Here is a 115,343-nt window from a genome sequence, read left to right as displayed (position 1 = left end):
TTCCAATGATCAACGCAATCGCCCCTTGGGTATTCCATTTGCGGTAATCAGTGCCTTTCATATCCGTCCCAAAAATCCAAAAACTATTTTCTTTTAATGTAGCAATACTTTGCGCTAAATTGGTTACACGAGCGACTGGGATATATTCAACAGCTCCAGTTGAAGCTTTGGTGACAACTGGTGTAATGCCAACTGCACGGTGTTTGGGGATAATGATCCCGTCCACACCCGTTGCATCTGCCGTTCTCAAGATAGAGCCAAAATTATGCGGGTCTTCTAAACTATCTAAGATTAATAAGAATGGCGTCTCCGTCTTTTCTTTCGTCTGATCGAGCAATTCTTCCAATGTTAAGTATTCATACGCTGTAATTGCTAATACGATTCCTTGATGAACACCGTGATTTGTCATTGTATCTAGTTTTTGTTTTGGTACCCATTTAACAGGTACAGCATTTTCTTTGGCTAATAATTTTAGGTGTTCAACTTTCTCGCTCTTACTATCTTCTTGAAGAAATAATTTATTGCCACGACCTTGTTGAATCGCTTCTACCGTCGCATGATTCCCAAAAACGAAGTTATCTTCGACCTCTTCTTGTGAGACTTCACGTTCTTTTCTTACCAATTCTTTTTTAAATGGTTGTTTTTTTTGTGGTTTGTTTCCCTTAAAAGAGCGCTTTTTATCATTTCTCATTTTTTTCACCTACTTTTTTTATACACCAATCAATCAATTCTTCCAAACGTTCCGTTTGTTTCGTCAAGTGCAGATACCCCATCAACGACTCAAATCCAGTGGCAATTCGATACGTTGTGATATCGGCATTTTTTGCAGACGTGTGACTTTTGGCGTTGCGGCCGCGTTTGTACATTAGTTCTTCATTTTCTGAAAGTAATTTTTCTTCCAGCATTTCTTGAATCAGAAAAGCTTGGGCTTTGGCTGAAACATAATGTGTTGCCATACGGTGTAGCATATTTGGTTTGGTTTGTCCTTGTTCCACTAAGTAATCGCGGATATAAATCTCATAGATTGCATCCCCTACATAGGCCAATGCTAAACCGTTTAATTGAGTATAATCTCTCATTCACTTCTTCTCCATCTAGTTCCTTGAGCTGTATCTTCCAAGGTTATTCCTTTGTCTTTTAATAAATCACGAATTTCATCACTGCGGGCAAAATCGCGATTCGCGCGAGCTTGATTACGCTCTTCGATCAATTGGTCAACATCATCGTCTAGTAGTTCTTCTGATAAGAAAAAGATCCCAAAAATACTTAACCATTGTGTAAACTGTTCTAGCGCTTTTTCGATTACCACTGCGGATACAGCCTCTTGCTCACTGTATTGATTTAGCCATTTCGCCATTTCATACACCACAGTGATTCCGTTTGCTACGTTAAAATCATCATCCATTTCAGTTGTGAAACGTATTTCTAAATCTGCTAATTCTTGTAACTTTTGAGTATCTTCGTCATGTTCTGTTATTGCATCAGATTTTCTAAAGGATAGGTTCTCAAACGCATTCTTTAATTTTTGTAAATTAACGCCTGCTTCTTTCATCGTTGTTTCACTATAACGAATTGGGCGGCGATATTGTGTAGTAGCCATAAAGAAACGCAACACTTGAGGATCAACTTCCTTCACTAGTTCATGAACCGTTACAAAGTTCCCTAGCGATTTGCTCATTTTTTCATCCTCTTCACCAATCGTTACAAACCCATTATGCATCCAGTAATTGGCGAATTTTTTCCCTGTTTTTGCTTCACTTTGGGCTATTTCATTTTCATGATGAGGGAACTCTAAATCTTGCCCACCACCATGAATATCAATTGTATCACCTAAGTGTTTTGTTGCCATAACAGAACACTCAATGTGCCAGCCAGGACGGCCAGCTCCCCACGGAGAATCCCAAGAAATTTCACCTTCTTTGGCACCTTTCCATAACGCAAAATCTAACGGATCTTCTTTCAGCTCTTTTTCTACACCTGTCCGTTGACTAGCACCAACTTCTAATTCATCAATTGATTGATGGCTAAGGTTGCCATACCCTTCAAATTTTCTCGTCCGATAATAGACATCGCCTTTTGATTCGTATGCATAGCCTTTATCAATCAATGTTTGGATAAAGGTTAAAATGTCCGGCATATGATCCATTACTCTTGGATGTAGTGTTGCAGGTTTCACATTCAAGATATTCGTATCCTCTTCAAATGCCTGGATAAATCGATCTGCCACTTCTGGGGCTGTGATGCCTAATTCTTTGGCTGCCCGAATAATTTTATCATCGACATCCGTAAAGTTTGAAACATAATTCACTTCGTATCCGCGGTATTCTAAATAACGTCTAATCGTGTCAAAAGCCATCGAACTACGGGCATTGCCGATATGAATATAATTGTAGACAGTTGGTCCACAGACATACATCCGAACTTTCCCTTCCTCTATTGGTTGAAATACTTCTTTTTCTCGCGTTAATGTATTATAAATTTGAATCATATGCTACCTCCAATTTTTCTCCTTTGATTCTGACGATTTTTGCAGGTATTCCTACAGCTGTTGCATCATCAGGAATATCTGTTAACACAACGGCAGATGCGCCGATTTTTGCTCGTTCACCTATTGTGACAGGTCCCAATATTTGAGCGTGTGCGTGGATCATCGCCCCTTTTTTTACAGTCGGATGGCGTTTTCCTGTGTCTTTACCTGTTCCGCCTAAGGTCACCCCATGAAACAACACGACATCTTCTTCTATTTCTGCTGTTTGACCAATCACAACACCCATCCCATGATCAATAAAAACGCCAGGTGCAATCGTCGCACCAGGATGGATTTCGATTCCTGTTATGAATCGCCAAAATTGTGCATGAATTTTTGCTAATAAAAATAACTGGTGTCGATACAGAAAATGGGAAAAACGATGCCAAAATAATGCATGTACACCCGGGTATGTAAGTAATGCTTCCGCTGTTGAACGAGCGGCCGGATCATTCTCTTTGACTGCTCTGACTGCTCTTTTTAACCAACCCATATTCGCTCTCCTTTCATTCAATTTTATACATAAAAACGTGGCAGGATCGTCCAGTTCTTTATTCCGTAAGGCTAACGAGCTAGATAATACAAATAAAGAAACGTCTTTCAAACGACATAACTCCGTTTAAAAGACGCTTCTGCGTGGTTCCACTTTTTTTTACAGGTCTCCCTGCCTCAAAACAGATAACGGTTGTTGGCCGTTTTCAGCTACATATCGCCGAAACTATTCAAAGATGCATTTCAAAAAGTGCTGACAACTGTTTTCACCATCCACAGTCTCTCTATAGACACGCGCTTTTTTACTTCTTCTTCTCTACATATTTCTATTATAAAACGTTATTTAAATGATCTAAGGCTTTTTCTTTTCCTAAAAGTTCAATCGTATCGCCTAATTCTGGACCATGTACTTGTCCTGAAACAGCTACACGGATTGGCATAAATAGATTTTTGCCTTTTACGCCAGTTTCTTTTTGAACTGCTTTGATCCCAGCTTTGATGCTTGGTACATCAACAACATCCATTGCTTCTAATTGTGCTTTGAACGCCGCTAAAACTGCTGGAACAGTTTCACCAGCTAAAACTTCTTTTGCCGCTTCATCTAAAACTGGATGCTCATTGAAGAACAATTCAGATACATTGACGATTTCAGCTGCATAACTCATTTGTGGTTGGTATAAGCTAACTACTTTTTTCAGCCATTCCAATTTTTCTCCGCTTGGTTGTGCTTCGATTTTGCCTTCTGCTACTAAATAAGGAAGACACATATCTGTTAAAACATCTAAATCTAATTGCTTCATATATTGGTTATTGACCCACTCAAGTTTCTTTCCATCAAAGGCAGCTGGTGACTTGCTTAAGCGTTCTGGATCAAAGATTTTGATCAATTCTTTTGGTGAGAAGATTTCTTCTTCTCCAACTGGGGACCAACCTAATAACGCTGTGAAATTAAACATTGCTTCTGGTAAATAGCCAAGTTCACGGTATTGTTCAATAAATTGTAAAATCGATTCATCCCGTTTGCTTAATTTTTTACCCGTTTCAGAATTGATGATCAACGTCATATGACCAAATTCGGGTGCTTTCCAGCCAAATGCTTCATAAATCATCAATTGTTTTGGTGTATTCGCAATATGATCGTCCCCACGTAAGACATGCGTGATTTTCATCATGTGATCGTCTACCGCTACCGCAAAATTATAGGTCGGCATGCCATCACGTTTTTGGATGACAAAATCGCCACCGATATTATCTGATTCAAAAACGATTTCACCTTTAACCATATCTTCAAATGTATAAGACGTATTTCTTGGTACACGGAAACGAATCACTGACTCAAGACCTTGTGCTTCTTTTTCCGCTTGCTCAGTAGGAGTCAAACCCGCACACTTACCAGCGTAATGTGGCATTTCACCACGGGCACGTTGTGCTTCTCTTTCAGCTTCTAATTCTTCTTCAGTACAGTAACATTTATACGCACGATTGCTTACTAATAATTGATCGATCAAAGGTTGATAAATTTCGCTACGTTCTGATTGACGATAAGGACCATATTCACCTGGTTTTTCAGGAGATTCATCCCAATCCATTCCTAGCCATGATAGATTTTCTAATTGGCTTTTTTCCCCATCTTCGATATTTCTTTTTTGATCGGTATCTTCGATGCGGATGATAAATTCGCCATCGTTGTGGCGGGCAAATAAATAGTTAAATAAAGCTGTTCTCGCATTTCCTATATGCAAGTGTCCAGTTGGACTTGGTGCATAACGTACACGTACTTTTGTCATTGTGCATTCCTCTTTCTATTTTTCAAGTAAAGCGACCGCAATCGCTCCCAGACCTTCTTCTTGACCAATAAAACCCATTTTTTCCATCGTTGTTGCTTTTAAATTGAGTTGATTCGTTTCAATTTGACAGGCCTTAGCGATGTTTTCTTTCATTTGTTCTAAATAAGGTTTCATTTTTGGTTGTTCTGCTAAAATTGTACAATCAATGTTGCCAATAGTAAAGCCACCAGCCAAAATTTTTTGATTTACTTCATGTAATAATTTCAGTGAGTCCGCCTCTTTAAATGCCGGATCTGTATCAGGAAATAAATGTCCAATATCACCCAGACCTGCAGCGCCAAGCAAAGCGTCTGTAATTGCATGTAGCAACACATCTGCATCTGAGTGCCCTAATAAGCCTTTTTCAAAAGGTAGTTCTACACCACCAATGATCAACTTACGTCCTTCTACCAGTTGATGAACATCAAATCCTTGTCCAATTCGTATCATTTTTTCACCTAGCTTCTTTTTCGTTTGACGATTGCTTCGCCGATCAGCATATCTTCTGGTGTAGTCAATTTGATATTTTCGTAACTTCCCAATACCATCGAAACAGGTAATTTACTGTATTTTTCAATAAGAGATGCCTCGTCTGTTCCTAAATAACCTTCTTGCTGTGCACAAACATGCACGGCAAGTAAATCCTCTCCATAAAAGGCTTGAGGGGTTTGTATTTGCCATAATGTTTCACGTGGAACCGTCTCTTGTACGATTCCATCCGTCACTCGCTTGATTGTATCTTTGACAGGAACACCTAAAATAGCGGCTCTCGTTTCTTGTACTTTCTGATGCAATAATTTCAATTGTGTCAGATTGACGAAGGGTCTTGCGCCGTCATGAACCATCACAATATTTTTCAAAGAAAATACTGCATTCAAGCCATTATACACGCTATGTTGCCGCTCACGACCACCCGAGACGATTGTTATCGGGCATCTTATTTTCTTTGCTTCTTTCTTGATCATTGCACTTAATAAAACTTGTTCGTCTTCTTGTGCGACTAAAATAATATGTTTGCATGCAGGATCATTTAAGAAAGTATTTAGCGAATAAGAAATAACTGGTTTACCGATCAGATGCAATAAAATTTTATTTCGGCTAGCACCCATTCGCTTCCCTTGACCCGCTGCCAACAAAATGACTTCATAATCCAGAGCTTCATTTCTATTTTTAGTTTTTCTCATTAGTTTTGCTGTCTTCTTTGCTATCATTGATACCTCGTCCAGAGTGAGCAGGCTTTGCAAAAATCATCCGGCCAGCTGCAGTCTGTAAAGCACTGGTAACAACTACTTGAATGTGTTCATTCATATAATGCTGACCATCTTCAACGACAACCATCGTACCATCATCCAAATACGCCACACCTTGTTGACGTTCTGTTCCAGCTTTTACAACCATTACATTCATTGTTTCGCCAGGAATCACAACTGGTTTTACCGCATTTGCTAAAGCATTGATGTTTAAAACAGGAACATTTTGAAATTCAGAAACTTTATTTAAGTTATAATCATTTGTTACGACCACGCCATCCAATAATTTTGCTAGTTTAATCAGTTTGCTATCGACTTCTGAAATATCTTCAAAATCACCTTCATACATTTCAACCGAAATACCATCTTCTTTTTGCAACGCATTTAAAATATCCAAGCCACGACGTCCACGAACACGTTTTAGACTATCACCAGAGTCCGCAATATATTGCAGTTCATACAGCACAAAATTAGGAATCAAAATAACTCCTTCTAAAAAGCCAGTTTTCGCAATATCGTAAATTCTACCGTCAATGATTACGCTTGTATCTAAAATTTTGTATTTATGGAAACGATCTTCTACCCTACGATCCAAGACTTCTCCTTGGCCTTCCGTTTGAAGTTTTTTCTGTTTCGGAGTAAAAATTTTACGCCATTCATCAATTCGAGTAGTCCCCATACGAAACCCAAGATAGCCAAAAATAATCATGACTAAAATCGGCAAGACGCTATTCACAAACGGGATATTCAAGTTATACATTGGAATTGAAATAATCACACCAATGATCAACCCAAGAATTGCGCCGACACTTCCGAATAATAGATACGTTAAACTCATTTCATTTAATGATGCTTCTACTTTTTTTACAACTGAAACAATATACTTTGCTAACCCTAACGATAATATAAAGAAAATAAGTGCACCAATCAAACTGTTAGTAAAGTTATTGTTCAACCATGTATTATCTGCCTGTTTCGCCATGTCCCAAGCTATTGGTAATAGTGAAATACCTAAGCTTGCGCCAGCGACGACCATCAGCAATGTGATGACACGTTTTTGCATAGATTCATCCTCCAATATAGTTATACTTATTTAAAGATTGAAAGAAAGAGGTCGTGACGATCCTCTTGTATCGATCTCTTTACTCTCAGTCTATTTGAATACTTTTCTTAGTGTTTCACCGATTGTCGCTACGCCGACAATCTCGATTCCTTCTGGTGGGGTCCAACCGCCTAAGTTATTTTTTGGTAAATAAATCTTCGTGAATCCTAGTTTTTGTGCTTCGCGTACTCGTTGTTCGATACTGTTCACTCGACGAATCTCACCAGTCAACCCAATTTCACCTATAAAACATTCGGTTGGTCTTGTGCCATTTTCTTTATAACTGGACGCAATACTCACCGCGACCGCTAAATCGATTGCAGGTTCGTTGATTTTTACGCCGCCAGCAGCTTTTAAATATGCATCTTGATTTTGTAATAACAATCCAGCGCGTTTCTCTAAAACTGCCATGATCAAGGAAACTCGGTTAAAATCCAATCCAGTTGTTGTCCGTTTTGCATTTCCAAACATCGTTGGAGTGACTAAAGCCTGAACCTCAACTAAAATGGGGCGTGTTCCTTCCATAGCAACCACTATCGCAGATCCCGTAGCATCCGCCAAGCGTTCTTCTAAAAATACTTGCGATGGATTCGCGACTTCTTCTAATCCATGCTCCCGCATTTCAAAAATGCCGATCTCATTAGTGGAACCAAAACGATTTTTGACTGCTCTCAATATTCTGAAAGTATGATGCTTATCTCCCTCAAAATATAAGACAGTATCTACCATATGTTCTAGCATACGCGGTCCTGCAATTGACCCTTCTTTCGTCACATGACCAACAATAAAAACAGCAATACCATTGGTTTTAGCGATTTTCAATAATTCAGCTGTTGTTTCTCGCACTTGACTGACACTTCCAGCCACACTCGTCACATCAGGTTGTGTCATCGTTTGAATGGAATCGATGATTACGTAATCAGGTTCTAATTTTTCAATTGCTCGAGAAATTTCATTCATATCTGTTTCAGCGTACAAATAAAATTCAGTATCGATCGAACTTAACCGCTCGGCACGCATTTTGATTTGCTCCGCACTCTCTTCTCCAGAAACGTAAAGCACTTTGCCACCGATTTCAGCAAGTTGTTGTGATACTTGTAACAGCAATGTTGATTTACCGATTCCAGGATCGCCGCCAATCAAAACAAGTGATCCAGGCACTACGCCGCCACCTAACACACGGTTCAACTCTACCAGTTTTGTTTTGACTCTCGGTTCTTTTTTTGGAACCACTTCAGCTAAGCGCTGAGGCTGTGTCTTTTTCCCAGTTAAACTGACTCTAGCACGACGATCGGTCGTATCTTGAATGATTTCTTCTGTCATTGTGTTCCACTGACCACAATTGGGACAGCGACCTAAATATTTAGGGGAAATATACCCGCACGTTTGACACTCAAATTGAACTTTTGCTTTTTTTGCCATATGCTATCCCCTCATTTTTAATGTATTCTTTATTTTACCATAGTATAGGCTTCTTAGACTAAGACTTCCCACTGTAAAATACGCAGTTTCCAAGCGATTTGATCTTAATTTTTGCCTGAAGAACCAAAACCACCTGTACGCTCGTTTTCGACATCATCAACATCTGCTAAAAGAAACGGTTTAAAAATCCCTTGGCCGATTCGTTCACCTTTTTCAATAACCATTTCTTCATAGCCGAAATTCAGAAATTGAAACATAATATGTCCTTCGTTGCCTTCGTTATTATAATAATCACGATCGATCACGCCTACGCCATTCGCTAACATTAAAAAACGTTTTAATGGGTTGGATGAGCGACTTACTAATTCTAAGTATTCATTTTCAGCCATGTATGCTTTGATCCCTGTTTTTACTAAGACGGGTTTTGGTGTTATGCCTTGTGCTTGTAATTGCCAAATGCTTGGGACAACTACTGTTTCTGCTGCTTCAAAGTCGTAACCTGCAGCGCCTTTTGTCGCACGCTCTGGGATAGCAATCCCTTGGTCTGCATAATCTGTAATAATTTCAAATCCTCGTTGTTTCATCAAAAATCTCCTCTACTTGTAAACTATTTCTATTTTAACATATTACACTGATTCCTAGCTGGCTTTTACAATATCTTTACTAATCTCTTGTATTTTTAATGTTTACACATCATTTAGACTCATTTCGTTCATGTTTTACTACCTCATAAAGAATAAATGAAAAAAATGACATCAGACCAATAATACTGATTATATGAATATGCTCCACCACTTGAAGTGCAATTGGATTATGAGTCCGATGCGCTGTGATTTGCAGAACTGTTTTTACTGGTAACTGTGCTTGTTTCGCTAGTAACCATAAGACACTCATCAATAATAATTGATGTGTCACACTGCCTTTCGTTTGAGTGCTGTACTTCGTAATGATTCGTTGATCTTGAGGTAAAATGGCTTCCTGATAGTATTGTTGATTCAAAAAACTACCTGTCGCACTGATGAAACAGCTGAGCAAAAAAATGCCAACTGGAAAAATCGGACGGAACAATAACAAAAATAGTGACAGGATAAAACCGCCCAGATGAATGATTTTAGGATCGACATTAGGGAACAGATGATATAAAAATTTAATAACAAAAGCAGCTCCGACGATACCCAAAACATAAGGAATATATAAATTAGCAGTCAGACGATCGATCCCTAAACGTAAAGAAACATAAAAGGTTCCAAAAAGCAGTAGAAAGTTCATACACATCCCATTAGCAAATGTCATTAAGTTCAACCACAAAGGGAGTTTCCATGTTTTTCTTTGACTGTTTAAATACCAGCCGGCTATTACAAATAAAATAGAAAAACCAATCAACCCTACATCCAAAAGTTTTGGATCAAATAACAATCGAGCAGAACGGATAAATAACAATAATACAAAGAAAAACAAAAATAAAAAGAACTCTTTGACCGATATCACTTGTTTATTGACCTCATTGAAATCAATCTCATAGTCAGGATAATGGGTAACTGTATGATACGCTGCAATATAAAGCAAAGCATACTCCCCTAAAACTAAAGGAATCCTCAATTCTTTCGGCAACGTCAATGATGCAATCACACCACCGAATAGCAGCAAGATAAAAAGATATTTTCTACCAGTCAACGCTGAATACCCTTGTTGCTTCTCGTGATAATTAACGGTGGTATTAGCAGCTGGCAACCATGATGCACTAAGTCCCAGTAAAACAGCTGAAAAAAGATAGGCAGGAAAATAAAACTGACCTAACACGCCAATTAAACACCCTGCACCTCCCAGCAGAATCGAAATAATCAATATATTAAAGCTTGTCAATGATAGCTTGAAGCTCTTTAACAAAAATATTCCCGTCATCCGAAACGTATAGAACAAGACAAAAGGCAACACTCTTTCCAAAGTTGTGCCATCACTTAAACTCAAAAATAAAAAATAAGGAATAAAAATAATTGTATTAGATAATATAAAAGGCGCAACTTGTAAACAATTGCGGGCTAATTCTTTCAATTTAGACATTGTTTCTTCTCCTTTTAAAGCATATTGTTATGTAGGTAGTCTACCACGTTCATGAAAAAAGTGGTATCGATCTCCAAATTAAACCAAAGAAGAGTTAGGATCGATCAAAGACACTCGACAATACTGTACCAGTTAGTAATCCTTCTTTCTACGCTTTCGCTTCGTACGACTCTCCACTCTCCATAAGAGTTAAACCTGTTTATCGATTTATAAACAAGTTTGCTTTACGTCTATAAAAAATGAAAAACTCTGTGAAAAATACGAAACTAGTTTTTTAATCTTTTTTTAATGTAAGGTTTCTGTTATAATGGTTTTCACATTTACTATTTGACTAGTCGATGAATGAGCATATCAAAGGAGAGATAGATGTATGAAAACTGTTTACAATTTTTCAGCTGGACCCGCCGTTTTACCTAAAAGTGTTTTGGAAAAAGCACAATCCGAATTGGTGAATTACGAGAACAGCGGCATGTCCGTGATGGAGTTAAGTCATCGTTCCTCCCTTTTTGAATCGATCATCGAACGTGCAGAAACATTACTTAGAGAATTAATGACGATTCCCGATAATTATAAAGTGCTCTTCTTACAAGGGGGCGCAAGTATGCAATTTACGATGGTTCCGTTGAATTTAGCACAAAATAAAAAAGCGATTTACGTCAATACTGGCTCATGGGCGAAAAAAGCCATTAGTGAAGCGAAAAAAATTGATAATGTAGATGTTCAAGTCATTGCTTCAAGCGAAGATAAAAATTTCTCGTATATTCCTGACATTCATAAAGAAGACATTCCACAAGATGCAGCTTATGTTCATATCACGACCAATAATACCATTGAAGGCACAACGATTTATGATTTACCAGATACAGGTGAAGTTCCAATTGTGGCTGACATGTCTTCAAATATTTTGTCGATCGATTATAATGTTGCTGACTTTGGATTGATTTATGCAGGTGCCCAAAAAAATATCGGTCCTGCTGGTTTGACCGTTGTGATCGTTCGTGATGATTTGATCGGTCAGGCAGATGTTCTTAGTGCTATGTTAGATTATGATATCCATGCGAAAAATGGCTCAATGTACAATACACCGCCAACTTATGGTATCTATATGGCAAAACTTGTCTTTGAATGGATCAAAGAACAAGGCGGTGTCAGTCAAATGGAAAAACAAAATAAAGAAAAAGCCGCTATTTTATATGATGAGCTGGATTCATCTGCTCTATTTTCTTCACCAGTAAATCCTAAAGACCGTTCGATCAATAATATTCCTTTTATTACTGGAAATGATGAACTAGATAAAAAATTCAATCAAGAAGCACTAGCAGCAGGTTTTGAGAACTTAAAAGGACACCGTTCTGTAGGTGGTATGCGTGCAAGTTTGTACAATGCCTTTCCCAAAGATGGGGTTATGGCTTTAGTCGAGTTGATGAAACAATTTGAAGCAGAAAATGGAGGAACAAAATAGATGTATGATATTAAAACATTCAATGCAATTGCACCCGTTGGTTTAGCACGTTTTAACGAAGAAAATTTTACGATCAATAAAACTGAATTGCCTGCCGGTATTATCTTACGTAGCGAAAAACTCCATGATTATGACTTCCCAGCTTCTGTTCTAGCCGTTGCTCGTGCTGGCGCTGGAACCAATAACGTCCCAGTCAAACAATGTACCGAAGATGGTATCGTTGTATTTAACACGCCTGGAGCCAATGCTAACGCTGTAAAAGAGTTAGTGATTGCTTGCTTGCTTCTCTCTGTGCGCCCGATTCTAAAAGGCTCTAATTGGGTTCAAACCTTGACCGGAACAGACACTGAAGAACAAGCTGAAGCACAGAAAAAACAGTTTGCCGGTACTGAACTAGAAGGCAAAAAACTTGGTGTGATCGGTCTTGGTGCAATCGGTGCAATGGTTGCCAACGATGCTTACCGTTTAGGCATGGAAGTCACCGGCTTCGATCCATTTGTTTCTGTTGACACCGCTTGGAGTATCTCACGTCGGGTCAAACGGGCGCAAAGTATGGAAGAAGTCCTAAAGACCTGTGATTTTATTACCGTACACGTTCCTTTATCTGAAAATACGCATCATCTGATTGGCAAAGAGCAACTAGCTCAAATGAAAAAGAATGCGGTCTTGCTTAACTTTGCCCGTGGTGAGCTAGTCGATACAAAAGCTGTGATTGACGCTTTAGCTCAAGGTGAAATCAGCAATTTCGTTACAGACTTTGCCGATGAACGTCTCTTACACAACGAAAAAATCTTAGTTCTTCCCCATCTAGGAGCTTCTACAGAAGAAGCTGAAATCAATTGTGCGAAAATGGCCGCACGTACCTTAAAAAAATTCCTGGAAACTGGCAATATCAAACGTTCTGTCAATTTCCCTACGGTAGAAATGGCCTTTAATTCACCTTTCCGTTTTACAATTGTACACAGAAATGTTCCAAATATGTTAGGTCAAATCTCAACTGGCATTGCAAATTTAGAGATCAATATCGATACCATGATCAACCGTAGTCGTGACGATTATGCCTACACAATTGTTGATATTGCAGAAACTAACGAAGAAAAAATCAATGCTGCTGCCGAGAAAATTCAAGCAGCCGAAAACATCATCCGAGTACGGACAATCAAAAATAATGAGGCGGTGAGTTATTAATGGTTAAAATCCACCCTTTCAAAAGTATCCGTCCAGCAACTGAGTTTAGCGAAAAAATCGCGACCTTACCTTATGATGTTTTAAATTCTGCTGAAGCAAGAGAATTAGGCGCAAATAATCCATACTCCTACTTGCATATCGACAAAGCAGAAATCGATTTACCTGAAACACTTTCGTCTTATGATGATCAAGTCTACGAAAAAGCCGCACGTAATTTACAAGCATTTTTACAAAAAAAATGGCTGATCCAAGATGACCAACCGCTTTTGTACCTTTATGAATTAACAATGAACGGTCGCGCTCAAACAGGACTTGTGACTTGTACCTCGATCTCTGACTATACAGAAGATAAAATCAAAAAACATGAATTTACTCGTCCAGAAAAAGAAGTTGACCGTATTCGCCATATTGAAGCCTGTGATGCCAATACTAGCCCGATTTTTCTAACCTATCGCCAACACAAACAGATTCAAACGGTGACAGACGATTGGAAAACAACTCATGCTCCCGTTTACGATTTTGCAAGTTTCCATGACGTTACACATCGTGTTTGGCTTATAGACCAACCGGAAGTAATCGAACAACTAGTGACACGTTTCGCTCAAGACGTACCTGCTTTATATATTGCAGATGGACATCACCGGACAGAATCTGCAGTAAAAGTTGGACAAAAGAAAAAAGAAGCATATCCTGAAGCAACTGAGACAGCTGAATTCAACTACTTCTTATCTGTCATTTTTCCTAAAGAAGAGTTGGAAATTTTAGATTATAACCGTGTCTTGAAGGTCCCAATCGAAACAAATTTCTTTGAACAGTTGGAAAAGAATTTCGTAGTCTCAAAAACAGAGAGTGGAAAGCCTACTCAAGCAAAAACGTTTGGCATGTATTTAGATGGACAATGGTTTGCTTTGACTGCTAAAGAAGAGATTTTATCTGATGACCCGGTTGCTGGTCTGGACGTTTCTTTACTTCAACATCATGTATTCGCAGATATTTTTGATATTCAAGATGTCCGTACAGATAAGCGTATTGATTTTGTGGGTGGTATTCGCGGAATGCAGGAATTAGAACAATTAGTCGATAGTGGGCAATGGTCGGTCGCTTTCGCTGTTTACCCAACAACGATGGATGATTTACTAAATGTTGCGGATGCTGGAAAAATTATGCCGCCAAAATCAACTTGGTTTGAACCTAAATTATTAAGTGGATTATTTGTTCATGATTTAGAGACAAACGACGTATAAAGCTGTAAAATAGAAGAATAAAATCGAAGCTTGGACAAAAGCAACATTTTTGTCCAAGCTTTCTTGCAAATAATCGAAAACGGCTATCTAGAATCAGCTAATAAGTGAGGTCAACCATGCGAAAACAATTAAAAGAAGCAAAACGAATCGTCATTAAAGTAGGGACAAGTACATTGATTTATCCCAATGGAAATATCAATTTAAGCGCCATTGATCAATTGGCGTTCACCTTATCCGATTTACGTAACCAAGACAAAGAAATCATTTTAGTGTCATCAGGTGCGATCGGTGTCGGTCTAAATAAACTGAACATGGACAAACGTCCCCCAACCATTCCAGAACAACAAGCAGTGGCTGCCGTTGGGCAAGCAGAGTTGATGAATATTTACAATCAGCGCTTTTTGACTTACAGCCAGCAAATTGCTCAGCTACTATTGACTAGAGATGTAATTGAATATCCGGAAAGCCGCAAAAACGTAACCAATACCATCGAGCAACTCCTACAGATGGGGATTATTCCTGTCATCAATGAAAATGATACTGTCGCCATCGATGAATTGGATCATCTAACAAAATTCGGTGACAATGACCAATTATCTGCAATCGTAGTACAGCTGATTCAGGCAGATGCACTGATCATGTTATCTGATATCGATGGCTTCTTTTCCGATAATCCGAATACAAATAAAGATGCCACTCTTTTTTCTGAAATCAATGAAATAAATGACGAGCTACTACAATTAGCAGGTGGGAAAGGGAGTCGCTTTGGAACTGGTGGTATGTATAGCAAATTAAAGGCTGCAGAGCGTGTATTAGCGCATAATGGTGCTATGATTTTAGCAAACGGACAACAACCAAAAATCATTTTTGATATTTTGGCTGGCGAAAATATCGGGACACTATTTATTTAACAAAAAAAGGAGGAGCGCTTCATGACTGATTTAACACAACTAGGCAAACAAGCCAAAGAAACAGCGTATCAACTAGGCTTGATGGATACAAAAATGAAAAATGATTTATTGTTACATATGGCCGATGAGATAGAAAATAATACCGCTAAAATCTTGACTGAAAATCAAAAAGATTTAGCCACAGCTACAGAAAACGGCATTACTGATACGATGCTGGATCGCTTACGTTTGACAGACGAACGAATCCAAGAAATGGCCGACGGGATTCGCCAAGTAGCAACCTTGCCTGATCCAATTGGAGAGGTCGATAAAATGTGGAAAAATGAAGATGGCTTGATGATCGGTAAACAACGTGTACCATTAGGTGTGATTGGTATCATCTACGAATCACGTCCAAATGTGACGACAGATGCTGCAAGCTTATGTTTTAAAACGGGCAATGCCGTGATTTTACGCGGTGGTAAAGAAGCGTTTCATTCAAATCAAATCTTAGTGACCGTTTTACAACAAGCCTTAACACAAAAAGAAGTCTCTCCTTTTGCGATTCAATTTGTTGACGATACTTCTAGAGAAACAGCACAACAATTGATGAAATTAAATGACTATCTAGATGTTTTGATTCCGCGAGGCGGCGCTAATCTGATCAAAACAGTTTTAACCACTGCGACTGTTCCAGTAATCGAAACCGGCACTGGTAATTGTCATGTTTATATCGACAAGGACGCCCAATTGAAGATGGCAACTAATATCATCGTCAACGCAAAATGCCAACGCCCTTCTGTTTGTAATTCTGCTGAAACGTTGCTGATCCATCAAGAGGTCGCAGCGGATTTCCTCCCTGTTATCGAAAAAGCCTTAAATGAATATAACGTGGAATTACGAGCTGATGAACGAGCGCTAGCTATTTTTGAACAATCGATCCCAGCCACTGAAGAAGATTGGGAAACTGAGTTCAATGACTATATTTTAGCCGTTAAAGTTGTCGATTCTTTAGAAGAAGCAATCCATCATATCAATCGTTATAATACTAAACATTCTGAAAGCATCATTAGTGACAATTATTTTGCTACGCAACAATTTTTGCAGCAAGTAGACGCAGCAGCGGTTTATGCTAATGCTTCTACACGCTTTACAGATGGATTTGTTTTTGGTTTTGGAGCCGAAATTGGGATCAGCACACAGAAATTACATGCACGTGGTCCGATGGGCTTAGCAGAATTGACTTCTACGAAATATATTGTCTATGGTGATGGACAGTATAGAGGGTAGATACTATGATTAAAAATGTTGGATTAAATGAAAAAGAATTACTACCTCTTTTTCATTTAATCAACTAAAATACAAATTGATTATCTCAGTTTTTCATAAATTTAGTTTTCTTATTTGTCATGTGTTGAACAAATATATCTGAATTTGTAATCGATATATTTTTAAAATATGCGTTTCTCTCCTCTGGAGGTAACCCTTCATTAAGTAAACTCATTAATTGTCTTTTTTCCCAAATATCTGCTCTTTTAAAATATCCTCGAAGAGTTAATAACTCTCCTCGTGTTAATTTCCCATTCAATGCTTCTAGGACAGCTCTCCCAATATAGTCTCCAGAATCTCTATTCAAATCAAAAAAATATTGAAGCAATATTTGCTTATCAGTTCTTTTCCCCTCTGAAAAAAGCTTGATTAGATGAATTTGAATATATTCAGGTGTATCAGCTTTTTTTAATAAGTCTTCAAAAGATTCATAAATTTTCGCAATAATATCGTCTGAAATACAATCATCATATTTTATAACAATATCAGTAAAATATGGAATAAATTGAGGTATTTTAGCGAGAAGTAAAGAAGCATTTGATAAATACTTCCATTGTTCTTGTGCAACAATCACTTTAAAATATTCTCTTAAATCAATAGGATCTATCAACTTTTTTTCCATCAAAAAATTGTATTTCTCATTCAAAGGAACGTTCCTCAGTTTTTCAATTTCAGTAATTGTTAATCTTCTGAATTTTAAAGGGATTAATCCCGAATAACCACTTATTACATTAGATAATTTCTTATGTAAGTAGGTTTCATTTGTCATCTCTATGGTTTCAGTGATAATCTTGGTATCCTCATCTTGTCTCTCTTCGTTTTTTTGATTTTCTCTCTCTATAGATTTAACTTTAGCCAGTCTAATTTTGGTTTTATTTGAATTAATAAATAATCCCTCTATTTGTAACCTTTCTATTAACAATGTCAAATTATGATATGCCTCAGTAGAATCTATGGCAAAAATCCTATAATCATCCACGAAACGACAAAATCTTATTTTTTTACTTACTAAGAAATCATCTACTCCAATTAGCGCTGCTTCAGCCAGAATTCTAGACGCATTTGAACCGACAGGAAGGCCATATGAATCTCTGTTGCTCCAGTATAGTAGTAAATCATTCAATAACCTAATCGATTCTTTATCTATTCCTTTAATCGAAAGAAGCATAGATTCTAGTCTATGTAAATTTAATCTATCATAAAAATTCGAAATGTCGCATTCAATTACGATATTCGTTCCTACTTTTTCTTCTTGTTCTTTAACTCTTTTTTTAAAAGAAGTATAATTATATTTGCCATCAAATAATTCTTTAGATGCCATATCTTTTACTACTCTATATGAAAAAACATTTTTTTTACTGGGGATAATTCTATTTTTTTCTATATCTCTGCATAACAGTATTACAAGGGTCAAATAAAATATTTCATCATAAATATCAATCAATGCACAGATTCTAAAATCTGAGATAGTTTTCTTAGGTACAAGAACTCTACCGTAAGACTTTACTTCACTTTCTTTTAATTCACCCGATAAAATAGATTTCGTTATTTTATCTACTATTAAGTTTTTAGTAATTTCATTTCTTAAAAACTCTATTTCAAAAGGTCTATTAAATATGTCCACATCTGTAGTTCCTTCATGTATAATGTTTTTAATAGCCCTATTACAAGCTTTTCTTATTTCTTGCTTCGAATACATAATGTTCTCCTTCACATTATTTACTGAAAAATCTCTTGTATATTTATAATATCACTATACATGGTAAAAATACATAACTTTTAGTATTCATCACATCAATTTTTTATAGCATTTACAAAAATCAACGGAGGCTATTTCATGAAACGCGATGGTCACACCCACACAGAATTTTGTCCCCATGGAAAAGTGGAAGACACTGAACTTCTGATCCAACGGGCAATCAGTCTAGGATTTAAAGAATACAGCATCACAGAGCATGCCCCTTTACCTACTGGCATAGAAAAATTTGCCGCAGGTGACCCCAACATATGGACAACGGCTTCGATGGCTTCGAATGATGTGGATAACTATTTAAAACAGATGAATAACTTGCGGAAAAAATACGCTTCTGACATCATTATTCACATTGGCTTTGAATTGGATTATTTTTCCGAATTTGAAGGATGGACGCGAGATTTTTTAACTGAATACGGACCACAAACGGACGATGGCATTTTATCCGTACATTTTCTTGAAGGTGATGGTGGATTACGTGGTATCGACTATTCTTTTGAAGAATACAAGACAGGCGTCGTTGATTATTTAGGTAGTTTTGAAAAGGCTCAAAAACGTTACTATCAAAAGGTTTTAGCTTCTTTAGAAGCGGATCTAGGTCACTTTAAACCTACGCGCTTAGGACATATTTCTTTATGCCAAAAATTCGAACGTTTCTTTGATGAATCGATTCATTATTCTTCTGAAAATAAAGCACTTGTCCACATCCTTTTAGACCGTATACAGCAGGAAAAATACAGCTTAGATTTAAACACAGCTGGTTTTTATAAACAAGGTTATCAACAGAGTTATCCACAGGTGTGGATAACTAAAAAAGCAAGTGAATTAGAGATCCCACTGATTTATGGATCAGACACACATTCCTTAACGGATATTGGACGAGGATATGAAAAAATCAAGAGCTGGATTTGAAAAATGAGACTATCACAGAGGACTAAACTCTCGGATAGTTTTATTTTTTTGATTTTCTTTAATTTTTTCTTTCTAACAATCAATTTTCCGATGGATATGCTAAACTATAGATATTCTATTTATTACGTTGTGAGGTTGATTATGAAGAAAAAAATACAGACATTTATCAAAGAAAACTGGCCCTATATGACCGCCAGCTTCTTCATTCCTTTTTTTGTGATGGTCATTATTTATTTAAGTCTCGGCATTTATCCTGGAAGTAGCCGTAGCGTGATGGCCAGCGATTCCTTTTCACAATTTTCCAATTTCCATGCTAGTTTCAACAATGTACTCCATGGTAAACAAAGTATTTTTTATACTTGGAATGCATCACTGGGATTAAATTATCTCTCGCTGATATCCTATTATCTTGGCGGACTATTTACACCACTGGTGATTTTCTTTAAAAACCAAAATATTCCCGATGCACTGTATTTGATTACACTGTTAAAAATCGGTTCTGCTGGCCTGGCTTTTTGGGTATTTGCTAAAAATACCTATAAAATACCAAAATGGGGACACGTCATGCTCAGTGTGCCTTATGCGTTGATGTCATTTGCTACAGCACATTCAGAAATCATTATGTGGTTAGATGCCTTTACTTATTTACCCCTTGTTATTTTGGGTATTCACCGGCTGATGGACGAACGAAAACCGACACTGTTATTTGTAAGTTATCTGCTCTTATTTATTTCCAATTTTTACATGGGCTTTATGATTGGTGTCTTCTCGTTTCTGTATTTTATCGCCCGAATGTTAACGAACTGGAAGGTTTACAAAAAACGAATCTTGCCTTATGGAATTACCTCTCTTTTAGCAGGTGGAGCCTCTATGATTTTAGTATTACCAGCTGTTCTTGATTTACGAACAAATGGTGAGACCTTATCCCAAGTAACTCAGTTTAAAACAGAAGCAACAGCTTTTTGGGATATTGTCATGAAAAATATGATTGGCGTTTACGATACAACAAAATATGGGTCGATTCCTTTCATCTATGTGGGATTGCTTCCTTTAATTTTCTGTATTTTCTACTTTGTCACCAAAGAGGTTCCTAAGAAAAACAAGTTATTATTTGGTAGTCTGTTTATCATTTTGATTGCTAGTTTTTATATCACACCATTGAATTTATTTTGGCATGGTATGCATGCTCCGAATATGTTCTTGTTCCGCTACAGCTTCTTATTTTCTTTTTTAGTTGTTCTGTTGGCGGGTTACGGCTTTGAGAAATTCAAAAAAGACGATCTAGGTCTCTTAGTCGGCTCAACAATCATGCTGATTGCAATTTTTGCTCTAGCTGAGGGAACGAAAAGCGCGACAAGTTATGACTATATCCCAATTACAGCTTTCGTTTTAACTGTGTTATTTTTACTATTATACCTTGCTGGGATCGCTTTTTATCAGTTGAAGAAAATACCGATGCATTATCTGATTCTATTATTGCTCATACTGGTTTCTACAGAAGCGTTCGTCAATACAAATAGGATGTTGAAAGGAATTCTAGACGATTGGAATTATGCTTCCCGTAGTCTTTATTCTGAACCTTATCCTTCCATCAAAAAACTAGTAGATAAGACGAAAAAGGAAAATGATGAATTTTATCGTTTGGAAAATTTAAATCCGGTTTCTTCTAACGATAGCATCAATTACGGCTATAGCGGTGTCAGCTTATTTTCTTCTATCAGAAACCGTCATTCGTCTTCTTATTTAAATGATTTAGGATTTCGTTCTAGAGGAACTAGTTTAAATATTCGTTATCCAAATAATACCTTACTGATGGATTCTCTTGTTGGAATCAAATACAATATTTCGGAAAGTGATCCATTGAAATTTGGTTTTTCTCAAACAGATAAAGCGGGTAAATTTTCACTTTATGAAAACAGCAATGCTTTACCGTTAGGCTTTTTAGCAGATACGGATATCTATAAGGTCAAACAACCAACGAATGATAATTTAAGCAGCCAGACTGAATTATTCAATGCGCTCTCTGGACAAAAAGAAAACTACTTCAAGTTTTATCAACCAACAATTATTGATAAGAAAAATGTTAAGATTGAACAAAATGCAGGCTCCGTAACGTATAAAGAAGTCCAAAACAACATCGCAAAAGATATTACGTGGACAGTCAATGTCCCTGCAAATACGCAAGCCTATCTTAGCTTGTTCCCAACAGATTTTGGTCAATTAGAAAGCTCGACTGCCACAATGTCTGTAAATGGATCTAGTCAAAAATCTCAAATCAATATCACCGGTCAATATTATAATATTGGTTATTATGACAAACCAACTAGCGTTACCTTTACGGTTAGTTTTTATGGCACAACTGCCGTCAGCTTTATGGAGCCAAAAGTTGTTGGTTTAGATACTAAAGCCTTTGAACGTTCCCTTCAAGCGATTCAAGATAAAGGTGCTGATTTAACAGCGAAAGGGCGCAAGGCCGTTGGAACTGTGAACGCCGAGAAAGATCAAGTCCTTTTAACAACCATTCCTTATGACAAAGGCTGGAAAGCCTATGTAGATGGTAAAAAAGTGCCGATACAGCCGTTTAAAAAAGCCTTTGTTAGTATTCCAGTAACACAGGGCGAACATACGATAGAATTTGTTTATCTGCCAGAAGGTTTTGTTCCTGGTGTGATTCTGTTCATCGTCTGTATTGGTGGGTTTGTGGTGTATGCACGATTCACGAATAAGCCAAAACTGGCGCTAGTGAAACCCAATAAACGGAAACGTAAAAAACGGTAAATCATTATTTTGTGAATGGCGCACATCAAAAGTAAAAATCACTTTTGTTTCCCACCCTAAATGCGATTAAACGGTGGGAGCAGGTTATAATTTTATAGTTTTGCTTACTTCTATAATTGGCAGCGGATGATTCTTATAAATCCCTAATAAGTGTTGGTTTAACACTTATTAGGGATTTTTTTGTAATGCCGATCATAAATTTCTGCAAAAAATAAAAATAAATTAAGATGAAACCTTTTTGGTAAAATTAGAGTCTAATGGTTATAAAGGGGAAGGAGAAGTTTATGGAGAAGAGGGAACAAATACGTTTGGTTAAAAAGGCTAAAAATGGTGACGCACAATCGTTTATAAAACTTTGCGAAGCCTATCAAGTTGTGCTATACAACTCTGCTTATAAATTACTGTTAAACAATGAAGATGTTGCAGACTGTCTGCAAGAAACTGAAATACGCGCGTGGCAAAACATTCCTAACATCAAAAATGAAGCCGCATTTAATTCTTGGATTTTTAGAATTATGATCAATATCGCTAAGGATATCTTGAAAAAAAGAGTGGAACTCGTTGAATTCGAAGAAAGCTATATGGGTGTAAATGAACGCAACTATGAACGCTCACACTTAGAAGAAGAATTTAATAACTTACCAGATAGATATAAAATTCCTATCGTTTTACATTATTATGCAGGTTTTAACATTAATGAGATTTCTGAACAACTAAATCTATCTAAAAATACTGTTAAAACAAGGCTAGCTCGAGGCAGGGTGAAATTAAAACTATTATTGGAGGGAGAAGAAAATGGCTAAAAAAAAGAATCATATTATCACGGAAGAGCAGGACATTCCAAGCGAAGTAATGGAAAAATTAGTTCAGAATCGAGAAAACATTTTAAATACCCCTATTAAGCAAGAAAAAAAGAAACTCAACCTTAAATACAAGAAACAAATAATCGTCACATTGGCAATAGCTGCATCACTTATTTTATTTGCCTTGATCAACCCACAAATAAATACAGCAATCAAAAATGCTTTCGGAATTAGCCGAGATTCAGGAGTTGCGATGGTAGAAAATAACGGAATAGAAAATGAACTACATGTAACGAGCACACAAAATGGGCGCGAGATTACATTGACAAAATTTATCTCCACAAAGAAAAAATTTGCCTTTGATTATCAATTTAAGTTAGATGATGAAAAACTAAAAGACTTACTGAAAAAACAAAGTTCTCCTGATCGGGTATTCACCAAAAATACACCAAATGCTCAACATATTGACCTTGGTCTTTTTGTTAATGATCGTGATGAAGACCTATTCGGCGGTGTTACATCCCAATCTACTTTCCGTATAGAAGGAGATACTTTTTACGGTTCTGTTGTGGCAATGTTTAACAGAGAAAAAATTCCTGAGGACGCGAAATTGACACTTCATATTTATAAATTATTTTGGCAGGACGCTGAAGAACTTGATCAAGCATACATCGAGGCGTCTAAAACAAATAGCCCTTTTGGTGTGGATAACGCTTTAGAATATGAAGGCGATTGGCGTTTTGATATTGACTACAAGCCACTGACCCAAACGGCTGATACACAAATTCGCAACGTAAAGAATATCACGGATATCAAAGCAACTAGCGACCCTTTACAAACAACCATTCACTTTACTGTGCCTCTCAAAGACTTTCGTTCTCCAGAAAACTTTTTTACTCCGGAAATTACTTTGTATAAAGATGGTATAGAAGTTGAAGATCAACTATTTACTCAAATCTCTAATTTAGAAACTGGAGAAATCGAAATTTCGATTAACCTAAGTTCATTAGATACAACATCCGTATATAGAATACAAGTAAATGAAGTGAACCATCTTTCTGGTGAAACGGTTAGAGAAATTGGCTTTTTTGAACTGCAAAATCAATAATCAAATCCCTCTAAAATAAACGTTATTGGGACACAACTCTTTGAGTCATATCCCAATCACATGGAATCCGTATAAACGATGGGATCAGGAGCAATCCTTTCGGAAATAAGCTGAAATTGCTGTAAAACACAACAAGGAACAAGTTGATGTTGCACAGTACCTACTTGGTCACAAAAATTTGAAGATCAATTGTCGTAAATTCCTTCTTATTTCTCGGGATTAAATACTCCTGTCCCAATCTCTTTATAAAGCACTTTATAACTTTTGCCCATAGAAACATCCAATGCAATTACATAAGCCATGTTTTCATCTTCTTTCTTTTTTTGAAAGGTTCTTCACTGTTTCATTTCGTTCCTAATTTCCTTTACACGAGCTCGAAGCCCAACATACTTAAACCAGATTTTAAAATGACAGTGACGGAGACCGTTTTTTTGTAGGGACTCGAAGTCCAAGAGATTATGCTTTCACTCCTTACTATAAACCTAAAAATAGGCAAATAGAGGGTAAACCCATCCGTCGATAAGTTTACCCTCTAATCTTAGTATGTTTTGTATTGATTAATCACACTTCTTAATTGCGTTTAAAAACCAATCTCTAAACTGTTCCTCATCAACATCCACACAAACCCGGCAGTTCGCTTCTTTACCCAAATATCCATCTAAATCAACTAAAGTAGCCCCTGCCGTCAACGTACCTTGGGTTTCAACTGCAACATAAGATTCTTTAACCTCAAACATTTCAGGCTCCAACAAATACGCAATTGTACAACCATCATACATCTTCAAACCAGTCTCTAAACTACCACCACGATATTTTCTAAATAAATGATCGATCATATCACCCGTTCGATTCATTTTCCGCATCTGCTCACGCTCTTTAGGTAAGACTAAGGCTTTTTCCCCAACATCCAATCCAACCATCGTTAGTGAAATATTACTTTCAAAAACGATTTTTGCCGCTTCTGGATCAACCGCAATATTGAATTCTGATAACACTCCAGCATTCCCTCTACCTAAAGCACCACCCATAATCACTAGCTCTTCGATTCTTTCCACACACTCTGGATAAAGTCTTAATAATAGTGCAATATTCGTCAATGGACCGATCGCAACAATCGTTGTCTTTTCTTTGGAATCCATTAGTACTTTGTGCATCTCAATCACCGCATGATTTTTTGTCAACAACTCATACTTAGATTCTGGAAAGTCATAGCCATCCATTCCTGTGATTCCGTGGATGTCACTAGCATTGATTGCTTCACGGAACAAAGGACGATCCGAACCGATTGCCACAGGAATTTCTTTATTCCAAAAAGCTAGCAGTTTCAGCAGATTTTTCGTTACTTTATCCGTACTCACGTTGCCAGCAACTGTTGTAAACAGTTTGATGTTCAACCTTTCATCAAATAACGCCGCTGCAATAGCAACAGCATCATCGATTCCTGGATCTGTATCGATGATGGTTTTTCTTGGTTTTTTCACTTTATTATTCCCTTCCTCTAAACTTTAGCAAAGTTAAAAAGCAATTCTCCCATGCTGATCAACTTACTAAAGCTCCCCCTTTTTTATATAAAAAAGTAGGAAACAGAAAAATGCCTGTCTCCCGCCCTTTTCTATTTTTAATAATCCAACTGCTTCAAACGCAATAAAAATGACTCTTGCGTTAAACGTTTGATTGTATACAGACGCTCGATTTGCTTACGGATCTTTTTATCTTCTTTTGCAGTAGGATCAAAAACATCTAACAATGTACTGATTCCATATTCTACTAGAATACCGATTCCATCGCTACCAAGTGCAAAACCCAGCTGATCAACCTCATTAAATTGTCCCTTTTTGATCTCTGCAATATTTTGACTAAAATCACCTTCAACGATGATTTCATCTGTCTTCTTATCTAACTCGACCGCAAGTTCAGCTTTTGTCCTTACTGTTATTTGTTCAATAGCCATTACAAAAACCACCTTTTATTGATTATTATACGCTATTCCGCTCTTTTTGCTAGTGGAACTTAAGACTTAAAACAGTCAAAGATAAACCTATTTTCGCTTTACCTTTGACTGTTCTATTCTATTCCCCAATCATTACTTCTTCTACAAAAGAAACAACCTTCCCTTTTCCACGTTCAATCAATAATGCTAACTGGATAAAAGCAAACAACACATTACTTTGTTTAAAATACGCAAAATATCTTGATTCCCAGTTTGTTACATACTGCTCTTTTTCTTTTCTTGTATCTTGGAATCCATACACCTGATTGCCATATTTATAAAAAATATTAATAAAGCGCTCATTCAAAAACGAATAATTGGTTTCACCGACATTTGCTAACGGAGCCGTACCTAAATCAATAAAACGATACCCTCGATTTTGATACTCTGCAATAAAATGAGTTAATAAATAATCCGTAACATGTGTCGGTGCTGAATCGGAATAACGCAACAAATCATAGGATACTTCACTGTTTCGAACAACAGGTTTAGCCGTGATAAAGCCCACCACCTCATGACGTTCATCTCGTAAAATCCCGAGGTCACTTAACGCTAAATACTCTTTATCAAAATGACCACACACGAAATTTCGTTCGCGTGAATTTCCTAACCACTCTTCTGATACACGAGCTAATTCTTGAAAAAGCTCATGTGAAACAGGTTCATGATACATTGTAAAAGTATAGCCTAAGTTGGTTAAATGTTGAAGCTCCATACTATTCGTTGCGAAAGAAATCGGAGCGGATTCAGTACAAGAAAGATCAATCATTCCTTCTTCACCAATTTTCATAAAGTTAAACCCTAAATCGTGTAAAACCATAGTGTATCCTTCACTAATACGATAAAACGCCGCTTGATATCCCAGGAGATCAGCAGCATCCATAAACGCCAATGTAGCTTGCGCCCATTTTTCTTTCTCCCCGATTGGATCTGCCAAAACAAAACATTTATTTGCCTTGATCTGATAGGCAAACAGTACTTTATCTTCGTGATTTTCCTGATAATAATAATAGGAATAATGTTGTAAATACAGCAAATGACTACCTTGCGTTCCACCATACTTATTGATCAGCGCAGTTAAACGTTCTTCTTGATATGTTTCACCCAAGCGTGTAGAGGTATCTGCCAAATAGTGATACAGCGTAATCAGACCAAGCATCGAAATTCCTAACCCAATCAACCCAGAAAACCAAACATCATCCGATGGAAAGAGTAAAAACGTATTCGGAAGTGGGCCTATCTTATCCGGATGAGAGATGTAATACCCAGCCACTGCATAAATAATAAACAAGAAACTAAACAAAACGCCATCAACAGCAAGCGCTCCCCAAGAATAAACAAATTTTTCCCGGTAAAATTCTTTTCTTGCTAAAAAAACGGCGGAAAGAATCACTAGATACACGAGAATCAACTGCCATGAAGACGTTCTAGAAATCGTATTAGCAATACCAAAAATCAATAAACCAATCGTGGGCCAGTATGCTTTTTTTACTTTCATTGAAATTCCTCTAGCCAGTCCCAATAATAAAAATCCAATCAGCATATTAAATGTTTGATCTAAAAAGTCAAACGAAAATGGCGTTAAGAATTTAAATAACCGACTAACATTCGAGAGGTTCGTGATCGTTGAAAGTAAAACCATCATGATGCCAGCAAAATAAAGCGCTGCTACTAAAATAAAATGTGCCACTTTTTGCGAGAACATCCGTGGTAAATTATCAAGAAATCGGTTGATTTTGATTCCTGTTTGATGAATAAAGAGGATAATTCCAGTAATAAATGGCAATACGTAATAAAACAAACGATAATAAATCAGCCAAACGACTGCAGTTGATTGTCCCACACCTAATTGTGATAAACCTAAGATCATTAGCACATCAAAGGTCCCCATGCCACCTGGCACCATCGTCAACATCCCAATCAAAGTGGCAATCACAAACATCGGATACACCGATAGCAACGAAACATCGACATTCATCAAAGCCCCGATACTTAAAAAGACAAACATTGCACCTAACCATTGACCAAGTGATGCGCCCAATAAAAGAAAAATACCTTTCGGGAAAAAATCCTTGAATAAAGTATATTTTTTTAGTTGAGTAAACAATAACAAAGCTGGGGTAATCAAACTTCCTGCAAGCAACCAAACCCAATACTCTCGAAACAGACTGTCTGGTCGAATAAAAAATACATCAATAAATGCAATAAACGATAGAATTGATAGCCCAGAAATCATAAACAATGCTACTTTGGAAACCGTTGCTACCACTTTTTTGCGTGGTGCGTCCTTGCCATAAAAATTAGCGCGCAATGTCGCTCCAACTACACCGCCAAACCCCGCAAGATTATTGATTGTATTCGTGACCCAAGCCGAAACAAACCACTCCCAACGGTTCATTTTTGGCTTTCCTTGCTCTTCAAGGACAGTCACCACAACTAAATCATATAGAAGCATTGGTAAAACACCAAGTAATCCAGCTAAAACCATGCCGATAATTCGAAAACGGCTTTGTTGTCCCATCGTCTGGAAAACATCTTGCCACGTCATTCCCTGCACGATATGTGTCACTTGATTGGCTACAAAAATCAAAACGGAACCTAGAAATATCATCTTTAATAACAAACTGTGTTCTTTCATCCAAAGAAAGAGTTGATTTATTTTATTTTTCATCTGCTCACCACCTTTCTGCTTTTTAAAGAGTTTTCTTTTATATGTTATCTTATAACTAGTTATTTTTCCACTGTGATTATTTTTACAGACGCTAATGGATTACCAAATAATCAGTTTAAACTTGATTTTTCAGCCCATCGTATTCACTTGATAGCTGAAATTTCTTATTATACTAATCAATAAAATTTTCCTTATCAAATTTTTCTGCACTACTTTGCTCACTATACTTATGTAACGCCTTAGAGTAGGTTTGTACAACAATCCTTTGACTCTCGTACTCTGTGTATTCTAGATCATCTGGAAGATATTTTAGCTCGACTTTTAGAAGATTCATTGTAGTGTCGTACGAATAATAAGTATTTTCTAGTTTTTCTACAAAGAAACTTAATTGTTCTTGATTCTGAATATCTTTCAACTGATTAAAAATTTCCTCATTTTTTTCTTCCATCAAGTCCGTTTGAGCAAATAGAATCTCACTCAATTTTTGATCAGCAACGACTTCTTTTAAATTAGATATCGCCTTATTCTTTTCATCAATTAGAGTCTTCCATTCAGAGTAAAATTTATTGTTCAAGTCATCTTTTATTAGATTTAAATCATCAATTGTAGAATCTCTATTTAATGTAAATATATTTTTATTGACAAACTGTTGAGCGTATAAAGAAGGAGAAATTAACGAAATCATATTTGATTTAAGTTTATTTAGATCATTTTTCTTATCAAATTTTTGCGTTTTCGAATTTGCACCACAAGCAGTAAGTAATGTTAAGAATACAATTATTAATATTTTTAGTTTATGCCTATTTAATTTTCCTGACTTGGGCATTTATTTCCTCCTACTGATTCTTTTTGGGAATTATTATTCCAATGTAACTAAAACTTCTCTCACTGATTCTTTTAATCGTAATTCTTCTGAAATATCTGTAAATGCCATTGCAAACAAATCTATATCTGAAGCCAGTTCCATATAGTTCAATGAGTTCATGTACTTATGCGTTTATCCAAACGCTTAATAAGATCCGTCAGCCGCACGTCAAACTCCTGCTGACTCTGTTCAATTTCTTTTCGATTTTTTTCTTATACTTCAGTAATTTTTGCGGTTCGGAATCAATCCTTTTCAGGATTAACTTTTTTATTGTATGCAAAGCTATTTTATTAACAATGTAAGAACAGGAATACCTATACAAATAATTGGAAAATAGAATAGAATTTTTGTCCATGTGACATTTTTAATTCCAAAAAAACTACTACGATTATCATTTTGGTAAATTTTACCTAAATCGTCTGTATAGAGTTCAATTCTTTCATTTTTCAAAAATATTCTATTGAATAAATGATTTATTAAGCATGGTAAAAATGAAGATAATAAGCCTAAAACGATTGATACAGGAACCAATAAACCTTTTCTCTTCCATATGATTAACACAATTTTTCCTCCTTCAGTTATTGATCTTTTTTGAAAATAGTATTTTTACGCTTCCCAACCTAACTAGTAGCCTCTCAATTTGCTTTTTTTTTCGCAACTAATCTATTTACCTTCTTTCCTGTTTGTTTTACATATTAATAGTTTTAATAGACTTTGAAATTATATACTAAGTGCTTTTTTTTACCATTATGCATTTCCCTCTCATATTCATAGGCAAAAGTCATACCTAAGTTCTCAGCAACTTTTTTTGAATTTATGTTTTCTGGAACAAATTGCGCTACAATAGTATTTTTTTTTACATTATCTGAAAAATGTTTAATTAAGATCTCAACACTTGCTACAGCAAATCCATTACCTTGAAATTCTTCATTAATCACGTATGCAATTTCTACACATTCTTTTTCATTTATAACAGTCGGAATAAGTCCTACTAAACCAATTACTTCATTGCTATCAATATTTTTTATCATAAAGTAGCTATATCCATAATTGTTGTATTGATTTTTAATTTTATTTATCCATTGCTGAACTTCAAGATCGTTATATACTTTACCCCATCCTAACAACATTAATCGCTCATTTTGAAGTATCTTTTTTAAACTAATAAAATCCTTTGAGCTTATTTTATCTATGTAAAATTCCTCTTTTTTTAGTAACAAATAACTCATCCTTTCAATTTTTATCGTTCTTAGCAAAAATTGGACCACTTCTTAAAAAGCTATGCGAAAAAGACTTATTTGGACCATTGCTTTTTTGATCGTTTTGATGTTTTAATCCATTTAATAGTTGATGATTATATTTAAATTTTTCCAGCTAGACGTTGAAGGTATATATTAAAATATCTCTCATATTGATTAAAGTGAGGTATTTGTTTTACTTGAAAACTGAAAACGACTTCTAAACCATAAGACGCCATTATCTCAATTAAATTTCCAAGTTTTTTTGACTGCTACAGCAGTGTAAACTTCAGGATATTTTGATATGGCATCGAAAGAACTTTCATGTCATCTTTCTGGAAAGCCATATAATTGTCTGTACCAAAGGAATTCCGTTCCACTGATATTCTTCCTTGTAACTGAATTTTTGAATCATGGTTTGTTTTTAGAGTGAACTGTTATAAAACCAACACCTTGATCATCAACTGGTAAACAAGAACACATATAACCATAATCAACTAATACTGACGAAAATTTTTGTGTTCTCTAAATGTAGATGATATTTCATTAAAATCTTGTTTTTTCACGACGATATCTTATTTCTATTATTATTTAGCTTATAAACAAACTTATCTAAATGACGATCAATTCCCTGTATTCCCGCTTTGATATTTCTAGCAATCGACAACGGAATATTGATATGATCCGATAAATGTTGCAAACTAAGTCCGATCTTTTGTTGGCTCTTTTTGGATCTCAATACATATTGGTACTTTACTTCTTTACCACACGCACAATACAATCTTTCTTCTTTTGATACTTTACTATTTTGCTAGTACGAATTTTCATGGTAATCATCATATTCCCATTCATCATCTTCGGAGAATATTTTATTTAAAAACATCGATTGAATATCACGTCTTTTATAAGTAAAAAGGACTTTTCTCTGATTTTCAGACATTTTATTTATGATTGCTTCTCTTTGCTCTTCTGTTAAAACGATCACCTGTAACACCTCTCTTCATTCAATTTTTCATCTTTCACCTGCCTATCCTTTTTGGAAATCACTTAACTATTAAGCCATTCTGATTATTTTTGATAACATCCTCATTAGTAATTATCGGTTTAAATTTTACTAAGTTGGGAGTAATAAAACAGTTTTCCGAAAGTTTAATATCGTTTTTTTGTATTAAACTATGTTTAGAAATGACAGCGCTGAAGTTTCTGATCATAAAATTAAATATAAAAGGAGATCAAACAATGGGAAAACTAGACGCAGCAAACAATGTTATCACTTATGCAGGTTCTGCACCAAGTAATGCCTACTCCTACAGGGTTTTTAAACACTACACTTTCTATGCTGGACGTGGAGGTTATGTTGATATGTGTACAATCACACATTTTAAAAGGTCAAAAACAAATGGCCCTGTAACAGCTACAAAAGTGGAAGTAACTTATACAACAAATACAAACAGCTCACCTTATATTTCTGATTTATTTATTGATAAAAGAAGTGGTGGTAAAACAAAATATCTGATAGTTCCTGCGGCACACAAGCTTTTAAAAACATCTGGTAGTCTCTCTATTAATTTGAACGAAAGTAATGTACAATCAGTTCAGTTATATGTTCATGCTGACAAGTTAGCTGCAGGTGCTGGAAAAGGCACTAGATATCAATACATCACTATGTTCTATTAAAAATAAGGAGAGAACTATGACAGAAAAAGACTTTAAACATGCTACTAAAATAGATAATGCTGATTTAGTTAGAAATACAATGAAATCAGATCCTTCCCAAAATGGAAGTCCCATCCCATTTCAAAGTGGTTATTCCACATACGAAGCAAAAAAGGCTACTCAAAGTAGCATTGAAGTAATTGCTTTTTACTTCTTAGGTATCATCTTTTCAGTAACAGCTTATTACTGCTTGATCAATTTATCTATTTTAAATGAAGAATGGCAGAATGACGGAATTAAAGTAGCTATAGTTATTTTCTCGATAATTGCTATCAGTTTCATTTCGTCAAAACTTTTGATTCTCTTAGTAAAGAAATTAAAGAAAAAATTCTTATCATAGTTATTTCACTGTTTTTAGAAATTACCATCTTGTGCTTAACATAGCCGATATAGACCATACAATTGCAACTACAAGACTTATTATTATTGGACTAAAAATCAACATGACTAGACCAACAATCATTTTGCCGACTGGCAAATCTTCCTTTTTACTATTTTTACTCATTTTTCCTCCTGTGGTCTGTTTTTTGATCCCACACGTGTTGCTATCGATCGTTTTTGACATTCTTTTTTATCTGCTAATAATGAAATAAATTAAAGTAGGTATTATTAAAGAGACAAGAATAATAATACTAACAATAAACAATATCTTCCAAAAGTAGTAAGCATTATTCTTTTTTCCAGTAGCTTCTATTTTAAGATTTCTATAGCTAATAAAAGGTAATATCACAACAAAAATTAAGAATAGAACTTTTATTATATTATTCACCATCATTTATAACCCCCCTTTATTAATCCTTTTTGACAAAACATTGTGCATGTTGACGTTTTACCAAAAAAAGGCAAAGTGTTAACATACCATGTACTTGGTTTACTTCTGATCCTTTTTAATAAACTACTTAATGCTTAGATTTTCTTTTATATTTAATTGGCCGTCTTGTCCTTTCTTTATCTAATTTGTACCACCTATTTTTCTTAGAATAAAAATACTCAATAAATTTTAATGCAACAATCATCAACAAACACAAAGTAATAAAGAAAATTACCACTTCAATTTCTAATTCATTAAAAGACGAAATTGTTACATAGGAAGAGATAGCACCGGTTAAATTTTTTGAAATTAAAGCACTAATTGTAATAAGGCTAATGGATAATTTTGTAAATGATAAGACCTCTTCCCCACTGAAATTCAGCCTGTACACCGACTTTGTATTCCTTGTAGTATTAGATAAAAAAGACATATTTCTCATTATGTTATCTGTCACTAAAGTAGAAAATGCCCCCAAAGCTACTAAAACGAAGTCATTTATTAAAAGTATACTTACACTAGTCATTAAAATTAGACAAAAAGCACCTGCATAAAGTAGTGCATATACTGTTCCCATAAATCCTAACAACCATATTAACTTCAATCTACGTTTAATAGTAAGTAATTCCTTTTTGACCTCTTTGAGAAACATTGATTTTTCCACCTTTCTAATCCTTTTTGAGAAATTTACGGTTAATATTTCTTATCGAATTTTTATGAATAACGTTGACCCCTGCATAAACAGGTGGTAACGGACTCTTCATGAAAGTTCGCCACCCTTTGTAGCTTTTCTTTCCTAATGTTTTAAAGTAAAGACTCGTTTTAAATCCTGTAGCTATAATTTTAGATATTAGATAGAAAGACAAAAACATTGCAACTGGTAGAATTATCATTATCAGACTAGCCATCAACGCAAAATCATTTACATTCATTTCATTATCCTTTCTGATCCTTTTTGGGACTATCTTATTTAATAGATCTCTGTTGATAGTCATTGTAATTATCCAATGTATGCGGAATATTGTTCTTATCACAATAATCATGAAATTTATTTAGTTCATATCTATCGGATAAATTTTGATATTAGAGCAGCTAATCCCATACATACAACTAAAACAACGGCTGCTTCTAAAGTATACAGCTTAGTACCAATCACTTCATGCAAAGCTAAATTTAACATCAAGCCAACTGTCAAAATAAATATACAACCATACATAATAATGCCTGCTATTACGTTTAAACACTTACTCAACAACATATACATTCCTCCTACTGATCCTTTTTGAAAATCATTCTGAGTAGTCTTTGAAGTAATCTAACTGCCATTTTTGTGTACGTACAGCTGTGGCATTCAAATTCAAACACCATGTAGGATAAAAACGCATAGCCATTTTACCTGTTTTCCTTTTTGTTGAATAAATTCCCTTATCAACACATATCTGTTTTGGAAAAACAAATACACCTACTTGATCTCCATCTACAACTGATATTGCTAGTATCTCAGGACTATTTTCAAAATCAAAAGGTTGATTTTTGGATTGTTTATCTTTTTCCCAAAAGGCTACAAAATACCCTTCTTTTTTTGGTGTCTTTTTTGCCTTTCGACATCTAACCTTTACATTTGAAGAACTTTCTATGATCATTCCATTGTACTCACTATTCTGTTCTTCGTAATTTAATATTGCATACTTACCAAACTCAGTTTCTAACAATTCATTTTCTTTCATTTTTTTCCTCCTTCAGTTATTGATCCTTTTTGATACATAGTTCGATATTTTCTGTTGGCCATAGTCCTGGCATCTGAGATTGTTCGTCATTATACCTAATTCACCTGGAAGATCTCACGCTGCAGCCGAACAATATGATCTATTTTCCAGAACGATCCTTTTGAGAAATATTCTTTAGTTAACTATCTTTTCCTCTCAATCCATCCATTGTATTTTATATCTATAATACTAACGACTAAAACTACTACTGTTAAAATTAAAAATGACTTCTTTTTCATATTATTTTCTCCTATTCATTCTTTTTAAGAATTAATATCTTTACTGATTTCAGAAATTCTATACTAATTCATCATAATTTATTCAAACTTCAATTGTATTATTTAAACATACCAAACAAACAACCCTAACAAAACACTTTTTCATTTTTAACTCCTTTCCTACCTTATCCCAAAGGTAGGTCTTTTTTATTTACCAGGAGTTCAACATCATTTCAGGATAAATCATTTTTTTCTTCTTCTGGTGTCTCAAATGTAAATAGTTCTTCAATTGTGGTACCTAGAACTCTTGAGATATCATACATCGTTACTACTGAAGATTTTTGCGTATTCAGCTCAATATTTGCAATATTCGATCTTGATACACCCATTTTTTTTGCTAACTCCTTTTGACTCATTTTCTTCATATTTCTATACATAGAAACATGACTTTCTATAATTTTTACTTTTCTCCATTTTTCTCTCCTTTTTTGGAACATAGCTTTTCAATTGTTTATTCTACTTCTCAATAATGTTAGTAGCTTCGCAATCAGCCCTTTACTAATTCTTAGCGGAATAGTTCACACCTTTATTTATCACTTTTTTCATTCGGATTTTTGACTTAGGAGATATTAATATATTATACTTAATTATAACATTGTTTAATTCAGTCAATTGATTTTATAAGGAGGAAATAGATGGGGAAAAAAAACAAGGTGATAAAAAAAGATTTAATTTTATTTTTAAGCGTTTTAATAGTTATTATTTTTTCTAGGATGTTTTTATTATCAAATATAATCGTACATGGAGAATCAATGAATCCTAGCCTAGAGGATAAAGAAAGGATCTTTGGTTTGAAAATAGGAGAAATTGAGCGTTTTGATATTATTTCATTCAAGGCTCCAACTGAATCTGGTGATCCTGAAAAAAATTACATCAAGCGAGTAATTGCTTTACCGGGTGAGACAATCACTTATGCAGATGATAGTTTATATATTAATGGTGAAAAAATTACGGAACCTTTTTTAGGGGAACTTAAACAAGCATTACCATCTAATGAGTTATTAACTGAAGACAATTTTACTTATTCAGTCCCTGAAAACCATTATTTCGTAATGGGAGATAATCGCCGAAACTCAACAGACAGTCGTGTGATAGGATCTATCTCTGAGGATAAAATTATCGGAAATGCTAAATTCTCTTATTGGCCCATTAATAAAATAGGAACAGTACGTTGAGTTCATTTGATTAAATAAAAAATATTAAACGATTTTTTATTTATTTAAAAAGTTGGCTATTGTCGATCTTTCGTTTCTGAGTATCCTTTTTAAGAACATTATCCACTTTTTTAAGTGTAATTTCTAAATCACTGATATTTTTTGCATGTTGATTCCTTACGACAGTAGTTAAATATGTGATTATACATTTGGTGAACTCCGAAGCAAAATCAATTAAATATTTTATATCTAAGAAATATATTGGATTTTCATTTATAACTTTATCTAACGAATCCAAACTTTTGGAATCGTTATGCGAAATTACTTTGTCTCTCAATTTTGTTAAGTTTAAAAGTTTTGGTAACATTGAATTAAATTCTTTTCTTCCTTCCACCATTACAGACTTAAAATGATTAAGGGTTATTTGTTTATTTCCAACTTTATTTTGAATAGCGACAATAGCTTCAGGATTTTTTTCACACCACTCCAATAAGGAAATAATCGTACTCTTTCCGTTTTTATCATATAATCTTGTTATGATTGATAAACAGGATTCTATGCTGGACTTGTACGTTAAAGAATAGAATGCTGGAGATAATGCCATTGCTTCTGGATAATTCTTCTTCATTTTTGACAGAAGTAAAATTATATCAAGGTTACAATTAACTACGATAATTTGTTCCCATAAAAAATTTGTTAAATTTATAATTCGCTCTTCTTGCTGAATGTTAATCTTCATACTTAAAAGTCCTCATTTCTTGTATTAATCCTTTTTGAAAACTAATCTTCATTCGTTCTTGCGAAAGAAATTTCCCTATACAATCTCATTGCAGCATTCTTCTTAAGTTCCTCTTGCAGCTGTTCTTCATTTTCAAAGGTGATCATTGTTCCGTAATGCTTTTCTAGTTCATTCATCAATTCGACAAGTGCCAAATTCCTAGCGTACGAACCTTTTTGATTCTTTATCTTACTAAAATTTGCTTCAATCTCTCTTAACATTCTTTTCATCATTCTTCCTCCTTCATTTTTCTTTTTTATAGTAAATGACTGTACCAAAGTCAAATTTGATTCCACGATTCTTTTGAGCCTTATATAGGTACGTAGGCTTTGGAATGCTTTTAATAGAAACACCTGTCCATTCTAAATAATCTTGAACAAGTTTTAAGAATTGAATATGAGCTTTTTTTCAGAAGTAGCAATTTTTTCATTTACAATATTAGAGTCCTGCAAAACAAATATTTTCCATACTTCATTATTTGCTTCTTGTTCCGTCATGCCTGTTAGATACTCCATACCTTCTCTACTTATGATTTGCGTTCCTTTTCCGTTTCCTATCTTAGTAAACGTTCCCTCAAGGAACTTTTCAGGATTATTATTATATTGCTGCAAAACATACGTACGTTCTTTATTCCATCTTTCACTTGCTTCAGGAAACGTCATGATACCTAGCTCTTTCAAATTCAACTGATCACTCCCAAGCTAAAAACCTTATATAATGTATAAATATGACATACATTATATGAGGTTTTTAATGATGCGTTTTTTACAATTGATAAAGAAATATTTTCATTTATTTTGGATCTCATGTAAGCTGCTACCGATCCTTTTAGAAATTGACAACGCAACATCATTTACTAAACAATAAAATAAAGATAAATCTTTGCTCTACCAAAAACGAGCCTTTGACGTAAAACAAATTTTTTGGTGTCGCTACAGCATATTTGTGTTTTACTTAATTATTCCTATGGTCATTTTTTGTACAGTTGCATGACGGACCCCAGTTTAACCGTTGTTACTCTTTCGTTTCTAAGTGTATTTTGTCTAGCGAATCCCACATTGCAGTCAATAGAACCCTTTTTTATTCTGGAAATGTCTCTCTAAGCAAACCTATTTCAGTCGATGACGTACAACAACAGCCGCCTACCCAAGTGCAGCCATGGGCATACCAATTTTTTGCTTGATTCGTAAATACATCGTGAACATGGGTTGTTTCAGTCCAAACTTTTGAAACAGGATTGTATATTGCGCCAGAGTTTGGATACGCCACTAGAGGTTTCTTAGCTTGTTTTTTTAAGGTAAGCAGTGCAGGCTCAACTAGATTAGGTGCGACACAATTTATCCCGTAAGCAAGAACTTGAGGCTGTTGCTCCAATAAACCTTGCATTTCAACTAATGAAGTACCATCACTTATATGTTTCTCGTCTTTGAGGGTAAAGCTAACCCAAGCCGGTACTTCTGGAAAATCTTTAATTAGCTCTAACAACACTAGCAGTTCGGTTTTATCTGGAATAGTTTCAATTGCTAGCAAATCAACCTGTGCCTTCACCAATACCTGAAGTCTTTCTTCATGAAATTCTTTCAAAAAATTTCTTGAAACGTTATAATTACCACGATACTCTGAACCATCTGCCAAATAAGCTCCATACGGTCCTATAGATCCCGCTATCCATTTTTCTTGATTGCTTTCGCTTGATTCTCTAGCTGCCTGTGCCAAAGCTACTGTATTCTCCAAGAAATGTACGCTTTCTGCTTCTGAATAACCTAACTCCAAAAAACCTTTCATGCTAGCTTGATAGCTTGCAGTAATAGTAATATTAGCACCTGCATTAAAATAGGCTTCATGCACTGCTTGTATTTTATGAGGAGCCTCAATAATTGCTTTGGCAGTCCATAATCGATGATTTAAATCTAATCCTTGTTCTTCCAAGCCTACTGCCATGGAACCATCAATCAAGATGACTTTTTGTCTCTTCGACCACTCACTAAACATGCTCATACCTTTTCCTCCTGCTTCACATCATTCGTTTCATCTATTTGTGAATCAGCTATTTTTTTCTTAAAAATTAATTCATAGTACGCGTAACAAATTATCAAAAAAGGAATACCTATAAGCAATGCTACCCGTTGATTAGGGTCAAAAGCAATTCCAATCATGGAAATAGCACAGAGAATAATGACTAACCACGGAACAATTGGATACATTGGTGTTTGATACCCTAAATCAGCTACAGATTGACCAGATTTCAAGTATTGTTTTCGGAAATTTAATTGTGACCAGCCGATACTTAACCAAACTACGACTACAGCAAACCCAGAAATAGATACTAACACTAAGTAAACCGTATCTGCCGCATAAATACTAGAAAACAAAGAAAGGAATCCTCCCAATATCGTTAATAATAGGCCATATATTGGTAAGCCACGCTTTGTTAACTTAGCAAACTTTTTGGGTAGTGTTCCTACATTTGCCAATGACCACAACATTCTTGATGCAGCATACAATCCAGAATTGGCCCCCGAAAGAATAGCTGAAATCAAAATGAAATTCATAATATCTGCTGCATAGGGAACGCCTAAAGTATTTAAAATACTAATAAATGGACTTTCAGTTAAAGTAGCGGAGGACTGTGGCAATAGGGCTCCGATAATGATAATTGTGCCAATAAATAAGACAACTAGAATAGTGATGGTTTTAATAATTGCTTTGGGAATATTTTTTTTAGGATTCTCTGTTTCTCCTGCTGCTACTCCAATTAATTCAGTACCAGAAAAAGCAAAATTCGCCGATAGTATAGCTAGAAAAACTGCACCAATCCCTTTAGGAAAAGTACCATTCGCAGTAAATTCTTGAAATAAAGGAGCACTGCCTGAAGGCGAAATAGGTAAAAATCCGAATATTCCTCCAGTTCCCAAAATAAGAAAAATAGTTAAGGCTAATACTTTGATTAAAGACATCCAGAATTCACTTACAGAGAACCAACGAACATCGATAATATTGGAAAGTAAAATAATACTGACAAAAATAAGACACCAAATCCAAGTCTCAACTTTAGGAAACCACCGTTGCATTAAAATGGCCATTGTAATAAACTGTGATCCTAGTGCAACTGTCCACGTTAACCAATATAACCATGCAACAACAAAGCCAGCTCCTGGACTAATATATTTTGTTGCATAATTATGAAATGAACTGGTGCTTGGTTCATAGACTGACAACTCTCCTAAACAAAGCATTACCAAACTAACTAAAATTGCCCCAATCACATAGGCAATAATTGTTCCAATAGCCCCAGCTGTTTGTATGAGATATCCTGTACTCAAAAAAATTCCTGTTCCAATTACGCCACCCAACGATAACATAATCAAATGCTTTGCACTCATTTTCCTCATAAATGTCTGTTTTGATTTTTCCATACTTTTTCCTCCTTTTTACTAATTCTTTTTAGAAATGAAACTATTCTCATCAAAAATTTTTACCGTTCGCTTTTAGAAAAATTATTCTGGAAGATCAGTAGCTGATATCGGAGAATTTTTTTACACTTATTCTTAACTTAAAGAAAGTGATCATGTAGCAGCTGTTGAAGATAATTTTTGTCTATACTCTATTGAACTCTCTTTCTAACGAAAAAGCACCATGATTTTTCATCATGATACTTTTCGTGCTTTTAAAGTCGGACATCTGTCCTACACTTATTATAAACTACAATTAAATTCCGCTCAAAACTAATGCTAATAAACTAATAGTATAAGCTTCAAGTAAATCAAACTTTGACTATCCTCTATTAGACATAATTATTCACTTACTTCATAACTAACAATTCTATAATCAATTAACAATAATTTCAGACTATCAAAGTAAAACATCAGTTGTACAAAGAATACCAGTGAATAATATAGATTAAGAATAAATTGTACAATGACTTAATCACAAGTTTAACATTCATTAAATATTTATTAATCAAGTACAGGAAGATAGCCAATATTCGGCACTTAAACTTACAAAAAAAGAAAGCCTAAAATAAAGACTTTCTCTTTCTATTTTGTAACATTTGCTTTTGTGCAAAATGCATAAGTGACTTACTGAGAATACAGAGTTTTGATTAAGATACTAAATTTTATTTTTTTTATTATTATAGATAGAGAAAAGAATAAATATAGAAGTTACAAAAAGAGTTATTATAACTTTCTGACTAGTAGTATTAAAGAAAAAAGAAGCTATAACACCCAGTGCTAATATTACTGAATATAAGAAGTTTGATAATTTTTTTCCATATTAGACTCCTCCTTGTTAATTTTTATTGCCATCTAAAGTTATGATAGTAGGGTGGACGACCATGATGTTCCTTCTGAATATCAACAGAAAACCCGTGTGGAACTGTTCCCCATATACCAAATAAAGCAGGCAATCATTTCACTCCTGTAACTATATTACCACCACCAGGAATAAAAATACTGACTGTGCCCCCGGTCCTTAATATATTGTTAGCTCTTGTCTTAGACATATAAAATCTTACGGTATTAGAATTAAATTGACAGTTTTTTTGACCCCTTCTACAGCCTGTACCGTTACAGGTTCATTTGAAAGCAACTGAATAGGAGACAAGCAAATTGAGATAAATGTGATAACCAAGAAAACAACTGAAAAGACTTTTGATCTTTTTTTAAAAACTACACAATTCATATAATCGCTCATTTTAATTATTTATTAATCTAATTTTAATCTCATCAATAAAATAAGTCAAAGACTTTACTTATTTTATTTTCATAAATGTAATCTTTGATACTATCTACAAAAATACATTGATCTTCCAAAGGTTACTTATAAATAACCTCTGGAATGTCTGATTTATCAACATTTCCCATCTGATAGGTAATCAATAACGGCAAAAGCTGATTAAGTAGGGGCTTATCTAATGTTTTTGGTATAAGTACTTGATTGAACAAAAAGGATAGAGAAGGCCTCTGTCCTAAATTTATATTTTGAGCAACTCTATTGAACACCAAAGAATCTTACAACAGCAGCGTTCACAAAATGATCAATTGCCTATACTACTCTATTGAGAATACTTAATTGCAGCAATAATTTCCTTTCTAAATAAAAATTTTTGCCAAGCTCTCTTTCTTACTATAGACTTAAGAAGAGGTCATAGCCATTTCTATGATTCTCTACAATCATCAGGTCGATCCTTAAGGATCGGCTTTTTTATTTATCAAACAGTCCTTCAAAAGAAATTATTTCCGTCATACAAGAAACCCCATCGCTGAAAGGGCCAACGATGAGGTATTCTGCCTTTAAAGTCAGACTTTTAGTCTATACTCTTAGTATACATTGATTTTGTTCAAATAAACATCATTTACTATTTTCTATTTGGTCATTTTTTTCAATGATAAACGAATACAACGCTATTTTTTCATCTCATACATAGATAGCTATAGTATGACTAGTGTCTCTCTTTCAATGTTTTTTCTTTATATACTAACTTACAAAAATTGTCAATTATTATAAGTATACTTACAATAGAATAACGAGACCCTTTGTAACGTAGCGTTGGTGTGTCGTTTTCACATGTCCTTTTTTGTAAAAAAATACAGATTTTCAACTTAATTTCTGATACACTGAAAGTGGTCGCTTTCCTCTTCAGCGATACAATCGCAGAAGGGGGGTGTATTCTTGTGATCTTGTTATATTCAACGTTGATTGCTCCTATTGTTGTAGGGATAGTTTTAGCGCTATTCAAACACTGGCTTGACAAACGGAGCAAATAAAGCGACTGAGAGCCTAAAAGAACCCCACCATTTAGCGGATGGTGGGGTTGGGTGTATCTCATAATCTGTTATATTCTAATTTATGATACATCTAAAACTTTATTTTGTCAAACTTCTAACACTATGCTGATTATTCTTTGATCTCATGCATGCTTCTACCAATCATTTTTAAGAAGCCGAACTATTTTGAGCTTCAGGAATTTTTACCGTTCGCCTTTAAAAAAATTATCATGGAAGATCCACAGCTGCTACCGGAGAATTTTCTTCTATTTTACGAACGTTGGTTTTAGGTGATGGAAAGATTGATATGATTAGTAAGTGGCGAAAAGTGATTTTGCGCAGAGGCAGCGAAATCACTTATATATATATGTGACTGGTCAGCATTTGCGTAATTAGATGATTACCAAAAACAGTTTTTTGATATAACAGTAAGGTGTCAATTTCCTTTTTGAATTGCGGGATTTTTAACTCGATAAATGGCGAAAAAAACAACTTATTTACCCCCCCCTTTTTTTAATTTAATTTTATATAACAGACGAAATTATTATAAATAATTGTATTATATGATATATTATATTATGTATATTCTTAATCAGAAAGGTTGAAATGAATGCGAAAATTTTCAAGTATCTTCTTAATCATTTTTTTGTTATTAAGTCATAATATTCAAGCCTCAGCAGGTGAATTGGAGCTGAAAGAGGAAAAAAGTCAAATATCTGCTGAACCTACAATGGAAACATCAAATTCCATAGAGAGTTCTAATGATATACAAGAATTTAGTGAGAACGAAGATAAAAATTATTTGTATACTTCAAAAAATGATCAATCTTCAAATGAACATATTAATGATGAATTGCCTTCGTCAGAGGAAGTTGATGGACGGTTTAATAATAATTCTTTAAAAGAAACAGATAAATCTGTTCGTAAATTGGGTGGTGTTACTGGGAGATGGTTTGTTATAAATGGACAAACTATGTTTTTCAATCCTACACTAAATATAGTGAAAGACAGTATTGCCCCAATTATATTTTCTAAAATAATCTCTCAAAACTCAGGTTCAAGTACAAATTTTTCTGAGACAATTTTATTTTCAGATAATATAGCTATACAGTCTTTACCTGAAATAACAGTTCCTACTAATACTACATATACTATTGAATATTCTGTTGATAAATCAATTTTTGATAGTGTACCTCCTACTGATATAACTCAATTAAAAGGAATAAGAGTGGTATTTTCTAAAATGATATCTTCAGAACGTGTTGAAATAAAGAATACAGCCACGATTGATTGGGAAAATACTAACTCAGGAATAAATGAACTAGCACAATTTTTTGAAGATGACCGTCTAAATGGTACAGTCTTTTTTGACAGTTATCGTATGGTTACAGCAACTTATATAGATGAGTTTGGTAATAACCTAATAGACCCAAAGGTATTTTATGGCGAGTTAGGGCAGGAATACATAACTTCTGAAATAGAAATTCCCAATTACAGATTAATATCCATGCCAAAAAATGCAACAGGTAAATTTTCAGATAAAGACCAAATTGTAACCTACATATATGAAAGAATAGAGGGAGCACCTGTTACTGTTGATTACATTGATACTGAAGGCAATGAGTTGGCTCCGAGTGAAACACTGACTGATAAAGCTGGTTTACCATATGAAACAGCTGCTAAGAACATTCCAAATTGGAAACTAACGGAGATGCCAGCGAACGCAAAAGGTACTTTTAGCGAAGAAGCGCAGACTGTTTTGTATGTGTATGATCGAGCAGAAGCAACTCCCGTAACTGTTGATTACATTGATACTGAAGGCAATGAGTTGGCTCCAAGTGAAATCTTGACTGGTAAAATAGGTTTATCTTATGAGTCAGCTGCTAAGAATATTCCTAGTTGGAAATTAACGAAAATACCAACGAACGCAAAAGGTACTTTTAGCGAAGAAGCGCAAACTGTTTTGTATGTGTATGATCGAGCAGAGGCAACTCCCGTAACTGTTCAGTATCAGGATATTGAAGGCAATGAGTTGGCTCCGAGTGAAATCTTGACTGGTAAAATAGGTTTATCCTATGAGTCAGTTGCTAAGAATATTTCTGGCTGGAAATTAATTGAGACACCAAAGAATGCAAAGGGTATTTTTGACGAAAAAGCACAAACAGTTTTATATGAGTACAAGAAAGATCAAGGAAAAGAATCTATAAAAACGCCTAATGAACATTTTTCAAATAAAAATAGATTATCTGAAAATTCCAGTAGTCTATCAGCTTCGCCTAAAAATATTAGATCTCAATTACCACTTGCAGGAGAAAGATTAACTCCTCTATTGAGTACAGTAGGGGGTATAGGGTTAGTAATACTGTCGATTTTTATTTTTTATAGAAGAAAGTAAAGGATATAATGGTTGCCCATATAAAAATAAGGGTTCTACGTCAAATTATGTTGGTGAACAAAAAACTGAATAGAAATCAAAGTCTGGTAAGGATAGAACATTCTTATCAGGCTTTTTTATTGTTGTGAAAAAATAAGACCTTGAATAATATAAATACGTGAACGAAAATGATAAAAGTTTCGATAGCCATAGGCTATCCGTTTGATTACCTTAAGTTTATTGTTTAAGCCTTCAGTAATACCATTAGAATAAGGGAAGCGAAACGAATTCTTAATGCCTTCTTTATATTTGTTAAAGAAGAGTAATTTCTTTTTGAACCAGTGTGGTAGCTGATTATCTAGCTGTTGAAGATACTCAAAAAAGAGCGTATGTTCTCGATGAGAAAAAGCATATTTTAAATATTGAACCGTATCATAGCCTGTTCGTAGGACATCATCATAGTGCAACAGTTCATCGACAATATCTTGTTGACTTAATGGCCGTTTAAATAAGGGCTGATAAGCTCGACAGTTTATATCTAATTTATCGGAATCTTTCAATAGTAGCTTCCAATAGCGTTTTAAACGACGGTATTGTTTTGGTTCAGAACTTTTCAAACGGTTCATCGTTTGAATTCGCAGTTGGTTCAACGTACGATTCATTTGTTGGACGATATGAAAGCGATCCGTCACTAATTGAGCATTCGGAAAAACCGTTCGAAGAAGTTGATGGTAACTAGCGTTCATATCGGTTACGAGATACGCTACATGTAGCCGAGCTTCACGTGTAAAGCGCATGAAATGAGCGGTCAATTTGTATAGTCGTCTATCTTCCAGCACTTCTAACAACTGATTCCGTTCTCCATCCACACAAATAAAGCTCATACTTCCTTGGCAAGATTTCATGGATTTAAATTCATCGATACATAGAATTTTAGGGAGGAAGTTCCAGTTTGTTCGATAATTTTTTGATAGTCTCTCCATCATTCTAAGGACTGTTATGTCTGAAACAAAGTGTTTTTGAGCAATCATTTTTCTTGAAACATTCTTTTTCAAGTCAAGCATAATTTGGTATTGAAGCTGTTTAGATAAGTGATGATGTTCTTCAATCAGCTCTGTATGAGCGTGGAAAGTAGCACCACATTCATGACAAAGAAAACGTGTCCGTTTTAGTTCTAATAGAGTGAAGCGCTCATTAAAAACAGGCAATTGAGCTGTTGTTGTATGACTGCCATTTTTGATGATTTGTCCATGATTGAGGCGCCCACATTTCTCGCAATGAGTAGGTGAATAGGTCAGCTTGGCTTTAATCACTTGAGCTTGCACTCCTTTTACTGGTCTTTGTTCCAACCAATTTTCTTCAAACCGGAGGTTTTTGTCTGTAATTCCGAGCAATAATCTGGTATTCTTATCCATAGGGAACAACCTTTCTGATGATTTGTGGTTTTTGTCGATTTCATTTTATCAGTTAGTTGTTCCTTTTTTGTATTTAAATGCTCAAAAAAGTGCTGGTAGAAAATCTTTTTTGATTTCCACCAACACAATATATTGTAGAGCCAAAATAAGCACGAAGGGTTAATATCTTTAGTGTTTATTTTTTCTACACTTTTCCCTATGATTTTCAACTATATAGTGATCAAAAAGTTTAAATAACTTTTCAATTTTAAAATGCTTTGATTTCATTGAACGGAAACAGTTGCGTGGTCACCTTACCCAGGATGCGATTTTTTGCAATCAATCCGTAATGTCGGCTATCTGTCGCATACGGGCGGTTATCTCCTAATACAAAATAAAATCCCTCTGGAATAACGACTGGCTGTTGCTCAAAGTCTTCTGTATAGTCACGGCCGTTTTTTTGACTTTCATTGATTTCATCTACCAAAAATTTTTCGTCCACTGGCTGCTCATTCACAAACAACGTATCTTGCGTATATCGGATCGTCTCTCCTGGTAATCCGATGATTCGTCGAATCTGCGGGTCTCCATCACCAACAGTATATGCAGCTAAATCAAATCTGCGTAACATGCTGTTTTTTTGAATCAGTACCTTGTCTCCTTCACGCAACGTCGGAACCATGCTATAGCCACGGACCGCAATGAGGTCGACAAAGAAAACAATCAACCCCATGGCTATTATACTGCCCAAAATCAAGGCTACAAAAAATTCTTTTATCAGCCACTTGTGTTTTCGACACTTTTTTTTAGATATACTCTTCTTCTTTGGGTGACTGCGTTTTTTCCCATTAGATGGTCTATCGGTGTGGCTTCTAAATTTGATTGTTCTCTTTTTTTTAGGTGTTGGTCGTTGCGTTCTTTTTTTGTGCAGTGTCAGTTCTCGTGCGTAGGATGTCGGTCGTTTTTTCATCGTTTCTCACTCCATTTATTTCTCTTGTGAGAAGGCAGACTCATCCACATTATAATAAGCGAATGCTGCTTTTTCATACGTCTCTACCTTTTTGATGTCTTCTAAAAAATCGTTGACAACAGCGGCATTGCCATAAAAATTTTTGGTTTGAGTACTGGTATTCATCCCTAATTGTTTGACGGCATTATAATAGCGATTCAATGTCAACTGCCCTTCTTGTGAATTAGACGTACTTGCCGTTTTCGATCCGTAACTTGCCATTGCGGTAGCAAGATACCGAATATTTTTTTGCATTTTTTCTTCGTCATCGCCCTTTTCTTTAGCAATCGTAATCTGTTGTTCAAAATCCCGCAATAGATAGTACCCTTTAACCACAGAATCTGAGTCATCTGTGGTCAGATTCATTGATTGATAGTAGGAAAGATAACCAGATGCTCCACCAAATAAAACAGTCATTACCAATAGAATAAGACAATTCCGAAGACTTCGTTTCCTCTTATTTGTCAGTTGTTGACGTTTGCGCGCGATAATACGTCGTTTTTTCTTATTTTTTATTCGTTTAACTGGTAGTCGGCGAATCTGTTGCCATGTTCGTAAGACCTGTACCAAAAAATAGGCGGATCCTAGGAGTGCAACGATCGTTAGTGCGATACCTGTAACGAAAATCCAATCTACGATAGACACTCTCTTCAGCTCCTATACTCCATTAATTTTTTGGCTTCCTTCGTTTGTTGCTTGTTGATTCAGTTACTTGTGTTTTCTTTTTTTTGCGTGCTTTTTTCGCTATATCCTCTTTGGTTTGTTTCTTTTTTCGAAGAAAACGTAGAAAAAGAAAGACTAGAATAATAAAAAATAGGAAGGCTACTACTATTAGTAAAATCAATTTCCAGTCTAATCCTTTTTCTTGAACCAAACCTACATCTCGTTCATTAAATTTGTTGGCATCTTCGTCTTTGATTTTAAAGTCTTCTTTCCATGCCCATTTTTTTTCTCCTGAAGTAACGAGGATGTCAGCTTCATAATCTCCTGGAACCATGCGCTCTCCATTCATACTGACAGGAAAATCAATAAATGAATTTGGCGCCATCCGCATCGCTGTTTGTTTGCGTTCGTATAAAACCGTCCCCTTTCCTTTTTCTGTAATTTGTACTTCAACAGTCATATCATTTAAATACGTAGCTGTCACATTAGAAAAATTGATAAAAATGGCATTACGATAATTGCTTTGGCCAGCTTTGACATTATTTAGAGACAAATCTGGAACTATCTCTGTCTCTGTTTCTTGTAAAACCATCCCAATAACATAGGCATATTGATTGATGATTTTTGAGCCTCCACCGTCTGTTGTGGCGTCTGTTTGTCCAGCACGCATCAACTGAATACCTCCGGCTATGACGCCATCATAGCCGGTTTCGGGCATAGCCACCGTCAACTCTAAGTTTTTGGTTTCTCCTGGTGCTAGTTCGACAGATTCTGGTGCTTTTACCAAATCTGTAAAGTCAAATTTTAACGATGGGTCATTTTTGATCGTAGACTCTCCATATTCAATGACACCATTTTGATTGGTCTTTGCTCCATTGACTTTCACCTCAATAGTCACTTTTTCATTACTGGGATTACTTAACGCAATCGCTAATTTTTGATGCTGTCCTGGCGTCATTTTTAATTGATAATAGCCTAATTCTTTGTCTACTTGATTGTCCGGGAACGTAATATTGTACGTAAAACCTGTTGCACCTGCCGGGTTCTTATCCGCAGCATAATTAGGAACTGGTTTTAAAAAGAAGACGCCGACAACCATAAAACTCAATAAGATACTCATCCATTGTTTTGTAGAAACTATATGTGTTTTCATAACCAACCTCGTTTATTTTAGATTTTTTCTATGTACGCAGAGCAACAAGTAAACTTGTTGCTCTACTAAACTAAAAATTTAGTTTATTCTCCTGGTGTTGCTGGATTTTCTTCAGCAGCAGGTGCTGCAGTAATTTTCCATGTCACTGTTGCTGTGTAATCTGTTACTGCCATATTTGATGCTGTTGCTGCTGGTACAGTCAATTTCACTGAATTCGCATCCGTGCCTTTCGTACCTGTAGGTGAGTCTTCACTTTGACCAAATTCCATTATGAAACGACCTTTTCCTTCTTTTTGATCTTTACTTGCCGTTACAATTGTTTTTGCATCATTTGCAGCTTCTGTTAATTGGAAAGCTGTTTGTGCGCTTGATGGGATTGGATTTGTATTATCGCTTTGTGCTGCAATCATTCCATTGCTGAAGTCGATAGTTGATCCTGTTAATACATTTGTTCCAGTGCTATCTTTAAACTGACTTGATAATTGAGCCGTTACTGTATATCCGTAAGTACCTCCTGCACGAACGTCTGCCCATTGTACATAAGCACCACGTACTTTCGCACCAGTTTCAAAACTCATTGGTTTCGCAAAACTTGTCACAGCGTTTGCTGATGTTTTAATTGTTCCAAAATCTAAATTTGTTGTTTTTTCAATTACTAAAGAACCAGTATCTGGATTTGTATTTTCTCCTGGAGAGTCTGGATCAGGTGTTGGTAATGTTTGATCTGGATTTTCTGGATCGATCGTTCCTTGATCACCACCACCGGCAGTTCCTTCTTCCACAGTTACATTTCCTGTTGAATCCAATTCTGTTGGTGCAGCAGACACTGGGGATGCAGTTCCTACTACTGTTACTCCTAAAATTGCTACTAATGTTGTTGCACAAAGACTTCTTGCTTTCATATTGTTGTTCCTCCTAATTGTTTGTGTGTGATTTATTAAGGCAACTTGGCTAGTATCCAAGTTATCTCCGTTTGGTATTCGACCGGATGAATAACGGTCGTTTCTGGTACAGTTAAAGTGATTGCTGAATTACTATAGACTGGTTTGTTATATGTGTGGTCTATCACTGGTTTGCCTGATGCATCTACTACAGGAGTTAAGGTGTGAGGCTGATCATTCGTATTGGTTTGTGATGCCCCAAATGCAATTGTCCAGACTCCTTTTCCACTGCCTGCTCGTGCTGTAGCTACTTCATATGCTGAACCAATAGAATTCAACGCAATTGTTTCACGGGTCACCGTCGGTGCTTCGCTGGTGCCGCTGGAATTCGCCCAGCCTTTGTCTAATGACAGGACAGCTCCCTTTAATTCTTGTTCCCCGTTTTCTTGAATGATTGGGTTGGTAAACTGAGTCTCTTGTTTGACTTGCAGCATCCAACCTGAGGAATCTGCCTGTTGATCCGTAATTTGGATATAACTCCCTCTAGGACCTGTTTCTCCAAAAAACTGCTGCGCTAATGCATTGTACTTGCGCGTACCTTTACTAATTTCGCTTTCGCCAAAATCCAGAGCTGATGCATAGTCGATACGCAGTGGCCCTTCCGTAGACGGACCAGGTCCTGGATCAACGGGTATTCCAGGATTTTCAGGGTCGATTGGATTTGTCACGACGCTTCCTTCAACTGAAACAGCGCCAGATTGGTTCAACGACTCAGGTGCTGCATGAGCAGTCAAACCGAGAGTAGTGCTGAAAAGCACGGTAATTATTATGCTGCTGAATAAAAAAGTTTGTTGTGTCACTCTCATTCCTGTTCCTCCTTTCTACGCTTCCGTAAAAAGAGTAAGAGGAGGAATAAGAGGAGCACGCTGCCCAAAATCAAACTGTACGTTCGAATTTGTTCCCCAGTACTAGGAAATTTTCCAATGGGTTTAGTCGGCTTCGCTGTGCTTGGTTCCGTGGAAGCAGAGCTGCTAGGTTCAGTCACTTCTTCATAAAATGAAATCTTGCCTGTCGTACTGACTTGACCACCGGTCCCTTCACTTGCTTGGACAATGGGTCCTGAAATGATTGCGCCCAGCCATAGAAGCAGAGAACAGCCGAACAAGATAATGCGTGAATGGTTCATATTTCTCTCTCCTTTTATGGTTGTCCTGCCATGACCTTCCACGTGATAGTCCCTGTATACGTACCTGTATAGATAGTGTCATCTGAATCAATTTTAAGTTTCACACCATCAGTATTAGCAGTTGTTCCCCAATCATCACTGACAGCATAGCTACCAGAATTTTCAACAGTATTTACATATACTACTTGGGCATCCGAATTTAATATCTTTTCTTCTCCCTTTGTTACATACCGCAGTACATTTACTAATTCTTGATTTTTACCATTTTTCATTGGGGAAGTTAATGTAGCTGTCAAATACCAGCCATCACTTTGGTCTGTTCTTGTATCCGTGACAACAAGTGGTTGAGTATATTTTGGATCGTCTACTTGAACATGCTTTGCCGTATACTCTATCTTTCCAAAATCAAATGACATCGGTACAGATTGTAATATCAGTGATCCTTCAAACTCATAAGATACCTGTTGCTTTTTATCGGTAATCTTGACTTTTGTTTCGTTCAATGGACGACTTATTAATGTATACCCTTTGTCTATAATTGAAGAGATTATTTGATCAATACCATATGTTGCATCTGTCAAATCAATTGTATCTCCTCCAACAGTAGTATTGATTTTTATTGCAGTAGCCAATGGCTCATTTGATGGCGTGACAAAATTAACGGTTAATTCTCCGTTTTCGCCTTGTATAAGAATGGTAACAGTAACTTCTGTTTCAATTCCTTGTTTTGAAGTCAACGTCAACGGTACAGTCACAGTACTTCCAGGTTCTAATGTACTTGTATCTGGTGCTTTCCCGCCTTTATAGGCAATACTCACTGGTTCGTCTAATGGACTACTCGTATCTGTACCGTAGCTTTCTAATAAATCTTCTGGTTGAGCATATACTTCTGTAATTTGTTTTCCCACAGGGATTGTTAGTCCTGTTTTAGGTTGTCCGTATGGCATACCTTCATATTTGATTTGAGATTGACTAGTGGGCTCTACTTTACTGCTGGACAATGTTTTCGTTGTTCCTTTGTAAGTAGATAGCCATTCTGCAGTTGGCGTCTCAACACCCTCTGTGGCAGGTAATAAATCATTCATCCCCATTTCAATATGCATATACCCATCTTCTTTATTGTAGCCATAATCAGCTAACTTAAATTGAGCATTAGGAGTGGCTGTAACCTCAAATAAGTAGGTTTGGTCTACGAAATCTTCTGATGTACTATCTACTGCTGAAAATTCCCATGTTTGATTGTCTACTTTATTTGGTGAACTAAATACGTTTGCTGCTGACGTGCCGTCCTCTTTTTTAGGTTCAACAGATTTAATATCAAATCCCTTTGGCACTTTCAGTCTAATCATATCTTTTTCATCTCTTGCTCCCTGATAGTTCGGTGGGATTTGTTGTTTCACACTAAATAGGAGATTTTTATACTTTGTATCTTCATGAGTTGCATCATTCTTTTCCCCTATAACTTCAGGTGCGATCTGATTATAACGAACAAGGTCACTTTGTTTAAATGGATAATGGTTTATTACTGGACTAGTACTACTAACATTAGTTTGTAAAATCCAAGAATTAGCTACTTTAAATCGAAACTTACTCGTATCCTTAAATTCCATTCCCAAAGAATTAACTGGACTCGTTGAATCTGCTGAACTTGAAGCTGCTGGTGATGTGAATTCATACGTAAGTGGGTTTGTTGAAATAGTTCTTTCCCACACATTTGTATCATTTCTAACGTAAAAATTAGAGAAGTCACTTGTACTTGCTGTGTACTGTCTTGCAAAGTGCATTCTTCCCATAGAGTATATCCCATTAGCAGCTATTTCTTCTCCTGTTTCATGATCAAATAAAGTGACATCTATAGCTACGCCAGTATTGTATCCAGCAACAAACAGCCAAAAGCCCATAAAGGTTGTGCTCATTGTTTTACCATAAAAAGAATTAGTAAATTCGTTATCTTTTTGATCATATCTAGGTGCCCAAAAGGTTATTTGTGCTTGAGTTCCAGCAGGAGTAGCATCCCAGTTTTTATTAGGTATACTATACAGTATGTCTATTTTTTTCCCAAAGTAAGTTCCTGCGTTATTTATCCTAAAGTAGGCATTTGATAATGCACTACTTTTTTCATAGTAATAAGAAGCAGGTGTTGTGAGGCTGCCACGTGAAACTGTCATATTACTATCATATGAAGTCTCTTCATTAAGTTTGAATTGCACTTGTGTTAAATAGTCAATTTCTTTGGGATTATTAGGATCAACAAATGTAAAATTCTCAGCACCAGTCATCGCTGGACTTACTTTTGTGAGTTCTTGATTTTTCCATTGTTGTGAGGTCACATCCACTGGTTCACCAGGAGCATGATTAGATCCTACTATTGCTTCTGCTTTATCAGAATAGAAAATAGTGAAACTTACTAGCATGCTGACAAATAATAAAAAACGTATCATGGATTGTCTTCTATCAAAATTCATTATTAAAATTCACCTCCTTTCCAATTTATGTAAATATTCTATATAAAATTATTTAAATCTAGTAACTATGTTAGATTCAGATAGATACATAATTTTCTTATGCGTCTAAGATAAAAACTAATTAACATTTTGAAAATACTACTTAAAAAATAGAGTAAACGTCATCATTAATTTATTTAACATCCCTTAATTTTTAACATATATCCTTTAGAACGTATTGTTTTTATCTCGAAATCATTACTTCCATTCAGCTTATTTCGTAAACGAAAGACAGAATTCGCTAGCAAAAAAATATTTTCTTTTGGCTGATTTAACCATATTTTTTCCATCAATTCTTCATATAATAACGTTGTGCCACTATGTTCATACAATAATGAAAATAATAAATATTCTTTTTTAGTTAATGCTTGCTCAACACCATTAACTAAAACAGTTTGATTTTTTTCATTAATTACTTGATTCATAGACTGGTCTTCTGGGTTTATACTTGAACGTTCTAAACGATTAAATGTATTATTAACTAAGTGTGTCAAGTAATGCATTTCATCTTTGGTCATCACAACACCGTTGGCACCAAGAGTGAACAAGATATTTTCTTCATAATCAAGCGGAATGGTTGAAAAAACCCAGACAAATACACTAGGTGATTTTTGACAAAGTAATAACCAATCAATCACCAGATTCATTTGCTCTTTTTTATCCATGGAAAGAATTAAACCATCTATCTGGTTCAATTGATCTTTGTTTTCTACTTTGACTACTCGATATGTTTGCGATTCTAATTGCTGTTCCAGTAATTGATGCTTTGATGAATTAATTTCTAGTATGCCTAAAGTTAACATCGTATTTTATTTCCTCCTATCTGTCACAATAACATTTGGAATATATTCTTAAAAAAGGTTATTAAATTATCTTGGAATATTTAATACCACGAGATATCGTAAAATCCATGATAAATCAATAGTTCAAATAGCTAACTGACGATGAATGACGGCGCAAAAAATTGCTTCAATATATTTTTTTCTTAATAAATAGACGAAATCTTACTACTCTTATCAATAAAGGGTAGTAAGATACCGCTTTCATTTTCACTTGCAAAAGAAAGCGGTAATTTTAATAAATAAAAAAACATATGTTATTTTATTTATTTTCCTTCTTTTCTTCCATCTGTTGAATCACTCGTTGACGACTTTCTACTAATGAATCTGTATAAATATCTAATGTTGTTTGTGTTGATGCATGACCTAATAGTTTACTAACAGATGCAATATCCCCATTTGCTTCAATACAACGCGTCGCGAATGTATGTCGTAAATGATGAAAATGAGTAGAGGGAATACCACACAGTTTTCGAATTTTATGAAAATAGTAGGTCAGTAGACGAGGTTCACTAGGTACTGTCTTATTTGAACAAATAAAGACTCCTGGTGCTTTCTTTTTCCACTTTTTCAGATACTTGTACAGGCTGAACGTCATTGGAACTACTCGTATTGATTGATCTGTTTTGGAACTATCTAAGACAAGTTGTGTTTTTGTTTTTGAACCTATCATTGGTAATCGTTGGTAAGTCTTTTTCACATAAATCATTCGATTATTTAGATCAAGATCTTCCCAACGTAAGGCAGAGATTTCTCCTATCCGTAGTCCTGCATTCAATGCTAACAAGACAGGAAGTCCCTTGTATAAAGGTAATGCTTTGGCCTGTTTTTCTAACTTTTGTTGGTCCATTTTGGATAATGCTTTCACTGTTGGTTTCTTCTTCTTTGGTAAACGAATTTGTTGACAAGGCTGTGTAAGAATCAGTTGTTGCTCATGGGCATCTTTCAACGATTTTTTCATGATCTGATACAATACTTGAATCGTACTCGGTTGTAACGTTTGCTCTTGCCAAGTATCAATAATGGTTTGAATCGTTTGCTTCGTTATTTGGTTTATAGCAGTTGAGCCTATGATAGGATAGATATAGCGAGTTAATTTATACAGATACGTACTATAAGTAGAGGGTTTGGTCGTATATTGTTGTTGGTTTAACCATATTCTTCCCCACTCCTCATACGTAAGGGCACATTCTCCTTGAAGTTGAATAAGGGTTTGATACTTTAATTTGAACTCATACAACCGTTCTTTCACTTCACCATACGTTTTACCGTAGATATACCCATACTTTAATTGACCATTATTTTTACGTCCTTTTTTATAACGTCCCTCCCAACGATTGTCTTTTCTCTTATAAATATTTTCGCCTCTTCTAGACATGTAAATCTTCCTTTCTTTTTGACGGCTTATCTGACGGAGCATACATAAAAGCTGGTTTTATCAATTATTTATAGGAAAAATCAAAAAAATGATAAATAAAAACCTTGTATTTATCATATTTAATTTATATACTTAATTAGTAAATTAGAAATCTATATTGAATTACTTGGTATTAAATATTCCAAGAAATAGAGTATTTTCTTCTATTTTGGACAAAGTACAATAATCGTTTGATTGATACATAATAATAAAGACGTATTGCTTATTTACTGTAGTTTGACTTCAACAGAAGTCAAACTACAGTAAATAAGCAATACGTCTTAAATATATTCTAGTAATTCACTTCTGAATTTACTAAAATTTAGTCTTTTGAGTTCAGGTATCTTTGGAACGAAATTTTGTGGTATAGAATCGAAACTGAATGTTTCAAATTTCTCCTGTTACTTTTGACATATATCAGAAGTAGAAAATATAGATTTTGACACACGAATATACACTAGTATTGGCCGTATCAAAAAGTATTAGTAATTGTAAATATATCGAATATCTGTAAAATAGATAGATTATTTAACAAACTATCTATTTTATAAATACTACTTATTTTAAATTCAATTCCCACTTCTCCTCTAAAACAGGAGAGCCCCAGGAATCATTCTGCTGAGTATCGACTATTCTAAATCCATTCTTTTCGTATAAATGCCGTGCTGAGGTAAGGGTACTGAATGTCCATAAGAATACTTCTTTATAGTGATTATCTCTACAGAATTTAATCGCTTTACTAATAAGAGTATTCCCTGCACCAAGCCCTCTTAACGACGAATCAACAAAAAAGAACCTTAGTTGCGCTACATAATTATTTGTATGGGTAATAGCAATACAACCTAATGGTTGTTCATGATTCTCTAAAATATAAATACGGTCTTTTGTTTTATCGAATTGTTTGACTAATTTTTTTACACCATCTTTTACATAAGATTTCCATTCATTAGTGTTTAGTCCATACTCTCTGTCAAAAAGTGTAATTTGATGGGAAATAATAAAATCTATATCTTCACTCACAAAAGGTCGAATAGTAAAAGAGTTCGCTACTTTAGTTAGATGTTTTTTTATAGTGTCCATTGCTATACAAATTTCCTCACATTCTTGAAATCCCAGAGGTGCAAGCATTGTATTAATTTGATTGTTTGATTTATTAATAAGCTCAAGCATGATCTCTTTGCCTTTTTGAGTTAAAGAGATAAACCATGTTCGGTTATCTTCAGAAGATAATTGCTTGGTTACCACCCCATTTTTACTGAATTTAGTAATAATTCGACTCATATAACTTTTATCTATAGATAATCGATGAGATAAGGTATTAGCTGTAGAAATACCTAATTCATAAATTTCAAATAGAATTCTGGCTTCTGTTAAGGAATAATCAGACTCTAATATATTCTGATCTATTAATCCCATAATATTCGTATAAAACCTATTGAAACTCCTAATATCGCTTGTTATTTGGTTCATGTAAATCTTCCCTCCTTATTTTTAGTTGATAAAATCAACTATTTTCATATTAAATAATATGATTAATATTGTCAACTGAAAAAACATATAATATGTCAATTTATTTTTTGTATATTTCTACTATGTTTGACGGAAGTTATTTGAAATAAAAAATAAGCTGATTTATAAATTTTAGATTATTTTTTATAGAGAATACTGATAATTAGTTTCAACTGAAAAGAGACCAAAAACGATTTAAATACTGTCTCTTTTTTAAACTATACAATCCTCTTTATTTTTGCACTTATTTATCACGTAAAAAATAATTTTACTGAAATCGCGTAAATACTCTTACTGTATTTTATTAAAGGTAATCAAGTCAAATTTATTTTTAAAATTGAGCTTAATTATTTATGGGCATCTATTTCTTAATAGTAATAAAAATAGATAAAAGAAACATCGAAAGCTACCAAATAATTAAAGCAAGTAGTATAAATTGAAAAATGAATTATATATATTTAAGACAATTAAAAATTCATAATTGCGACTAATCCGTATTGACCTTAAAGAGCTTGGGACGTAAGTCCCAAGAACCAGAAAATAGAAGACCGAAAATCGTAAAACATGATTTTCGGTCTTCTATTCTTTAGATTATTGGAAGAATCCTCCTTATTTTCTAGCTTACTTAGCCTATATTTCCTTAAATTTACTGCCATTAACGAGAAGCCAATTTCATTGTGCGTCTGCTGTTTCCCTCGAACAGAGAAACGAGTGAAGCCTAAACAAGCCTTCAAATGTCCGAAAGCAGGTTCAACGTCAATTTTTCGTTGGCGATAGAGTTTACCTGTTTCTTCTTCTGAAAGTAGCTGTTGAATCGTTGCTTTAAAGTATTCCCAATTCATATTCTTTTGAATCTCACGATTCTTGTCACTCTTGGCTTTTGTACATTGACTTCGAACAGGACAATTCGAGCAGTCTTCACATTCATACCGTTTTAAATACCGTTTAAAGCCATACTTATCTGTACGAATAGAATAATTCCGAAAATTCATTTTCCGTCCGTTTGGACAAAGAAACGTATCCTCTAATTCTTGGTACGGCCAGTTTGCGGTAAGGAACGGATTTTGTTTAAACTTTTTCTTCTGTTCTTTATGATACATGGCATAAGTGATGAGTGGTGTTCTCTCGTGATCCTCTAAAACCGCTTGATAGTTTTCCTCTCCACCATAGCCAGCATCTGCGACAATATAGTTTGGCAGTTCAAAGAAACGCTCCTTTAAAGTGGTCAAAAAAGGGCGTAATGTTCGTGTATCTGTTGGATTTGAGAAAAGATCGTAGCCTAAAATGTACTGGCTGTTTGTGGCGATTTGAAGATTATAGCCTGCTTTCAACTGACCATTTTTCATGTAATCGTCTTTCATGCGCATAAACGTGGCATCTAGATCCGTTCTAGAGTAACTGTTTCGTTGTCCTAAAATCTGTCTATGTTTTTGATAAGCGAGTTTTCGCTCTTTAAAGTCCTGGAAAAGTTTCCTTAATTTTTTAGGCACTTTTCGTTTAGAACGGATTGATTTGCGGACTCTCGCTCAATTTCTGGAATAATTTGATTTTTTAACAATTCATCATAAAGAAAAGTTGATTTTTCAGTAAGCTGTTTATCAAAGTTATCAATCGATTTTCTCCAAACAAAGGTGTATTTATTGGCGTTGGCTTCAATCTTTGTGCCATCGATAAAAATGGCTTCTTCATCGATTAATTGTTCCTTGACTAATTGGCTACGGAACTGGACGAAGCACTCCCGAAGGAGTGTGTTCATTAGAGGGTTCACCCGAAAACGATTAATGGTTCGATAGCTAGGTTGGTAACTTTGAGTGAGCCACATCATGCGAATACTGTCTTTCGTTAACGCTTCAATCTTACGACCAGAAAACACAGATTGCGTGTAAGCACACAAAATCATTTTCATCATCATTTTCGGATGATAAGAAGCAGGCCCCATTTGATGGTGGAAAGAGAGAAAACGTTCCTCCGGAATACTTTCAACTAATTGATCTATGGCAAACGCACTATCATTTTTTTCTAACTGGAAACTAAAATCTAGAGGAAGAACGACTTGATTTGTGGTATAATTTTTAAACATAAGAACACCTCGCTGACTTATTTGTTTAGTCACTTTTATTTTAGCAAAGGTGTTCTTATTTTTGTACAACAAAATAATCCAGATGCCAATCAAGTTGACTGGTATCTGGATTTTTCATTAGAACTTATGTCCCAAGCTCATTAAATTCATTCGAAAATGATTCACTAACAGTACACTAATAAAATTAGATACCTGAATAGTATTAATCAGCCATATCATCTTCAATTCCATGTTTATCCATATAATCCTTTTTGAATTGCATATATTCACTATGTGCCTCTTCAATTTTTCTTCTAGATATTGTTTCCCATTCTTTTTTTAACTGGTCATTATGACTTTGATAATCATTTGTGTCTGGATTTATATCCATTTCTCCAGCAAACCCTACAAAATCTTCTAAAGTATGAACAATTCCATGTTCTCCTGCGTAGCATAATTCATAGTCTGCATACGTAAAACCTATACCTGTGCCATTAAAATCATCAAAAGATTCACTTTCTCTGAATATTTTTACGAGATCCATTCCTTCCTCATAAAATACTTCTAATAATACATGCTTTATTCTAGTTTCCAAAAGAAAAACCTCTTTCACTTTAGTATTTGTGTCCTTTAAACACATCTTTTAGTTTTATTTTATCGGGACCGTCTTTTTCATAGGTTCCTCGGATTCGATCTCTATTATTTCCTGTCCCTTTTCCTCGGATATCAAATGCTCGTTCTCCTTTGCGATCACCTTTTAATGCGTGATCGTTCAAACCTGTTTTATCACCTTTAGATAATTTGTCCAACGCTTCATCTAGGGCTTTCTTTTGCTCTGGAGAAAGTTTTTTAATTTTTCTTTGTACATCTTTGGGTATTTCAATATCTACTTCATCTACATTGGAATCGCTGAATGATACAGAGGGGGCATCATTTAGGAGAGTTAGGATTCCAGTAGATACTATTATCGTCCCTATCCCTTTTACTACGTTTTTTATGTTCGCAGCACCACCAATACCAGGTAAGGCAATTGTCGGATCAACAATTCCTTTTTTTACGACCATTGCAGTATAACTGCTTTTCGGCAACGAATCTCCATGCAATTCTAAAATTGAATAAAGCTCAGAATTATTTTTTGGATTGAGTATCTTTCCATTTTTTAGAATGATCCAATCTACTTTATTCCCATTTGTCACACGCCGTATTTCATACCCGTCTAGTTTGGCAATTGCGTCCTTAATACTCTTATTTTTTATGGCTTCTAATTGCTTTTCTCTGCTTTCCCAACGTTTATTAATAGATTTCGCCCAATTCATATCTAATTTACTGATGTTGAAAGTACCTGAAGACGCATTCCATGCTTTGCATCCATTGACTTGAGCTAAACTACGAGAAAACTCTTGCTGACTTGCTTCATATTCAGCAAAAAAACTACTGGAACGAGCATTATAAGCGTGGAACTTTTCAAGTTTTTCTCTTTTTTTAGAAATAGAATCACAAGCGTTCATATATCGACGTTCTAAACTTGGTTGGAAGTTTTTCGAGACCTGCATCTGGTGTTCTAAATTTCTTTTAAGCTGTTCCAGTTGCTCAATCTGACTTTGGATTTGATCTTCGTCAGTATCGATACCCGAGACAGAGCTTTGGTATTCAGTGACTAAACGTTTGTGCGCTTGCTGCATTGCTTCACCTGTCATAAGCGCTGATCGACAAAGAGGTGTATAAACCACACTAAAATAGCTTTTAGCAGAATCATAGGCTTTACCAGATAAAGGAGCAGACAAGAAATGAGAAATACTGTCTTGTAGTTGTGCAACTGCTTGATTTGCTTCATTACTCATACGTGCAACTTCTGCTGCCTGTCTTTGCATCTCTCCTACATAGAATTTTAAACCCATCCCTCAATCCTCCTCGTTTTTCAGTAAAGCTTTTCGCTGCAATTGCTCTTCATTTTTTTCTAGTTGTTGTTGTGCTCTTTTTGATTGAAAAAAACTATCTTCCCCTTTATCCTGAAAAAATCTACGATCTTCTGGATCACTGGTTGCAATAAGTTCTGCATAAATCCGTTGTTCTTGTTGATTCAAATAGAAAAAATCTTCTCTTTGCTTCTCACGGACTTCAGTTCTTGTTTGACCGAATCTTGTTCATTTTGAATCTTTGATAGCTGTGCTTTGTAATCTGATTCAATCATTTAAACCACCTACTCATAGGAGACGTATTTAGTTGAAATTTTTGTGCAGCCTGTTGATCAATTTCCGAAAAATCTTTAGCAACTGAATGGATTTTACTTCCTGCTGTTACTATACTTGTAGACAACTGCTACAACCTTTGTCCATACGTAGTTGCTGATTCCATGGCGATAGCGTTTCCATAAATGTTCGTTCTAGAAGCTGTATTAGTTAAACTAGTAACTCTGTTCAGTGCACTAGCAGATTTACTAAATGAAGCAGATACGCCTCCTGCTACTGAAAGACTACTTTTTACTCCCATATAAATCCCCCACCTTTTATTTAGTAGTAAAAGTATAACAAAATGAGAACTTATAAACAATTCTATCTATACCATAAAGGAGATTTTCAACACTGAAGCTTCCACCTCCGCACACGTAGAGAACATATGATTCTATTATGACATTAATTAAAAAAACTGAGCTCAGCTAAAACCTGCTGCTCTCAGTTTATCGTTTATTATTTCATTATTGTCTTTCATTTTGTCGTGCAAGATAGGTTTCCAAATATTCACTTAATAGTTTATATCCTTCCATCTTTTGTTCCACTTCTTTCGGGCAATAAATCCACTTACCCATAACTTTTCGTTTCTTAGATAATACCTCTATTTCTTCTAAAAAATCATTCAACTCATTGATCAGTCGTTGCGTGCTTAATTCATTGCCTAATAAAATATCTTTCTTCTCTCGTTCATATACAGAAGCCCAGAGATAGGGGAGTACTTCAATTTGTCGGATATTCGCATAAAAGTTATCCTTTGGCATCATCCCTTTATGTCCTGACCCACGTCCTTGTTGGAAAAAGGAATGGATAGCCCACTCTAATTTTTTCAAACGACGTAAAGAGGGACCATTTGGGTCTTGGGAATTCGCACTATCTTGATTATACCCTTCTTCTATTGACCAAGAACTTTTAGCCCCAGTATGTTGTGGATGTTTTTCTGAAACACGATCAAGCATTTCTTCGATTGCTAACGTCACTGTCGGTCTCTCCTCGCCAACTTCTGCTACAGCTTTGGCGGGTCGATTTGCTTGTAGAAACGTCTCTTTGGTCGGGAAGCTTCTAGTTGCTTGTGCAGTAGCCGTTTGCTGGGATGTTTCTGCGCGTATTGCTGGTGCAGGAGGTGGTCCTATCATTTTATTGCTTGTTCTTGTCGCAGGGTCTTGCTGAGCTGTTTTGATTGGTTCCGTTTTTACTGCTGGTGTTGCTTTTGACGTTTGACGCATTTTTTGTTCTAACTCAGCGATTTTTTGATGTGCTTTGATTAATTGAACATCTACTTTGCCAACGGTTTGCGTTAATTTCTTTATTTCTGTTGCATTTGACTTTAACTGTTCTTGATCTTTTTGATGTTGTTCTGCTAGCCTTTTTGCTGAATCGCTTTTAGTCAGTTTTACTTTAGGCACTTTTTTCTTTTCATTTTTGACTATTGTAAGTTCTGTTTCAACAGCTTGTAACTTCATAGTCAATTGATCGATCACTTGGGTTAATTTAAGGGTTTCTGTGGTTGTTTTTTGTAATTGCCCATGATCTTTTTCAATTCTTGCTAGTGCTTCAGAATCTGGTTTCGCTTGTATAACGGTTGACTCTACAGCATTCAATTTCCCATTGATTTGCTGTAATTGGTGTGCGATAGTCGTAACTTCTTCATTGGTTGTCGCAACTTTCTCTGCAAGCTTTGCTTGTTCACTAATTGCTTTTTTAGCGGTAGAGAAGGTTAGTTTTGGTCTTTGTACTTGTTTATTTTTTTCGATTGTTTTCCTTAGTTCGGTGACTTGCTCATCCGAGTGAGTCAGTTTTTGTGTTAGCAAATCGATTCGCTGTACTGCTTCATCTAACCGACTTTCAACAGTTGGACCGGATTCTTCACTCGAATCAAATGTAATTTTGAATTTCGGTGGTGCTTTTGGCTTTGGCTGTTTTTCTAATTTATCCGTTATAAGCGTTTTAAAGGTTGCGAACTCTTCCGCTAATTGCCTTATTTTTTCGTCAGTCATTCTTAGCTGTTTAGCATTTTTTGATTCTAATGCTTCTTTAGCAGCAATTTTACTTTGTACTACTTTAACTACGGGCGGTGTTCTCTTCTCTTTAACAGTTTGAACTTCTTTGTAAAGATCATTTAAATTTTCACTAAATTGATTCATCATTTCGCTTAAAAGCAAGACTTCACTATTCGTTTCTTGTAATCCTTTTACCATTTCAAGCGGAACGTCTTCAGCAAAACTAGACAGATGCTCTAGAGGGCTTTCAGGAACTTCTAAACTGCTGATCCAAGTGCGTAAGTCGCTGATCTGTAATTTGCTTAATGGATGAGCCAAAGCTAATAGCAATGTAATGTAAACAGCTTTTTGTGTCACGCGAACATATAGATTTTTTACTACACAGTCTTCAAATTCATGATTGAATTCATTTGGTAGGTCCGATAGAAGTACTTCAAATTGCTCTGGCTGTTCATAATCTTCTGATACTTCGAATTTTCTTATAAGATAGACAGAATATTGGCTCAGAACATCCTCTGAATACAGCTCTTCTCCTAATCGATTTGCTTCCATTTCTTTTCTTAAAAAAACTTTTTTGCTTCCTGTTGTACTCTTTGTAAGATTCACCTTTTCCATATGTACTAACGGCCCCTTTTTTTACTTGTACCTTACTTTTTTATTTAAAAACACCATTTTTATAATTCTATGTTTATTACACTCTTTTTTACAATCATTTTTAATTTTAACCTAAAAACAACTAGATTTGTTTTCATAAAATGCGATAATGTTGTAAAAAAATGAGAATAATTGAGGTTTCACTCTATTTTATATGATTTATTTAAAGTGATTATCTGTTTTAAAAAAAAGATAAGATAAAACTAAGAAATAGTCCTATCTTATCTTTGATAATCCACTCTTTATAAATCGATTTTCCCCCTTCAATTGCTTGTCTATTTATCGATCTAAGATGATCCACCTAATTACCATACAACTATTTACGATCAATATAAAATGTTGATGTTATTCTAAAAATCAAAATCGTCCTCACAATCGTAATAAAAGCATCTTTAAAAACATCTAGTCTTGATTTTGACATATTCTCATTACCTCATTTTACGTTCTTATAAAACAGATCCAATGATCATGCCCCGCCTAAAGATGGAGAGAAAATCAGCCTAAAGGTGGATTCAGTGGCTAAAGATTCTTGCTATACTTTATTCATAGAGAACGAGAGAAAAACTGGAGGTTTTTAGAATGGAACAACGCTCAATGCTACTGAATATATTAATGGTAATCGGATTTTTCTTTATAGGAAGTATTATTTTAAGTATCATACTAGGACTTTTAGGTGGTTTATTGTGGCTAGCAATCAAGATCTTGATTCCTGTGGCTATCGCTGTATGGTTAGTTCGTATGATTTCAGGTCCATCAAATTCCCGTAGATATTATTAAGAGATCACTAAAAAAGATGAGCCTGGGACATAACTAAAAAGGGTATGTTTCAGGCTATTAGTAACCGAATAAACGGTGGGTGCAGAAGCAACTCCTTCGGAAATAAGCCGAAATTGCTGTAAAACACAACAAGGAACAAGTTGATGTTGCACAGTACCTACTTGGTCACAAAAAATTGAAGAGCAATTTTCGTAAATTCCTTCTTATTTCTCGGAGTAAAACACTTCTGTTCCAATCTCACTTTTTTTAGTTTTTTTCTTTTCCCAATCTTGCCTAGCTATTTTCTTTTGCAGTGTACATTTTCTCTTGGTAGTGCACTAGTTGCTGTTTTTTTATTTCTTCAATAGCGTTTACAGCGTATGCAACGCCCATGTGATAATCCTTATGGACTTGTTTGGAAACAGTTAAAAGATTACTTTCATGATCACTTCCTCCTGCGGATACAAAGACTAAGTGATGAATCTCCACTTGATGATCACTAGCTGGAATTCTGACACCAAAACGATTGGTAACTGCTAAATCTTCTCCAGTGACTCTGCAATAAAAACGATCTCTACTAGCTATTCTATGTGGTAACGTTGACATTCCTCGTTTAAAAAAAGTCGCTTTGCCATAGTTTCGGCTACAGCGATCCGAACAAAATGATCTTCTGCGGCCTTCCAAAGGGTGATTACACCATTTACATAATCGGTTATCTTCCCTAAAATCAATCGTTTCAAAGCCCAATGTTTCGCCAAATGCTTTTTCGTATTCATAAAGACTTAGCCAACGTCGTTTATATGTATCTGTTTTTTCTTCCAAACGTAATTGGCTTCCGTTCGCTTTGTAAACATATTTATCTGGAATTTCTTCCACTAATTCTTGAATTTCCTGTTTTCTGTCCGTTGAAAAAGCTAAAAAGTCGTTCGTCGCTAATTCACCCACACCGAATTGCCCGACTTTTTTACATTTAAAACAAATATAGAATTGCGGTAGCTCGGCAGACTCTTCCGAAAAAAGTAATTCTACTTTTCTTGAACAGTTTGGACAATAAGCCTTTGGTAGTTTAAAGCGATGATAGTTCATACTGTCATTCCTTCGTATTTTTTTCTATTATAGCGTATTTTTACAATTAACCGAATATAAAAAATAGAGGACGATCCCTAAAGATCAGCCTCTACTTTTTTTTGATTCAATTCAGAATCGTTTATTCACCTAATTTATCCGTTTTTTTGACAATTTTTTTAATTTCATGAATGGCTTTCTTTTGTTCCAAGTAGCTCTTCACTTTATTTTCATCGCCATCGATTTTACCTAAAGTTGAATCTAATTTATCGATTTCAGTATTGATTTGGTAAACCAATGAATCTTGATCATCGATCCAGTTTTCAGCATTTTCTACTGCTTTATCAAGAGCTTTTTGCTCTTCTTTTTCGATCTTATTTTCTTTGCGGATAATTGATTTTATTTCATGTAACGCTTTTTCTTGTTCATAAAAATGTTTGATTTTGCTATCTGTATCTTCCATTTTTCCAAGAGTCACGTCTAACTTATCCATTTCTTTACCGATTTTTTCTACTAATTTTACTTCTTTTTCTGCATAATTTGTCATTATTTGTTCCTCCTCGTTTTATCTAAATGCGTAAACAATCTGCGTGATACCAAAAAGCATAAAATAAAATCCAACTAGAAAACTTAATGTTAATGCTGAAGATAAAGGATTCATTAATAACATGATTCCTAGAATAATCCCCAAAACATCAACGACTAAAGTAAACCAGAAATAGCCAGTACTGACTGATTTCGCTAAATCTAAAGCGAAAAGTCCAAAAACAGAGTCTAGGATAAACCAAATCGCAAAAATAAAGGGTAATGCTGCAACACCGATATTTAAGTTAAATAGGAAATATACCCCGATAATAATATCGATGACCCCTAAAATAATTGGCGCATAGGCTTTATATCCTGTTAGTTCCTTCATTCTATTTCGTACTAATATTTCAAAAATCCCTTTCACAATTGCGAATACTGCAAAAACCATCACAATTGCAATTAAGTTTCCTGCTGGGTCTTGGAAAGATAGTAACGCTGTTAAAACAAATAGAATCCCTAGAATCAAAGAACCCCAGTCAATACCCTTCCTGCTTGTTTCATTCATAATGTCTCGCTCCTTTTTAATTCTTTCTACAATTTTATGGTACTCCTAAAAAAAGGCTAGGTCAAAATAAAAGGTCTGAAAAATAACAAAAAAATCTGTTTCTGTAAATTTTCCTTAAATTAATTTCATATATTAAATGCAAGAAAAAAATTAGTTTACAATAGAGCGCTATATTGTTTTACAACATAGTGTATGAATGGTATAGTGTATGACAATACACCATTCATACGGAGGGGCTTGTTTGGACACTACTCAGATGTTAAAAGGATTACTCGAAGGATGTATTTTAAAAATCATTCAAAAAAAAACAGTCTATGGCTATGAAATGATTACTTTATTGTCTGAATATGGTTTAAATATGGTCAGTGAAGGCAGCATCTATCCCGTCCTGCTCAAACTTCAAAAATTAGAATTGATCTCCGGTGAAATGCGCCCATCTTCAGAAGGACCAAAACGGAAATACTACTCTTTGACGCCAGCAGGCAAAGCCTACTTACAGCAATTTGAAAAACAATGGGTCATAATCTCCACAGGCGTAAACAATATTATCGAATAAGAAAATGAGGGCTGTAATGAATACAGAAGAATTAGTCGAACAAAATAATCAACTAAGAAAACAATTGAATCCAGAAAATAAAACATACTACGAAGAGATTTTAGTTTATATTCGCGTAAACATAAACAAGAAGGAAAAACAAACAGAAGAACTTCTCTTAGAAATGTTACAAGATATTCTCGATGCCCAAAAAAACGGTACTTCAGCACAAGTATTTTTTGGTAAAAATCCGAAAGAAATCAGCGATGCCATTTTAGCAGAATTACCAAATAATTCAAGCAAAGATTTAATAAAATTTGTCATGATGGTCTTTATTTTGCTACTTCAATTCAATCTATTTACGCTTCTTTTGGAACCTGTAATAGCCGTCAGTCTCTTTAAAACAGGTCTGCCGATTTTATTGTTAGCCTTAGCAATCGTTTTTATACTTGCATCTGTAAAATACAGTCTCTTCTCAAAAAAAGTAAGTTATTCTTTTGCCTTGTCAGCATTTATGTGCTGGTTAGCAACGTTCTTAGTACCAATAATCGATAATAAGATGAACGGGATAGGAAAAACAGTGATTCTTTCTCACCAATTATTTGCGTTGATTTTACTGCTTTTATCTGGCATTATTTTAGTCGGTTATTACTTAGAAAAAAGTAGCTCTTTAGAGACTATCCCTACTGTCATTCTTGCAGTTTTAGCATTCACTATTTTCATAGGTTTAGTCAATCCAGCTACATTATCTCTTGCTAGCAAAATGCTTTTTTCAACCCTATTATTGCTGATAATGTTTGTACTTCCTTCTATTCAATTTTATAGACAAGAAAAAAAGAATTAATTCTATTTATACTAAAAATACAGGGGTGTGATACAAAAGTAAAAATCACTTTTGTATCACACCCTAAATGCGAATAAACGGTAGGAGCAGAAGCAATCCCTTCTTATTTCTTTGGATTAAACCCTTCTGTCCCCGCCTCCTATATTCTTTATTTTTTTTTACCTAAGGTTTTAAATGCTCGTTTGATGACATCAAAGAATCCTAATGATTGTACCATATGATCTGGTGCAACATATTCTTGCATTTCTCTAAGTACTTTTTTAGGTTGCTTAGAAGAAAAGGTAAAGGTTCCATTTTTCTTTGTTTGAATCGCATAACGCGGAATCCATTTCCCTTTAAACATCACAGAAGCAATCACGTAATCAACTTCTTCCCACGGAATTTGAACAAATTTACGGCTATCACGAGAATTATAAAATTCAAAACCTTTGTCGCCGATCATAATTTTCCCATAATCCGTAAGACCCGTAAAGGCGGTGGCATCCGTTATGAAATCTACTTTCGTATTCAGTGATTGAACCATTTTAATTGCCCCATTTCCCTTGTAATCTATCCTTTTTATTATACGTGTTACCAAAGAATTAAGCTATGTAAAAGAACTTAGGACAAAACTAAGAAATCGTTTTGCCCTAAGAGTAGACTCGAAGTAAAATTCAGGTTAAATTATAGTAATCCAATAACGTGACCAAGCACACCGACTACGAATAAACCAAGAATGATAACGATTGGTGAAACTTTTTTCTTTAATAACCACATACAGAAGAATGTTAATAGTAAAGCTGCTAACCCAGGAATCAATTGATCTAAGTTATCCTGTAGAGTCGTTACTTTCATTGCTGAAAGTGCTTTACCTGAGCCAACTTCTTCAAATGCTTTTTGAAGTCCTGAACCATCGATTGGTAGTTTATCCCATTCTACATAAGCACCTTTATCCAATTTAACCGTAGAAACAATTGGAAGGAACTTGATGGACACCCATCGCTGTACCAGAGCTGCCAATACGAACATCCCTAAAATCGAAGCACCTTTCGTTATGTCTTGTAATAATCCACCTGAAAGGTCTTCTGTGATTTTAGAACCCGCTTTATAGCCAAATTCTTGTGTATACCACATAAATGACCAACGGATTAAATTCCATGCTACGAAGAAAATAATTGGGCCTAAGATATTTCCGCTAATCGCTAATGAAGCACCAAGCGCACCTAACATCGGACGAACAGTAAACCAAAACACTGGATCACCAACACCAGCCAAAGGTCCCATCATTCCAACTTTAACCCCTTGAATTGCTACATCATCAACGGGAGCGCCATTGGCACGTTCTTCTTCCAACGCTAATGTTACACCAAGAATTGGCGAAGCAATATATGGGTGAGTGTTAAAGAACTCTAAATGACGTTTTAATGCTGATGCACGATCTTCTTTTGTTTTATATAATTTTTTGATTGCTGGGATCATTGAAAATGCCCATCCACCATTTTGCATACGTTCATAGTTCCAAGAGCCCTGAATAAATGTAGAGCGCCATGCAACGGCTAAACGATCTTTTTTGGATAATTCAATTTTTTCTGCCATGTCTCTTCTCTCCTCCTTCAGTTTAATAGTCGTTTAAGATATCGCCAAGCGGATCACCAGTGTTGTTTCCGCCACCGCCACCATTTGAAGAACCGCCCATTTTAGAAAGGTTCAAATAGATCAATGCTAAGGCAACACCTAAAGCACCCAGTGCGATCAATGTTAATTGAGAAATTGCTGCTACAACGAAGCCAATGATAAAGAATGGCCATACTTCTTTGGTTGCCATCATGTTGATTACTAATGCGTACCCCACAGCTACGACCATACCACCACCGATTGCCATTCCTTCAGTCAACCATGCTGGCATTGATTCCAATGCAGATTGAACCGTTTCTGCTGGAATGAATAACAATGCTGCTGCTGGAATTGCAATGCGGATACCTTGCATACATACTGCTAAAATGTGCAACATTTCGATTTTTCTAACATCACCCTTTTCAGCTGCAGCATCCATCATGTGCACGATTGGTACAGCAAGTGTACGAACGATCATTGTTAAGAAAAGACCTGCTACTGCAAGTGGCACAGCAATCGCGATTGCTGATGGAACACCTTTAACACCTTGTCCGCCTAAAACTAAAATAATTGCTGATGCAACAGATGCCAATGCCGCATCCGGTGCTACTGCGGCTCCGATGTTCGCCCAACCAAGTGCGATCATTTGTAATGTTCCGCCAAGAACGATCCCAGCTTCCAAGTTACCAGTTACTAAACCGATCAAGGTACATGCCACTAACGGTTGGTGAAATTGGAATTCATCAAGAATTCCTTCCATACCAGCTAGAAAGGCAACTAAAATTACTAAAATAATTGTTATAATAGACATGATAAGCCTCCTATTTTCATTTGAATTTTTGGATTATTTTGAGTGTGCTTGTGCTAACTCATGTTTCGCTTTTTTAAGGATTTCATCCATATTCGCGCTAGAATCATTTGGAACTTTACGGACGTCAAATTTAACACCTAACTCTTCTAATTTCTCAAAAGCTTCAACGTCTTCTTGTCCCATTGACAATACTTTACTTACAACTACTTTCCCGACTGAATGCGCCATAGAACCAACGTTTACTTCTTTGACATCTACGCCTGCCTCGACTACTTTGACTACATCTTCAGGATTTTCAAACAATAGTAATGCTTTGGTATTCCCAAAACGTGGATCTTTTGAAATTTCAATCATTTTACTAATTGGAATAACGTTCGCTTTTACGCCGGGAGGAGCCGCTTGTTCAATCAATTTTTTGCGAAGATCATCTTTAGAAACTGCATCCGATACAACGATGATTCGATTTGGTAAAACTGATTTTGTCCAAGCTGTCGCCACTTGACCATGCAATAAACGAGAATCGACACGTGCCAAAACGAATTTGATTTTACCGTCACCAACAACTGTTCCTTCTGGTAATGCTCCTTTTGGTTGTGCGTCTTCTACAACAGCTTTTGGTGCTTCAGCAGGTTCTAGCTCTTCTGGTTTGATTCTTACGCCTTCTTTAGCTGTTTCAAGAATATGTGTTGCGATTTCTTGAGCAGAATTCATTGAGAAACGAGAAGCATACGCTTCAATCAACATTGGTAAGTTCAATCCGCTAACAATCGCCCATTTGTCTTTATGCTCTTCAAACAAACTATTCGCTTGGTTAAACGGTGTTCCTCCCCATAAATCGACTAAGAACAATACTTCGTCTTCTTCATCAAACGTTGCAATTGCTGCTTTTAATTTGGCTTTTAAATCGTCTGGGCCTTCGCTAGGCATCAATACAACTGCTTGTACTTTTTCCTGTTCACCAAAAATCATGGAACCGGATTGTAAAATGCCTTGAGCAAACTCCCCATGGCTAGCAATAATAATTCCTACCATAATTTGATACCTCCTATATTTTTTTCAACTACTTATCACTAAATCAACAACTGATGAAAACACCGACTAAAAATAAAAAATAGAAAAAATGCGTTACTCGGTTTGTGTTTTCAATTACTTCTTGCGATCTGTCAGATGATTTTTGAACATTCCTATTCCTCAACGATCACTCCTTATATTGATTTTGATCGATTGGATCACTCCTTCCAATTCTATGCATATGATACGACTAGTAACATCGAGTCAGTCGTGCCATTTATATAGAATCTGAAAAAAGACTCACACTAACTGTTCTTTTTTCAGCAATTCCATCAAATCTATTTTGTTGTCTGCAACTACTTTCCGAATCTCCAACGTAATACCTTGATCATGTAAATACTGGAATGCAGCGATATCCTCTTTGTTAACCGCAACAGCATTGGTAATCATACGCTTGCCACTGGTAAAACTCATTCCGCCAATATTGACAGAGTTGAATACGACATGACCTTCTACCACACGTTTTACGTCTTCTGGATTTGTGAACAACAACATTACCTTTAAGCTATCAAAACGGTCATCTGAAAAAATATTGATCATCTTTTCAACAGTAATGACATTTACTTTTACACCAGGCGGCGCTGCTTGTACAAGCAATGCTTTTCTTAGTGTATCATGTGCAACTGCATCACTAATGACTATGATCCGGTTTACATTGGTACTTTTGGTCCAAACGGTCGCAACCTGTCCATGGATTAAACGATCGTCGATTCGCACTAAACGAATATCCATCATGTTTGTTGTTCTCCTTCTCAAGGTTACTCTAATCTGCAAATTCTTGATTCATTATTACTAAAATACTATGTCTAGTCATTTATTGCCAAAATAAAGACTAAAAGAATTCGCCAAATCATTACAAGTGGATTGCTTGAATAATAGACAAATTTTATCCACTGTCTTATTTAAAGCAATTTCCATGCCAAAAATAGTGTATTAGCAAAATAAAGAGAAAACTAAGGCTTTTTTTAAGAGAATACACAAAGAAGATACACTAAAACAGTGTATCTTCTTTGTGTATCGATTCTAGTGTATCATCTGTATTTTGAGCTTGATTCAACTGTGTATTTTTGATCAACTGAATAATATAATAAATTTCTTCCACTGGTAACTCAATTTTAAATAGTTGCTTTAGATAAACGGCTGCTTCTATTACGATTTCATAGCTAGGTTCGCTTGTGACCTGTGTTCGTTCTTCTTCGGTCAGCGTCAATGTATCATGCTGTAGCACTCTTTCTAACATACCGGCTAAATGCATGACTAAATTTACATAGAACGTATAATCCAATTGTAGATTCAGCTTAGTTCGGATGATGTCAACAAATCCCCATAACGGATCAATTACTTTTCTGGGATTGATAAAGGTAAAGCTTTCCTCCATGTACTCAACACAGATTTTTTTAGCCATTGGCTCATCCATTTCTTGTGTTTCTACATAAATATCACTATCCATCAATAGCTGATTGATCACAGACTCCGCTTCACCAGAGAAAAAGGTTTCCATCGGAATAAATGGTGCTGCAATTTTAGGATCTGTAATACCCGTTGTCGCAATAACACGATACTCTTCTTGAATGGCAACAAGTTGCTCTTTCATATCGACAATGGACAAGGGGAATACTTCTAATTCTAAAGCTAATTGGGATGGGACAGCAGCTTCGATCATTTCTTTCATCCGCTTAGCAGTTCCTTCCCCAGAAGCACAGATTGCGATGATCACTCTTTTTTTCCACGTCTCCAAAGAATCCATTTCTCTCTCTTGATGAATTTTGGCGTATCCTTGAAAGTTTTTCAGTGACTCATATAATGTCTCCAACTGTGTATCGATCAATGTCGTTTTTCTCGCTGTCTCTAAAACGATTGGTGTTGTGACCATATCAACTGTTCGAACTTCGATTCCTGTCTGCCGCGTGATTTCATCTGAAAACGTAGCTAAAGAACCCATATCTACCAAAAGAATCACACCACTGTCTTCATTGACTTCTTTGACTACATTCACGATTTGGTGCAAAGCTTCTTTCGGTTGCATTTCTAACGGCATATCGACCGCTCTTAAATTATCAACATTCAACAATTGGGATACCACTTGCACCATGCTTGTTGCTGTACTTTTTCCGTGGGCAGCAACGACAATACCAATCCGTCCTGCATCTTTATTTTCTCTTAGTGAAATGAGTAATACCGCCAGATAATAGGTTTCAAATTCAGGTATTTTCATTTGATAATTGATTTCAATAATACGTTTTATTTCTTGTGCTGTCTCAAATTCTACCGGATAATCCAACACCATATTTTTGATATTCTCATTTAATTTGTGTTGGCGCTCTTCACCATTTTGAATTCGTTTTAAGAATGAACTAATGTGCAAGCTCATGGCATAAATAAAATTTGATTGGAAATTATAGTTTAGTTTTTGTTTAGCAAAAGTATAGATTTCTTTGGTGACATCGATTATACGCTGATCGACGATTTCTGCTAACTTGTTTTCAGTATCAAATGTAAAACCATGATCTTTATAGAAAGATTTTAAATGTACATTGATATCTGTTGTAATAAAATTGTTGATCACTTCTTGTTCTAATCCATCAGCTTTTAATAAAGCTGCTTTATCGCCAATAATTTCATATAAATTATAGGGTAATTCATATGAATCTGATTGTATCGTTACTAAAGGTTCATTGGGTGTAACGATCATTTGCGGTTCCAAATATTTTGATAGTTCCGCCAATGCTTCACGATTGCTCGCTAGCTGCATCATCCCTTCTTTGATGCTATCGGTCAATTCATCGATCGTGATTGTCAATTCATCTTGGTCGATATGATTTAAAAAGCCTCTAGCTGTCACTAACTGAACATTGGATTTCAATTGTCCTACATTTCCATAAGAAACACTACCGATCAAAGCTTTCACTACATCTTCTGATAACGAAATTTTTTTCTGAATACGTGAAGCTTCCATTGAGATCATCACTCTAAGAAGATCAATTTTTTCTTTTGCAGGGCGATCAATAAAATTAGGTAACTGAATGATGATCGGAATTCTGCGGACAAACGTATTTAGTAAAGAAGAGGTTGGGTTTTCAGTTGTTGCACAAATAATCCTCACATCTGCTTGACGATTTTTAACGGTTTCCCCCAATCTTGAATACGTTCCATGATCCATAAAATAAAAGACCATTTCTTGTCCTTCTGGTGGTAAACGGTGAACCTCATCAAGAAATAGAATGCTTCCATCTGCTTCATGAATGATTCCTTCTTTGGCTTTCGTTGCGCCTGTAAATGCGCCTTCTGCATAGCCAAAAAGATGCGACATCAATAATTCCGGATTGTGAGCATAATCAGCGCAGTTAAAAACAACTAATTTTTTATCTGGAGCGATCACATGATTCATTAAGGCAAATTGGAACATGGCATGAGCGAAATAGGTTTTCCCAGATCCAGTTGGGCCAGTAATCAAACAGTTCAATCCTTTTGGTGGATACAGTATCGCTGCTTTCGCTTGTTCGACAGGCGTCCTCATGCTGCCAGCAGAGCCAATCATCCCTTTGAAAATGTCTTCTCCAGTAAATATTTTTGAAGGTTTATGTACGTGATGCATACGTGCTGTAGTGTCCTCAACTAGACTATGTTCACGGTAGCTTTTTACTGGCTTTGTTAATGGTTGATATTTAAAAATGACTTTGTCGACATACTTTACAGGACGACCCTCTGTTTTTTCTAATAACCCTTCCCGTACTAGTTGATTTAAGTCTTTGCTAGCATTTGTTCTTTGAATATCTAATGCATCTGAAACATCCCCCGTTGTCACACCGCTACCTAAAGAGACATCGCTAGGCGTTAAATTTTCCGTCTGCTCTTTTACATAAAGATAGATTCGTTCGATACGTTTCATCCTGACTCCTCCTTTTAAAATTAAAAGCTGTATTCGTGCGTTTCAACCTAGCCCATAGTTAGATAACATTAAATGCTAAAACAACAAACGATACACTAATTTATGTGTATCATACAGTGTATCGTTTTAAAAGTACACAGATAACCTTTTTATTAGAATGTTTCACATGAAACAACGATTGACTGGATTAAGAGAGAAATATGAAAGTTTCAATAACAACATTTATATTATGCTAATTGTAGTTCAATCAGAAAGAGGTGCACATCTTTTCGTTCGAGCAAATTATATAATAGAAAAGAGGATAAAGTAATGGCAAGTATTGATAGTTTAATTAATTGGTTTAAAGCAAGACAAGGTAAAGTAACTTACAGCATGACAAATAGAATGGGGCCAAATAGTTATGATTGTAGCTCCTCTGTTTATTTCGCATTAATCGAAGCTGGTTTCTTAGCAAAAGGAACAGGACTTGGAAATACAGATAGCTTGTTCGGTGATTTAGAAAGAAATGGCTGGAGCAAAGTTTCCCCAAACACTAATGGAAATATTGTCACTAAAAAGGGTGATATCTTTATTTGGGGGAATCGTGGAGCATCTGGTGGGGCAAGTGGACATACAGGTGTATTCTTTGATGGCTCAGACAATATTATTCATTGTAACTACGGCTATAACGGTATTACAATTAACCCTCATGATACAATTTGGTCATACAATGGACGACCAACTGTAACTGTTTATCGTTCTAAAGAAAGTCCAACCATTGATCTATCTAATTATTACACAACAAATCCCGGCTTTGTTCAGTTAAAAAATGATGACTATTATTATACAACAGCAGAATTTACAAGTAAAAATACCAAAGTTCTCAAAGGAACAATCGTTAAAGTGGATGCCATTCAATATTCAAAAGGTGGTTACCCTAGATTGAAAACCGCAAAAGGTTTCTTAACTGCAAATAAAAATTATGTACAACAAAAAAACATGAGTCATTATTTCCTATCGAATCCCGGTTTTATCAAAATGATTGCGGACGATTTTTACTATACTTCAACTAATTTTACTACCAAAAAAACAGCTATAAAAAAAGGAGTCATTGTTAAAGTTTTAGGGATTGAATTTTCTAATTGGGGCATACCTCGTTTGAAATGTGAAAAAGGCTTCCTTACTGCAAATAAATCTTATGTGCAACAACAAGACATGAGCAACTATTTCACTACGAACCCAAGCTTCATTAAGATGAGCGTTGATGACGCTTATTACACTTCGGCTGAATTTTCTACTAAGAAAGAACCAATCACCAAAGGAGTCATCGTTAAAGTTTTAGGGATTGAATTTTCTAATTGGGGCATACCTCGTTTGAAATGTGAAAAAGGCTTCCTTACTGCAAATAAATCTTATGTGTAACAACAGGACATGAGCAACTATTTCACTACGAACCCAAGCTTCATTAAGATGAGCGTTGATGACGCTTATTACACTTCGGCTGAATTTTCTACTAAAAAAGAACCAATCACCAAAGGAGTCATCGTTAAAGTTTTAGGGATTGAATTTTCTAATTGGGGCATACCTCGTTTGAAATGTGAAAAAGGCTTCCTTACTGCAAATAAATCTTATGTGCAACAACAAGACATGAGCAACTATTTCACTACTAACCCCGGTTTGGTTAAAATGATTCAAGATGATTTTTATTACACCTCTGCTGAGTTTTCTACAAAAAAAGGACCTATCTCTAAAGGTGCAATCGTAGACGTTTTGGCTATCGAATTCTCTAGTTGGGGAGTTCCTCGCTTGAAATGTGAAACAGGATATTTATCCGCTAATAAAATTTATGTCGAAAAATTTGAAGAAAAAAACGAATTCTAATTTTATTTTTGTTCTACTCTTTATGAATATCAATAGATTTCCTTGAAAAAGTAAGGTTTCCCCGCTATAATGCAGAGAGGTTTAACTATTCTATATGAAGTGAGGAAAACAATTGATTACTGTAAATGATGTAAGTTTGCTATTTTCAGACCGCAAACTTTTTGATGATGTAAATATTAAATTCACGCCTGGTAACTGTTATGGCTTGATTGGTGCTAATGGTGCCGGTAAATCAACGTTTCTAAAGATTTTGTCTGGCGATATCCAACCAACAACTGGAAATGTTGCTTTAGGCCCTGATGAACGTTTGGCTATTTTGAAACAAAATCACTTTGACTTTGAAGAAAATACTGTTTTAGAAACGGTTATCATGGGTCACAAACGATTGTATGAAGTAATGAAAGAAAAAGACGCTGTCTACATGAAAGAAGATTTCACGGATGAAGATGGAATCAAAGCGGCTGAGCTTGAAGGGGAATTTGCAGAGTTAAACGGTTGGGAAGCTGAACCAGAAGCAGCAGTTTTACTCCAAGGATTAAACATTCCTGAAAGTTTACATGACCAAAAAATGAGTGAACTAACAGCTGGCCAAAAAGTTAAAGTGTTGCTTGCGCAATCCCTATTCGGTAAACCCGATGTTTTACTACTAGATGAGCCGACCAATGGATTAGACACTCGCTCAATTAATTGGTTAGAAGAATTCTTGATCAACTTTGAAAATACAGTTATCGTCGTTTCCCATGACCGTCACTTTTTAAATAAAGTATGTACGCACATGGCTGATCTTGATTTCGGAAAAATCAAACTATATGTTGGGAACTATGATTTTTGGTTGGAATCAAGCCAATTAGCGGCAAAATTACAATCCAATGCCAATGCGAAAAAAGAAGAGCAAATCAAAGAATTACAAGACTTTATCGCTCGTTTCAGTGCGAACGCATCGAAATCCAAACAAGCGACTTCTCGCAAAAAAATGTTGGACAAAATTACTTTGGATGATATCCAACCTTCTTCACGTCGTTATCCATTTGTTGGCTTTACACCAGATAGAGAAATCGGAAATGACCTACTACACGTAGAAAATGTTTCTGTAACAATTGATGGTAAGAAGATTCTGGACAATATCTCATTCTCTTTAAATAACGTTGATAAGGTAGCCTTCATTGCAGATAATGATATCGTTACAACCACTTTATTCAAAGTGATCATGGGTGAAATTACTCCTGATACTGGTAGCGTTCGTTGGGGTGTTACAACCACTCAAGCTTACTTACCGAAAGATAACAGCAAAGATTTCGACACTAATTTGACGATTTTAGATTGGTTACGCCAATTTGCAAGTAAAGAAGAAGATGACAATACGTTCTTACGTGGATTCTTAGGAAGAATGTTATTCTCTGGTGAAGACGTCCTGAAATCAGTAAACGTCCTTTCTGGGGGCGAAAAAGTGCGTGTGATGCTCTCTAAATTAATGTTGTCTAAATCAAACGTACTTGTTTTAGATGATCCTACAAATCACTTGGATTTAGAATCGATCACGGCTTTGAATGATGGTTTGATGGCCTTCACTGGTGCTATTTTATTTGCATCACATGACCACCAATTTATTCAAACATTAGCGAATCGTATTATCGCTGTTTCTGACAAAGGTGTAGTTGACCGTGCAGATACAACGTATGATGAATTCTTAGAAAATAAAGACGTTCAAAAACAATTGGATGAATTGTTTTCTGGTGAGTATTAGAAAAGAATTTTCTCCATAATTTAATAGGATGAGGCGAAAGGCATACTTGGCTTTCGTCTCATCCTATTTTTATTCATTCTGTTCATACCCATATAATTTTAGTTTACCAGAGAGGTACTCCCCTAAATAAATTTCATTGATTCCTTTGTACTGTTCCTTTTGCACTTGTTCAGCCAACCATTCGATATCTCTATTAATCAATTCCAACACATCATAGTTTGCTTGTCCATCTACAATGATTGGATACCGAATACTTTCATCCCCAAATTCTATCATTGTTAATTGGCCATTTTGTTCCAAGACGGCTCTTTTGACATTTTCAACTTCGTAGATAGCATTTGCTCTTAACTTAAACATTAATTCATTTGCTGAAATCCCACACCTGAGACACTCATTCACATCAACTTTTCCATCTTTGATCAAAGTGATTGGCCTACCATCTACAATATACTTTACATATCGATTATGTTCTTTTGCAAACTTAACTGTCAATACAAGCAACGTCCAAATAATCAATACTAAAACGAACTGTAATACACTTATTGAGTCGTTATAAATTACCCCGCCTATAATTCCACCTAGGACATAATTTTGAACCTGATCCATTGCTGAAGAAGGGGCTAGGTTGCCTTTTCCCATTAAATTGATCTGAATGATTAAACAAATAATTCCCAAGCCAAGTTTGATGATAATTGGACTATAGAGTTGCATGATATCTTCCTTTCTACTTTAACTTATTTCGTAATTATAATATCTGAATTCATCAAGTGCGCTTCTTCTAAGACATAAGAATTTTGATCCGTACTTAATATCGTCTTGTAGTATTTATCTTCGATTTTTACAAGTGTTCCATCCACTAACTGAGTTGAGCTTACAAGAATCTCTTTTTTGTCTACACCTTTTTCTTTTGATATCTGCTTCACAAAATTGACCATTTGAGACGATTGTGAATTTTTACTTTGATTTTGTGTATAGTCAGAATACTGAACACCTAGTAAAAACAATAGTAGCAAAAAAGTGATTATACTCAAATCTCGATATTTCGTTTGAATACGATGACGCATATACAAACTAAACGCAATAATCATTACAATCAATGCACCAAAAATAAAAAAATACTTGATATAATCATTGAGATTTGATTGTGATTCTAAGTAGTCTATACTATAAAAATTCAATAAAAATACCTCCAATAGAAATTTAGTCTTTAAAATAGATAGTAATAAAATATGCTTTATTAATTCAAAATAAAAGCATACTTACTTACAAAACAAAACACCCAGTCACAAAGAATGTACTAGGTGTTTTGTTTTTATCTCTTTTTACCTCTTGAAAAAACTGCAATACAACCATTCCCAGTATGACTAGTGATGGTTGGACCTAATGGATGCAAACGAATCTCTTTAACCTGAATTTTTTCCTCGATCAAAGCTTTGACCCTCTCTGCACTTTCTAAATCACCAGCATACGCAATAAAAACTGTTTGTTTTAATGGCTCCGTCATTCCTTGAACCGTTTCATCTGCCAGTTTCTTCAAGGCTTTGCTACGTCCTCGGACTTTTCCGATATTTTGCAGCTTCCCTTGATCATCTACCACAATGATCGGCTTAACGTTCATTAGACCGCCGATCGTAGCTGCTGCTTTGGAAATCCTGCCGCCACGTTCTAAATGCTTTAAATCGTCCACTGTGACCCAAGAATGAACAGTCATTGTATTGTCAGATAACCATAGTAGAATTTCGTCTATAGAATGACCATTTGCTTTTAACTCGATTACTTCACTGACTAACAAGCCTTCTCCAAGACTAGCAGCTTTTGTATCAACAACATAAATTACAGCATCCGGATGTTCTTCTTTCAAAATGTCAACAGCTTGCATTGCACTTTGGTATGAGCCGCTTAATCCAGAAGAAAAAGCTAAATACACTATCGGAATCTGCTTTTCTACAAACGGTCTAAAAAATTCAATATAGCGTCCCACATTCACCTGAGAAGTTGTCGGCATACCACCTGTTTTTATTTCTTGTAAAAACCAGTCATAGTCAAATGTTTTCCCCAAATCATCCACTAATTCTTTCCCATTTATCTGAATCGTCATACTGATAAAATCAACATCATTTGCTTCTAAATATGTATATGGTAAATCACAGCATGAATCTGTCATTAATTTGAATGTCATTTTTAAATCCTCCCTAATTCCTTTTCTATTTTACCACATAATTAATGGATACTCATGTGTTATTAAGTTCGTAAGTAATCAAAAAAGGCTTCTATTTGGAGGAAAATGAAAAGAGAGAGACAATTCTTCCTTTGTCCCTCTCTCGTTTCAAGATTTAAATTTGTGCCCAAACACTTTCCAAAACATTCGTTTGGTTACGGTCTGGTCCGACTGAAAATGTTGAAATACGCACGCCAACTAATTCAGAAATACGGTGAACATAGTTTCTTGCATTTGCAGGAAGATCTGCTAATGTTTTACATCCCGTAATATCTTCTGACCAACCAGGTAACTCTTCGTAGACAGGTTTACAACGGCTCAACTCTTTCAAGCTAGCTGGATAATGATAGATCAATTCGCCATCTAATTCATAAGCTGTACAGATTTTTACTGTGTCTAAGCCACTTAATACATCAATCGAGTTCAATGAAAGATTTGTAATTCCTGACACACGTTTAGAGTGACGCATCACAACCGTATCAAACCAACCCACACGACGCGGACGACCTGTCGTTGTTCCATATTCTTTCCCAACTTTACGAATTGTTTCTCCTGTTTCGTCAAACAATTCCGTAGGGAATGGACCATCACCAACTCGTGATGTATAAGCTTTACAAACACCCACAACTTTATTAATCTTAGAAGGTCCAACACCGCTACCAATTGTAACGCCTCCAGCAACTGGGTTTGATGATGTTACAAATGGATATGTTCCTTGATCGATATCTAGCATAACACCTTGAGCGCCTTCAAATAAGACACGTTTGCCAGCATCTAGTGCGTCATTTAAAATAACAGAAGTGTCTGTTACGTATTGTTTAATTTGTTGGCCGTACTCATAATATTCTTCAAAAATATCTTCAAACGCAATTGGTTCGCTATCAAACATTTTGACAAATTGACGATTTTTTTCTTCTAAATTAATTTTTAGACGTTCTTCAAAGATTTCTTTATCTAATAAATCAGCTATACGAATCCCTACACGAGCGGCTTTATCCATATATGCTGGACCAATTCCTTTAATCGTTGTACCAATTTTATTTTCACCTTTGGCATCCTCTTGTAATTGATCCAATTGGATGTGATAAGGTAAAATCACGTGAGCACGGTCAGAAATACGTAAATTATCTGTCGTGACATTATTATCTTTTAAATAAGCCAGTTCTTTTACAAGAGATTTCGGGTTGACTACAACACCATTTCCGATCACACTGATCTTGTCTTTGTAAAAGATACCTGAAGGAATCAAGTGTAGTTTATAAGTAACACCATCAAACTTAATGGTATGACCTGCATTATCTCCGCCTTGATATCGTGCGATGACCTCAGCATTTTCACTTAAAAAATCCGTGATCTTTCCTTTTCCTTCATCGCCCCACTGCGTTCCGACTACTACAACTGATGACATTCGAACACCTCGTTCTAAATTATTTTGTCCTGAATCATTGTACCAATAAAACAGAACGCTTTCAAGAAAAAATCGAATATTGTTTTTTTGAAAAGAAAAAATCCAACCAAAACACGAACATTATTCCGTTAATTATTTTACATCAGATAAAAAAACGAATTTTTTTCATTACCTTGTAAAGAAGTTTTATTTTGTTATAATCATTAACAATATATTATAAACTTATATAGGAGGTATATTCAGGATATGAAATATTATTTTTGTTTAGAGATTGACGAATCTTTGTCTTTAGTCCAACCAACATTAACAATGGCGCACGAACTCTTTGAGCTAGTTGATTCAGATCGGGATCATTTAAGAAAGTTTCTTGATTTTGTTGATTCTTCCACAACTTATGAGTCTCAAGAGCAGTATATCAAAATGAAATTAGAAGGGGACATCAATGGAACCGACCGCTTATTTATCATCGCATTTAATCAAAAACTAATTGGTTGTATCGACCTACATCTCATTGATGCAGCTAATAAAAAAGCCGAACTCGGTTACTGGCTTCACTCAGCTCAAACCAATAAAGGTATTATGACTAAAATAGTGAAACACGTATGTAGCATCGCATTTGAAGATATGGGGTTAAATAAATTAAGCATTCGTGCGGATGTCGAAAACAAAGCGAGTAATCTTGTTGCCATCAAAAATGGCTTCTCTTTTGTTGGAACAGACAAATCAGAAGTGCTTATGTATGGCGAATTTAGAGACCTTAATAACTATTCTCTTTTAAAAGCCGATTTCAGCTAAAACAAGAGCCCAAGTAAGTCCTTTATGAAAACTTACTTGGGCTCTCCCATTATTTCTAGCTACAGTTAAAACTCTTCTCTTGGTGATAACGAGGCGAACTTGTTAAACTCTTTGATAAATAACAGCTCTACGGTTCCTCGGGCACCACTACGGTTTTTTTCAATAATAACTTCGATTACATTATCAATTTCAGGTTCTTCACGATCACCGTCTTCTCCATCTTCTCCACGATCATAATAATCATCACGGTATAGGAAAGCAACGATATCTGCATCTTGCTCAATAGATCCTGACTCACGGATATCACTTAGTACGGGACGTTTATCCTGACGTTGTTCTACACCACGAGATAACTGAGATAATGCAATCACTGGAACTTTTAATTCCTTTGCTAACTTCTTCAATTGACGGGAAATTTCAGATACTTCTTGCTGGCGACTTTCACGACCAGTTCCTTCAATCAGTTGTAGGTAATCGATCAAAATCAATCCTAAATTGCCACGTTCTTGCGCTAATTTTCGACATTTCGCTCGAATTTCTGTGATTTTAATACCTGGCGTATCATCGATATAGATTTGTGCTCTAGATAAACTACCCATCGCAATAATTAGATTTTGCCACTCTTCTTCTGATAACTGACCAGTACGTAAGTGTCCAGCTTCAATCGAACCCTCCGCACAAAGCATACGGTTAACTAATGATTCTGCCCCCATTTCCAAACTGAAAATAGCAACAGAGCGGTCTGTTTTGGTCCCAATATTTTGGGCAATATTTAGGGCAAAGGCTGTTTTACCTACGGCTGGACGAGCTGCTAAAATAATCAATTCTTCCGCTTGTAGTCCCGCAGTCATTTTATCTAAGGCAGGATATCCGGTAGGTAAACCGGTAATTTCTTCGTCATTTTGATACAGTTGGTCTATATTAGCAATCGAGGTGTTCAATACATCAGCAATCGATAAAAATCCGCTTCGATTTCTTTTTTCCGAAACTTCTAGAATGCTACGTTCTGCATCATCTAATATAGTTTCAACATCTTCACCTTGTTCAAATCCTTTTGTAACAATCTCTGTAGCAGTTTGAATCAAGTTGCGCAGCAATGATTTTTGTTCAACAATTTTTGCATAGTACACAATATTAGCAGCCGTTGGTACAGCTAATGCTAAATCAGATAGATAGCTTAATCCGCCAACATCTTCCAATAAGTTTTCTTGTTCCAAACGATCTTTGATCGTGATCACATCAATCGCTTCATTTCGATCATTCAAAGTAAGCATAGTCTGAAAAATCAATTGATGATTACGGCGATAAAAATCTTTTGGTTCTATGTATTCTAAAGCATCGATAATAACCTCAGCATCCAAAAAAACCGACCCTAAAACGGCCTGCTCTGCTTCCATACTTTGGGGCGGTACTCGATCTTGCCATACTTCATTCATTTTTTTCTCTCCTATAGCTAAAATTACGCTTTTCAGTCTTTCTATTTTAACAAGAAATAGCCGAAATGTACAATGACAATATCGTTTCAGCTCGTCTTAATGAAAAGCAAAAAACAGAGGCACTCCTCTGTTTTCACTCATTATTCTTCTACAACATGAACTTTGATTGTGGCCGTTACTTCATGATGCAATTTAACTGGTACTTTTGTAAAGCCTAGTGACCGAATCGGTTGTGATAGTTCTAGCTTACGTTTGTCTAATTTGACCTTATATTGCTTGTTTAAGGCCTCTGCGATTTGTTTTGAAGGAATTGATCCAAAGAGACGTCCATCCTCACCAGCCTTCGCTTTGAGCTCTACAACAGTTTCTTCCTTTTCTAGAAATTCTTGCATTTTTTTTGCTTCTGCCAAAATTTCAGCTTCATGTTTATCTTGGGCTTTCTTTTGTCCAGCTAAAGCACTGATACTGCCTTTATTCGCTTCTTGAGCATAACCATTTTTGATCAGAAAGTTTTGTGCGTATCCAGTAGGTACTTCTTTTACTTCCCCTTTTTTTCCTTTACCTTTGACGTCTTGTAAAAAAATGACTTTCATTTTATTATTCCTCCTCGTATAGTAATGAATAACCCAGCTCAACTCTTGGTTTTGTTGCACTTCTGGTCTGTTTCACAATAAAGCACATCGACTGCAACAAAACAGCTAAAGGAACTAGCCTAGTGAATCTGAATCATACATCACATCTATATTTTGATGAATCACTTTTAGCAACTGCTCTTTTACCTCAGCTACTGTTACATTAGATAATTGTACCGCAGCGTTGGTAAAATGACCACCTCCGCCCAAATTTTCCATAACTAGTTGGACGTTTATCGACCCGTTACTTCGTGCACTAATACCGATTTGCTTATCGATCCTCTTGGTTATAACAAAAGCGGCATTGATTCCAACCATCGATAATAAGGTATCCGCCGTTTTAGCTGCTGTTACACTATCATACTCATTCTCTTCACTACCCGTCACGATAACCGTATCTGGCGTAACATATTCGCTTTGGGCAATCAAACTGTTCATTTCTAAATAACTCGTTAAATCTGAACTTAATAAATATTGTACTAAAGATGAATCCGCTCCACAAGTTCTCAAATAACTAGCCACATCAAATGTGCGTGCTGTAGTTCGAACACTAAAACTTTTAGTATCGACAACGATTCCTGCGAGTAATAACGTGGCTTCGAATCTATCTAGCTGTTTGTTTACATTACTTTGATACTCAATCAATTCCGTCACTAGCTCTGAGGCGGATGAAGCGGATGACTCGATATAAGAAAGTAGTGGTTTCGCTGGGAATTCATCTCCACGGCGATGATGATCAACAATCACGACTTTATCAAATTGTTCGTATAATTCTTGTGAAATCGAAAGTGATGGTTTATGGTAATCTACCATAATCAATAAACTGCTCTCCGTTTTTTTCTTCATTGCCTCTTTGGGCGTGATAATCTGTTTGGCTAATTCTGGATACTTCTCCAGCTCTGTCATCACCCGTTCAACATCTGGAATACTTTCATTTTTCTCTAACACAACCCAAGCTTCTTTATTGTGAAATTTAGCTAATCTTGCCATACCAAATGCCGAACCAATCGCATCCATATCAGGAAAGCGATGCCCCATAATATACACATCAGAGGACTCAGAAAAGATACCTTGAATTGCAGTACTCATCGCACGAGAACGAACACGCGTTCTCTTTGCGACAGAGGCTGTTCTGCCGCCATAAAAAACTGGTTTCGCATTATCTTTAGCTTCTTTTACAACTACTTGATCACCGCCTCTAACTAATGCGGTATCCAAGTTCGTCTGTGCTGTATTACCAGTCTGGCTTAACGTTTCTCCACCATAAGATATTCCCATACTCAGTGTAATAGAGATCTCTCTTGTGCTAGATTCTTTTCTGATTTTATCCAAAATTTGAAATTTAGAATCCATCATTTTTTTGATATCCTCTAATTGAGCAATAAAAAAATAACGCTCTGCATTCAATCTTTTATAAAAAACTTGATATTCATCCATCCAATCAGAAACCATCGTAGTAATAAAACTATTCAAATAAGATATTTCCTTCTCATCCATGCTATCTGTAATATCATCATAATTATCAACCGAAACAATCCCGATAGCCGTTTGCATTTCTAATTTTTCATGGTATAAATTACTTTCTTCCGTAATATCTTTGAACGTAATTGTATTTTGCGTTGTATCAACATTGAAGCGATAAACGTGATCTCCAACTTTAAATATGTCTTTATCCTTCTCCGCTAGTTTTACATATGTTTGTATTAATTCTGGACTAATAAGTGTTTGACCATCCTTATTAAAAATATTTTCCGCGAAAGGATTTAACCACTTAGCTTCGTTTGTATCAGGATCATAATTTATGATCCCAACAGACACTTCGTTAAAAGCATAATCTAATGACTTTTCTGCAATCGTACTCGCTTGTCTAATTTTCTCTGTATTAGATATCTCAATTTTTTTGATTAAATATACTATTCGATTTATCAATATGAGATTAAGAATCAACAATCCAGCTATAAATATATATTTATTAGATATCAAGAAAAATAGCATTACTTCTAATAAGAAGAGAACGAATACTGAACCAAAAATCCGTTTCATTCCATTTTTTTTCATGATAAAGACTCCCCCATTGTTCTGCAGATAAGCTTATTTTAGCATAAAAAAAGGATTTCTGCGAATCACAAAATGTTTCACGTGAAACATCAAAAAAGAAAACTATGTAATGTTATCGCAATTAAGCTTAACTCTTTTTCTAATTATCCATAACAAATATATTATTTTATATAATAAAAAGAGATCAAAGAACTAGTTCTTTGATCTCTAAGTAAATTCTATATTATTGCTCTTCACCAACAAATGGTAATAAGCCCATGATACGCGCGCGTTTGATTGCAATTGTTAATTTGCGTTGGTTCTTAGCGCCAGTACCTGTTACACGACGTGGTAAAATCTTTCCACGTTCAGAAATGAATTTTTTTAGTAATTCGATATCTTTATAGTCAATATATTCAATATGGTTAGCAGCGATATAATCGACTTTACGACGTTTACGTCCGCCTCTTCTTTGTTGTGCCATTCTTATTCCCTCCTATCAAATTCGTTTAGAATGGTAAATCATCATCTGAAATGTCAATAGTCGAACCTGAACCACTAAATGGATCAGAATCTCTATCGAAATCAGGCATACCGTTATTGCTAGACTGAGAGGATGATTGATTAAAATTGTTTTGTCCTGAAAAATTATTATTCTGTGGTTGTTGGAAACTTCCGCCACCAGCATTATAAGTTGGTGTTGAATCTGACCCATCTGTTGTCTGTCTTTGTTCTGATGCAGAACGAGACTCTAACAACTGGAAATTCTCACAAACAACTTCAGTCACGTATACACGCTGACCTTGTTGATTTTCGTAATTTCTAGTTTGAATACGACCAGTCACGCCTAATAATGTACCTTTACGCGCATAGTTTGCCATTGTTTCAGCAGGTTTACGCCAAATCACACAGTTAATAAAATCTGCTTCACGATTTCCATTTGCATTCGTAAAGTTACGGTTTACCGCTAAAGTAAATGTCGCAACTGCTGAACCACTAGATGTATATCGTAAATCGGGATCTTTTGTTAGTCTTCCAACTAATACAACGTTGTTAATCATTTAAACATCTCCTTTCGTCAATCCAAATGTTTCACGTGAAACAATTTGGTTATACTTCTTCCTTGATAATCATGTGACGGATAATATCGTCATTGATTTTAGCAAGACGATCAAATTCATTGATTGCTCCTGCAGTTGATGGAGAAGATACTTTAACGATATGATAGATGCCTTCACGGAATCCGTTCATTTCATATGCTAAGCGGCGCTTTTCCCAATCTTTTGATTCGATAACTTCTGCTCCGTTATCTTTCAAGATTGTGTCGAAACGTTCTACTAAAGCAGTTTTTGCTTCTTCATCAATGTTCGGACGAATAATATACATAACTTCATAATTCGTAACTTGACTCATTGATTTTCACCTCCCTATGGACTTTAGGCTCTTAGATTGCTAAGAGCAAGGAGAGTTATCTAAAATATATAGACTACTCACAAGGTTTCATTATACAGCTAAAAGCTGATAAAATCAAGTATTCTTCGCAATTTTTTGATCATCTTTTTTCAATTCTATCACTCTCGTCTTACTTTACTATACGCATAAATAATTGTATTTCATTTTTATTGTTTCTAATTCAGGTTATTTCTTTTTCGTGTTATACTATCTTTGTTCGAAATTGCACAAATACTTTGACGTAGTTTGAAAGGATGCTGTTACATTGAATCAATTGTTAGAATATCAACCGCTCAACTTGTACACGAATTATCATAAGGCTGCTCTTAATACCCCAGAAACTGCCATTATTAATGATGAACCTTTACCAGCTTTTCCTGAGCTCGGAACGAATTACACTTATCAATTAAGTCATGAAACAATTTTACATCGTGCCTTTCAATTAGCTAGTTTAGGGGTAAAAGCGGAAGACAAAATCATTATTTTTAAAAGTTCAAAATTCGATACGTATTTGTTAGCAGTTGCTGCCTCTTATTTGGGCGCTGTTCCCGCAATGATATCTTATCATTTTCCAGCAGAAACGATTGAGGTTTTTGTTGATCGTTTAGAAAATCCATTTATCTTATTTGATGATGAAACCGCAGATAAAATAGCTAAGGTAAAAAATAGTGCCCCAGAAAAACAAATTTCAGTATCGAAACTTTTGGAGGCTCCAGCTAAAGAAGTTCCACAAGTGAAATTACCAGAAGATATGATTGCTTATATGACACATACCTCTGGTACGACTGGTATTCCTAAATTGATTTGTCACTCTGCTAATTCCATGGGATGGCGCACAAAATGGCAAAAAACGATTTTCACAAAAATTGCTGATAAAAAACTTGTTGGATTCCATATTTCACCTGTTCACTCTCGTTTTAACATTGGGATTTCGTCATTAATGGCGATGGGATTTCCGATGATGCCGTTATCGATTTCAAATAGTGATTCTGTTGCTAAAATGCTTATAAAATACAAGCCGATTGCGCTTGAAACCCATCCAAATAATTTTGTTCAATGGACATCTCTAGCGAAAAGACAACCAGAGTCTTTCACAAGTGTACGCTATTACCATTCTACATTTGATGCAATCAATAATGCGACAATGGGCAGTTTCTTAAAAGCTTCAGAGAAAAATGATCCAATCTTTCTTCAAGTATATGGGCAAAGTGAATGTGGTCCAATGATCCTAAAAGCTCATACTTTAGCGTCTCTAAAAACATCAGATGCTCGTGATATGGGCGTTGGTTTGAACGAGTTGACTGAAGCGCGGATCGCAGACAAAGCTGGTAAGGTTTTACCAGCTATGACAGATGGACATATCCAATTTTTATCTAAAGGACGTGCCCTAACCTATTACAAAGAAGATGACCGTTTCCAAGCAACTGTTTTTGGTCCTTGGTGGGATAGTGGCGATTATGGTTTTATGGATGAAAACGGACATTTATTCTTGAAAGATCGGCAAGTTGATTTGATTGAAAAAATCGACAGTAATTTGGCAATTGAGGATCATCTGCTTGATGCTCTTGACTTCCTCCAAGAAGTGATCATCGTTAGAGCGAAAGATGATTCTCCTCAACCCATTCTTGCGGTTGAGCCAAAACACGGGATGGATTGGGATGCTTGGTGGGAACAAGTCGCTGATTTACCTCACTTAAACAAACCAATTATTATGGATTGGGACGACATTCCTCGTACTGCTACGATGAAAGTACAACGATTACAGATTGAGAAAGCTCTAAAAGAAAAATAACATGTTTTTATAAAAAGAATCACGGACTAACGAAAAATTAGCCTGTGATTCTTTTCATTTAGCATAAATCGTGTCATAAATACCGTATTTTAATAACGCTTCTAAGGATAAAGAGACCCCAATCCCCAAACCAGCTGGCACGCTGATTACACCATTTTGCATTTCAATAGGCTTAGTCAAAATCTCCTCATAATAATAACGATCAGAAGCTGAAATATCTCCAGGGAACGTGAACCCTTTTTGGGAGGCAAACTGTAAATTTAATGCTCTTCCCACACCAGATTCAAACATGCCACCTAGCCAAACAAGTAGCTCCTTTTCTTTACAAAAATCAACTATCTTCATGGCTTCTGTAATACCGCCTACTCTAGGGATTTTTAAATTAATAGCCCGACAGCTTCCCAAAGCAAATGCCAGCTCACAATCTTTGAGTGTTCGAATATTCTCATCCAAACAGATATCTGTTTCTAGTTCTTTTTGCAATTGTGCATGATCCAGAAAGTCATTCGCAGCAAAGGGCTGTTCGATCATCGCTAGATTATAAGCATCTAATTGCTTTAAATGAGGAATATCTTGAATGGTATAAGCTGAATTTGCATCCACCATAATTGAAATATCAGGAAATTTTTGCCGAATCATTTCAAGTGGTTTCAAATCATATCCCGGACGAATTTTTAATTTGATTCTTTGATAGCCAAGTGAAATATAATGCGTAATTTGATTTGATAATTTGGTTAAGTCAGTCTGAATCCCTACACTGACTCCAACTGGAATATGGTCTCTAGTATCATTAAAGTACTCTTTTAGGCTTTTACCGTTCCGTTTAGCATATAAGTCCCAGATTGCTGTCTCGAGGCTAGATTTAGCCATTTGATTCCCTTTTACTACATCAAAGAGAACTGAGACTTCTTTAGGATGCTGAATATCTGTATTTTTCAATAAAGGAATCAAATGGTTTTCAATTATTATTCGAGCTGTGTCAATAGTTTCTTCTATGTAATCTGGCTGTTCAAACGGAACTAGTTCTCCTATCCCCTGAGTTCCTAGCTCATCTGTCACCAACAAAATATCAAAAGCTTTCTCTGTTAAACGACCGTAGCTTGTTTCAAAAGGAATTCGTAAAGGCAATCGAACACGATATCGATCAATGCGGTGAATTTTCAATTTGGTTTCCTCCTTCTTAAAAGCAGAACAAATCGATTGATCCTACGGAAAATAGATAACACTAAAAAGTGTATAGGTCTCGTTCAACTCTGCCAGAGAAATATAACTAAGGGATTTTGTACCTCAGTTATATTTTGTTGTTTCCCATGAGCTGATCCGTATAACTAATTAAAAACGAATACACCACTTCCTCAACTATCTCTGGTTTTTCCAAATGAACACAATGGCCTGCGTTCTTTACGATTTTAATAGACATATTCTGTTGTTTTTCTTGCATATTTTGTGCAATACGTTGAAATTTATGATCTAGTTCTCCCACAATCAATAAAGTAGGAATTTCGATTTTATCCAGCTCTTGCCAAAAATCAGGTTGGACTCCTGTCCCCATAAACCATAAACTACAAGCTAAACCAAAAGCTTGTTGGGATAAACGCTCTTTTCGTAACGTTGCCTGAATTTTGCAAGATAATTGTTTTTGACTATCAAAGAGAGACAGTTTTTCCCATTTATCGACGAAAGCTTCAATTGAGTGGCTCATTATAAAACCAGCTAAATGTTCATCAGAACACTTGCGTGTCATTCGCTCCGTTTTGCTTTTTAAGCCCGGAGAACCACTCTCTAAGAGTAGTTTCTGAATCTTTTGAGGAAATAGACAGGTAAAGCCTAAAGCCACTCTAGCACCCATTGAATAGCCTAATAAAGAAAACTTACTTATACCTAATTGTTCTGTCAATAATGCAATATCCTGACACAAGCACTCCATCTGATAACGATAAGGATGGACATAGGAATCTGTTTGACCATGACCAATTAAATCGATCGCTAAAATGTTTCTATCTCTGTCTCTTTGAAAAACTGGAACAAACGTTTGACTCGTCCCTGTGAAGCCATGCAAGCAAACCAATGTTGGTCGATTTGCCTCATAGTCGGTCAACCACTGATAATAATAGTTTACACCATTTATAGCTGTTTTCATTTATTTTTCCCCAGCTTTTCTTTCAATCCATCAACAACTTTTTCATATAACAATACATTTTCTTGGCGATCACCAATAACCTCTATCAATTGAAATTTTGGTTGTTTTTGTGTCGCTTCTAACAACAACTCTAATTGTTCTAAGCTCTCAGCTTTTACATATTCAGCATCGTATAGCTGAGCAACTAAAGAAAAATCTAAATCGATCGGTGTGCCAAAAATTGGTTCGAAATCGTCTTTTTCCAATTGGCGCTGTGACAGAAAAGAAAAGATACCACCACCATTATTATTTAATAAAACAATCGTTAATGGTAAATTGTATCGTTTTGCCAACAACAAGCCGTTCATATCGTGATACATAGCTAAATCACCGATCAACAGTACATTTTGACGCTCTGGATTTGTGGCACAAACTCCTAATGCTGTTGAGATAATGCCGTCGATTCCATTGATCCCGCGATTACCAAATAACTGATACTGATTATTATCAGGAGTTGAAAATCGATCTAAAAAGCGGATCGCATTGCTATTCGAAACAAACAATTGACCCTTTTTTGCCATTTTTTTATGAACAAGAATACTTGCTGTCGTTTCATTGAGAGTCTTCATCTCGCTAAGTTCCGTTAATTGCTGTTCGGTTGTTTCTTGCCAATCAATCCATTGATTACACCATGAATCTGATGTTCTTCTTATAATTCTCTCCGTAATTTCCTTAGCAAAAATCTGTTCATCTGCTTGGATAGCAACTTGGGTTTGTTTTAATTGATCTTGCCATTCACCCGTTTCATCAACGAAGTAGACCATTGTCGTCTCATTAAGAGATTGCAGCCAGAACATTGTATTTTTTGAAATGGGCATCATTCCGAATCGAACCACCACATCTGGATATTGGCTCATTTCAACTTCTTGAATAAACAAGTCAGCGTAACGCATAATCAAGGGACTATCGTTACTACTCGACGTGATATTTGCCAAAGGATCACTAAGAATTGGCCAACTTAATCTTTCTGCCAATTCAATAAATACAGCCGCTTCTTCTGGTGTGTGCGTTCCACCTACAACTAAAACACCTTTTTTCCCTTGCCATGCATCAACACACTCTATTAGTTGTTTCTCCGACAATTGCTTTTTACCTGCGAATATTTCAGTTGTTCTTTCAGCGAACAATGATCGATTTAAATCAGGCAATAATGGTTCCCGCAATGGGAAATTCAGGTGAACTGGACCTTTTGGTGTTTGGCAAGCCGTGTCTATTGCACGCATTCCTTGCCAATAAGCATAATCAATCATCACTTTTGTTCCTTCTGGGATCGCCATTTCAATAAATTCTTTTACATGATGCTGAAATAAATGGAACTGATCCATTGCTTGAGGAGCGCCTACTTGCCGTAATTCATGGGGCCTATCTGTTGTCAAAACAATCAACGGGCTATGACTAGCATTTGCTTCACAAATTGCTGGATAGTAATTTGCTGCAGCCGTTCCTGATGTACATAATAAAACAACTGGCTTACAGCTTGCTTTACTTAATCCCAAAGCAAAAAAAGCCGCCGAACGTTCATCTACTTCAATAAACGTCTCAATTTGCTCTTGTCGATGCAACAATAAGGCTAATGGCGTGGAACGAGAACCAGGGCTTATCACAGCTTGCTCTACCCCACTGCTGATCATCCCTTCAACAAAGGTTTGCAAATAATTGGTCATTTCACTTTGAGTTGTCATGATTGTCCCCACCTATCCCTCTTAGCATCGGTTGAAATTTAATTTTTGTCTCAATTCTTTCTTGCTCTGCTTGAGAATCTTTAATAATACCGCACCCAGCGTATAGATAACCTACTTTATCAGAAAGCACAGCTGAACGGATTCCTACTGCAAATTCTCCTATATCTTCTTTAAGAGCAATCCAGCCAATTGGAGCACCGTATAGACCTCTATCTAACTGTTCATGCTCTTTAAGCCAAGCCAAAGCTAGTTCCTTTGGCTCCCCGCCTAATGCAGGTGTTGGATGTAGTTGCTGGATTCCTTTCAAGAAACGATACTCTTTTTGACGTTGCCCTTCGATCGGTAGATGTAAGTGCTGAATATCCCGATTCTTTAATAATTCTGGTGTCTGAACCTCTATAGAAGTCCCTGTCATCTTTTCTAATTCTTTGATGATTCTATCTACAACGATTTTATGTTCTTGTTTATTCTTCATGTCATTCAGTAAATAGTTGCCAAGTTCATCATCTTCCGTCTTCGTTGTTCCACGTGAAACAGAACCAGCGATACTTGCCGTTGAAAAAGTCTTTGTAGATGCTCTTAATAAGCGCTCTGGTGTAGCACCAACAAAGAGATGTTCATTCGATTCAAACACAAAAAAGTACGTATTTGTTTGCTGTTGTTGCAGATTCCTTAAAATAATCTCTGCCTGAAAGGGACGATTACTTTGCACTTTCATTTGTCTAGCCAACACGACTTTCTCTAACGGTCCTTCTTCTCGTAATTTCGCTACCGTTTCGTCAACAACCGTCATCCATTCAGATACAGCGATTTCTTCTGCTTTTATTTGTGCCGTATCTTTTTCTCCTACTAACTGAGTATCCATTAGTTCTTCGAATTCAGCTGTGAGTTCCAACCACTTTTGTTGTATTATTTCTTTATTTTCTGCACTAAAATTCATCGTAAGATACTGTTTTCCAGCGGTTTCTGTAAGTAAAAAGGTCGGTAAATAAAACAGCCCTTGTTCCATAATTCCCCAATCATTTTGCTTCGATTGTTTGCCGTCAAAAGCAAAACCGCCAAATAAAATAGCTCCTGTTCCAGAAACAGAACAATTTTGATAAATTTTATCTTTTTCTTCTAAAATAAATGTATCTACTTGCTCAAACGAAGCTTGATCATGCGCTAATTCATTTTCTCTACCGAAACCAACTAGCGTAAATTTTTTATCCGGTATTTGCCAATAAAACCGTTCACCTTTAAATGCTTTTTGCCCCTTCTCAAAAGAAGTACGCAAAGGTGTTGTAATTTCATTTATTTCTTTGACCCAGCTAAATTGACGATAGCCATTTTCATAAGCTTGTTCTAATTCTTTAGGAATGCTCATTTGCTTAAAAAAGCCTCCCTTTCTATTGTTGTTAAGCGGTGTTTCGCTAATTTCCCACTAGCTGTTTTAGGTAGTGAATGGCACAAATAGATTCGTTTAGGTAGTTTATATTTTGCTAAGTAATTTTTAGCAAAGGTATTTATTCTTTCTTTTGTGATCGTTGATTCTCCAACAATGTAAGCTACTGGAACAGCGCCCCATTTTGTATCAGATTCACCAACTACGGCAACCTCTTTTATACCAGGAAACTCTTGAAGAATATGCTCGATTTCTGTAGGATAAATATTTTCGCCGCCTGAAATGATCAACTCACTTAAACGACTGACTAAATACAAATATCCTTCTTCATCTAAATAGCCCATATCACCCGTTTTAAACCAGCCATCTACCGTCCATTTTACCGTTTGCCATTGCTCGCCATTTAAATACGCACGAACGACATTCTTACCTTTTAAAAGAATCTCTCCAACTTCATTTGGAGGCACACGTCTCTCTTGTCCATCAACGATTTTGATTTCCATTCCCATCAGTGGTTTTCCTGCAGAGCCTATTTTATTTCCAGCATCTTTAAAGCTTAATGCCACGACTTGAGAGCAAGTTTCGGTCATTCCATATGATTGGATCACAGGTATACCATAACCTTCACATTTTTCCAACGCTTTGGGCGAAATGGGGCCCCCACCAAGCAGGATTGCTTTAAAAGCTGAGCTATAGCCCTTTGCAGGATAGTTTTCCAGTAACTGTTGGAGCATAACCGCCACAACAGAAATCACTGTCCCACAATCTTCGGCTAAATCATTTGTCACTATTTTTGCATCAAATTTATGATATAAACGGATACTGCAACCCAGCACTAATTGTCGCACAATGATCGACAAGCCACTAATGTGAAATAGAGGTACTGGACAAAGCCAACAATCTTCAGCCGTAATAGTCATATTTTCTTGCGTTGCCAGTGCACTAGCCAAATGATTACTAAAACACTGCACGACACCTTTAGGATTTCCTGTTGTACCTGATGTGTACATAATCGAAGCAGTGGTATTAGGTTGATAGATAGAATGGGATTCTGGTTCTACTACGGCTTCAGTGCCCTCTGTAACAATCATTTCAATTACCATTAATTGATCCAGTTCAGTAAAAAATGCCAAATTTTCAGTAGAAACCACTACCAGATTCACCTTTGCATCGGTCAATTGATAGTGGAGTTCCTGCAAGCTTAACTGTGTATTTAATAAAACTAGCTCTTTACCTAATTCCCACAAAGCTAAAATCGAAAAATACATTTCTTTTGAATTACGGCTAAATAGCGCAACTCGTTTTTCATTATTCGGTATTTTTAACGAAAATGCTGCTGTCCATCGTTTAACTTCTTGAGCGACCTCAGCAAAAGACCATGCCTCATCCTGCCAATAAAAAGCAGGTTGATTAGGTCTTTCATCCGCTTGTTTTTGTAGCCAACTGCTCATGTTCTTCACCCTTTTATCTTATGGAAATTTAGGGAATTGGTCGAAATCAGGATCACGTTTTTCTTTAAACGAATCGCGTCCTTCTTTGGCTTCATCCATTGTGTAATAAAGCAAGGTTGCATCTCCTGCTAATTGCTGAATTCCAGCCAATCCGTCTGTATCAGCATTTAAAGATGCTTTGATCATACGTAAAGCAAGCGGACTTTTTTTCAACATTTCTTCTGCCCACTCCATTGTAACTTCTTCAACATCTGCTAAAGGTACAACGGTATTGATCCAGCCCATATCCAACGCTTCTTCTGCTGAATACTGTTTGCATAGGAACCACACTTCTTTAGCTTTTTTATGACCAACCACACGAGCTAAATAGCCAGAACCATAGCCGCCATCGAAACTTCCTACGTTTGGTCCAGTTTGACCGAATTTTGCATTATCTGCTGCAATCGTTAAATCACAAACAAGCTGAAGAACATTTCCGCCACCGATCGAATAGCCTTTGACCATCGCAATAACAGGTTTTGGAATCACACGAATCAGGCGTTGTAAATCTAATACATTTAAACGTGGAACACTATCTTCGCCCACATAGCCACCATGTCCGCGAACTTTTTGATCCCCGCCAGAACAAAAGGCTTTATCGCCTGCACCGGTTAAAATAATCACACCGACATCTTGCTTATCACGGCTAATGTTAAATGCATCGATCAATTCCATAACGGTTTTCGGTGTAAAGGCATTGTGTACTTGAGGGCGATTAATCGTAATTTTCGCCACTTTTCCTTCTTGTTCAAATAAAATTTCATCGTATTCTTTGATTGTTGTCCAGTTTCTCATGAGGAAACCTCCTTATAATTTTAAAGCGGAACAAATCGATTAATCCTGTAGAAAATTAGGAAATTGGCATTGAAACGTTCTTTGTTTCACTGACAATTTATCTATTTTCCTAAGGATTGATTTGTGCAGCTAGATAGTTTTAAAAGCGTAGTGGGCTCGTCCAGTCGAGGCTAGCCTGCGTAGCTAGATAACATAAAAGCGGAACAAGCCGCTTCGCTCTGACAGAAAGATAAGAAACTATGACTGCGGTGTTCTTTTCCTCATTCATCATTTATCTTTTTACCGAGAGATTAGTCTTACAATAATATAATTGTTTTCAATGTTTCTATTATACACAATTATGTAGTTTTTAGAATGATAGAGGGTTTAGAGAGCGGTGAAAAATCATATGTAGCGAAATCAGAAGAATTTAAAATTTTTCAAAATGAATATAAACAATCAAACTAACAAGTAGCCGTTCAGGTGACATTTAGCCAAAAAGAACACCTCACGGCTCCAATTCGTGGGGTGTTTGTGTTTTAATGATTGATACGTTTCAATGTGTTATTTTGACACCATAGTTCTAACTATATATCTAATAAGTTTTTCTAATTCTGTTGTATCCATTGATCCATCGTTGCGCATATTTCTTCTAGAAATTGCTGATCTTTTTGAATTTTACCAATCAAATGCATCATCTTTTTTCGTGGAAACATTTCATCATAAAAGTTTCTATGATTTTCTACCGTAGAATTGCTAAATTGAGTTTCTAAACTTTCAAGTAACGCTTCAACAAAAAATAAACTACTGATTTCTTCGTCTATAGTTAGTGTTAAATATTCAATTTTTTCAGCTAACTTTTCAAATTTTTGTTCATAATGATCTACCAATAAATACTCATTCCAAGTAATTTCTTCAACATTGCCATCACAAGGAAACTGAAATCCTTTGATTGTTTTTACGATACTCTCTGCTCTTGTCCAGCTTTCTTGCTCTGATAACTTTTGATTTTTCATTTTTAGCATACTACTCTCCTCTTTTCTCTTGATTATTGATTTTCATATCCTTTAATGAGATAATGAGGATACAAAGCCTTGTATCGGTAAATTTTAGGCTAGTCTTTGCTTGGTTCGTCAAACTGGAGCAAAGACTTTTTTTGTACCCATTCACTAAACGTTCACTAAAATGAACGAAAAATAAATTTTATGTTCATTAAAATAATCTTAACATACATTTTTATTTTGAACAACATTTTTTGTTGATGTTCATTAAAAAGAACATTATACTTAACTTGGAGGTCCTATATGAAAAATAAACTCTATAATGTATTAAAGGAAAAAAAAGTTAGCATCAGCGAGCTTAGTAATAAAACAAAATTATCTCGTACTACACTCACCGCATTAACCAAAGACGATATTTTATTAAGCAAAACAAAAATTGGGACTTTAGAAACTATTGCTAAAGCTCTTAATGTTTTTGTTTCAGAAATTATTGGTGATAATTTTGAAGCAAAAATTGTCACTCTTCTGAGAGTAAGTGAAGATGATTTTTCTAAATTTTTCTCCAAAACTCCTAATTTAGATGGCGTAGACGATCTTGAATTTATTTATATAGTTAAAGTAGCTATATATACTGAAAGTTCAATAAAATATTTGTATTTATCATTAAGTACTTATTATTCTCGGTTTTCTGAAGTAGAAGCCAATTGGAATAAACTAGATAATCATTATCGAAAATTGGATTGCCCTAACTCTTTTTTAATTAACGTTCTTGATGAAATTGATTTTTTAATACTAAAGAAACAAAATTCTGTTTTTTTTGAAGAATTGAACATGCCATCACCTAACCAATTAATTAATGAATACGATTTATTAAAATATAATCTAATACCTGTTATCCTTAAAACTTTAGGACTTCGATTAAAAGAAGAATACAGTTTACTAAATAATGAAGTTTTGAACTATTATAAAAATGATGGAATCTGGATTCCTAACTTTATTATCTTTGAATTTGAAACGTTTAATGAATCTGCTGATATCGATGCTGTTAATTTTCAAAATTACGAAATTGACAGTCCTTTTGTTTACGGTTACTTTTTTTCTTCTGAAAAACTTATTCATCCTAAAATATTCAATAATACAATTCTAACTGGATATAATAGCCGTAATTCTAGAAAGTAAAGAAAAAAACCACAAAAACTGTCTGATATAACAATAAAGCTACATCAGACAGTTTTATTTTCTTTAGTTTATAAATATTCTTTTTAGTTGAATCAATTTCATAATTCCAAGAACTGCTCAAACTCGCTATTTCTCGTATCAATGGGGAGGTAACATATTTTTAAGTGTTAGAAAAGCTGTTATATCAACGCTAATAATTATGAAATTGATTCAGTTATAAACAATCTTTTAAAAAGCACTCATTTATTTTTTCTTATAGATTTCCTTACGTTGTCCCACATTAATAAGATTAGTAATCAATTCATCCTCTTTGATTTCAGCAATTATACGATATGCTCCTACTCTATACCACCAATAATTACTTAGCTCACCAGTTAATGACTTTCCAAATTGTCTAGGATTCTCGCTTTCAAGAAGATTCTTTTTAATCCAACCTAGTATTATCAAGGCTTGGCTTTTATCAATTTTTTTAACGTTTTCTTTGCTTTATTACTAAAACGAACCTCATAATATTTCATCTGCTAAGTCCAACTCCCTCACCATTTGTTCAAATGACGTAAAGGATTCAGCTTCTTTTGTTTTCTCATACTCTTCCACTGCTCGAATATCGATTTCATCTTCCAATTTTTCAAAAAAGGAATCTTTTAATACAACTGTTACACTTTTATTATGCAGCTTCGCATAAGATTCCAATAGCTCTTTCTCTTCATCAGTCATTCGAACAGATACATGTGCCATACGAAATCATCTCCCTCAATTAGCTTTTGTAATACAATTCTCGTCTAAGTTCATCTCGTAAAGTGCTTGACTTAAACGTATTTCATCAAAAAAGAGTAACGCGAGCTCTTGTTTCACTTGCATTACTCCTTTCCGAATTAAATATTCTTTCAACAAAAAATTGCTAATCTATCCACAGACCAATCAGCTCTTCCTGATTACACAAATTCTTCTTCTCAGACACAAACAAAAGAAATATCTGGAGCAATATTTAACTATTTACATGCTTGTCAATGTGCTAACATCTCTTGTGCAATCTCAAATCCAGTCATACCTACAGGATAATAAGTCGGCCAATTATCCATTTCTTCCAATAATTTTTGTTGACTTTCATTACCAAAATAGATATGGAAATGTGCTGCTTTAGAAGGCGCGATGCCATGATCTGAAAATTGAACATACTTATATGGCGTATCCTCCGTTGCTTCAAACAAAAAGCGAACCCCACGATTTCCAGCTTTGTAAGTTAAGATTTCTTTTCCTGCGTATTTATATTTCGATGTGTATTTTTTATCCCCTACTATAAATGTCATGGCGTCCTTACTGATATCAATACGATCAACGTCCGTTTGATACCCTTTTTGATAGTAATCTTTGTATTCTGCGGCCGTCATTTTTTTCGTTAATTTTTCTTTATAATCAAATACTTGGTCAAACGTGCCATCTTCTAAATAAGGAAATACCGATTGCCACTCACCTGCATAATCAGAAAGGGTGCGATCTTTGACATCTTTATCGTCAAAATACCCATTTGAAACAGTCTTGTTTACTTCTGGTTCGGCGACTTCTTTTTTAGGTGTCACTTCTGTTGATTTTATCAGTGCTTCTAAATTCTCCTTCATCACACTGATATACGTTTTACCGGCCTTCATGTCATCGTTGGTAAGTCCCTCTAACGGATTTAATACAAGTAATTCAACACCAGCTTCATTCGCTAACGTTTTTGCTACTCGGTCATTTGCATTTTCTTCAAAATAAATATAGTTGATTCCTGTTTCTTCAACTAGCTCTTTTAATTCCGCAATCCGTGAAGGCTTTGGTTCTTGATCAGGAGAAATCCCTGCGATCGGTACTTGTTTTAGGTTGTAGTCTAAGGCTAAATAAGAAAAAGCTGTATGTTGCGTAATAAAATTCTTTTGTTTGGCATTCACCAACTTTGCTTCATACAACTTATTAAGCTCTGTCAACTCTTCAATGTAATCAGCTGCATTTTTAGTAAATGTCGTTTTTTGCTCCGGAAATTGGTCGATCAACCCATCTCTGATTGTTTCCACTTCTTTAATTGCACGAAAAGGACTCAACCACAAATGCGGATCATAGTCATGAGAATGACCGTCATGATTCTCCTCAGCTGAATGATCGTGGTCTTCACTTCCAGGTAAAAGAACCATACCTTCACTTGCTTTGATGCTCGTCACGTTCTTCAATGATTTCTCCATCTTAGGAACCCAAGTTTCCATATATTCACTATTGTAAACAAAAGCATCCGCGTCTTGTAAGTTAGCGATTTCTTTTGCAGAAGGTTCATAATCATGTGCTTCAGTTCCTGCTGGCACCATCAATGTAACCTCGCCAACATCACCGACAATATTTCTTGTAAATTCATACATTGGATAAAAAGAAGTAACGATTGTCAGCTGTTCTTTCTCTTTATTCTTTGTTTCAGATTTTGGTTTAGTGCAAGCAGTTAAAATAACCGTTAGTAAAAATAAACCTGTAATAATAAGTGTTAACTTCTTTTTCATCCCTAATCTCCTCAATCGTTTTATTTATAATATGCTGCATCTTAAGATAATTGCTCGTGCGAAAAAAACATTATTATATAAGGTCTAGTTGTTCATTCGATCACACCTTTCCGATTCGCGCTAATCAAAACGTAACAATTACGTTTTAACCACATGAGAATATAACAATTTTTTTTATCATTGTCAAGAGACGAAGAAAGACCAAGAAAAAACGGACATGTTTTTTCTTGGTCTTTCTATTTTTTTGCTTTTTTACTATTATTCCATATAAACACTATTTGTCGGAACTACCTGTGCACCGAATGGCATCAGCGCTAACTTCGCTAGTTTAAATGATTGCATTCCAAATGGAATTCCAATAATCGTCACACACAAAATAATTCCACTGATACAATGGCCTAGTGCTAGCCAAAATCCACTGATAACCAACCAGAGAATATTTACTAAAAACGAACTTGTACTTGTACTATATACAACCTTTTTACCGAACGGCCAAAAACTCAATCCTGCAAGCTTGAAACACTGCAGACCAATCGGAATCCCAACAATCGTAATGCACCAAAGTACACCTGCTAAAAGCCAAGCCAAACCACCAGCGAAACCACCAAAAATAAACCAAATAATATTTCCAAGACATCCCATAAAGCAAACCTCTACTTTCTACTTAAACTTACAAAAATAAATTATACTACAAAATCAAAAAACAAAACCTTATTCAAAACATAAATTTACTAAATTATATGAATTTCCTTGTGAACATTTACTAACTTGGTTACTATTGGTTAGTAAGTTATTCATCACAAGGGAGAGTTGTTTATGAGCACAGCAGTCGTAGTGTATCAAAGTACACCAATGATCGGAAAAAGCAAACTGCCTAACGGAAATATCTTAGGTATGTTTAAACAAACTAAACTGGTAACTAAACTAAACCAAGCACTCGAAAAGAAAAATAGTCATTGGATTGCTACGTTAGACGACTCTGTCGCAGCTATCGATGTTATCGCTCAAGAAGCCGATGCTATTATCTGTGTTCCTGGACTACAAAAACAATTTGAGTTAAACGATTATCCTCAAGAGAACGTATTCTACTTTGATTCTTTGAGTTATAATGAGTTGAATCTAGATAACGTGATTGCCTTTCTAGAGTTGATCCAACAATAACTTTTTGAAGGAAGAAAGGATTGATTTTCATGCATCTATTAGATTATTTGAACATTGAAACAACTGAATTATCCAAAGAGAAAGTAGTTCTAACAATGGACATAAAAGAGTTCCATAAACAACCTTATGGAATTTTACATGGTGGAATGAATGGTATTTTGATTGAAACAGCCTGCAGTTTAGGAGCGAATGAACAGCTTGATGCTCAATCTTATGCTGTTGGTCTCGATCTTCAAATCAACCATTTAAAAAGTGTACCCAGTGGTCTATTAACGGTCATCGCAACAGCAGATCGAATCGGACAATCTATTCAAGTCTGGGAAGGCAAAATCTTTAATGATGCCAACGAACTGACAGCTGTCGGTCGTTGCACACTGATGAGTCGCCAAATCGATAAGTAAATAGAAAACTACTACAATCATTTAGTGGTATTTAGGGTATGAAAAAAGGGGGAATTTTTACTCTTATTTCATACCCTTTATTCACTCGATTACTCCACTTGATAAACTACAGTATCTCACCTGTGATAACTTTTAAATTCATTAGTAACGAGGTCATTATATCTAATTCTCTTTGGTCTACCTCTAAATATTTTTTGTTCAAAATCTTCTCTCTCTCTTTTTTGACAAGTAAATACATTAGAGTCAATTCTTCTGACGTTAAATTGGATAAGTAAACATGATTTGGTTCTGAATAAGCAAAAGCATCTATCTCAAAAGTCTCTGGATTTCTTTTCAAACTTGTTCTGATCTGAAAACCATTTGAAAAAGTGATCATCTCTACATAAAGGTATTCAGAAAAAGTAATCGGTCTACGCTCATAAATAGTCGTTTTTCCTCCAAATATTTCTAGTATATTTTCAAGAAAATTGGATAATGCCGTTCCAATATTTAATTGTTTTGAAAAAGTTTTTGAAAGTAATAATTTTTCTTGTGTCATCATTTTACCTCTCACTTCTTATTACTTTCATTATAATCGTACTTTTTTTCAAAACAAAGCAAAACGATATTATATATTTTTTGAAATTATAAAAAAAGAACATCTCAAGCTTCTGCCGAAATGTTCTTTTTTATTTTATTCTTCTGTTGTTGTATCAGTATCGGTTATCTCCGTTTCAACAACTGTTGTTTCCACACCTTCAACTTCTTCAACAATTTCATCTGGTTCTGGCTCAACAACCGCCATCGTGACTACTTTTGCATCTTCTTCCATTCTCATCAAACGAACCCCTAATGTAGCACGCCCTGTTTGAGAAACTGAATCGACATTGAAACGAATAATGACCCCTTTATTGGTGATCACTAGAATATCTTCATCACCATGAACAGTCGTAAGTCCTGCTAATGGACCATTTTTCACTGTAATGTTGGCTGTTTTGATTCCTTTACCACCACGGCCCTTCACAGGGTACTCAGAGGCTTTTGTACGCTTACCGTAACCATTTTCCGTCAACACTAGAACTTCCGTGTCAGCGTCCAAGAGAGAGGCTCCTACGACGTAATCATCTTCTCTTAGACGAATACCACGCACACCTGATGCTGTACGGCCCATATCACGGACTGCAGTTTCAGCAAAGGTCACAGAATAACCATTATGTGTTCCGATGATCATGTTTTGTTCGCCATTTGTTAAGACAACATTGACTAACTCATCCTCTTCTTTAAGACCGATTGCAATCAAACCATTGCTTCTAATATTAGAGAATGCTTTGACTGCTGTACGTTTAACAGTACCTTTACGAGTCGTGAAGAATAGATAATGTCCTTCTTCGGCTTGTCCTTCAACAGCGATGATTGCTTGGATCTTCTCACTAGAGTCGATACCTAGCATGTTGATCACAGGGATTCCTTTAGCTGTTCTGCCGTATTCAGGAATTTCATAGCCTTTGGCACGATAGACTTTACCGTTATTTGTAAAGAATAATAATGTATCATGTGTTGAACAAGAGACAAGGTTTTTCACGAAATCATCATCATGAACACCCATTCCTTGAACACCACGACCACCACGGCGTTGTGCTCTAAATTCACTATTAGCCATTCGTTTGATGTAGCCATTGTTCGTCAAAGTAATCACGACTTCGGCTTCTTCAATCAAGTCTTCGTCTTCTAAGCTTAGGACTTCACCGACTAATAGTTCTGTGCGACGTGCATCGCCGTATTTATCATGAATTTCACCTAGCTCTGTTTTGATGATCTCAATAACACGTTCTGGACGAGCTAAAATATCATTCAAATCAGCAATGAATTTCAATAATTCTTGGTATTCATTTTCAATCTTATCACGTTCTAAACCTGTTAAACGGCGTAGACGCATATCTAAAATCGCTTGTGCTTGACGATCTGAAAATTCAAAACGTTCGATCAAAGAGGCTTTCGCCTCATCATCTGCTTTTGAATTTCGAATAATTGCGATGATCTCATCAATGTGATCTAACGCAATTCGTAAACCTTCTAAGATATGAGCACGCGCTTCAGCTTTTTTCTTATCAAATTCTGTACGACGTGTAATAACTTCTTTTTGATGCTCTATATAATTTTCAAGAATTTCTTTCAAGCTCAAAATCTTAGGAATCCCTTTTTCGATTGCCAACATATTAAAACCAAAAGAGGTTTGCAATGCCGTCATTTTATAAAGGTTATTCAAGATAACAGAAGCACTGACATCACGACGAACATCAATGACGATCCGCATACCCTCACGAGAAGATTCATCACGTAAATCAGTGATTCCTTCGATTCTTTTTTCACGATGCAATTCTGAAATTCGTTCAATTAAGCGTGCTTTGTTGACCATATATGGCAACTCAGAAACTAAGATACGTTCTTTACCGTTTGGCATATCAACGATCTCAACTTTGGCACGAATCGTGATTGATCCTCGACCTGTTTCATAAGCACGACGAATACCTGATTTGCCCATAACTAAACCGCCTGTAGGGAAATCTGGTCCAGGTAATACTTCCATCAATTCATTCGTTGTTGCATCGGGATTTTCCATCAATAAACTTGCGGCTTCGATTACTTCCGCTAAATTATGTGGTGGAATATTTGTTGCCATCCCTACAGCAATCCCTGTTGTTCCATTCACTAACAGGTTAGGAAAACGTGCGGGCAATACATCAGGCTCTTGTTCTGAGTCATCGTAGTTTCCATGAAAATCTACGGTATTTTTATTGATATCACGTAGCATTTCCAATGCGATCTTACTCATTCTCGCTTCGGTATAACGCATCGCAGCAGCACCGTCGCCATCGACAGAACCGAAGTTTCCATGTCCATCAACTAGCATACTGCGATAACTAAATGGCTGAGCCATTCGTACCATTGCTTCATAAATGGATGAATCTCCATGTGGATGGTACTTACCCATAACGTCCCCAACGATACGAGCTGATTTTTTATGTGGTTTGTCTGGTGTTACACCTAACTCATTCATCCCATATAAAATACGGCGATGAACTGGTTTTAACCCATCACGAACATCCGGCAACGCACGCGCTACAATAACGCTCATTGCATAATCAATGAAGGATTCTTTCATTTCACTGGTCAGATTGACGTCTTGAATGTTCTCTTTGATTTCTTCACTCATGAATTTATCTCCTTCTTCATTAAATATCTAGATTTTTCACGTAATGGGCATTTTCTTCAATAAATGCTCGGCGTGGTTCAACACGGTCCCCCATCAACATTTCAAAAATTTGATCGGCTTCGATCGCATCATCAACACTGACACGTGACATTAAACGTTTTTCAGGATCCATTGTTGTTTCCCATAATTGATGATCATCCATTTCCCCAAGACCTTTGTAACGTTGAACGCTCGGTTTTGGACTAGCTGGTAGGCTCTCTAAAACTTTAGCTAGTTCTTCCTCAGCATTTTTTCCTGGTTGAACGTAGGTGATATTTTTCCCTTGTTTGACCCCATATAACGGTGGTTGAGCGATATATACATATCCCGCTTCAACAACCGGACGCATGAAACGATAGAACAGTGTCAATAACAGTGTACGGATATGTGCACCATCGACATCGGCATCGGTCATGATTACTAATTTGTGATAACGTGCTTTAGATACATCAAAATCAGCACCAAACCCTGTCCCCATCGCTGTAAATAATGAGCGAATTTCTTCATTGGCTAAAATTTTATCCATGCTGGCTTTTTCAACATTCAAAATTTTCCCACGAATCGGTAAAATCGCTTGGAATTCACGACTACGTCCTTGTTTTGCTGATCCACCGGCTGAATCTCCTTCGACGATGAAGATTTCGCATTTTTCAGGATCTTTACTTGAACAATCGGCTAATTTACCAGGTAAATTACTGATTTCAAGAGCGCCTTTACGACGAGTCACTTCACGGGCTCTTTTAGCAGCCATACGAGCTTTTGAAGCCAGTAGACCTTTTTCTACGATTTGTTTCCCAACAGTTGGGTTTTCCATCAAGAATTTATTGAAATACTCAGAGAATAAACGGTCAGTAACCGTACGAACTTCTGAGTTTCCTAATTTTGTTTTGGTTTGTCCTTCAAATTGAGGTTCTGGATGTTTGATCGAAATAACAGCTGTTAATCCTTCACGAACATCTTCTCCTGTTAGGTTTTCGTCATTTTCTTTCATGATTTTTTGTTTACGAGCGTAATCATTGATGACACGCGTTAATGACGTTTTAAAACCTGATTCATGCGTTCCACCTTCATAGGTATGAATGTTGTTGGCGAAACTTAGTAAGTTAGTATGGTAGCCATCTGTGTATTGCATAGAGACTTCCACGATGATATCTTGCTGCTCTCCTTCAATGAAAACAGGTTCTGGGAATAATACATCTTTGTTCGCATTCAAGTGTTCTACGTAACTCTTGATTCCGCCTTCGTAGTGGTATTCTTTCAAGACAGGTTTTTCTTCACGTTTATCTTCAATAGAGATTTTTAGGCCTTTATTTAAGAAGGCCAATTCTCTAACTCGTGTTGCTAATTTATCAAAGTTAAAAATCGTTGTTTCTGTAAAAATTTCTGGATCTGGAACAAAATGGACAGTCGTCCCATGACGGTCAGTATCGCCGATGACTTTCAAATCATCTTTGACAGCACCTTGGTGAAACTCTTGGAAATAAATTTTACCTTCTTTGTAGACTTTTACGTCTAAAGTTGTGGATAGCGCGTTAACAACAGAGGAACCTACCCCGTGAAGTCCACCGGAAACTTTATATCCGCCACCGCCAAATTTTCCTCCAGCATGGAGAACGGTAAAGACTGTTTCTACCGCTGGACGACCAGTTTTTGCTTGAATACCAACTGGGATTCCCCGACCATCATCGACAACTGTAATACTATTGTCTTCTTCGATGACTACTTGGATACTTGATGCAAAGCCTGCTAACGCTTCATCGATCGAATTATCAACGATCTCCCAAACTAAATGATGTAACCCTTCTGAACTCGTTGATCCTATGTACATACCAGGACGCTTACGAACCGCTTCAAGACCTTCTAATACCTGGATCTGACTGGCATCATATTCTTGGGCACGTTCTTTCATGTTTTTTTCTTCTTCTGTCATATAGATGCTTCCCTCTCTATCTCTCCCTGATGAACATAAAATATATCTGGTTCAACAGTTAATTTATTGTTTAAATGATCCAAACTGGTCGTAGTTAAAAACGTTTGGACCTTTCCTTCAATCGTTTCTAGCAGGTGCAATTGTCTTTCATTATCTAATTCACTCATGACATCATCCAATAACAACACAGGATATTCCCCTGTTTCTGAATACATTAAATCAATTTCCGCAAGCTTTACGCTAAGAGCCGTGGTTCGTTGTTGCCCTTGTGAACCGTATGTTTGGACATTTTGTCCGTTTACATTAAAAATCAAGTCATCTCGATGAGGGCCTAAAAAGGTATTCGCTTTGAACAATTCTCTTTTCCGGTTATCAAGAAGGCTCTGCAGTAGTTGCTTTTGGATCTCTTCTAGTGAAAAATTTTCTTTGTCTAATGGAATGCTTGAAAAATAATCGATTGCTAGTTCTTCTTTTTCGTGGCTAATTTTCTTATGAAGTAAATTGGCCCAATGCTCTAATTTTTTGATAAATTCTAAACGAGCAAACAGGACTTTACCACCAAATTCAGCTAATTGTTCAGTCAAAATATCTAGATAGACATGATCTGACTGTTTTTTTTCAGCTAATTGCTTCAAATAGTGATTACGCTGTTTCAAGACAGTCTGGTATTGAACCAAATCATATAAATAGATCGGATTAACTTGACCTAATTCCATGTCGATAAATTTACGACGTAATTGCGGCGAGCCCTTCACCAAAGATAAATCTTCCGGCGCAAATAAAATAACATTTAGTTGCCCGATATATGAACTCAAACGCTTTTGTTCAATATGATTGACCTTTGTTTTACGGCCTTTGTTGGAAATAATGATTTCTAGCGGTACCGTTCCGGTCTTTTTTTCAACAACGCCACTGATTCTTGCTGAATCGGAATCCCAATGGATCAATTCTTTTTCGTTACTGGTTCGGTGACTGCGGGTCATCGCTAAAACATAAATACTTTCTAAGAGATTTGTCTTACCTTGTGCATTTTCTCCTAGAAATATATTCAGTGTTTTAGGAAAATCTAAGGTCAGCCCATCATAATTACGATAATGCTGTACCTCGAGTTCATTCAGTCTCATCGACTACCTCGCCTTTTTTGACCATAAAAAAAGTACCTTCTTCAGGTATCTCGAGCATCATACCAGCGTATAATTTTCTGCCGCGGCGATTCTCTAATTCCCCATCTACGAAAACACTATTTTCAGCTAAGTACCATTTGGCAGCGCCACCACTGCTGATAACGTCGACTTCTTTTAAGACTTGACCTAGTGTCATGTAATCAGTTTCTAAAACAATCGTCTTTTTCAAAATGCATCCCTCTTTTTTGTTTTCACTTTTACTCTTATATTATACTCTTTTTTACGTCAAAAAACAAATTTATCCGTCTAATTTTCTTTCTAAGCAATTTTGAATACAATCGACAAAAAATATTCTAACGATTAAAAAAGGCTTAAAATGCATTTTAAGGAGAAATTTGTAAGTTTTACTTCTTGAAAATTATTTCAGTAGTTTTCATTTTATTTAGAATGATGAATGAAAGATAAATGATCTATTTTAAGGAAATAAAAAAGCACCTGCCTCAAAAACAAGACAAGTACTGTTTTTTATTTTTAGTTTGTACGAACTGGTGTAATCAATTGAATAAAGTCCAAATCAGTTTCAGTCGGTTCTAAGGTAAATGGACGAATTGCTGAAATGAATTTAACTGTAATGCTCATATCGCCGAATGCACGTAAGGCATCTTTCATATAATCTGGATTGAAAGAAATTTCCAATGGGTCACCCGTTACTTTTTCATAATTTAATGGCTCTTCCACTTTTCCTATTTCTGGAGAGTTTCCGTAAAGAACAACAGAATCAGACGCAATGGCTAAACGAACGATATTATTACGGCCTTCATGTGATAATAATGAAGCGCGATCAATGGCAGACAATAAATCTGGAACATAAAAATCGATTTCCGTATTAAAGCTTGTTGGGATCAAACGATTGGTATCAGGATAATTTCCTTCTAACAAACGAGAATAAAAATACATGTTTTGTGTTTTAAACAATACTTGGTTTTCCATGATGCTGATCTCAACCATCTCTTCTTCATTTGTAAACGAACGAGAAAGTTCAGTCAAACTTTTCCCAGGGATGACGATATTGAAATTTTCAGCTGCTTGTTCGATAGGAATAATTCGTTGGCTCAAACGATGTGAATCTGTCGCAACAGCCAATAATTTTTGATCTTCCAAAATAAAATGAACACCGGTTAAAATGGGACGACTCTCATGAAGGGAAACGGCAAATCCCGTTTCATTGATAATTTTTGTCAAAAGATGAACTGGTAATTGAATTTGATTTTTAGCATCGATAACTGGAAGGTGTGGATAATTGTCTGCGTCCAATCCGTTCACGGTAAAGTCGGCTTTTCCTGAAGTAATTGCAACTTGATTATTCTCTAATACTTCTAGAGTGAACATATCTTCAGGTAATTTACGAATGATTTCACCAAAGAAACGAGCTTGTAAAACGATGCTTCCAGTTGATTCGATCGTCATTTGAGCTTTTTCATCTTCTTTACTTAAAAAACTTTCAATAGAAATATCTGCATTACTACCCGTTAAGGATAATCCTTCATCTGTTAAGACGATTTTTACACCGGTTAAAATAGGGATAGTTGTTTTAGAAGAAATAGCTCGTTGAACAGTTTGTAATTCTTGTAAAAATATATTTCTTTTTACGGTTAGTTTCATAATAAATGAACTCCTTTTTAATTGATTTTAAATGCACAAATTTTGTTAGGACTGTTTGTATTTATATATAAATAAATAATAAAAGTAGTAGGTCCTGTTAATTCTGTGGAAAAGTGTAGAAATGAAATGAAGTAGGAGTTTTCCACTTGTGTATAACTTGTGGAAAACTTTTTACTATTTCTCTTTTTTATCCACAGGCTACGAATTGAGCAAGTTTTTGATTTCCCCAACTTCTTTTTGGATTGTTGGATCTTTTTCCATTAATTGTTGGATTTTTTCATGAGCATGGATGACCGTAGTATGATCTTTACCGCCGAATTCTGCACCGATTTTAGGCAGAGAATTTTCGGTCATCTCTCTAGATAGATACATTGAGATTTGTCTAGGAACAACGATGGACTTCACACGTTTTTTGCCTTTTAAATCTTTTAATTGGATATGGTAATACTTTGCCACTTCTTCTTGGATTTGTAAAATCGATAAATGAGTTTGACTGCCAACAGATTTCAACGATTTTAAGGCATCGGCTGCTAAACTAGTGGTAATATCCTCACCATTGATTGTAGCAAATGCTTGAACTCGGACTAATGCACCTTCTAATTCACGAATATTAGAATCAATTTGACCAGCGATGTAGCTAAGTGTATCGTCAGGGATCTCTAGGCGTTCTGCGTCGGCTTTTTTCCTCAAGATCGCAATTCGTGTCTCTAAATCTGGTGGCGTAATATCAACAGAGAGACCCCAAGCAAAACGAGAAACCAATCGCTCAGGTAGTTTTGGAATATCATTAGGTGGTCGATCACTTGTCAGTACGATTTGTTTGTTTTCATTGTATAAATCATTGAAGGTATGGAAAAATTCTTCTAATGTTGCTTCCTTCTCAGCCAAGAACTGAATATCATCCACTAATAGTAAATCGACATTTCGATACTCTTTTCGAAACTGTTCTGAATTTTTTGTTTGAATCGAATTGATAAATTCATTTGTAAATGTTTCGCTGCTGACGTATTTTACTTTCGCATCTGGTCTATTTTGTAACATTTGATGACCGATTGCATGCATCAAATGGGTTTTCCCTAAACCTACTCCACCATAAAAGAATAATGGATTGTAAATAGAACCAGGATCTTCTGCAACAACTAAAGCTGCTGCGTGCGCCATTTGGTTTCCTTTTCCGATCACGAATGTGTCAAAAGAATACTTTGGGTTCAATAAAGCTTTTTTCCCATGTTCAGCAATTTTTTCTGGTGTTACAGGAGCTTTCTTTTCTTCTTGAACAGGCACGAGCTCTTTTTCACCAGTAATAACAAAATGAGGCATTACTTCAGCACCAGTCAATTTAAAGCCGGTTTCGACGATTTTTGCGGCTAAATTCTTTTCCCAATAGTCTTTATGAACAGCAGAAGGAACTTCTAACCATAATTGGTTATTCTCCAACTTTAGCGGTTGTGTTGTTTTTATCCAAGCATCAAAACTTGGTGCAGACAAAACAGATTGGTAAGTATCTTCTAAATCTTTCCAGAAACTTTCCATATCGGGCAT

The 115,343-nt window shown here is 35.6% G+C and carries 108 protein-coding genes, 2 pseudogenes and 1 other annotated feature (1 of these 111 running past the window's edge); of the genes and pseudogenes, 25 read left to right on the top strand and 85 right to left on the bottom strand.

Annotation, left to right across the window (positions count from 1 at the left end):
- The 11 genes from rlmB to IGJ34_RS00500 form a co-directional block, all read right to left on the bottom strand.
- Positions 1–691: the 5' portion of a 23S rRNA (guanosine(2251)-2'-O)-methyltransferase RlmB gene (gene rlmB / locus IGJ34_RS00550; RefSeq protein WP_430597877.1), read on the bottom strand. Its footprint begins 149 nt before the window's first position; 691 of the gene's 840 nt are visible here — the first part of the coding sequence; its start codon is at positions 689–691; its stop codon lies beyond the left edge, outside the window.
- A complete protein-coding gene (locus tag IGJ34_RS00545) occupies positions 681–1,079 on the bottom strand; it encodes a Mini-ribonuclease 3 (protein ID WP_206836675.1) in 399 nt (132 codons plus the stop codon). Before IGJ34_RS00545 ends, rlmB begins: the two co-directional genes overlap by 11 nt.
- Entirely contained in the window at positions 1,076–2,488 is a 1,413-nt protein-coding gene (gene cysS / locus IGJ34_RS00540) for a cysteine--tRNA ligase (RefSeq protein WP_206836672.1), read from the bottom strand. The genes IGJ34_RS00545 and cysS overlap by 4 nt, the downstream gene beginning before the upstream one ends.
- Entirely contained in the window at positions 2,472–3,020 is a 549-nt protein-coding gene (gene epsC / locus IGJ34_RS00535) for a serine O-acetyltransferase EpsC (RefSeq protein WP_069653252.1), read from the bottom strand. The genes cysS and epsC overlap by 17 nt, the downstream gene beginning before the upstream one ends.
- A 126-nt stretch (positions 3,021–3,146) precedes the next feature.
- Positions 3,147–3,347 (bottom strand) — a binding site (T-box leader).
- Between the two features lies 1 nt (position 3,348).
- Positions 3,349–4,806, bottom strand: a complete 1,458-nt coding sequence (gene gltX / locus IGJ34_RS00530; protein ID WP_430597876.1) for a glutamate--tRNA ligase — start codon at positions 4,804–4,806, stop codon at positions 3,349–3,351.
- Positions 4,807–4,821: 15 nt separating this feature from the next.
- Positions 4,822–5,295: a 2-C-methyl-D-erythritol 2,4-cyclodiphosphate synthase gene (gene ispF / locus IGJ34_RS00525; protein WP_069653250.1), complete on the bottom strand. Its 474-nt coding sequence runs from the start codon at positions 5,293–5,295 to the stop codon at positions 4,822–4,824.
- Positions 5,296–5,303: 8 nt separating this feature from the next.
- The gene (ispD, locus tag IGJ34_RS00520; RefSeq protein ID WP_430597875.1) at positions 5,304–6,056 is read right to left on the bottom strand and encodes a 2-C-methyl-D-erythritol 4-phosphate cytidylyltransferase; all 753 of its coding nucleotides are present in this window, start codon (positions 6,054–6,056) and stop codon (positions 5,304–5,306) included.
- Positions 6,016–7,158 (bottom strand): PIN/TRAM domain-containing protein, encoded by a 1,143-nt coding sequence (locus IGJ34_RS00515; RefSeq protein WP_111248986.1) that lies wholly within the window; start codon positions 7,156–7,158, stop codon positions 6,016–6,018. Before IGJ34_RS00515 ends, ispD begins: the two co-directional genes overlap by 41 nt.
- A gap of 90 nt (positions 7,159–7,248) precedes the next feature.
- Complete coding sequence (radA, locus tag IGJ34_RS00510) at positions 7,249–8,619, bottom strand: DNA repair protein RadA (RefSeq protein WP_069653248.1); 1,371 nt, start codon at positions 8,617–8,619, stop codon at positions 7,249–7,251.
- Between the two features lie 104 nt (positions 8,620–8,723).
- Positions 8,724–9,203, bottom strand: coding sequence for a dUTP diphosphatase (locus IGJ34_RS00505; protein WP_069653247.1), 480 nt, complete (start codon positions 9,201–9,203; stop codon positions 8,724–8,726).
- A 109-nt stretch (positions 9,204–9,312) separates the two neighbouring features.
- Positions 9,313–10,680, bottom strand: a complete 1,368-nt coding sequence (locus tag IGJ34_RS00500; protein WP_430597874.1) for a hypothetical protein — start codon at positions 10,678–10,680, stop codon at positions 9,313–9,315.
- A gap of 370 nt (positions 10,681–11,050) precedes the next feature.
- On the opposite strand from IGJ34_RS00500, the gene serC reads away from it, so the two are divergent.
- The 5 genes from serC (at position 11,051) to IGJ34_RS00475 (ending at position 16,754) form a co-directional block, all read left to right on the top strand.
- Positions 11,051–12,142 (top strand): 3-phosphoserine/phosphohydroxythreonine transaminase, encoded by a 1,092-nt coding sequence (serC, locus tag IGJ34_RS00495; protein WP_430597873.1) that lies wholly within the window; start codon positions 11,051–11,053, stop codon positions 12,140–12,142.
- Positions 12,143–13,330 (top strand): phosphoglycerate dehydrogenase, encoded by a 1,188-nt coding sequence (locus IGJ34_RS00490; RefSeq protein ID WP_111248989.1) that lies wholly within the window; start codon positions 12,143–12,145, stop codon positions 13,328–13,330. It begins immediately after the preceding gene.
- The gene (locus IGJ34_RS00485) at positions 13,330–14,574 is read left to right on the top strand and encodes a DUF1015 domain-containing protein (protein WP_430597872.1); all 1,245 of its coding nucleotides are present in this window, start codon (positions 13,330–13,332) and stop codon (positions 14,572–14,574) included. The genes IGJ34_RS00490 and IGJ34_RS00485 overlap by 1 nt, the downstream gene beginning before the upstream one ends.
- Before the next feature lie 116 nt (positions 14,575–14,690).
- The gene (gene proB, locus IGJ34_RS00480; RefSeq protein WP_430597871.1) at positions 14,691–15,485 is read left to right on the top strand and encodes a glutamate 5-kinase; all 795 of its coding nucleotides are present in this window, start codon (positions 14,691–14,693) and stop codon (positions 15,483–15,485) included.
- Positions 15,486–15,506: 21 nt separating this feature from the next.
- Positions 15,507–16,754, top strand: a complete 1,248-nt coding sequence (locus IGJ34_RS00475; RefSeq protein WP_206836659.1) for a glutamate-5-semialdehyde dehydrogenase — start codon at positions 15,507–15,509, stop codon at positions 16,752–16,754.
- 85 nt (positions 16,755–16,839) lie between these two features.
- Here the strand turns inward: IGJ34_RS00475 and IGJ34_RS00470 are convergent, their stop codons facing one another.
- Positions 16,840–18,492, bottom strand: a complete 1,653-nt coding sequence (locus IGJ34_RS00470) for an RNA-directed DNA polymerase (protein WP_206836657.1) — start codon at positions 18,490–18,492, stop codon at positions 16,840–16,842.
- Positions 18,493–18,630: 138 nt separating this feature from the next.
- Here IGJ34_RS00470 and hisJ point away from each other — a divergent pair, with 138 nt between their 5' ends.
- The 4 genes from hisJ (at position 18,631) to IGJ34_RS00450 (ending at position 24,147) form a co-directional block, all read left to right on the top strand.
- Positions 18,631–19,458 (top strand): histidinol-phosphatase HisJ, encoded by an 828-nt coding sequence (gene hisJ, locus IGJ34_RS00465; RefSeq protein WP_111248992.1) that lies wholly within the window; start codon positions 18,631–18,633, stop codon positions 19,456–19,458.
- A 141-nt stretch (positions 19,459–19,599) separates the two neighbouring features.
- A complete protein-coding gene (locus IGJ34_RS00460; protein ID WP_430597870.1) occupies positions 19,600–22,236 on the top strand; it encodes a YfhO family protein in 2,637 nt (878 codons plus the stop codon).
- A gap of 284 nt (positions 22,237–22,520) precedes the next feature.
- Positions 22,521–23,039, top strand: a complete 519-nt coding sequence (locus IGJ34_RS00455; protein WP_206836650.1) for an RNA polymerase sigma factor — start codon at positions 22,521–22,523, stop codon at positions 23,037–23,039.
- Positions 23,032–24,147 (top strand): hypothetical protein, encoded by a 1,116-nt coding sequence (locus IGJ34_RS00450; protein ID WP_430597869.1) that lies wholly within the window; start codon positions 23,032–23,034, stop codon positions 24,145–24,147. Before IGJ34_RS00455 ends, IGJ34_RS00450 begins: the two co-directional genes overlap by 8 nt.
- 557 nt (positions 24,148–24,704) lie before the next feature.
- Here the strand turns inward: IGJ34_RS00450 and rihC are convergent.
- From rihC to IGJ34_RS00410, 8 genes are all read right to left on the bottom strand, one after another.
- Positions 24,705–25,628, bottom strand: coding sequence for a ribonucleoside hydrolase RihC (gene rihC / locus IGJ34_RS00445; RefSeq protein WP_430597868.1), 924 nt, complete (start codon positions 25,626–25,628; stop codon positions 24,705–24,707).
- Between the two features lie 137 nt (positions 25,629–25,765).
- Entirely contained in the window at positions 25,766–26,098 is a 333-nt protein-coding gene (locus IGJ34_RS00440; protein ID WP_430597867.1) for a hypothetical protein, read from the bottom strand.
- Positions 26,099–26,216: 118 nt separating this feature from the next.
- Entirely contained in the window at positions 26,217–28,808 is a 2,592-nt protein-coding gene (mprF, locus tag IGJ34_RS00435; protein WP_430597866.1) for a bifunctional lysylphosphatidylglycerol flippase/synthetase MprF, read from the bottom strand.
- Positions 28,809–28,980: 172 nt separating this feature from the next.
- Positions 28,981–29,634 (bottom strand): hypothetical protein, encoded by a 654-nt coding sequence (locus IGJ34_RS00430; protein WP_069653232.1) that lies wholly within the window; start codon positions 29,632–29,634, stop codon positions 28,981–28,983.
- Between the two features lie 33 nt (positions 29,635–29,667).
- Positions 29,668–29,793, bottom strand: a complete 126-nt coding sequence (locus IGJ34_RS00425) for a hypothetical protein (RefSeq protein ID WP_277988491.1) — start codon at positions 29,791–29,793, stop codon at positions 29,668–29,670.
- 162 nt (positions 29,794–29,955) lie between these two features.
- Positions 29,956–30,234, bottom strand: coding sequence for a hypothetical protein (locus tag IGJ34_RS00420; RefSeq protein WP_206836986.1), 279 nt, complete (start codon positions 30,232–30,234; stop codon positions 29,956–29,958).
- Between the two features lie 143 nt (positions 30,235–30,377).
- Positions 30,378–30,893 carry a GNAT family N-acetyltransferase gene (locus IGJ34_RS00415; RefSeq protein WP_242596240.1) on the bottom strand — a complete coding sequence of 172 codons (516 nt, stop codon included), beginning with the start codon at positions 30,891–30,893 and terminating at the stop codon, positions 30,378–30,380.
- Between the two features lie 829 nt (positions 30,894–31,722).
- A complete protein-coding gene (locus IGJ34_RS00410; protein ID WP_167351495.1) occupies positions 31,723–31,896 on the bottom strand; it encodes a hypothetical protein in 174 nt (57 codons plus the stop codon).
- Positions 31,897–32,150: 254 nt separating this feature from the next.
- Between IGJ34_RS00410 and IGJ34_RS00405 the strand changes: the two genes are divergently transcribed.
- The gene (locus IGJ34_RS00405; protein WP_430597865.1) at positions 32,151–32,588 is read left to right on the top strand and encodes a hypothetical protein; all 438 of its coding nucleotides are present in this window, start codon (positions 32,151–32,153) and stop codon (positions 32,586–32,588) included.
- Positions 32,589–32,604: 16 nt separating this feature from the next.
- Positions 32,605–32,967 (top strand): hypothetical protein, encoded by a 363-nt coding sequence (locus IGJ34_RS00400; RefSeq protein ID WP_430597864.1) that lies wholly within the window; start codon positions 32,605–32,607, stop codon positions 32,965–32,967.
- Positions 32,968–32,988: 21 nt separating this feature from the next.
- On the opposite strand, the gene IGJ34_RS00395 is transcribed toward IGJ34_RS00400, so the two are convergent.
- From IGJ34_RS00395 to IGJ34_RS00375, 5 genes are all read right to left on the bottom strand, one after another.
- Complete coding sequence (locus tag IGJ34_RS00395) at positions 32,989–33,192, bottom strand: hypothetical protein (protein ID WP_206836976.1); 204 nt, start codon at positions 33,190–33,192, stop codon at positions 32,989–32,991.
- A 334-nt stretch (positions 33,193–33,526) separates the two neighbouring features.
- The gene (locus tag IGJ34_RS00390) at positions 33,527–34,099 is read right to left on the bottom strand and encodes a hypothetical protein (RefSeq protein WP_206836974.1); all 573 of its coding nucleotides are present in this window, start codon (positions 34,097–34,099) and stop codon (positions 33,527–33,529) included.
- 399 nt (positions 34,100–34,498) lie between these two features.
- Positions 34,499–34,690 (bottom strand): hypothetical protein, encoded by a 192-nt coding sequence (locus IGJ34_RS00385; RefSeq protein WP_430597863.1) that lies wholly within the window; start codon positions 34,688–34,690, stop codon positions 34,499–34,501.
- A gap of 34 nt (positions 34,691–34,724) precedes the next feature.
- Positions 34,725–35,162: a MepB family protein gene (locus IGJ34_RS00380; RefSeq protein WP_206836968.1), complete on the bottom strand. Its 438-nt coding sequence runs from the start codon at positions 35,160–35,162 to the stop codon at positions 34,725–34,727.
- A gap of 490 nt (positions 35,163–35,652) precedes the next feature.
- Positions 35,653–35,844 (bottom strand): helix-turn-helix transcriptional regulator, encoded by a 192-nt coding sequence (locus IGJ34_RS00375; RefSeq protein ID WP_430598541.1) that lies wholly within the window; start codon positions 35,842–35,844, stop codon positions 35,653–35,655.
- 270 nt (positions 35,845–36,114) lie between these two features.
- On the opposite strand from IGJ34_RS00375, the gene lepB (IGJ34_RS00370) reads away from it, so the two are divergent.
- Positions 36,115–36,654 (top strand): signal peptidase I, encoded by a 540-nt coding sequence (gene lepB, locus IGJ34_RS00370; RefSeq protein ID WP_206836962.1) that lies wholly within the window; start codon positions 36,115–36,117, stop codon positions 36,652–36,654.
- 40 nt (positions 36,655–36,694) lie between these two features.
- Here the strand turns inward: lepB (IGJ34_RS00370) and IGJ34_RS00365 are convergent, their stop codons facing one another.
- The 5 genes from IGJ34_RS00365 to IGJ34_RS00345 form a co-directional block, all read right to left on the bottom strand.
- The gene (locus IGJ34_RS00365) at positions 36,695–37,372 is read right to left on the bottom strand and encodes a hypothetical protein (RefSeq protein ID WP_430597862.1); all 678 of its coding nucleotides are present in this window, start codon (positions 37,370–37,372) and stop codon (positions 36,695–36,697) included.
- Between the two features lie 41 nt (positions 37,373–37,413).
- Entirely contained in the window at positions 37,414–37,641 is a 228-nt protein-coding gene (locus IGJ34_RS00360; protein ID WP_206836956.1) for a hypothetical protein, read from the bottom strand.
- Between the two features lie 153 nt (positions 37,642–37,794).
- On the bottom strand, positions 37,795–38,097 hold the full coding sequence (locus tag IGJ34_RS00355; protein WP_206836953.1) for a helix-turn-helix domain-containing protein: 303 nt from the start codon (positions 38,095–38,097) through the stop codon (positions 37,795–37,797).
- A gap of 394 nt (positions 38,098–38,491) precedes the next feature.
- Entirely contained in the window at positions 38,492–39,409 is a 918-nt protein-coding gene (gene mmuM, locus IGJ34_RS00350) for a homocysteine S-methyltransferase (protein WP_430597861.1), read from the bottom strand.
- On the bottom strand, positions 39,406–40,827 hold the full coding sequence (locus IGJ34_RS00345) for an amino acid permease (RefSeq protein ID WP_430597860.1): 1,422 nt from the start codon (positions 40,825–40,827) through the stop codon (positions 39,406–39,408). Before IGJ34_RS00345 ends, mmuM begins: the two co-directional genes overlap by 4 nt.
- 2,259 nt (positions 40,828–43,086) lie before the next feature.
- Between IGJ34_RS00345 and IGJ34_RS00340 the strand changes: the two genes are divergently transcribed.
- Positions 43,087–43,179 (top strand): type I toxin-antitoxin system Fst family toxin, encoded by a 93-nt coding sequence (locus IGJ34_RS00340; protein WP_254907342.1) that lies wholly within the window; start codon positions 43,087–43,089, stop codon positions 43,177–43,179.
- Positions 43,180–43,789: 610 nt separating this feature from the next.
- Complete coding sequence (locus IGJ34_RS00335; RefSeq protein WP_430597859.1) at positions 43,790–45,574, top strand: MucBP domain-containing protein; 1,785 nt, start codon at positions 43,790–43,792, stop codon at positions 45,572–45,574.
- A 116-nt stretch (positions 45,575–45,690) separates the two neighbouring features.
- Here IGJ34_RS00335 and IGJ34_RS00330 read toward each other — a convergent pair whose 3' ends face one another.
- The 17 genes and pseudogenes from IGJ34_RS00330 to IGJ34_RS00250 form a co-directional block, all read right to left on the bottom strand.
- Complete coding sequence (locus tag IGJ34_RS00330; RefSeq protein WP_430597858.1) at positions 45,691–46,968, bottom strand: ISL3 family transposase; 1,278 nt, start codon at positions 46,966–46,968, stop codon at positions 45,691–45,693.
- 247 nt (positions 46,969–47,215) lie between these two features.
- Positions 47,216–47,917, bottom strand: a complete 702-nt coding sequence (gene lepB / locus IGJ34_RS00325; RefSeq protein WP_430597857.1) for a signal peptidase I — start codon at positions 47,915–47,917, stop codon at positions 47,216–47,218.
- A gap of 15 nt (positions 47,918–47,932) precedes the next feature.
- Complete coding sequence (locus IGJ34_RS00320; RefSeq protein WP_430597856.1) at positions 47,933–48,601, bottom strand: hypothetical protein; 669 nt, start codon at positions 48,599–48,601, stop codon at positions 47,933–47,935.
- A 22-nt stretch (positions 48,602–48,623) separates the two neighbouring features.
- On the bottom strand, positions 48,624–49,772 hold the full coding sequence (locus IGJ34_RS00315; RefSeq protein ID WP_430597855.1) for a DUF916 and DUF3324 domain-containing protein: 1,149 nt from the start codon (positions 49,770–49,772) through the stop codon (positions 48,624–48,626).
- Positions 49,773–49,855: 83 nt separating this feature from the next.
- Positions 49,856–50,674 carry a WxL domain-containing protein gene (locus tag IGJ34_RS00310; protein ID WP_206836520.1) on the bottom strand — a complete coding sequence of 273 codons (819 nt, stop codon included), beginning with the start codon at positions 50,672–50,674 and terminating at the stop codon, positions 49,856–49,858.
- Between the two features lie 35 nt (positions 50,675–50,709).
- Positions 50,710–51,519, bottom strand: coding sequence for a WxL domain-containing protein (locus IGJ34_RS00305; protein WP_206836523.1), 810 nt, complete (start codon positions 51,517–51,519; stop codon positions 50,710–50,712).
- Positions 51,516–51,839 carry an LPXTG cell wall anchor domain-containing protein gene (locus IGJ34_RS00300; protein WP_206836526.1) on the bottom strand — a complete coding sequence of 108 codons (324 nt, stop codon included), beginning with the start codon at positions 51,837–51,839 and terminating at the stop codon, positions 51,516–51,518. The genes IGJ34_RS00305 and IGJ34_RS00300 overlap by 4 nt, the downstream gene beginning before the upstream one ends.
- Positions 51,840–51,853: 14 nt before the next feature.
- Positions 51,854–54,280, bottom strand: a complete 2,427-nt coding sequence (locus tag IGJ34_RS00295; RefSeq protein ID WP_430597854.1) for a WxL domain-containing protein — start codon at positions 54,278–54,280, stop codon at positions 51,854–51,856.
- Positions 54,281–54,480: 200 nt separating this feature from the next.
- The gene (locus IGJ34_RS00290) at positions 54,481–55,146 is read right to left on the bottom strand and encodes a winged helix-turn-helix domain-containing protein (RefSeq protein WP_206836533.1); all 666 of its coding nucleotides are present in this window, start codon (positions 55,144–55,146) and stop codon (positions 54,481–54,483) included.
- A 298-nt stretch (positions 55,147–55,444) separates the two neighbouring features.
- Entirely contained in the window at positions 55,445–56,560 is a 1,116-nt protein-coding gene (locus IGJ34_RS00285) for a tyrosine-type recombinase/integrase (protein ID WP_430597853.1), read from the bottom strand.
- Between the two features lie 597 nt (positions 56,561–57,157).
- A complete protein-coding gene (locus IGJ34_RS00280) occupies positions 57,158–58,069 on the bottom strand; it encodes a bifunctional helix-turn-helix transcriptional regulator/GNAT family N-acetyltransferase (RefSeq protein ID WP_430597852.1) in 912 nt (303 codons plus the stop codon).
- A 542-nt stretch (positions 58,070–58,611) separates the two neighbouring features.
- Positions 58,612–60,188, bottom strand: a pseudogene (locus IGJ34_RS00275) (IS1182 family transposase).
- A 202-nt stretch (positions 60,189–60,390) separates the two neighbouring features.
- Positions 60,391–60,762 (bottom strand): hypothetical protein, encoded by a 372-nt coding sequence (locus tag IGJ34_RS00270; RefSeq protein ID WP_430597851.1) that lies wholly within the window; start codon positions 60,760–60,762, stop codon positions 60,391–60,393.
- 19 nt (positions 60,763–60,781) lie between these two features.
- A complete protein-coding gene (locus IGJ34_RS00265) occupies positions 60,782–62,065 on the bottom strand; it encodes a T7SS effector LXG polymorphic toxin (protein ID WP_430597850.1) in 1,284 nt (427 codons plus the stop codon).
- Positions 62,066–62,068: 3 nt separating this feature from the next.
- Positions 62,069–62,251: a hypothetical protein gene (locus tag IGJ34_RS00260; RefSeq protein WP_430597849.1), complete on the bottom strand. Its 183-nt coding sequence runs from the start codon at positions 62,249–62,251 to the stop codon at positions 62,069–62,071.
- Positions 62,252–62,486: 235 nt separating this feature from the next.
- On the bottom strand, positions 62,487–62,657 hold the full coding sequence (locus IGJ34_RS00255) for a hypothetical protein (protein ID WP_430597848.1): 171 nt from the start codon (positions 62,655–62,657) through the stop codon (positions 62,487–62,489).
- A gap of 205 nt (positions 62,658–62,862) precedes the next feature.
- Positions 62,863–65,010 carry a coiled-coil domain-containing protein gene (locus IGJ34_RS00250; RefSeq protein WP_430597847.1) on the bottom strand — a complete coding sequence of 716 codons (2,148 nt, stop codon included), beginning with the start codon at positions 65,008–65,010 and terminating at the stop codon, positions 62,863–62,865.
- A gap of 618 nt (positions 65,011–65,628) precedes the next feature.
- Between IGJ34_RS00250 and IGJ34_RS00245 the strand changes: the two genes are divergently transcribed.
- Positions 65,629–65,826, top strand: a complete 198-nt coding sequence (locus IGJ34_RS00245) for a hypothetical protein (protein WP_111249004.1) — start codon at positions 65,629–65,631, stop codon at positions 65,824–65,826.
- A 49-nt stretch (positions 65,827–65,875) separates the two neighbouring features.
- On the opposite strand, the pseudogene IGJ34_RS00240 reads toward IGJ34_RS00245, so the two are convergent.
- From IGJ34_RS00240 to IGJ34_RS00225, 4 genes and pseudogenes are all read right to left on the bottom strand, one after another.
- Positions 65,876–66,094: pseudogene (locus IGJ34_RS00240) on the bottom strand (hypothetical protein).
- Positions 66,095–66,099: 5 nt separating this feature from the next.
- Positions 66,100–66,891, bottom strand: coding sequence for an HNH endonuclease (locus IGJ34_RS00235; RefSeq protein WP_069653220.1), 792 nt, complete (start codon positions 66,889–66,891; stop codon positions 66,100–66,102).
- 121 nt (positions 66,892–67,012) lie between these two features.
- The gene (locus IGJ34_RS00230) at positions 67,013–67,417 is read right to left on the bottom strand and encodes a hypothetical protein (RefSeq protein ID WP_069653219.1); all 405 of its coding nucleotides are present in this window, start codon (positions 67,415–67,417) and stop codon (positions 67,013–67,015) included.
- An 18-nt stretch (positions 67,418–67,435) separates the two neighbouring features.
- Positions 67,436–67,963 (bottom strand): HdeD family acid-resistance protein, encoded by a 528-nt coding sequence (locus tag IGJ34_RS00225; protein ID WP_069653218.1) that lies wholly within the window; start codon positions 67,961–67,963, stop codon positions 67,436–67,438.
- 241 nt (positions 67,964–68,204) lie between these two features.
- Between IGJ34_RS00225 and IGJ34_RS00220 the strand changes: the two genes are divergently transcribed.
- Positions 68,205–68,519, top strand: coding sequence for a PadR family transcriptional regulator (locus IGJ34_RS00220; RefSeq protein ID WP_083241718.1), 315 nt, complete (start codon positions 68,205–68,207; stop codon positions 68,517–68,519).
- 16 nt (positions 68,520–68,535) lie between these two features.
- Positions 68,536–69,342, top strand: coding sequence for a hypothetical protein (locus IGJ34_RS00215; protein ID WP_430597846.1), 807 nt, complete (start codon positions 68,536–68,538; stop codon positions 69,340–69,342).
- A 148-nt stretch (positions 69,343–69,490) separates the two neighbouring features.
- On the opposite strand, the gene IGJ34_RS00210 is transcribed toward IGJ34_RS00215, so the two are convergent.
- The 6 genes from IGJ34_RS00210 to IGJ34_RS00185 all read right to left on the bottom strand — a co-directional run bounded on the left by IGJ34_RS00210 (position 69,491) and on the right by IGJ34_RS00185 (position 76,706).
- Positions 69,491–69,865, bottom strand: coding sequence for a DUF956 family protein (locus tag IGJ34_RS00210; RefSeq protein WP_069653216.1), 375 nt, complete (start codon positions 69,863–69,865; stop codon positions 69,491–69,493).
- A gap of 140 nt (positions 69,866–70,005) precedes the next feature.
- The gene (locus tag IGJ34_RS00205; RefSeq protein ID WP_069653215.1) at positions 70,006–70,917 is read right to left on the bottom strand and encodes a PTS system mannose/fructose/sorbose family transporter subunit IID; all 912 of its coding nucleotides are present in this window, start codon (positions 70,915–70,917) and stop codon (positions 70,006–70,008) included.
- Positions 70,918–70,939: 22 nt separating this feature from the next.
- Positions 70,940–71,746 carry a PTS mannose/fructose/sorbose transporter subunit IIC gene (locus tag IGJ34_RS00200; protein ID WP_069653214.1) on the bottom strand — a complete coding sequence of 269 codons (807 nt, stop codon included), beginning with the start codon at positions 71,744–71,746 and terminating at the stop codon, positions 70,940–70,942.
- 33 nt (positions 71,747–71,779) lie between these two features.
- Positions 71,780–72,778 carry a mannose/fructose/sorbose PTS transporter subunit IIA gene (locus IGJ34_RS00195; protein ID WP_430597845.1) on the bottom strand — a complete coding sequence of 333 codons (999 nt, stop codon included), beginning with the start codon at positions 72,776–72,778 and terminating at the stop codon, positions 71,780–71,782.
- Between the two features lie 279 nt (positions 72,779–73,057).
- Positions 73,058–73,552, bottom strand: a complete 495-nt coding sequence (locus IGJ34_RS00190) for a mannose/fructose/sorbose PTS transporter subunit IIB (RefSeq protein WP_069653212.1) — start codon at positions 73,550–73,552, stop codon at positions 73,058–73,060.
- 256 nt (positions 73,553–73,808) lie between these two features.
- Complete coding sequence (locus IGJ34_RS00185) at positions 73,809–76,706, bottom strand: sigma 54-interacting transcriptional regulator (protein ID WP_430597844.1); 2,898 nt, start codon at positions 76,704–76,706, stop codon at positions 73,809–73,811.
- Positions 76,707–77,015: 309 nt separating this feature from the next.
- On the opposite strand from IGJ34_RS00185, the gene IGJ34_RS00180 reads away from it, so the two are divergent.
- The 3 genes from IGJ34_RS00180 to IGJ34_RS00170 all read left to right on the top strand — a co-directional run bounded on the left by IGJ34_RS00180 (position 77,016) and on the right by IGJ34_RS00170 (position 80,310).
- Positions 77,016–78,107: a DUF5776 domain-containing protein gene (locus IGJ34_RS00180; protein ID WP_430597843.1), complete on the top strand. Its 1,092-nt coding sequence runs from the start codon at positions 77,016–77,018 to the stop codon at positions 78,105–78,107.
- 9 nt (positions 78,108–78,116) lie between these two features.
- Positions 78,117–78,566: a DUF5776 domain-containing protein gene (locus IGJ34_RS00175; RefSeq protein ID WP_430597842.1), complete on the top strand. Its 450-nt coding sequence runs from the start codon at positions 78,117–78,119 to the stop codon at positions 78,564–78,566.
- A 112-nt stretch (positions 78,567–78,678) separates the two neighbouring features.
- Positions 78,679–80,310: an ABC-F family ATP-binding cassette domain-containing protein gene (locus IGJ34_RS00170; RefSeq protein ID WP_010762085.1), complete on the top strand. Its 1,632-nt coding sequence runs from the start codon at positions 78,679–78,681 to the stop codon at positions 80,308–80,310.
- 69 nt (positions 80,311–80,379) lie between these two features.
- Here the strand turns inward: IGJ34_RS00170 and IGJ34_RS00165 are convergent, their stop codons facing one another.
- From IGJ34_RS00165 to IGJ34_RS00150, 4 genes are all read right to left on the bottom strand, one after another.
- A complete protein-coding gene (locus IGJ34_RS00165; RefSeq protein WP_069653491.1) occupies positions 80,380–81,021 on the bottom strand; it encodes a DUF421 domain-containing protein in 642 nt (213 codons plus the stop codon).
- Positions 81,022–81,044: 23 nt separating this feature from the next.
- Entirely contained in the window at positions 81,045–81,488 is a 444-nt protein-coding gene (locus IGJ34_RS00160; RefSeq protein WP_069653492.1) for a DUF3290 domain-containing protein, read from the bottom strand.
- Between the two features lie 134 nt (positions 81,489–81,622).
- Positions 81,623–82,489, bottom strand: a complete 867-nt coding sequence (locus tag IGJ34_RS00155) for a DegV family protein (protein WP_430597841.1) — start codon at positions 82,487–82,489, stop codon at positions 81,623–81,625.
- Between the two features lie 154 nt (positions 82,490–82,643).
- Positions 82,644–83,936, bottom strand: coding sequence for an adenylosuccinate synthase (locus IGJ34_RS00150; RefSeq protein WP_111249031.1), 1,293 nt, complete (start codon positions 83,934–83,936; stop codon positions 82,644–82,646).
- 246 nt (positions 83,937–84,182) lie between these two features.
- On the opposite strand from IGJ34_RS00150, the gene IGJ34_RS00145 reads away from it, so the two are divergent.
- Positions 84,183–84,731 carry a GNAT family N-acetyltransferase gene (locus IGJ34_RS00145; protein WP_206836133.1) on the top strand — a complete coding sequence of 183 codons (549 nt, stop codon included), beginning with the start codon at positions 84,183–84,185 and terminating at the stop codon, positions 84,729–84,731.
- Between the two features lie 65 nt (positions 84,732–84,796).
- Here the strand turns inward: IGJ34_RS00145 and dnaB are convergent, their stop codons facing one another.
- From dnaB to rpsF, 6 genes are all read right to left on the bottom strand, one after another.
- The gene (gene dnaB / locus IGJ34_RS00140; protein ID WP_069653498.1) at positions 84,797–86,167 is read right to left on the bottom strand and encodes a replicative DNA helicase; all 1,371 of its coding nucleotides are present in this window, start codon (positions 86,165–86,167) and stop codon (positions 84,797–84,799) included.
- Between the two features lie 140 nt (positions 86,168–86,307).
- Entirely contained in the window at positions 86,308–86,760 is a 453-nt protein-coding gene (gene rplI, locus IGJ34_RS00135) for a 50S ribosomal protein L9 (RefSeq protein ID WP_069653499.1), read from the bottom strand.
- Positions 86,761–86,874: 114 nt separating this feature from the next.
- A complete protein-coding gene (locus IGJ34_RS00130; protein ID WP_430597840.1) occupies positions 86,875–88,857 on the bottom strand; it encodes a DHH family phosphoesterase in 1,983 nt (660 codons plus the stop codon).
- A gap of 223 nt (positions 88,858–89,080) precedes the next feature.
- Complete coding sequence (rpsR, locus tag IGJ34_RS00125) at positions 89,081–89,320, bottom strand: 30S ribosomal protein S18 (RefSeq protein ID WP_010762117.1); 240 nt, start codon at positions 89,318–89,320, stop codon at positions 89,081–89,083.
- 25 nt (positions 89,321–89,345) lie between these two features.
- Positions 89,346–89,897 (bottom strand): single-stranded DNA-binding protein, encoded by a 552-nt coding sequence (ssb, locus tag IGJ34_RS00120; RefSeq protein ID WP_025870561.1) that lies wholly within the window; start codon positions 89,895–89,897, stop codon positions 89,346–89,348.
- 49 nt (positions 89,898–89,946) lie between these two features.
- Positions 89,947–90,249, bottom strand: a complete 303-nt coding sequence (gene rpsF, locus IGJ34_RS00115) for a 30S ribosomal protein S6 (RefSeq protein WP_010766612.1) — start codon at positions 90,247–90,249, stop codon at positions 89,947–89,949.
- Positions 90,250–90,553: 304 nt separating this feature from the next.
- On the opposite strand from rpsF, the gene IGJ34_RS00110 reads away from it, so the two are divergent.
- Positions 90,554–92,080 (top strand): AMP-binding protein, encoded by a 1,527-nt coding sequence (locus tag IGJ34_RS00110; RefSeq protein WP_206836126.1) that lies wholly within the window; start codon positions 90,554–90,556, stop codon positions 92,078–92,080.
- Positions 92,081–92,134: 54 nt separating this feature from the next.
- On the opposite strand, the gene menC is transcribed toward IGJ34_RS00110, so the two are convergent.
- The 7 genes from menC to IGJ34_RS00075 form a co-directional block, all read right to left on the bottom strand.
- Positions 92,135–93,244, bottom strand: a complete 1,110-nt coding sequence (gene menC / locus IGJ34_RS00105; protein ID WP_069653502.1) for an o-succinylbenzoate synthase — start codon at positions 93,242–93,244, stop codon at positions 92,135–92,137.
- 127 nt (positions 93,245–93,371) lie between these two features.
- Positions 93,372–94,220: a 2-succinyl-6-hydroxy-2,4-cyclohexadiene-1-carboxylate synthase gene (gene menH, locus IGJ34_RS00100; protein ID WP_069653503.1), complete on the bottom strand. Its 849-nt coding sequence runs from the start codon at positions 94,218–94,220 to the stop codon at positions 93,372–93,374.
- On the bottom strand, positions 94,217–95,941 hold the full coding sequence (menD, locus tag IGJ34_RS00095; RefSeq protein ID WP_430597839.1) for a 2-succinyl-5-enolpyruvyl-6-hydroxy-3-cyclohexene-1-carboxylic-acid synthase: 1,725 nt from the start codon (positions 95,939–95,941) through the stop codon (positions 94,217–94,219). Before menD ends, menH begins: the two co-directional genes overlap by 4 nt.
- Complete coding sequence (locus IGJ34_RS00090; protein ID WP_430597838.1) at positions 95,925–97,307, bottom strand: isochorismate synthase; 1,383 nt, start codon at positions 97,305–97,307, stop codon at positions 95,925–95,927. Before IGJ34_RS00090 ends, menD begins: the two co-directional genes overlap by 17 nt.
- Positions 97,304–98,776, bottom strand: a complete 1,473-nt coding sequence (locus tag IGJ34_RS00085; protein ID WP_430597837.1) for an o-succinylbenzoate--CoA ligase — start codon at positions 98,774–98,776, stop codon at positions 97,304–97,306. Before IGJ34_RS00085 ends, IGJ34_RS00090 begins: the two co-directional genes overlap by 4 nt.
- Positions 98,777–98,794: 18 nt before the next feature.
- Positions 98,795–99,610 (bottom strand): 1,4-dihydroxy-2-naphthoyl-CoA synthase, encoded by an 816-nt coding sequence (menB, locus tag IGJ34_RS00080; RefSeq protein ID WP_069653507.1) that lies wholly within the window; start codon positions 99,608–99,610, stop codon positions 98,795–98,797.
- A gap of 587 nt (positions 99,611–100,197) precedes the next feature.
- Complete coding sequence (locus IGJ34_RS00075) at positions 100,198–100,614, bottom strand: hypothetical protein (RefSeq protein WP_111248207.1); 417 nt, start codon at positions 100,612–100,614, stop codon at positions 100,198–100,200.
- Between the two features lie 279 nt (positions 100,615–100,893).
- On the opposite strand from IGJ34_RS00075, the gene IGJ34_RS00070 reads away from it, so the two are divergent.
- Entirely contained in the window at positions 100,894–101,769 is an 876-nt protein-coding gene (locus IGJ34_RS00070) for a helix-turn-helix domain-containing protein (protein ID WP_111248208.1), read from the top strand.
- Between the two features lie 243 nt (positions 101,770–102,012).
- Here IGJ34_RS00070 and IGJ34_RS00065 read toward each other — a convergent pair whose 3' ends face one another.
- The 4 genes from IGJ34_RS00065 to IGJ34_RS00050 all read right to left on the bottom strand — a co-directional run bounded on the left by IGJ34_RS00065 (position 102,013) and on the right by IGJ34_RS00050 (position 104,933).
- Positions 102,013–102,216: a type II toxin-antitoxin system RelE family toxin gene (locus IGJ34_RS00065; protein ID WP_430597836.1), complete on the bottom strand. Its 204-nt coding sequence runs from the start codon at positions 102,214–102,216 to the stop codon at positions 102,013–102,015.
- 57 nt (positions 102,217–102,273) lie between these two features.
- The gene (gene relB, locus IGJ34_RS00060) at positions 102,274–102,507 is read right to left on the bottom strand and encodes a type II toxin-antitoxin system RelB family antitoxin (RefSeq protein WP_430597835.1); all 234 of its coding nucleotides are present in this window, start codon (positions 102,505–102,507) and stop codon (positions 102,274–102,276) included.
- A 269-nt stretch (positions 102,508–102,776) separates the two neighbouring features.
- A complete protein-coding gene (locus IGJ34_RS00055; RefSeq protein ID WP_206836109.1) occupies positions 102,777–104,291 on the bottom strand; it encodes a zinc ABC transporter substrate-binding protein AdcA in 1,515 nt (504 codons plus the stop codon).
- Positions 104,292–104,549: 258 nt separating this feature from the next.
- Entirely contained in the window at positions 104,550–104,933 is a 384-nt protein-coding gene (locus IGJ34_RS00050; RefSeq protein WP_069653510.1) for a YccF domain-containing protein, read from the bottom strand.
- A 174-nt stretch (positions 104,934–105,107) separates the two neighbouring features.
- On the opposite strand from IGJ34_RS00050, the gene IGJ34_RS00045 reads away from it, so the two are divergent.
- Positions 105,108–105,452, top strand: a complete 345-nt coding sequence (locus IGJ34_RS00045; RefSeq protein WP_430597834.1) for a hypothetical protein — start codon at positions 105,108–105,110, stop codon at positions 105,450–105,452.
- Positions 105,453–105,481: 29 nt separating this feature from the next.
- Entirely contained in the window at positions 105,482–105,853 is a 372-nt protein-coding gene (locus tag IGJ34_RS00040) for a PaaI family thioesterase (protein WP_069653512.1), read from the top strand.
- Between the two features lie 106 nt (positions 105,854–105,959).
- Here the strand turns inward: IGJ34_RS00040 and IGJ34_RS00035 are convergent, their stop codons facing one another.
- From IGJ34_RS00035 to dnaA, 7 genes are all read right to left on the bottom strand, one after another.
- The gene (locus IGJ34_RS00035) at positions 105,960–106,391 is read right to left on the bottom strand and encodes a hypothetical protein (protein WP_206836103.1); all 432 of its coding nucleotides are present in this window, start codon (positions 106,389–106,391) and stop codon (positions 105,960–105,962) included.
- A gap of 135 nt (positions 106,392–106,526) precedes the next feature.
- Positions 106,527–109,046 carry a DNA gyrase subunit A gene (gene gyrA / locus IGJ34_RS00030; RefSeq protein WP_069653514.1) on the bottom strand — a complete coding sequence of 840 codons (2,520 nt, stop codon included), beginning with the start codon at positions 109,044–109,046 and terminating at the stop codon, positions 106,527–106,529.
- A 19-nt stretch (positions 109,047–109,065) separates the two neighbouring features.
- Positions 109,066–111,015 (bottom strand): DNA topoisomerase (ATP-hydrolyzing) subunit B, encoded by a 1,950-nt coding sequence (gene gyrB / locus IGJ34_RS00025; protein ID WP_069653515.1) that lies wholly within the window; start codon positions 111,013–111,015, stop codon positions 109,066–109,068.
- Positions 111,012–112,139 carry a DNA replication/repair protein RecF gene (gene recF / locus IGJ34_RS00020; RefSeq protein WP_430597833.1) on the bottom strand — a complete coding sequence of 376 codons (1,128 nt, stop codon included), beginning with the start codon at positions 112,137–112,139 and terminating at the stop codon, positions 111,012–111,014. The genes gyrB and recF overlap by 4 nt, the downstream gene beginning before the upstream one ends.
- Positions 112,126–112,368: a S4 domain-containing protein YaaA gene (gene yaaA / locus IGJ34_RS00015; RefSeq protein WP_010766628.1), complete on the bottom strand. Its 243-nt coding sequence runs from the start codon at positions 112,366–112,368 to the stop codon at positions 112,126–112,128. Before yaaA ends, recF begins: the two co-directional genes overlap by 14 nt.
- Before the next feature lie 302 nt (positions 112,369–112,670).
- On the bottom strand, positions 112,671–113,801 hold the full coding sequence (gene dnaN / locus IGJ34_RS00010) for a DNA polymerase III subunit beta (RefSeq protein WP_069653517.1): 1,131 nt from the start codon (positions 113,799–113,801) through the stop codon (positions 112,671–112,673).
- 198 nt (positions 113,802–113,999) lie between these two features.
- Entirely contained in the window at positions 114,000–115,343 is a 1,344-nt protein-coding gene (dnaA, locus tag IGJ34_RS00005; RefSeq protein WP_069653518.1) for a chromosomal replication initiator protein DnaA, read from the bottom strand.

It is taken from the genome of Enterococcus sp. AZ177, assembly GCF_050544585.1.
Classification (GTDB): Bacteria; Bacillota; Bacilli; order Lactobacillales; family Enterococcaceae; genus Enterococcus_L; species Enterococcus_L plantarum.
Note: the sequence above shows the minus strand (reverse complement) of the source record. Positions and strands in the feature narration are given on the sequence as shown.

Coding starts and splice junctions, on each gene's coding strand:
- IGJ34_RS00545 (WP_206836675.1), bottom strand. CDS start 1,079: ATGAGAGATTATACTCAATTAAACGGTTTAGCATTGGCCTATGTAGGG.
- cysS (WP_206836672.1), bottom strand. CDS start 2,488: ATGATTCAAATTTATAATACATTAACGCGAGAAAAAGAAGTATTTCAA.
- epsC (WP_069653252.1), bottom strand. CDS start 3,020: ATGGGTTGGTTAAAAAGAGCAGTCAGAGCAGTCAAAGAGAATGATCCG.
- gltX (WP_430597876.1), bottom strand. CDS start 4,806: ATGACAAAAGTACGTGTACGTTATGCACCAAGTCCAACTGGACACTTG.
- ispF (WP_069653250.1), bottom strand. CDS start 5,295: ATGATACGAATTGGACAAGGATTTGATGTTCATCAACTGGTAGAAGGA.
- ispD (WP_430597875.1), bottom strand. CDS start 6,056: ATGATAGCAAAGAAGACAGCAAAACTAATGAGAAAAACTAAAAATAGA.
- IGJ34_RS00515 (WP_111248986.1), bottom strand. CDS start 7,158: ATGCAAAAACGTGTCATCACATTGCTGATGGTCGTCGCTGGCGCAAGC.
- radA (WP_069653248.1), bottom strand. CDS start 8,619: ATGGCAAAAAAAGCAAAAGTTCAATTTGAGTGTCAAACGTGCGGGTAT.
- IGJ34_RS00505 (WP_069653247.1), bottom strand. CDS start 9,203: ATGAAACAACGAGGATTTGAAATTATTACAGATTATGCAGACCAAGGG.
- IGJ34_RS00500 (WP_430597874.1), bottom strand. CDS start 10,680: ATGTCTAAATTGAAAGAATTAGCCCGCAATTGTTTACAAGTTGCGCCT.
- serC (WP_430597873.1), top strand. CDS start 11,051: ATGAAAACTGTTTACAATTTTTCAGCTGGACCCGCCGTTTTACCTAAA.
- IGJ34_RS00490 (WP_111248989.1), top strand. CDS start 12,143: ATGTATGATATTAAAACATTCAATGCAATTGCACCCGTTGGTTTAGCA.
- IGJ34_RS00485 (WP_430597872.1), top strand. CDS start 13,330: ATGGTTAAAATCCACCCTTTCAAAAGTATCCGTCCAGCAACTGAGTTT.
- proB (WP_430597871.1), top strand. CDS start 14,691: ATGCGAAAACAATTAAAAGAAGCAAAACGAATCGTCATTAAAGTAGGG.
- IGJ34_RS00475 (WP_206836659.1), top strand. CDS start 15,507: ATGACTGATTTAACACAACTAGGCAAACAAGCCAAAGAAACAGCGTAT.
- IGJ34_RS00470 (WP_206836657.1), bottom strand. CDS start 18,492: ATGTATTCGAAGCAAGAAATAAGAAAAGCTTGTAATAGGGCTATTAAA.
- hisJ (WP_111248992.1), top strand. CDS start 18,631: ATGAAACGCGATGGTCACACCCACACAGAATTTTGTCCCCATGGAAAA.
- IGJ34_RS00460 (WP_430597870.1), top strand. CDS start 19,600: ATGAAGAAAAAAATACAGACATTTATCAAAGAAAACTGGCCCTATATG.
- IGJ34_RS00455 (WP_206836650.1), top strand. CDS start 22,521: ATGGAGAAGAGGGAACAAATACGTTTGGTTAAAAAGGCTAAAAATGGT.
- IGJ34_RS00450 (WP_430597869.1), top strand. CDS start 23,032: ATGGCTAAAAAAAAGAATCATATTATCACGGAAGAGCAGGACATTCCA.
- IGJ34_RS00440 (WP_430597867.1), bottom strand. CDS start 26,098: ATGGCTATTGAACAAATAACAGTAAGGACAAAAGCTGAACTTGCGGTC.
- mprF (WP_430597866.1), bottom strand. CDS start 28,808: ATGAAAAATAAAATAAATCAACTCTTTCTTTGGATGAAAGAACACAGT.
- IGJ34_RS00430 (WP_069653232.1), bottom strand. CDS start 29,634: ATGCCCAAGTCAGGAAAATTAAATAGGCATAAACTAAAAATATTAATA.
- IGJ34_RS00425 (WP_277988491.1), bottom strand. CDS start 29,793: ATGAACTCATTGAACTATATGGAACTGGCTTCAGATATAGATTTGTTT.
- IGJ34_RS00405 (WP_430597865.1), top strand. CDS start 32,151: ATGGGAAAACTAGACGCAGCAAACAATGTTATCACTTATGCAGGTTCT.
- IGJ34_RS00400 (WP_430597864.1), top strand. CDS start 32,605: ATGACAGAAAAAGACTTTAAACATGCTACTAAAATAGATAATGCTGAT.
- IGJ34_RS00395 (WP_206836976.1), bottom strand. CDS start 33,192: ATGTCAAAAACGATCGATAGCAACACGTGTGGGATCAAAAAACAGACC.
- IGJ34_RS00380 (WP_206836968.1), bottom strand. CDS start 35,162: ATGAAAGAAAATGAATTGTTAGAAACTGAGTTTGGTAAGTATGCAATA.
- IGJ34_RS00375 (WP_430598541.1), bottom strand. CDS start 35,844: ATGAAGAAAATGAGTCAAAAGGAGTTAGCAAAAAAAATGGGTGTATCA.
- lepB (WP_206836962.1), top strand. CDS start 36,115: ATGGGGAAAAAAAACAAGGTGATAAAAAAAGATTTAATTTTATTTTTA.
- IGJ34_RS00365 (WP_430597862.1), bottom strand. CDS start 37,372: ATGAAGATTAACATTCAGCAAGAAGAGCGAATTATAAATTTAACAAAT.
- IGJ34_RS00360 (WP_206836956.1), bottom strand. CDS start 37,641: ATGAAAAGAATGTTAAGAGAGATTGAAGCAAATTTTAGTAAGATAAAG.
- mmuM (WP_430597861.1), bottom strand. CDS start 39,409: ATGAGCATGTTTAGTGAGTGGTCGAAGAGACAAAAAGTCATCTTGATT.
- IGJ34_RS00345 (WP_430597860.1), bottom strand. CDS start 40,827: ATGGAAAAATCAAAACAGACATTTATGAGGAAAATGAGTGCAAAGCAT.
- IGJ34_RS00335 (WP_430597859.1), top strand. CDS start 43,790: ATGCGAAAATTTTCAAGTATCTTCTTAATCATTTTTTTGTTATTAAGT.
- IGJ34_RS00330 (WP_430597858.1), bottom strand. CDS start 46,968: ATGGATAAGAATACCAGATTATTGCTCGGAATTACAGACAAAAACCTC.
- lepB (WP_430597857.1), bottom strand. CDS start 47,917: ATGAAAAAACGACCGACATCCTACGCACGAGAACTGACACTGCACAAA.
- IGJ34_RS00315 (WP_430597855.1), bottom strand. CDS start 49,772: ATGAAAACACATATAGTTTCTACAAAACAATGGATGAGTATCTTATTG.
- IGJ34_RS00310 (WP_206836520.1), bottom strand. CDS start 50,674: ATGAAAGCAAGAAGTCTTTGTGCAACAACATTAGTAGCAATTTTAGGA.
- IGJ34_RS00305 (WP_206836523.1), bottom strand. CDS start 51,519: ATGAGAGTGACACAACAAACTTTTTTATTCAGCAGCATAATAATTACC.
- IGJ34_RS00300 (WP_206836526.1), bottom strand. CDS start 51,839: ATGAACCATTCACGCATTATCTTGTTCGGCTGTTCTCTGCTTCTATGG.
- IGJ34_RS00295 (WP_430597854.1), bottom strand. CDS start 54,280: ATGATACGTTTTTTATTATTTGTCAGCATGCTAGTAAGTTTCACTATT.
- IGJ34_RS00290 (WP_206836533.1), bottom strand. CDS start 55,146: ATGTTAACTTTAGGCATACTAGAAATTAATTCATCAAAGCATCAATTA.
- IGJ34_RS00285 (WP_430597853.1), bottom strand. CDS start 56,560: ATGTCTAGAAGAGGCGAAAATATTTATAAGAGAAAAGACAATCGTTGG.
- IGJ34_RS00280 (WP_430597852.1), bottom strand. CDS start 58,069: ATGAACCAAATAACAAGCGATATTAGGAGTTTCAATAGGTTTTATACG.
- IGJ34_RS00265 (WP_430597850.1), bottom strand. CDS start 62,065: ATGGGTTTAAAATTCTATGTAGGAGAGATGCAAAGACAGGCAGCAGAA.
- IGJ34_RS00255 (WP_430597848.1), bottom strand. CDS start 62,657: ATGGGAGTAAAAAGTAGTCTTTCAGTAGCAGGAGGCGTATCTGCTTCA.
- IGJ34_RS00250 (WP_430597847.1), bottom strand. CDS start 65,010: ATGGAAAAGGTGAATCTTACAAAGAGTACAACAGGAAGCAAAAAAGTT.
- IGJ34_RS00245 (WP_111249004.1), top strand. CDS start 65,629: ATGGAACAACGCTCAATGCTACTGAATATATTAATGGTAATCGGATTT.
- IGJ34_RS00235 (WP_069653220.1), bottom strand. CDS start 66,891: ATGAACTATCATCGCTTTAAACTACCAAAGGCTTATTGTCCAAACTGT.
- IGJ34_RS00230 (WP_069653219.1), bottom strand. CDS start 67,417: ATGACAAATTATGCAGAAAAAGAAGTAAAATTAGTAGAAAAAATCGGT.
- IGJ34_RS00225 (WP_069653218.1), bottom strand. CDS start 67,963: ATGAATGAAACAAGCAGGAAGGGTATTGACTGGGGTTCTTTGATTCTA.
- IGJ34_RS00215 (WP_430597846.1), top strand. CDS start 68,536: ATGAATACAGAAGAATTAGTCGAACAAAATAATCAACTAAGAAAACAA.
- IGJ34_RS00210 (WP_069653216.1), bottom strand. CDS start 69,865: ATGGTTCAATCACTGAATACGAAAGTAGATTTCATAACGGATGCCACC.
- IGJ34_RS00205 (WP_069653215.1), bottom strand. CDS start 70,917: ATGGCAGAAAAAATTGAATTATCCAAAAAAGATCGTTTAGCCGTTGCA.
- IGJ34_RS00200 (WP_069653214.1), bottom strand. CDS start 71,746: ATGTCTATTATAACAATTATTTTAGTAATTTTAGTTGCCTTTCTAGCT.
- IGJ34_RS00195 (WP_430597845.1), bottom strand. CDS start 72,778: ATGGTAGGAATTATTATTGCTAGCCATGGGGAGTTTGCTCAAGGCATT.
- IGJ34_RS00190 (WP_069653212.1), bottom strand. CDS start 73,552: ATGATGGATATTCGTTTAGTGCGAATCGACGATCGTTTAATCCATGGA.
- IGJ34_RS00185 (WP_430597844.1), bottom strand. CDS start 76,706: ATGAAACGTATCGAACGAATCTATCTTTATGTAAAAGAGCAGACGGAA.
- IGJ34_RS00180 (WP_430597843.1), top strand. CDS start 77,016: ATGGCAAGTATTGATAGTTTAATTAATTGGTTTAAAGCAAGACAAGGT.
- IGJ34_RS00175 (WP_430597842.1), top strand. CDS start 78,117: ATGAGCAACTATTTCACTACGAACCCAAGCTTCATTAAGATGAGCGTT.
- IGJ34_RS00165 (WP_069653491.1), bottom strand. CDS start 81,021: ATGCAACTCTATAGTCCAATTATCATCAAACTTGGCTTGGGAATTATT.
- IGJ34_RS00155 (WP_430597841.1), bottom strand. CDS start 82,489: ATGACATTCAAATTAATGACAGATTCATGCTGTGATTTACCATATACA.
- IGJ34_RS00150 (WP_111249031.1), bottom strand. CDS start 83,936: ATGTCATCAGTTGTAGTAGTCGGAACGCAGTGGGGCGATGAAGGAAAA.
- IGJ34_RS00145 (WP_206836133.1), top strand. CDS start 84,183: ATGAAATATTATTTTTGTTTAGAGATTGACGAATCTTTGTCTTTAGTC.
- dnaB (WP_069653498.1), bottom strand. CDS start 86,167: ATGAATGAAGTATGGCAAGATCGAGTACCGCCCCAAAGTATGGAAGCA.
- rplI (WP_069653499.1), bottom strand. CDS start 86,760: ATGAAAGTCATTTTTTTACAAGACGTCAAAGGTAAAGGAAAAAAAGGG.
- IGJ34_RS00130 (WP_430597840.1), bottom strand. CDS start 88,857: ATGAAAAAAAATGGAATGAAACGGATTTTTGGTTCAGTATTCGTTCTC.
- rpsR (WP_010762117.1), bottom strand. CDS start 89,320: ATGGCACAACAAAGAAGAGGCGGACGTAAACGTCGTAAAGTCGATTAT.
- ssb (WP_025870561.1), bottom strand. CDS start 89,897: ATGATTAACAACGTTGTATTAGTTGGAAGACTAACAAAAGATCCCGAT.
- rpsF (WP_010766612.1), bottom strand. CDS start 90,249: ATGAGTCAAGTTACGAATTATGAAGTTATGTATATTATTCGTCCGAAC.
- menH (WP_069653503.1), bottom strand. CDS start 94,220: ATGAAAACAGCTATAAATGGTGTAAACTATTATTATCAGTGGTTGACC.
- menD (WP_430597839.1), bottom strand. CDS start 95,941: ATGACAACTCAAAGTGAAATGACCAATTATTTGCAAACCTTTGTTGAA.
- IGJ34_RS00090 (WP_430597838.1), bottom strand. CDS start 97,307: ATGAGCATTCCTAAAGAATTAGAACAAGCTTATGAAAATGGCTATCGT.
- IGJ34_RS00085 (WP_430597837.1), bottom strand. CDS start 98,776: ATGAGCAGTTGGCTACAAAAACAAGCGGATGAAAGACCTAATCAACCT.
- menB (WP_069653507.1), bottom strand. CDS start 99,610: ATGAGAAACTGGACAACAATCAAAGAATACGATGAAATTTTATTTGAA.
- IGJ34_RS00075 (WP_111248207.1), bottom strand. CDS start 100,614: ATGCTAAAAATGAAAAATCAAAAGTTATCAGAGCAAGAAAGCTGGACA.
- IGJ34_RS00070 (WP_111248208.1), top strand. CDS start 100,894: ATGAAAAATAAACTCTATAATGTATTAAAGGAAAAAAAAGTTAGCATC.
- relB (WP_430597835.1), bottom strand. CDS start 102,507: ATGGCACATGTATCTGTTCGAATGACTGATGAAGAGAAAGAGCTATTG.
- IGJ34_RS00055 (WP_206836109.1), bottom strand. CDS start 104,291: ATGAAAAAGAAGTTAACACTTATTATTACAGGTTTATTTTTACTAACG.
- IGJ34_RS00050 (WP_069653510.1), bottom strand. CDS start 104,933: ATGGGATGTCTTGGAAATATTATTTGGTTTATTTTTGGTGGTTTCGCT.
- IGJ34_RS00045 (WP_430597834.1), top strand. CDS start 105,108: ATGAGCACAGCAGTCGTAGTGTATCAAAGTACACCAATGATCGGAAAA.
- IGJ34_RS00040 (WP_069653512.1), top strand. CDS start 105,482: ATGCATCTATTAGATTATTTGAACATTGAAACAACTGAATTATCCAAA.
- IGJ34_RS00035 (WP_206836103.1), bottom strand. CDS start 106,391: ATGACACAAGAAAAATTATTACTTTCAAAAACTTTTTCAAAACAATTA.
- gyrA (WP_069653514.1), bottom strand. CDS start 109,046: ATGAGTGAAGAAATCAAAGAGAACATTCAAGACGTCAATCTGACCAGT.
- gyrB (WP_069653515.1), bottom strand. CDS start 111,015: ATGACAGAAGAAGAAAAAAACATGAAAGAACGTGCCCAAGAATATGAT.
- recF (WP_430597833.1), bottom strand. CDS start 112,139: ATGAGACTGAATGAACTCGAGGTACAGCATTATCGTAATTATGATGGG.
- dnaN (WP_069653517.1), bottom strand. CDS start 113,801: ATGAAACTAACCGTAAAAAGAAATATATTTTTACAAGAATTACAAACT.
- dnaA (WP_069653518.1), bottom strand. CDS start 115,343: ATGCCCGATATGGAAAGTTTCTGGAAAGATTTAGAAGATACTTACCAA.